The sequence below is a fragment of the Paraburkholderia sp. BR14320 genome (assembly GCF_040948665.1).
Classification (GTDB): Bacteria; Pseudomonadota; Gammaproteobacteria; order Burkholderiales; family Burkholderiaceae; genus Paraburkholderia; species Paraburkholderia youngii.
Genome location: NZ_JBFPKG010000035.1, coordinates 1 through 82,398 on the forward strand (window position 1 = coordinate 1; position 82,398 = coordinate 82,398).

Genomic DNA, 82,398 nt, shown 5'->3' on the forward strand with positions numbered 1-82,398 from the left:
CCTGCTGCACCATCGATTCGTAGCGCGCCTTTACCGCGGCATCTTCACCGGCGGTCTGGAAAAACGATTCGTACAGCGCGGCGTCGGAGGGCCGCGCGTCGAGCCACAGCAGCGCCTGGCGCCAGCTCTTTTTCGCCGCCGCGCCGACCGAGGTGTCCCCCGCGAGCTTCTGCAGCCGCGCGATACCGTCGCGCCGCGTGACGTCGCGATAGGTCAGATGCTGCGCGTACGCGAGTGCGAAGCGCGGGTCGTTCGGGTTGTCGTGCGCGAGCTGTTCGAGGCCGCGGCGCGCTTCGTCCCAGCCCTGCGGCGTCGCCGAGAGCGCCTGGTAATACTCGAGCTGCAACTGCGGCGTGGCGGGCTTGCCGGTCAGCGCGCGCTGATACTCCTGCACCGCGCTCGCGCTTTGGCCGGCTTGCGCGAGCCGGCGCGCTTCGTCGATCGTCTGATCGCGCGGGCTGGCCTGGCCCAGCCGGCGGCCGAGCTCATCGAGATTCGGATAGTTCGGCGCGGCCGCCTTCAGCCGCGCGAGGTATTGCTGCGCGCCGGCGCCGTCCTTGCGGTCGGCCAGCACCATGCCCATGCCGAACAGCGCGTCGGGCTGCTTCGGATCGATGCTGAGCACCTTCTGCCACGCTTGCTCGGCGAGATCGCCGCGCTGATGCGACTGCCAGTACTTGCCCTGATCGATCAGCATGCTCAGCGGATCTTTGCTCGCCTGCGCGAGCGCATCGGGCGCGGTCGCGGCCGCGCAGTAGACCACGCCGACGGACAGCGCGATGCGCAGCGACACGGCGAGAGCGTTCACTCGCATCCGGCCCTCCAGGCGGGCACGAGGCTGCCGGCTTCATCGAAGCGGTAGCGGCCATCGATGAACCCCGTGCCGAACAGACCCAGCACACGATCGTAGTACACCGGTTCGCGGCCCGGCACGCTCGCGTCGAGCGCGGCGAGCCGCGTGCGCGCGAGTCCGAGGCCATGCTCGTCGCCCAGCGTCTTGAAGTACGGCGCGAGCGCGCCCCAGTAGCTGAGCGGGCCTTCGCCGCTCGACGCGCCGGTGGTCGACGACACCTTCTCCGGCGGGAAACCGTTCTGCGCGACCTTCGCGCGCATGCCGCCGAGCGCGCCGAGCCACGGCTTCGCGAGCGGATCGGCGGGCGACGCGAGGCCGGCCCACAGATAGACGCGAATCGCGTCGTAGCTGCCGACATCGCCGTTCTTCGGATCGACCGCGAACCGGCCGTTCTGCCACGCCGCCCAGTCGGGCGCGAAGCCTTGCGGCGAGACGGTTTTGACGAACTGATAGGCGTTGTCGGCGAGCTTGGCCCACGGGCCGTCCGGCACCTCGTGGGCGAGCGCGCGCAGCACCGGCAGCGGCAGATAGCTCGGATTCAGACGCGTGACGCTGCTGTTCCTGAAACCCTGCGCGCCCGGCAGCAGCATCGGCCCGAGACCGGACAGGTTCGCGACTTCGTCGTGCGCGATGCGCTCGGCGAGTGCCTGACCGAGCTGCGTGTAGGCGGGGTTGTGCCACAGGCGGCCGGCTTGCAGCAGGTCATAGGCGATCCAGAGATCGGAATCCGATGCCGAATTCGGATCGAGCACACCGTACGAGCCGTCCGGCTTTTTGCCCCATTGCCATGCGGGCAGGCGCAGGTTCTGCGGATCGAACTGATCGCCCGCGAGATTCGCGCGGGTCCAGCCGAGCAGCTTGTCGAAGGTCGCGCGGTCGTTGGCGACCAGCGCGAAAAAGAGCGCGTAGGACTGGCCTTCCGAGGTGGTCTGCTGGGTCGGTGTCGAGTAGTCGATCACGCGGCCGTCGGCCTGCACGAAACGTTGCACGAAGGTTCGCCACGCGCTCCAGTCGCCGCAGGCGGCGGCGTTCTGCGCGGCCTGCGCGGTGCCGCTCGAAGCCGCAAGACTCGCCGACGCCGCGATGCCGATACCGAGCGCCAGCGCAAAAGAGGTCCTTCTGTCGATCCGGAACCGCATACGAGTCATATCCGTTCCATCAGTCCTTCAGTCGACGCGCGGCAAGCGCGCGCAGCGTCCGGTAGCACAGGCCCGCGATGATCAGCGCGGCGAGCACGCCGCCGAACAACAGCAGCAGCGGATGCGACGACAGCGCCCAGCGCAGATACTCCTGCGGCGACAAATGGCCGACATAGTATGCGGAGCCGTTCGACGTGATGGTGACGTCGCGGCCATGGATCACGGCCATCGCGCCTTGAATCTTCGGCAGCACGTCGGCGTCGAGCAGCGCCACGGACAGGTCGGCGTCCGACGGACCGGCCGCGCTGATCAGCGCAACCGCGCTGCGGCCGCTCTGCAGCGGCGACTCGAAGCCGGTCAGCAGCGCGGCGCCGCTCGAGCTGACCATCGTCAGATCGGCGCGCGCGGGTGTGCGCTCGACGCCGCGCTCGCCATGCCACCAGTCGCGCAGCTTGAACACGAGGTCGGTGAGCTGGAACGTGTGCGCGTCGCCGTTACTGGAGAACGGCATCGACTTCGACCAGCGCTGCAACAGCGGCTGCTTGCCGGGCGCGCCGAACACCAGCAGGTCCTTGTCCGCGAAGTGGTCGACGTCGGCCGCGTGGGTGACGGTCACCCCGGCGACCGGAAAGCCGGTCGATTCGCCCATCCGGCCCATCGTCAGCAGATACAGGCTGTAGTCGCTCGGGTCCGGGTCGTCCGGCAGCACGACGGCGGTCTCGGACAGATCCGCCATCCGCGTGAACGGGAAGCCGCTGTTGGCGAACGCGGCCAGGTCGGGCAGCGCCATGTAGTGCGGGAACGACGACAGGTCGATCGTCGAGTTCGGATCGATCGCGCCGACCACGTTCTGCAGCAGGCGGCCCGCGCATTCGCCGGTGTTCGGGATGTCGTAGTAGAAGTGCAGGCGCAGCTGTGTGCGCGGCGTCATCAAGAGCGGCGGGATGCGGATGTTGCGGCGCGCGTCGGCGGTGCCGTCGGGCATGATCAGGTTGAAGTAGCGGCTCATCTCGAACACCGAGGTCGAGCGTGCCGGAATCGGCAGCGCCTGCACGAAGCCGTTGTTCACGCTGATGTTCAGCGACGAGCGGTCGCGCGCCGGCCGCACCGTGTAGCGGTAGCGCAGGTTGATCGGCGCGCCGCGCGTGTGCCACATGAACAGATCGGGCGCCACACGCATGTTGATGCGCACCGCGTCGGCGTCGTAGCCGAACACGGTCAGGTCTTTCGGATCGGCGAGTTCGCCGAAGCGCACCGCGCGGTCGGTCGCCAGCCAGTTCGGCGCGTCGTACGGCACGCGCGGCGTGATCGCGTTCAGCGACGTGATCGTCGCGCTCGCGCCGGACAGCGTGCTATGGCCGATGCCGAGCGACTTCGCGGCGGTCTTCAGCTCGGCCTCGTCGCGGCCGAGCACGAGCAGCAGCTTGCCGCGCGCGTTCGCGTCGCGCTCGACCACCGCGATGGTCGGCCCGGTAATCTCGGGAATCGTCACGCCGGCTGGATGCTGGTCGCTGGTCGCGAACACGACCGCGTTGCCCGACAGCGGCGGGCTGTCGAGCTGGGTCGGAAACAGCGCGCCGCGATAGCCGGCGAGCGAGCCGAACCACGACGCGACGATGCCCGCGGCTTCGAGCGTGCCGTTGCCGGGTTTCTGCGCGAACACGAACGGCAGTTCGAGGCGGCGCACGTCGCGGCGGTCGAAGAACGGCTGCGGCAGCGCGGCCAGTTCCGCCTTCGTCGGGAGCGACGCGTAGCTCAGGTCGAGCGAGCTCGCGTTGCTGATCGTCGCCCACAGCGACGAGTTCGCGGGGTCTTCGCAGGCCGTCGTGTAGTGGCCGATCAGTTGCAGGTTCAGGTGATTGAAGTCGGTGATGAAGCGCGGATCGATCGTGATGTCGCGCGCGACCAGCATGCCGGCCTGCTCGTGCGGCAGCGGCAGCGTGGCGGCGACCTCGCCGTTGATCAGGACCTTCAGTTGCGACAGGTTCGCCAGCAGCGCGGGCGAATAGCTGTAGATCAGATGCAGCGTCGCGCCGGTCACGACTTCGTCGCCGCGCACCGAGAACGCAATGCCGTTCTGGCCGTCGACGCCGCGCAGTTGCAGCGGGTCGAGCGCGCCGAAGTCCGCAAACGTTAGCGTTTGACGGCGGCCTCCGGGCACCAGCGTGCCGGGCTCGGCGGTGGTCGGCGTGCGCATGCCGAGCGCCTTCACCGACGAGGCCGCGAGCGCGGGCGTCGGCGTGGCGAGCTGGTCCTGGGCGATCGCGTTCGGATCGAACGGCACCGCCGCGCTCGGCGCGGGCACGTTGCCGACACCGGTCGCGACTTGCGGGCTTTGCGCCGCGCCGGCGGTTGCGGCGGCTGCCGGGGCCGGCTTGGATGCCGGGGCGGCAGCCGGTGCAGCCGCGTAAGCGAGCGGCACGAACGACGCCAGCGCGGTCTGCAGCGCAAGCCAGCAGGCGACGCCTCGCATGATTCGCCGCGAGTGTCGCGAGCCGTGGAGGGCGAACAGACGCGATTGGGGTCCAGTGCTGTTGCGCCCGTGAGCCGGGTGTTCGATCTTGTCGTTCGGCATCCGGTAGCCCATAGATCAATCTTTCGTTTTTAGCTTCTTGACGTCCGCGGGACGGCTTTTGATCGAACTGCGCAAGTCGTCGTATAGATGCTCGAACAGACCCGCGATGCCGCGCACGCCGACCCTCAGCACATGCGACAGGCCGCGCAGCGGCGTGTCCGTCTCGCGTCCCTCGGCCCAGCCGGTCCACGCGTCCGCGCGGGCGAAGGTGGTCTTCACGAACTCGTACTCCTGTTCGGGCGACATCGACGAAAAGCGCAGGCCCACGCGGCCCGGCTCGGTAAAACTGACGGTGGCGGGAAACGCGTACTCTTCGTCGCCGCGAAACAGCGACACGGTCACGGGCTCCTGCATCGGCACTTCGATCTTGCCGGGCAGCGCGACACCGACGCCGCCTTCCGAGTAGTCGATCGTTTCGCACGCGAGCGTGCGGCCGGTCGAGAACTTCAGCATCACCGGCATCTTCATCGCGACGCGGGGCACCGCGCGGATCTGGCGGCGCTCGCTCGCGGCGGCCACGCTCGCGCCGAGGATCAGCATGTTGTAGCTGGTCCACGCGAGATTGAGCAGCGTGGTCTCGACGATGCTGCGCACGTGCCAGTTCAGATAGATGTGCACGAGACCCACGAGGAAGCCGAGCAGGTTCAGCAGCAGCAAAAACAGGTACGGCCGCGAGATCGACCAGTCGAAGTAGCTCTTCTCGATCACGCCGCCCTTGGCCGTCACGTTGAACTTGCCGAGCTTCGGATTGATCAGCGCGAGCAGCGTCGGCGCGGTGATGTACGACGCTAGCACCGACTCGTACACCTCGGCCCAGAACGAATGGCGGAACATCCGCTGCATCCGCGAGTTCGTGATGCTCGCGTGCATCATGTGCGGCAGCGCGTAGATCGCGATCGTGCTAGCCGCCGCTTCGATCACATGCGCGCCGAAGAACAGGTACGACAGCGGCGCGGTCAGGAACACGAGACGCGGCACGCCGTAGAAGAAGTGCATCATCGCGTTCAGATAGCACAGGCGCTGGCCGATCTTCAGCCCCTTGCCGGTGAGCGGATTGTCGATGCGGAAGATCTGCGTCATGCCGCGCGCCCAGCGGATGCGCTGGCCGATGTGGCCCGACAGGCTTTCGGTCGCGAGGCCGGCGGCCTGCGGAATCGCCAGATACGCGGTGGTGTAGCCGAGGCGGTGCAGCTTCAGTGCGGTGTGCGCGTCCTCGGTCACGGTTTCCACCGCGATGCCGCCGATCTCTTCGACCATGTTCCGGCGCAACAGCGCGCACGAGCCGCAGAAGAACGTCGCGTTCCACAGATCGTTGCCGTCCTGCACGAGGCCGTAGAACAGTTCGCCTTCGTTCGGCACCTTGCGGAACGTGCCGAGGTTGCGCTCGAACGGGTCGGGGGAGAAGAAGTGGTGCGGCGTTTGCAGCATCGACAGCAGCTTGTCGCGCAGGAACCAGCCGAGGCCGATCTGCAGAAACGAGCGGGTCGGGATGTGATCGCAGTCGAAGATTGCGAGGTACTCGCCGGTCGTGATCTTCATCGCCTCGTTGATGTTGCCGGCCTTCGCGTGACGGTTGTTCGTGCGGATCGTCCAGTTCACGCCGACTTCCTCGCAGAACGCCTTGAACTCGGGGCGGCGGCCGTCGTCGAGCACATGGATCGACATCTTGTCGGCCGGATAGTCGAGCGCGAGCGCCGCGTAGACGGTCGGCTTCACGACCGCGAGCGGCTCGTTGTAGGTCGGGATGAATACGTCGACGGTCGGCCACTCGTCGCGATTGGCGGGCAGCGGCATCGGCTTGCGCTTGAGCGGCCACGCGGTCTGGAAGTAGCCGAGCATCAGCACGAGCGTCGCGTAGAGCTCGGCGGAGACGAGCAGCAAACCCCAGGCGGCGTCGAGCGGCCGCTCCCAGGCGGTCGTTTCGGTCAGACGCCAGTACATGTAGCGGCCCGACGCGACGATCGACAGCATGATCATGACCATCGTCGCGTAGCGGCCGGGCAGACGGCGAAACATCAGCGCGAGCACGAAGCACAGCGTCGCGAAGGTCAGCTGCTGATAGAACTCGAGCGGCACCGTGAACACGAAGTACAGCATGTACAGCGCGAGCAGCGTGACGAGTCCGGTGACGATGCGGCTGTTCCAGAAGTTCGCTTCGATGAAGCGCTCGAACCGTGAAGGCTCGCCGCCCTCGGGTTCGCGGGAGGAGGCTGGGCTGCTCATGCGACGTTCCTCGGCTGGGCGGCGATCGCGTCGAGCGCCGCCATGAGCCACGCGCCGCACGCGCGCAAATCGGCGGCGGCCTGACTCAGCGGATCGTAGTGGATCAGCGTCGTGTCGCAGGCGAGCGCTTCGCTGACGCCTTCGTCGAGATGGATCACGCCGGGGAACACCTTGCCGGCGAGCATCTGGCGCAACACCTTCAGCACGTCCTTGGTCAGCTGGCGCGACTGGTCGATCTGGTTGACCACGTAGCCGACGCCGCCGAAGTCCGCACGCGGCGCCGCGTAGGTTTCGATCAGCCGCTCCATGTGCGGGATCGCCGCGTACGACGCGGCGTCGGCGAGCACGATGTTCAGCGCGAAGGTGGCCGCGCTCAGCGCGGTTCGCGCGTAGACCGACGAGCCGGGCGGCGTGTCGATGATGACGATGTCGGACGCATCGAGCCGCAGGTTCTGCAACGACTGCGCGAGCCATTGCGGATGCTGGTCGATATGCGCCTCGAGGCGGCGGCGGTCATCTTCCAGCAGCGCGCCGTACGGCAGCACGGTCACGCCGTCGATGCCGTCGAACATCACCGTTTGCCACGGGTTGCCGGAGAGCGTTGCACGCGACACGCCGTCGACGCTGTCGAGCGGCACCCCGAAGTGCAGACGCAAGGCGTTCTGCGGATCGAGATCGAGCGCGATCACGCGCCGGCCGCTGTTGGCCAGCACGGAGGCGAGGTTGGCGGCGAGGGTGGTCTTGCCGACCCCGCCTTTGGCGGATACCACGGCAATGACTTTCATGGCCGACGCGGACCGTTGGTGAGCCACGACGGGAAGCCGCCGCGCGCGGGGCCGGCGGGTGGCTGGGCGCCTTGCACGGGCGTGCCGCGCAGACGGTCGAAGAGCGAGTTCAGCGACGTGGGCTGGGGCGCGGGCACGGCAGCTTGCGGCCGCGTGGATGGGTTCTGCGCGGCGAACATCTTGCCGAGGATCGACGGTGGCTGGGCCGGATGCGCGGGCGGGGCGGTGTAGGTGGGTTGCGTGGCCTGTAGCGGTTGCAACGGCGCTACCGGTGCGGCGCTGACGCTGGGTGCGACCCATGCGTCAGCTCTCGGTGGAATCGAGGTTTGCGACGCTGCCAGAGCCGGTGCGGAGACCGGCGGGATCGGCGCGATAGGCGCGATAGGCGCGTTAGGCGCGTTAGGCGCGATAGGCGCGATAGGCGCGGATGGGGCGGCAGCCGGCACGCCCGGCGCGGCAGCCTCGTCGGTTTCGTCAGCGGTACGGAAGCGCGACGCGCCACTCGGCGCCGCCGGCTGCGCGGGACTCACCGGCACAGGAGGAATGTCACGCCGGTGAGGGCGCGTGAAGAGCGGCGCCTTCGCCCGCGTCACCGATGCCATGTCCTTCGGCGTCGTGTCCTCATGGACGGCGACGGGCCGTGGCGCCACGCTCGCCGGCGGCTGCTGTTTCGGGTCGCGAAGCTGGCCGATCGCCGGAATCGCCGGTTGCGTCAGATCGAGCGTGACGAGCAGCGGCCAACGGGTGCGCGCGGTGCGCGCGTCGTTCTCGCGACCGATCTCCTGGTACGCATTGGCGTCGCCGCCGAATTGCTCGAACAGTTTTTCGATGTCGTTCGATGAACTCATGATGCCGCCGTCCGGTACATACCGTGCATTGCCCCGAGCCGAGTCCTCGGAGCGCTGTTATTTGAACTGCCTTCCCTGCTTCCACGCGTCGGCTGTATCGACGTCGCACATTTCTTGCATTACTACCGCACTGTCTTGAACCTGGTATGTCGTTCTGCTGATGCTCAGGCCGGATGACGGCCGAGGCGGAATTCGAGCGAGCTGTCCTCGCCGAACGCGCTCGTCTGCACGACCGACAAACCCTGCGCGCCCAACGCGCTCAACCAGGTCTGATAGGCGCCTTCGAGAAACGCCGGCGTCCAGGCGAGCGCCGCTTCGCCGAAGGCCGGCAGCGGCGCGCAATAATGAATGATGCGCAGCGACTCGGCCTCATCGGCGAGTGCGACGTATCCCCAATCCATCTGATGCCAGTAAGAGTTCAACACCTGCTCGAGTTCCGCCGTCGATTCGCAGGCGGGCAGCGGATGCGCGAGCGCGAAACGATTGCCGACGCGATGCATCAGCTGACGCAATTCGTCGCGTCCGATTTGCGCCTCGAACTCGCTCGCCAGTGCGCTCAGCATGCCGCGCCATTGCGGTGAGATCTGGCGTTCAAGCAGATAGTCGAGGATTGAGACCATGTTTTCCGGAAGTGGTCGCTAGCTGTTGCTCATTCGCAAACGTTTGAGCAATTGAGCAGCGGAGTCGTTCGGCAATCGCGTGCCGCGCCATTTACGTCATTTCTGCCCGATTGTCTGCATTGCGGCACACTCGTCAGAAGTCTACTTAAGACACTGGCTTTTAGCCACATTCCGTTGCTCAGCTTATGCGTTTATTGATGCGCATTCGAGACACATGAATTACGTAATTTTTGCTGCTTCAATAAAAATTGAAACGTTTGCTTGTGCTTCGCGCACAAAAAGCTTGCGCAGCAATAGTCGCATTCGCCGACAATTCCGGCACGCTTTGAGCTTAACGCTCTAAATGATGCATTTGGCGGGTGGTAAATCGCGCGAATAGCATTGCGCAATTGCCTGAAACCGTAATGAAAGTTATCGTCGCTTCTTGGCAATGGCCGAGCACGAGCTTCGATTCAAAATAATTCGCAATGGGTAGGCGGCCAAAGCGGCGGGGCGCGATCGAGTGATGGCGGTGTAGTCGAGCGCATAGCAATTCATGCGTCGTTTCACGTTAGCCATAAATGTTTATCGAACGTTTGCCGATAACCATTGGCGGAGTGACCGGAAACCCAGCCTGATCAGCCTCTATGTCTGCCATCCCAACGCAGCACCTGTCCCAGCCGAGTATGCGTGAGCGCTTTCACCGGCGCTCGCTCGAGCATCAGCGGCCGCTTGCCCTCATGAAGCTGGGCTTCACGGTGCTGGCGTTCCTGTCCATGGTGGCGGCGCGCGAACTGGTCAGCGCACCGTCCGCGCCGCTCGTGTACCGGCTACTGTGCGCGGTCGTGCTTGCTCTGCTGGTACTGGCGATCCCGTGCACGAAATCGACGGCGCTGTTCGGCGCGATTTGCGTCGCATACGAGCTGGTGCTGATCGGCGGGCTCGTGCTGAATGCGCAAGGCCTTGCAAATCCGTTGCCGTGGCTGTTGCCCGCGTTCGTCGTGATACCGATCTGCGCGGCGCCGATATGGCTCACGCCCGCGCATTTCGCCACCGGCAGCGCGCTGTTTTACGCGGTGGCCATCGCGCTGCTGCGCGGCAAAACTCATGCGCCCGAGGTCGACGTGGCCGTGTGGACGTGGGTCATCGCGATCGGCGCGCCGACGACGGCGGTGTTCCATTTCGCCTTCTACCATTTCCGGCGCAATCACTTTCTGCTCGAAAGCCAGCTCGCGCAACTCGCCGCAACCGATTCGCTGACCGGCCTGCAAAACCGCCGCTCGTTCGTCAAGCACGCCGAGGGACGACTCGAGACGCTGGCGCCGGGCGCGCGGATCAGCGCGATCTTTCTCGACATCGACAGCTTCAAGTCGCTCAACGACCGCTTCGGCCATGCGGTCGGCGACCACGCGCTGTTTCAGGTCGCGCAGGTGCTCAAGGACGCGGTCGCGCTCTACCACAGCGTGAGCCGCATCGGCGGCGAAGAGTTCGCGCTGCTGATCGACGACGACCTCACCGGCGCGCTGCAATTCGCCGAGCGGCTGCGCCTCGACATCGCCGCGATCGAACGGCCGGACGGCAATCTGACCGCGAGCTTCGGCGTGGCCGAGCACCGGCGCGGCGAAAGCTTCATGGTGCTGCTCGATCGCGCCGACGAAGCGTTGCTGCGCGCGAAGCAGACGGGCCGCAACCGTGTCTGCGCCGAGCGCGCGCGGCCGTTCGACGCGCTGCAGCCGCCGTTCGACGACGTGCTTGCGCCGCGTTACCGCTGGGAAGACTTCTATCTGATCTCGCACTTTCAGCCGCTCTACAGCCTGTCGCATCAGAAGCAGGTCGGCTTCGAGGCGCTGCTGCGCGGCGAGCACGACGACGGCACGCTGGTGCCGCCGGTCGTGATGTTCGCGCCGAAGCCGTCGAGCGACGAAGGCGCGCTCGACCGCGCGAGCCACGCGGTCCATCTCGGCAACGCGCGCCGCGCGCTGCCCGGTGATGCCTGGCTGTTCCTGAACATCTTGCCGTCCACCTTCGTCGCCGACGGCTATGCCGATCAGTTGACGAAAATCGTGCGCGCCGCGGGGCTCGAACCCGAGCGCGTGATTCTGGAGATCCTCGAATCGCATGGCGGCAGCGTCGACGAGATGTCGCGCGCGGCGGCGCGCTATCGCCAGCACGGCTTCCTGATCGCAGTCGACGACTTCGGCGCGGGCCAGTCGAACCTCGACCGGCTGCTGCGGATCCGGCCGGACATCGTGAAGCTCGACGGCGAGCTGATTCGCGCGACCACGCACGGCACCCAGCAGCCGATCCTGCCGAAGCTCGTGTCGCTGCTGCATCAGGCGGGGATGCTAGTGGTCGTCGAAGGTGTCGAGACGACCGACGAGCTGATTCTCGCGGTCGAGTCGAATGTCGATTTCGCGCAGGGCTATCTGCTCGGCCGGCCCGCTGTCGAGATCGCGCCGCCCGAGTCGGTGCACCGCCAGATCGACGATGCATTCGACGTGATCGCGCAGGGCCGCGCGCATCAGTATGCGTTGTTCGAATCCGAGCTGGAGCCGTACCGGGTCGAACTGCGGCGCGCGGCCGACGGCTTGCGCGCCGGCGTCACGATGGACGACGCGTTCGCGCTGCTCGCGACCTTCAAGCGCTGCATCAGCTGCTTCCTTCTCGACGATACCGGCCGCCAGATCGGTCACGAGGTGCGCGGGCCGGCATGGTGCAAGGACGCCGCGTCGCTGCAGCCGGTCGCGAATCCGCGCGATGCGCGCTGGGATCATCGGCCGTACTTCCGCAATGCGGTGCTGCTGCCCGGCGAGGCGATCACCAGTAATCCGTATCTGTCGCTCGCGAGCGGGCGACCGTGCATCGCGGTGACCCTGGCCGTGCATTTGGCGAGCGGGCGCTGTGTGATGGGGGTCGAGCTGGATTGGTCGGCGCGAGGCTTGCCCTGGCCGGCGGGGGAGTAGGGGAAGGCCGCGAGCGCGGGCGGGTGGGGCGGCCCGCGGCTAGCGTTGCGTCAATATCCGCCGTTGACCCGCGGTGCCATCGCCGCCGTGTTCTTGTACGACGCGGCGAGCTCCGCGGCCGCGCGGCTCAGCAAGCCGGTGTCCGTGCCCACCGCGACGAAGCTCGCGCCCGCTGCCAGATATTCGGCCGCCAGCGCGGGATCAGGTGCGAGCACGCCCGCCGCCTTGCCGGCGCCGCGCACGGTTTCGATGCCGCGGCGAATCGCGTCGCGCACGCGTGCGTCGCCCGGTTTGCCGAGCAATCCCATCGACGCGCTCAGATCCGACGGCCCGAAAAACACGCCATCGACGCCATCCACGCGCGCGATCTCCGCGAGATTGTCGAGGCTCTGCACGGTCTCCGCCTGCACGATCATGCATAGTTCGTCGGCAGCGGTGTTCAGATAGTCGGGCACACGATTCCAGCGCGACGCACGCGCGAGCGCGCTGCCGACGCCGCGGATACCCTGCGGCGGATAACGCGTGGCCGCGACCGCATCGAGCGCCTGCGCGGCCGTGTCGATCATCGGCAGCAGCAGCGTTTGCGCGCCGATGTCGAGCAACTGCTTGATCAGCGCGGCGTCGCTTTTCACCGGCCGCACGACCGGATGCGACGGATACGCAGCGACCGCCTGCAGCTGCGACAGCGTGCTGCGCACGTCGTTCGGCGCGTGCTCGTTGTCGATCAGCAGCCAGTCGAAACCGGCGGTGGCGAGCAGCTCGGTCACGTAGGCGTCGGCGAGCGCGGCCCACAAGCCGAACTGCGGCTTGCCGTCGGCGAGCGCGCGTTTGAAGGGGTTGGTCGGCAAGGACATGTCGTTGCTCTCAGATGAAGTTCAAACCGATGCCGCCGAGCGGGCCATAGTCGACGTGGAACGTGTCGCCCGCGCGGGCCGGAATCGGGCTCGTGAATGAGCCGCTCAGGATGACGTCGCCCGCGTTCAGTGATTCATCGTACGGAGCAATCTTGTTGGCGAGCCACGCGACGCCGGTGGCCGGATGGTTGAGCACCGCCGCCGCGAGCCCGCTTTCCTCGACCGCGCCGTTCTTGTACAGCAGCGCGCCGACCCAGCGCAGGTCGACCTCGAGCGGACGCACGGGCCTGCCGCCGAGCACGACGCCCGCGTTGGCGGCGAAGTCGGAGATCGTGTCGTAGACCTTGCGCGGCGCGCGCGTTTCGCGATCGAACTGCTCGATTCGGGCGTCGATGATTTCGATGGCCGGCGTTACATAGGCGGTCGCGTCGAGCACATCGAACAGCGTGACGCCTGGGCCCTTCAACGGTTTGTTCAGCACGAACGCGAGTTCCACCTCGACGCGCGGCGCGATGAAGCGATCCGCGCGAATGTCCTGGCCGCTGTCGATGAACATGCTGTCGAGCAGCGGCGCGTAGTCGGGTTCGTCGATCTGCGACGAGCGCTGCATCGCGCGCGACGTCAGGCCGATCTTCCTGCCCTTGATCACGTGGCCTTCGGCGAGTTTCAGCTTGACCCACTCGCGTTGAATCGCGTAGCCGTCCTGTACGGTCATCTGTGGATACTGTGCGGAAAAATGGCGCAGCTGCGTGCGGGTCTTTTCCGCGTGATCGAGTTGCGCGGCGAGGTCGCGAATGGTTTGTTCGTCTAGCATGAGGTGTCAGCGCTTGAGCCGCGCATGCAGATTGTTGTGTTTCCAGGTGCCCGCTTCGCTGAACTCGTTGATTTCGAGCGACAACGCGAGCCCCTGCCGTTCGAACTCAGTGGCGAAGCACTGCTTGATCAGCGCGAACAGCGCGTCGCCGGTCGCCTTCTTGACGGCCTCCGAGCGACCCGCGCCGATCTTCAGGTTTGCGTGCAGGAACGCGGCGTCGGGACGCCCGTCGGCGATGCAGTACTGGTCGCAGCGCAGTGCGCGCACGCGAATGCCGCCGAGCGGATAGACCCGCTCGCCGTTATCGCGCTGCGCGTCGAGGCACTGCGCGAGGTCTTTGCAAAGTTCGCCGAGCCGTTGAGCATCCGCGAGGTTGGCGCTGTATTCGAGTGTCAAGTGAGGCATGGCGATTCCTCGCGAGTGTCAGACAGGTAGCGGCGTGACCGGGAAGATCGCGTTGATCTGACCGGTGCCCGAACTGCCGAAATAAGGCGTGATGACCTCGACCTTGCCGTCGTAACGGTCCCAGCCGAGCGCGCCTAGCAGCATCGCCGTATCGTGCATGCCGCCTTCGCCCCAGCATTTCTCGTTGTAGAGCGGCAGCATGTCGCAGAAGGTCTTCCAGTCGCCGGCTTCCCACATGCGCACCACGCTGCGATCCATCTGTTCGAGGAACGGGCTCCAGACTTTGTGCAAGAACTGATCGGCGGTGCCGTTGTTCGCGAAGTGATGCGACAGCGAGCCGCTCGCGAGAATGGCCACGGTACCGTCATAGCGTTCTTCGATGGCCTTGCGCACCGCGAAGCCGAAGCGCGCGCTGGTCGCGAGGTCGTGCCACATACACCAGCCCGCCACCGACACCGTCTTGAAGTGCTGATCGCTGTTCATATAGCGCATCGGCACCAGCGTGCCGTATTCGAGTTCGAGCGTGGTCGCGCTGTGCGCGCGGCTTTTCACGCCCATTTCGTTGGCGACTTCTGCGATCAGCTCACCGAGCCCGACATTGCCCGGGTACGCGTACGGCATGTTCCTGATGAAATGCGGCAGCTCGTTGCTCGTGTACACGCCTTCGAATTTGGGCGCGCAATTTATGTGGTATTCGCTATTCACGAGCCAGTGCACGTCGAACACGACGATCGTATCGACGCCGAGTTCGCGACAGCGTCGGCCGATTTCGTGGTGTCCGTCGATCGCGGCCTGACGGCAACCCTTGTGCGGACCGTCGAGCTCGGATAAATACAACGACGGCACGTGTGTGACTTTTGCTGCCAGCGCGAGTTTGCCCATCGCGGTCTCCCAGGTTTTTTCGATGTCGCTGTTAGATGCCCCAGCGCGGAATATGATGCGAGCCGAGCGACACGCAGACGTTCTTCGGTTCGAGGAACACTTCATAGCTCCACGTGCCGCCTTCGCGGCCCACACCTGACGCTTTGGTGCCGCCAAACGGCTGACGCAGATCGCGCACGTTCTGGCTGTTCACAAAGCACATGCCCGCTTCGACGGCGGCCGCCACGCGCAACGCGCGGCCCGTATTCTCGGTCCAGATATAGCTCGACAGACCATACGAAATATCGTTGGCGAGACGGATCGCCTCGGCTTCATCGTCGAACGGAATCAGGCACGCGACCGGTCCGAAGATCTCTTCCTGAGCGATCCGCATGCGGTTGTCGACGTCGACGAACACGGTCGGCGTGACGAAATTGCCGTGGCGCAACGCGGCGGGCAAGTCGGGCGCATCGAGGCCGCCGCACGCGAGCGTCGCGCCTTCCTTCGGGCCGAGCTCGATATAGCTGCGTACTTTCGCGAGATGCCCCTGGCTGATCATCGGGCCGACGATCGTGCTGTCCGCGAGCGGATCGCCCACCGTCAGACGCTTCGCGCGCTCGATAAAGCGCTCGGCGAAGTGCGCGTAAATGGAGCGCTGCACGAGAATGCGCGAGCCCGCGGTGCAGCGCTCGCCGTTGTTCGAAAAGATCATGAACACCGCGGCATCTAGCGCGCGTTCGAAGTCGGCGTCGTCGAAGATCACGAACGGCGATTTGCCGCCCAGCTCCATCGAGAACTTCTTCAGGCCCGCGGTTTGCACGATGCGATTGCCGGTCGCGGTCGACCCGGTGAACGACACTGCGTGCACGTCGCGATGCGCGACCAGCGGTTCGCCTGCTTCCTTGCCGTAGCCGTGCACGACGTTCAGCACGCCCGCCGGAATGCCCGCTTCGAGCGCGAGCTTGCCGAGCATCGAGGCGGTCAGCGGCGACAGCTCGCTCATCTTCAGCACGGCGGTATTGCCGAACGCGAGGCACGGCGCGACCTTCCAGGTGGCCGTCATGAACGGCACGTTCCACGGCGAGATCAGCGCGCACACACCGACCGGATGAAACAGCGTGTAGTTCAGATGCGACTCGGTCGGGTACGTGTGGCCGTCGACGCGCGTGCACATCTCGGCGAAATAGCTGAAGTTGTCGGCCGCGCGTGGCACCAGTTGCTTGCGCGTCTGCGAGATCGTCTGACCGGTGTCCTTCGTTTCGGTCTCCGAGATTTCCGGCACGTGCTTCGTGATCAGCTCGCCGAGCTTGCGGATCAGTTTCGCGCGTTCCGCGGCGGGTTTCGCGGCCCAGGCGGGGAACGCGCCTTTGGCCGCTTGCACGGCCGCATCGACTTCTTTCGCGCCGCCGCGCGCGACTTCGGCGAGCACTTCCTGCGTGGCTGGATTGACGGTTTCGAAATAGTCACTCGAGGTGCACATCTCGCCGTTGATCAGATGGTCGATCGGCATTGCGTTGTCCTTTTGCTGTTCGCTGGGTTTTTGCTGTCCATCAGAGGCCGAAGTCCGCGTCCGATGCGATCGTGTTGACGAGGCGGCCGAGGCCGTCGATCTCGCACACGACTTCATCGCCCGCGTTGACGTTGACGATGCCTTCGGGCGTGCCGGTCAGGATCACGTCGCCGGGCGCGAGCGTCATGAAGCCGCTCAGGTATTCGATCAGCGCGGGGATGTCGGTGACGAGATCGCGCGTATTGCCGCACTGCTGACGCGCGCCGTTCACGAAGGTGCGCAGCTCGAGTTGCGTGACGTCGGCGATGTCGGCGGCGTCGACGAACCAGGGGCCGAGCACCGTGCCGCCGTCGCGATTCTTCACGCGCAGATTCGGGCGATAGTAGTTTTCGAGGTAGTCGCGAATCGCGTAGTCGTTCTCGATCATGTAGCCGGCCACGTGCTGCATCGCGTCTTTACGCGCGACGTTTTGCGCGGTTCGCCCGATCACGACCGCGAGCTCGCACTCGTAGTGCATGAACGTGACGTCGGCGGGGCGGCGCGTGACGCCGCGATGGCCGAGTACCGTGCCCGGTCCCTTCAGGAACACCAGCGGTTCTTCCTGCTTGCTGAACTGCAACTCCTTCGCGTGCTCCGCGTAGTTCAGCCCCAGCGCGAAGATCGTACCGACTTCAATCGGCGCGAGCCAGACCACTTCGTCCTCGCGACGCACGCGACCGTCGGCGAGACGGACACCCTGCTCGTGCGGATACGCTTCGTGAATCGCTCCCGCATAGGCGACGCGGCCGCGCATCATGATTGTTCTCCATGGTGTTGATCGACGCGCACGAACGAGATGGTCAACGGCGGCAGCGTGCCGATCGACAGCGTGGCCGTATCGCCGACATGGGCGACAGGCGAGCCATGCCGCACGCCCAGGGTCAGCACGTCGCCCGCGTTCAGCGTCATGAAGTCGGTGACGTCGGCGAGCAATTGCGCGACGTTGCGCACCGACGATGCGGTGCTCGCCACAAACGGTTCGGCACCGTTCAGCGATATGGCGATGTCGAGCCGATCCGGCGCGGCGACATGGCGGGCGGCGACGAGCGCGGGTCCGATCACGCAGAAGCCGTCGCGTGCGCGCAGCCGTACGTTGGGCCGATACACGTTGGTGTGCGGCACGCTCAGATCGCCGACCAGCGTATAGCCAGCGATATAGTCCGCCGCGCGCTCGACGCCGACGCGCGTCGCGGTCCGGCCGATCACGATGCCGAGCGATGCGCCGACCTCGACGCCGAGCGCGTCATCCGGCACGACCACGCGCGCCCGATGTCCGGCCAGCGTATTGCGCGGCTTCAGATACAGAATCGGCGCTTTCGGCGGCGCCTTGTACGGTGCCGCATGCACTGCGTCGCCCAGCGCGTTCAAGGCGGCGCGATCGTTAAGCAGGACTCCGTACACCGCGCCGCTGACCGGCGCGCGACACGCGACGCCGCGCGCGAGCAACGCGGCCGCGGCGTGCGCGTCGACGTCGCGAGGCAGCGCTTCGCCTTCGGGATGCAGTAGATGATCGGCAAGGGCAAACATATATTCGCAGCCTCGTGGCGAAAGTTCGGCGAAAACACTAAGATGTTAGTAGTATCCTGCTTGATATGATTGACGGTCAATAGGCTGTCAGTTGATCGCGGGTTTTCCCGTAAGCTTCGACAGCTTTTCTTTCCGATTTCTTGCCAACATGTCCGCTGCGTCCACCCGGGTTTTGCACCGCAATCTGCCGATGCTGTTATTACGCGCTCGCGAAAAAATGATGGAGCGCTTTCGTCCGTTGATCACCGCGCACGGACTCACCGAGCAGCAATGGCGAGTGATTCGCGCGCTCAACGAGCACGGCCCGATGGAGCCGCGCCAGATCTCCGACATCTGCACGATTTCGAGCCCGAGCATGGCCGGCGTGCTCGCGCGCATGGAAAGCATGGAGCTCGTGACGAAGGAACGTTTCGCGGAGGATCAGCGGCGCGTACTCGTGTCGCTGACGGATACGAGCATCGAACTGGTACGCGTGATTTCGAAGGATCTCGAGGCGCACTATCGCGAACTCGAGCGCAAGGTGGGACCGGAGATCGTCGAGCGCGTATATCGCGCGGTCGACGATCTGCTGGCGGGGTTGTCGGAAGAGGATGAGTGACGCGGTGGCTTACCAGCCGTAAAACCTCTGCCACGCGACGCTGCTGCCGTCCGGCGCGACCGCGTGATACTCGGGGAACTGCGCGCCGGTCGCGCACGCGTGGTTCGGCAGGATGCGCAGTTTCATACCGATCGGAAAGCGCTGCGCGATGTCGTCGCTCTGTGCATCGGCTTGCGGATCGGCCTGAGCCGCCGCAAGAATCCCGTGCTCCTGGTTGGCGCCGCTCACGACATAGCCCGGCAGCAACGTGCCATTGAGCAAACACGGCTGCCCATAACCGAAATCGTGCGACTGCCGCGAGGTGCCGCGATCGCGGCTTAGCGCCATCCAGCCCGCGTCGAGAATCACCCAGCCTTTGTCTTCCTGATGACCGATCACGGTCGTGAGTACGCTGAGCGCGATGTCGTCGAGCGTGCAGACGCCCACGTTGTGCATGACCAGATCGAACAGCACGTAGACGCCGGCCCGCACCTCGGTGACGCCTTCGAGATTCCGTGCGGCGAGCGCGGTCGGCGTCGAACCGACGCTGACCGCTGGACACGCGATGCCCGCTTCGCGCAGCCGCTCGGCGGCGCGCACACAGCCCGCGCGCTCCTGCTCCGCGAGCGCGGCGAGCGCTTCGGGCGTATTCAACTCATAGCTCGAACCCGCATGAGTCATCACGCCGCCGACCTTCACACCGTTCTCGTGCAGAATCCGCCCGACGTCGAGCAGCGTCTGCTGTTCAGGCTGGATTCCCGAGCGATGGCCGTCCGTATCGACCTCGATCCAGACCTCGAACGTTTCGCCGTGCTGGTCGCCGAACGCGGCAAGCGCCGCGGCGGCGGTCGGGTTGTCGACCACCAGCTTCAGATCGCAGCCCTGACGACGCAGCGCGAGCGCGCGCGGCAGCTTCGACGGAACCATGCTGACGGCGTACAGGATGTCGTGGACGCCGGCCGCGTAGAACGCTTCGGCTTCTTTCAGCGTCGATACCGTAATGCCGCGCGCGCCGGCGGCGATTTGCGCGCGCACGACGTCGATGCACTTGGTGGTCTTCACGTGCGGCCGGAACGCGACGCCGAGCGTATTCATCCGCCCTTGCATGCGCGCGATGTTCTTCTGCATCCGGGCGACGTCGATCAACGCGGCCGGGGTTTCGATCTGTTCGAGTTTCATGCTTGCACCTGAGGAACGAGGTGAGGTTTTAGGTTCAATGGCGACGCTCGCGGCCAAAGCTTGTGAGCCACGGCACGAGCCCGTCGAGCGATGCCGCTTCGACCTCGGGCGCTTGCGCACCCGCAACGAGCGGCAGGCCGACCCGGTTGTGCCAGTAGGTCCGCAGACCCACGGCCGCGGTGCCGAACATGTCGTAGCTCGACCCGGCGACGAACGCGGCGCGCCGCGGTTCGACGCCGAGTTTGTCGAGCGCGAGACGGTACGGGAGCGGGTCCGGCTTGTAGACGCCGGCTTCCTCGGCGGTCACGATCGCGTCCCAGCGCACGGGCAACAGCGCGGACGCCTGCAAGCCGAGCCGCGTGGAGCAGTTGGTGACAACCGCGAGCTTGCAGTGCGGCGCGAGCGCACGCAATGCGTCGAGCGCGCCCGGCCATGGCGTCAGATTCAGCCAGTCCGTTTCGAGCGCGTTCGCGGCCGCTTCGGACAGACCGACTTGCGTGGCGGCTTTCCGCACCAGTTGTTCGTAGGGGACGTAACGGCCGCAGCCGTACGTCAGACGCAGATAGGCGGCACGCCAGGCGCGACCCGCTTCGTCGGAGCCTGCCGCGCGGTTCCACGAGGTCCACGAGTCGAGCAGGGCGGTGAGCAGGTCGAACAGGACTGCGTCGGGGTAGGCGGGGGTGTCGGTGGCGTGGGCGGCAGCAGTCATGATTGCATGTAGGCCGGCTGTTGAAGATGAGTCGATTATAGGTTTTCGATAGGACGTCAGCGTTCAGGGGGGATGACTCTTAGATTCAGACTAACTGAATTATCGCCGCCACGGTGGCAGCGGCCTGAAGCGGCTTTGCAGATACTGCATGAAATGGCGCGTGCGCGCCGGCAGCCCCGTGCGCTGATGCGTGAGCGCGATCACGTTCGCATCCGGCGCTTTCCAGCCCGGCAGCAGACGCACCAGTTTGCCCTTCGCAAGATCGTCTGCGACGTCCCATTCGGAGCGCAGAATCACGCCACGCCCCTCACAGGCCCATTGGCGGATCACGTCACCGTCGTTGCAGCTCAGATGCGCGGATACGCGCACGCTGCGGCGCGTGCGGCCCTTGCTGAACTGCCACAGCGACACGTCCTCGTTGTTTTCGCGCAGCACGATGCAGGGCAGCCGGCTCAACGCTTCCGGCGATTCGGGTTGGCCGATTCGCTTGACGAGTGCGGGCGCCGCGCAGACGAAGCGCGCGTTCGGCGCGATCGTATAGCCGATCAGGTTCGACAGCGGCAGCTCGCCGATATGCACGACGATGTCGAAGCGATCGAGCGTTTCGGTCAACGGCCGGTCCGACAGCGTCAGCGCGACGTCGATATCGGGGTTCTGCTGCTGGAACTCGCCGATCAGCGGCGCCAGATGGCGTCGTCCGAAACCGAGCGGCGCATTGATCTTCAGCGTGCCGACGAGGCCGCCGCGGCGCGTTTGCAGATCGTCGAACAGCGCGTCGAACTGCGCGATCAGATCGGCGCCGCGCTCGCACAGCAGCAGGCCTTCGTCGGTGAATTGCAGGCGGCGCGCGCTGCGGTTCACGAGCTGCGCGCCGAGCTTCTTTTCGAGTTGCTGCAAACGCTGCGTGATCGCCGACGGCGACAGCGCGAGCCGCCGCGCGGCGGCGATCAGACTGCCGCTCGCGCGCAGTGTGAGCAGGAAGCGTATATCGGCCGAATCGTTCATGAGGGCGAGGTGAGTGCATTGGCGGAAGCGTGGAATCTCGCAGCATAATGCGTCCCGCTCGATCACAGGGTAAAGTGGCGCTTCCGGTCTATTGATTCAATCATTGGAAAAGAAGTCCATGTCGTTGCCTCATGAGTCGTCCGCGAACGACGCAGCGCCCGATACTCCGCTGAAACAGGCGGTTTTTCTGCACACGGGCTGGCGCAGCGCGGGCACGTGGGTGTGGTCGCGGCTGCGCGAACTCGAAGGCGCGGCCGGTTTCTACGAGCCGCTCAGCAACGTGCTCGCCGATCTCAAACTGGCCGACGTGCCCGCGTCGCGGCCGACCTTGACCTCGGGTCACCCGCCGCTGGCCGCGCCATACTTCGACGAATACCGGCCGTTTTTGCGCGAAGACGCGCGCGGCGTCGCGGGTTACGACCGGCGTTTCAGCATCGATCGCTTTACCCGCGAGCCCGATGCGACGTTCCCGTCAATGCAGGCCTATCTGCGCGCGCTGAGCGCACACACGGTCGAGCAGGGCCGCGTGCCGGTGTTCAAGTTTTGCCGCACGGGCGGTCGTCTGCCGTGGCTGAAGCGCGCGTTTGCCGAGGCGCTGCACGTGGGTGTGCTGCGCAATCCCGCGTCGCAGTTCGCGTCGGGTTGGCTGCTGCGGCAGCAATGGAGCAATGCGTTTTTTGTCGCCGCGCCGTTTCGCGTGCTCGGTCTGAATCAGATCGATCCGCTGGTGAGCGAGGCGATCGGCGTGTGCGGCGTGCGCCTGCCGCCGCTGCCGCCGATGCCCGATGACGCATATGCGCTCGCGTGCGAGCAGTTCGCGCGCACGGTGGACAGCGACAACGCGTATCGCGCGTTCATTGCGTTGTGGATTCTCTGCGCGTTGCGCATGGGTGAGGGCGTCGATCTGCTGATCGATATGGAGCGGCTCGGCGAGTCGCGCGACTACGCGAGCGGCCTGAGCGCCGCGTTCGATGCGCAATGCGGCTTGTCACCCGACTTCACGAGCGCGCGCGATCTGGTCGTTGAAACGCGGCGCAGCGCGGCGCGCATGACGGGCATCGACGGCGGCGCGTTGCGCGCCGTGCACTCCGCCGCGCTGAAATTCCTGAAGGCGCAGCCGGGTATCGACCCGGCGTTCGTCGAGGTGGTCCGCCAGAAAATGGTGCTGGCCAACGAGTTGACCGAAACGTGGCGCTAGCCCGCCGCCGACACCGCCGCGCGCAGCCCGAGCAGATAGCTGTCCACGCCGAAGCCGCAAATCTGCCCTTTGACGATCTCCGCGAACACCGACTGATGGCGGAACGCCTCGCGTGCGTGAATGTTCGACATGTGGATCTCGACCACTGGCACCGTCAGGATCGCGAGTGCGTCGCGAATGCCATAGCTGTAGTGCGTCCACGCGCCGGCGTTGATCAGCACGCCGTCGGCGTTGTCGGTGAACGCCTGGTGAATGCGCTCGCACATCGCCGCCTCGCTATTGGTCTGAAAGCTCTCGACCCGCACGCCGAGCTCGTCGCCGAGCGCGCGCAGCCGTGCGTCGATTTCTTCGAGCGTGATCGTGCCGTATTGCGCGGGATCGCGCTTGCCGAACATGTTGTGGTTGATGCCGTGCAGCATCACGAATGTTTTCATAGACCATCCTGAGTAATCAACTGTGAAATATCGGCGCCAATTCGGCTTGTTTTAGTGGACCGCCGCCGCGACAGCGCGGGTCGTATCGACGACCGCACCGGTCTTCGCCGCTTCGACGATCGCCTCGGTGATACGCAGATTCTGCAAACCGTCCTGCGCGCTGACGAGCGGCGGCTCCTTGCTGTGAATCACGCGCACGAAATGCTCGAGCTGCAGCTTTAGCGGGTCGTCGCGCGTCATCTCGGCGACGCTGACGTCGAACGGCTTCCACCACGAGCGGTCCGCGGCTTTGGCGTAGGTCTTCAGGCGCATCGTCGGTACCGCGAGCGAGCCGAAGGTGCCCGCGATCACGTAGCAGTCTTCGTCCGGATACGACGGATAGGCCTTGTTCTCTTGCGACGTTTGCTCCCAGCTGCGCGCGCTCGCGGCGGTATCGGACAGCATGAAGCTGCCGAGCGCGCCGTTCGCGAAACGCAGGTTGATCGCGACCGTATCCTCGACCGGAAAGCCGCGCGTCGCATGCGACGAGAAAGCCTGCACGGCGACGATGTCGCCGCACAGCATGCGCAGGTTGTGCACCTCGTGAATCATGTTCAGCAGGATCGGACCGCCGCCGGGCTGGCGCCGCCAGTCGGCGTCGGCGAAGTACTCGTCGGGTTTGAAGAACACCGCGCTGCCCATCACCGCGACGAGCTTGCCCAGCCGCCCCTCGTCGATCAGCTGCCGCGCGCGCGCCATGATCGGACTGTGCGCGCGATGATGACCGATCAGCAGCGGCACGCCGCTGCGCGCCGCGTCGGCGGCGAGCGTTTCCGCTTCGTCGACGCTCGGCGCGATCGGCTTTTCCAGCAGCGTCGGCACGCGCGCCGCGAGGCAACGCGACGCGTGTTCGACGTGCAGCTGGTTTGGCGTCGCGAGAATCACGCCGTCGGGGCGATCGCGTTCGAGCAGTTCGTCGAGCGTGCGGAACAGCGGCACGCCGGCCTCGGCCGCGAGCGCGGCGGCTGCGGGCGACGGATCGACGATCGCCGACAGCGTGCACGCGTCGCTTTGCTGCGCGACCGCCATATGAGCGCGGCCGATGTAGCCCGCGCCGGCGACGGCGATCCGGGTGCTGGTCATGAGCGGGTTCCCTGAAAGTACTGGTTAAGGCGCGCTAGCCGGCAAGCGGGCTCAAGCAACGGCTTTTTTTCCCGCGGCCATGCTTTGCGCGCGCATCGCGTCGTAGCTGAGCTTGTCCATCGGCACGGCATTCTTTTCGCCGAGGTCGCTGAGACGCACACGGAAGTTCTCGCGCGCGCTCCATGCGGAGATCGCGCATACGATCGTGATGCCGAACGTGATCGCGCCGATCGTCAGCGGCACGTTGTGCGATCCCGGCGGCGCGACGTAGGCGAACAGGGCTGGCAGCAGCGCGGTGATCGTCGTGCCGATGTTCTGGCCGATCGCCATCGCCGAGACGCGCGAACGCGTCGGGAACAGTTCCGGGTAGAAGCTCGGGAAGATCGCGTTGTAGCCTTGATAGATGACGCCCCACATCAGGATCGACATCACCATCGCGAGCGGCACGTTGTGGATGCTGATCGCGTACAGATACGCAAAAGAAAGCAGCCCTGCCCCGAGCGCGCCGACGATGATCGGCAGACGCCGCCCGATCCGGTCGGATAGGTTGCCCACGTACGGAATCACCAGCACCGCGACGATGTTGCCGATCACCGGAATCCACAGATACAGGCTTTTCGAAAAGCCGATCCCGTACGACGGCTGCACCGCGTACGCCGCACCAAAAATCGTCGCGACGACCGGGATCACGTTCATCAGCGAGCACAGCACGACGCGCAGCATGTCGCGCCAGTTGTACTTGAACGCTTCGACGATCGGCGAGCGAGGCACACCGCCGCTCGCGCCTTCCTTCTCGAACGCGGGCGTTTCGTGGACTTCGCGGCGGATGATGTAGCCGGCGATCAGCACGATCGCGCTGAGCAGGAACGGAACGCGCCAGCCCCACGAGTTGAACGATGTGTCGTCCATGTAATAGGCGAGCGGCAGGAATACGGCGGCGGCGAGAATCTGGCCGGCCTGCACGCCTTGCAGCGTGAAGCTCGCGTAATAGCCGCGTCGTCCGAATGGCGCGTGCTCGAGGATCATCGAGCTGGCGCCCGAGATTTCACCGGCGACCGCGAAGCCCTGGATCAGCCGGAGCACGACGAGCAGCACCGGCGCGAGAAAGCCGATCTGGTGATAAGTCGGCAGCAAGCCGACCGCCATCGTCGACAGACCCATCAGGAACATGCAGAGCAGCAGTACGTTCTTGCGCCCGTGGGTATCGCCCCAGTGCCCGAGCACGATCGCGCCGATCGGCCGCGCGACGTAGCCGACGCCGTAGGTTGCGAGCGATGCGACGATCGCGATCTTCGGGTTGCCGGAAGGGAAGAACAGTTGAGGAAAGATGAGCGCGGCGGCCTGCGCATAGATGAAGAAGTCGTAGTACTCGAGTGCCGAGCCAATCCAGCCGCTGGCGGTTGCCTTGCGCGCCTGCGAGCTATGCCCGCCACTTGCCGATGCGTTCGTTTGCATGTCGTCTCCTGAATGGGAAATGTTTTTGTCAGCTTCTACGGCTGAATCATTGGCGCTTTTAAACGGGCACCGCGCAAGCCAGGATTTTCCTGATCTCGTTGCCGCGGTGCAGCACAACGGTATGGATCGACGCATGTCATACGCCGCCGCGGCACACTGCGGGTTAACCACGGCCTGAGTGCGCCGGGCATTGCATTGGACCGCCGTTCAAACGACCGGCCCTTGCCCAAGCCATCCGTTGCAGCTAGGGTAATAGCGTTATGCGCCGACACAATGCGTCCAGATGCAAAATCAGAATGCGCTCACAGCCACGAATGAATCCTTCCTGCGCGATCTGCAGCTGTTCTGTCATATCGCGCGGCGCGGCAGTTTTGTCGCGGCGTCGACGGAGATGGGGCTGTCGCCGTCGCATGTGAGCAAGCGCATCGCCATGCTCGAAGCCGGTCTCGGCGTGAAGCTGTTTCAGCGCACCACGCGCCGCGTCAGCGTGACGAGCGACGGCGAAGCCGCGCTGCAATGGGCGCAAAAAATTCTCGATGACGTGCAGGGCATGGCCGACGCGTTCGCCTATCGCCGCACCGAGCTGAGCGGTCTGTTGCGTATCAGCACGAGTTTGCGGCTCGGCCGCAAGCACGTGTCGCCGATTCTCGCGATGCTGCGCGAGCGCCACCCGAACCTCGAAATCTGGCTCGAACTGCTGGATCGGCGCGCGGATGTGGTCGGCGAGAACTTCGATATCGACGTGCGCGTGGGCGAAGTCCAGGAGCCGCATCTGATCGCGCACAAGATCGTGGAGAGCGCGCGGATTCTGTGCGCGTCGCCGGCTTATCTCGAGCAGCACGGTGCGCCGGTCGAACTCAACGATCTGACCGGCCACGATTGCCTGCTGTTTCGCGGCCGCGACGACCGCTTCGGAGTCTGGCGTCTCAGCGGGCCGCACGGCGAAAAGAGCGTGAAGGTGACGGGCACGGTCGCGTCGAATCTGAGCGACATCGTCGTGCAGTGGGCGAAGCAGGGCTACGGGATCGTGATGGTGTCGGTCTGGGACGTGGCCGAGAGCCTGCGCGCGGGCGAACTGGTGCGTGTGCTGCCCGACTATCAGCAGTCCGCCGATGTGTGGGCGGTGACGGCCGAGCGCTTGTCGTCGTCGGCGCGGATTCAGGTGTGTATCGAGTTTCTCAGGGAGCAGCTGACACGCGGACCGTATGCACTGGTGACGCGCGGCGTGGGCGGACTCTGAGCTGCGCATGCCCGGGTCCCGGGTCCGGCGCCCACACGCTTGCGTGTTTACACGCTCGAAGCCGTATCCTCTTCCGCCGCGTCGAGCTCGCTGCGTTGAAGCGTCGTGACGGAGTCGGGAACGACCGTCGCGGCCGTGACGGGCAGCGGGTCTTCGATGCTGTAACGCAGGCGCCAGCCTTCACGATAGAAGCGCAACTGCCGGTAGCGCATCAGATAGACAAGACCGACGAGCGCCGCGCCGAAGCCCGATGCCGCGCCGACGCCGAGCGCCCAGCGCGGGCCGAAACGGTCGGCAACCCAGCCGACCACCGGCGCGCCGAGCAGTGTGGTGCCGAGCGCGATCGCGAGCAGGATCGCGATGACGCGGCCGCGCATCGCGGGCTCGGTGGTCAGTTGCACGAGGCTATTGGTCGAGGTGGTGAAGGTTTGCGTCGACACGCCGATCACGACCAGCACGATCCCGAACAGCACATAGTTGGGCATCAGCGCGGCTGTCGTGCAGCCGATGCCGAATATCGCCCCCGCGCCGAGCAGCAGCCCGATCGTGGGCCGCGCGCGGCGCGCGGCGAGCAGTGCGCCGGTGACCGAGCCGATTGCCATCGTCGAACTGAGCAGGCCGTACTCGCTGGCGCCGGCACGGAACGCGGTGACGGACATCGTCGAGATGAAGATCGGGAAGTTCAGGCCGAAGGTGCCGATCAGGAACAGCATCAGCAGCGCCGCCTTCAGATCGGGGCGGGTCCACACATATTTGAAGCCTTCGACGAAGCTGCCGCGCGAGCGCACGTTGCGCGGCTTGATATGCAACTGGTCGAGCCGCAGCATGCGCAGCGCGCCGAGCACCGCGACGAACGACAGCGCATTGATCAGAAACACCCAGCCGCTGCCCACCGACGCGATCAGCAGACCGGCGACTGCCGGGCCGAGCATACGCGCGGCGTTGAACGACGTGGAGTTCAGCCCGACCGCGTTGGCCAGATCGCGCTCGCCGACGAGGTCGGATACGAAGGTCTGGCGCGCGGGGGAATCGAACGCGGTCACGCAGCCGAGCAGCCCGGCGAACACGTAGACCTGCCATAGCTGCACGAGCCCCGTGACCGTGAGCAGACCGAGCGCCAGTGCCAGCGTGCCCATCGCCGCCTGCGTCGCGAACAGCAGCTTGCGGCGATCGAAGTGATCGGCCGCGTAGCCGGTGAGCGGCAGCAACAGCATCTGCGGGCCAAATTGCAGCGACATCACGATGCCCACCGCCGTCGCGTTGTGATGCGTAAGCTCGGTGAGCACGAGCCAGTCCTGCGCCGTGCGCTGCATCCACGTGCCGATGTTCGAGACGATCGCGCCGCTCGCCCAGACACGATAGTTGAATATGCGCAGCGAACGGAACGTGGTGCTCACGACAAGGGTGTCCTCAATGCGGGGTGGACTGCATGCGGGTAGTGACTCGCGTCAAGCCGGGCTTGAAGCGCGCGAGCGTTCGAGCAGATCGAGCACTTCCTGCGTCGTGCCGGTTTCGCCTAGGCGCGGGAAGATGCGCGTGATGCTGTTGGCGTGCGCGTCGGCGTTCAGATCGGTCATCGCGTCGACGACGAGCGTGACGTTCAGGCCGGCCTCGCTCGCGAAACGCGCGGTCGATTCGACGCCGATGCTGGTCGCGACACCGACGAGCACCACTTGCGTGACGCCTTGCTGTTGCAGATACGAGGCCAGATCGGTGTTCGTGAAGGCGCCCCACGTGCGCTTCGTGACCAGATGGTCCGACGGCTGCTGCTTCAGTTCGGGCAGCAGATCGGCGAAACCGGCCGGGAAGTCGGCGGAGTGGCGACCCTGCTCGGTGCGGCCCGGTGCACCGGCGGTGACGTTCACGAGCACCACCGGCAGGCCGTGGCGGCGGAACGCGTCGAGCAGCGTAACCGTGCGTTCGACGATCTCACCGGCCGAATAGGGCGCGGTGGGCAACGCGACGACGCCGCGCTGCAGATCGACGACGACCAGTGCGGTTTTGGCATCGAGAGTAGTGAGTGCCATGAAGTGCTCCTGCGAGTGGCGAGACGCGCGTGCGCGCATCGCGAGTTACAAATCGACGAGGCGTTTCAGCAGATCGACGCCCGTCGCGAGCTGTTGCTGTTCGGCTTGCGTGAAGCGCGTTTGAATCGTGCGGCACAGCCAGTCTTCGCGCGCCGCGCGGCTCGCCTTAACCTTCTTGCGACAGGACGGAGTCAGCGACAGAACCGTCTGCCGTCCATCGTTGGGATCGGGCGCGCCGTTGACGAGCCCCGCGGCTTTCAATGCCGCGAGCGTTTCTCCCATCGACTGCGGACGCATGCCGTGCGCGCGCGCGAGCGCGGTGACCGTGGCCGGGCCTTCGCGTTCCAGCAAATTCAGCACCTGCACCTGCGACGGCGTGAAGTCGCCGACATGCGACTCCTCGCGCAGACGCCGGCGTAGCTTGCCCACCAGCACGCGCAGGTCTTCGGCCAGCGTATGGAGTTCTTCCGGCGTACCGGAAAGAGGGGATTTGCTCATGCGATGAGCTCGTGCGATGACATGATGTGAAGGTATCCTGCTAAGGTTACCTTCGTACCTCGCCTGGGTCAAGGTCTTAGGAGGCGGGACCCCGTACGCGAGGGCAGTGCCACGATCGCGCTCAACGCGCCCGCATCCGCCGGTTGAAAAAACGCCATACCGCGGCGCCGGCCAGCATCGCACCGCCGAGCGCGAGGCCCAGCAACACCAGCGAACTCAGATGCTCGCGCACCACCGGCACGTTGCCGAACAGATAGCCGGCCGCGATCAGCGACACGATCCACAGTGCCGCCCCGGCGGTGACGAACGTGACGAAGCGCGAGAACGTCATTTGCGACACGCCGGCGGCGAACGGCGCGAACGTGCGCACCACGGCGATGTAGGGTGAAAGCAGGAAGGTGAGGCGGCCGCGCGCCTCGCTGAACGCGTGGGCGCGGCTCAGCGCATTGCGGTTGAGCCAGTAGTAGTTGCGGGTGTAGACCTTGTCGCCGACCGCGTGGCCGATCGCGTACCCGACGATGCTGCCGGCCACCGTCGCGACGAACAGCGCGGGCGCGATGATCCACACGTTCAATGCACCGGTGGCCGCGAGCGCGCCGCAGATGAAGATCAGTGGATCGCCGGGCAGAAAGAACAGCGGCAGAAATGCGAACTCGACGAACACGACGACGAACAGCAGCGCGTAGATTGCCGTGCCGAATTGCACGATAAGCGCGCTCAGGTGCTGGTCGAGGTGCAGCGCGATCTGCAGCACATTCATCAGGTTCATGTTGGCATGAGCCTCAGGTGGCGTTCGGAACTGATGAGTGTAGTCCCGCGCGCGTGGGTGCAGGTGCTTGCGCGACGAGTTTATGTCGTTTGACGCTTGTCGATGTTGCCGCGCCGATGTCAAACTCGGGTGGTCTTCATCAGATGCAATGCCATGTCGCGCGAGTCCGCCATCACCTTCCGTTTTGCCACGCCGCACGAAGCGGAAACGATTCGCGCCATCGAATTCGAAGCGGGGCTGCGTTTCGTCAGTGTCGGCATGACCGGAATCGCCGACGCACCGCCGATGGCGCGCGAGGTCGTCGAGCGCAAGATCGAAGCGCGCGAGATCATCGTCGCGCTCGACCAGCACGAGGTTTGCGCGGGCTTCGTGATGTTCGAGCCGCAGCCGGCGCGCATCTACGTTCAGGAGCTCGACGTACTGACCTCGCACGCGGGCAGGCGCATCGGCGCGGCATTGATCGAAGAGGTCGCGCGAATCGCGCGCGCGCGGCATTTGGCGCAACTGGTGCTGTCGACGTATCGCGACGTGCCGTGGAACGCGCCGTACTACCGGCGGCTCGGCTTTCGCGAGCTCACCACGTCGGAACTCGACGCGGCATTGCTCGCGCGGCGCGACGCGCATATCGCGCGCGGGCTCGATGAGTCGAAACGGGTATTCATGCGGCGCGATCTGGCCTAGCGCGCAAAAAAGCGGCGGGCGTGGCTGAAATTCAGTCACGCCCGCCGATTTGTCATTTCATGCAGCGGACATGGGCCCGCTGTCACTGCCGATTACACCGTTTCCAGCGCCGGATAATCGGTGTAGCCGGCTTCGCCGCGCGCATAGAACGTCGCCGGAACCGGCGTGTTCAGCGGCGCATCTTCCGCGAAGCGGCGCACCAGATCCGGATTCGCGATGTACAACTTGCCCCAGGCCACCGCATCCGCTTCACCGGCGTCGAGCACCTGCTGCGCGGTTTCCTTCGTGAACTTCTCGTTCGCGATGTACGGGCCGCCGAACGCTTTCTTTAGCTGCGGGCCGAGGCGGTCGTCGCCGAGCGCTTCACGCGCCGCGATAAACGCGATCTTGCGCTTGCCGAGTTCGCGCGCGACATAGCCGAACGTGGCGGCCGGATCGGAATCGCCCATCGTATGGGAGTCGCGGCGCGGCGCGAGATGCACGCCGACGCGGTTTGCACCCCACACGCTAATGCACGCGTCGGTGACTTCTAGAAGCAGACGCGCGCGGTTCTCGATCGGGCCGCCATAGATATCGGTACGCTTGTTGGTGCTGTCCTGCAGGAACTGGTCGAGCAGATAGCCGTTCGCGCCGTGCACTTCGACGCCGTCGAAGCCCGCGGCCTTGGCGTTTTCCGCGCCCTTGCGGAATGCTTCGACGACACCGGCGATTTCGTCGAGCTCGAGCGCGCGCGGCGTCACGAACGGACGCTCGGGCCGCACGAGGCTCACGTTACCGCCGGCCGCGATCGCGCTCGGCGCGACCGGCAGCTCGCCGTTCAGGAACACCGGGTCCGAAATACGGCCGACGTGCCACAGCTGCAGGAAGATCTTGCCGCCCGCGTCGTGCACGGCCTGCGTGACGAGCTTCCAGCCTTCAACCTGTTCCTGCGACCAGATGCCCGGCGTATCCGCGTAGCCGACGCCTTGCGGCGTGACCGACGTCGCTTCGCTGAGGATCAGGCCGGCGCTCGCGCGTTCGGCGTAGTAGCGCGCCATCAGCGCGTTCGGCACGCGAATTTCCTCGGCGCGCTGACGCGTGAGCGGCGCCATGATGATGCGGTTCGGCAGCGTGATATCGCCAATTTGCAGCGGATCGAAAAGAGTCGGCATAAGAGTTCACCTTTGGCGGCGGGCAGGGCCCGAGCCTCATAAAACTGCGTGAAAAAGGAAACGCGGCGATGCGAGTGCGGTACTCAGAGCGTGGTGTTCATGTATTCGAGAAACGCCTGAATAACCGGCTCGTTGCGTTTGAAAAACACCCATTGACCGACCCGTTTCGACGTGACGAGCCCCGCGCGCTGCAAAGCGGCGAGGTGCGCCGACACGGTGGACTGCGACAGACCGCAGCGCGCGTCGATCTTGCCCGCGCACACGCCGTGGTCGAGCGGCAGCTCCTGATCGGCAAAATGCGCTTGCGGCTCGCGCAGCCAGCCGAGAATCTCCCGGCGGACCGGGTTGGCCAGCGCTTTGTGGATCGCGTCGAAATCGGGCGTCATGTGGATGGTTTCAGGTGGTTCGATAAGCCGCACGCTGTATCACGTGCACAACATGCATCGCTACGGAACGAATTATATATCGGATATTCACGATATGGGTGAAAGCACTACCCTGAATGGGGCGATAGGTTTCGACAAGACAAAAAAGTTGAAACTTCGCGAAAAGCGAAGTTGTTCGGCCGGATTGCGGCGAACGCGCTCGTTTCGATTCGCATTGCAATAGGGCGAAACTCCTTTTGATCCAATCGCCCTCGCTCTCTCCGATTATCTCAATAATCGGATTTGGCCGATATTCTCGGCTAACGGTAGTCCATAACCTAGCGCTTATTCTTACTTGGGCGTGTCGTGCGAAAGGATTACATTTTGTCAGTCAGGTTTTCGGTGCGTTTGAAGCAATGTCATTCATGCCTACCCTGTTTATTCCGACTTTGAGGTTTTGGAACGATGCGGTTGCCGTATCTACGGAATACGTGCGCAATCGCTCGTACATTAAAGCGAGTCAGTTCGTACATTCCCACTTCAACTCCCCGGCGTCCGCCGTGTTGCTGTTCGGCATGGTTGCCTTGCTGGGTGCGTCGGCCTGGGTGGCGGTAACGGAGATGGTCGGTCGCGCGAACGCATCCGGCGCAATGCAACCGAGCCCGGCGTTGGACATGGCTGTGTTGGCTCCGAAAAAGTTGGTTAGCAAGACCGCCAATAATCAGTTGTCCGACGCTGCATTGCTTGTCATGTCGGAGTCCTAGAGTGGTTCATCCGCAGGGCGGATCGAAGACTCTGCGCGATACCTTGGAGCGCGCCGGCGTGCCGATCGAAGTACGGGAGCAAACCAAGAGCATTTATGCCTGTCGGCTTGACCTTACCGCTCCGCGCAGAAGGGCGAAACTTTCATTTTCTCTTCGCGCTGGACGAGGCAACCATACAGGGTAAGGCTGTTCGGCATCGAAGTGATACATATAATTCGGGAAGGACAATTCAAAGTCGCCTTTATCCACCACCGCTTCGCCTAACAATTCGTTGATGAAATATCGAATCCCTAAGCAATATTCGGAGCGATGGCGCGTTGGGTATCGCGATAAGACCATCAAAAGCCGCACCAATTTGCAGATTTCGTAACACGTTCCGACCGAAGCCCGTGACGTTGTTTCCAACATGACATTCATTGGTGAGAATTCAACTCACATAGGAGAAGTTGCGATGAGGTACTCTTTTTTTCTGCGGCTGACTGCTTTGCTTGCCCTTGGGTCGTCGTCCATGTATGTGGAGCTGGCCTTGGCGCAGGAGCGCGAGGCTCCAGTCGTCGGCACGCGACCCGCGATGAGCGCGCTGACAGCGCAACCGGCCACACCCGCATCTGGAGCATCATCTGGCGCAGCGGCCGACAGCGACGTGCAAGGCTATGTCGCCGAACTGATCCAGATGATTCACGACGCGAAGCTGACGGAGTTGCGGACGACGTACAACGGTAGTTACGGCGCAACGCTCTTCTTCTATCCCCAGGAAATGACATACTACGTTGCGTTGTTTCAGGATCGCCACTTCTGGCGTGTTATCAAGTCGCAGGACGAGGCACGTGCCGAAGCAATCTATGCAGGCTTCGTGCAGCAGACTGCGCAATTGGCAGAAGTCGAAATTCGTCGCACGCAATTGGAAGCGCAAAACGCGTTTCTCAATCGAGGGCTCGCGCAGTCAGCGGACCGCGCGCGGCGTCTGCAGGCCGATCTGGACGTTGCCCGCACGCAGCAGGCGCAGGTCGACGATCGTCAGCGTCGAATGCAGGCCGAGGCCGCCGTACTGCGCGCGGAAAAGGTGCAAGCGCAGGCGCAATTGCGCGAACTGCAACGTCAGGTCGATACACTGCAAAGGCAGAATGAAGCCGGTTTGCCGGGCGCAAAATAGATCCGCAGCAATCTTGCAAGCCCGCGCTCGATGGCTTCCTCCTCATGCTTGCTTCCGGGACCCGATACAACGAACACGAGGTATTTAGGACGTGTTGCCTGATCCTTCCTCAGCGTTAATAGGTCTAGGATCTATCTACGGTGCAGATTAAGGATGCGAGTGGCGATAGAGCGTGCGTTAGTACTTGCGACCGACCAGTGTCAGGTCTGTCCAAATCGGACCGAGGTGTGGGCTCTTCTTGCCGAGTGGTCTTATGCAGTTCATTGTTCCGCGTGCACGAGATTATGGGCAGGGTGAATCCATTGAGGATATCCGCACAGGCAGGGGCGTCGTAAGGTGATACCCGGAATCGATGGATGCGTAAAACTCCAGCTACGGCTTACCGCTAACACATTCGTTCCAAAAACGAACTTTGAATCATCAAATATAGCGCGCATTGCTAGGCATTTGAGACCACATTAGTGGATGGGTCTCGCGAACCACCGTTTCGACACACCTCCATGCGCTCATGAAATTTTGCCGTGAGGCGTTGCGAGAAAACCGATGTTGACGATTCCCCTTACTGCAGTCGAGGGCACGATGGCGTTGCCAAGTTCACGACCGTTTGCAAGCCTGCCCGCTTCTTTTGGACACGAATGGATGCCACTGCCTTCTCGCGTTAGTTTGCGTCCTGAGGTCATCGGATTCTATGGCGCGTTGTCACGAACGTTCTGTCTAAGTGCCGTACCAGTGGTAACCGTTTAGTAGGAGAGGGGGTACGCCCCCTCTCCTACGCATCGAGTTCTTTAATCTTTTCTGCTTTCGCTTCAAGCGAATCTACAAATATGAAAAAGCACAATTTAATTTATCCACGCCTGGCATTGCTGGGCTCAGTATTGGGGCTTGTGGCGGCATGTACGACGCAATCGGGCCCGACCTACAACGCACATGCAATTGTTGCTCCAGACCAGAAAGCGCCGACTTATCGCGTCGAATGCAGCGGTCTGCTCGAAAGTTCGCAAACCTGTTTCAAGGTGGCGGCCGAGATTTGCAAGGACAAGCCGGTCACGCTGGTGGAGGCGGTCGATGGAGTCAGGTCTGGTGTCAATACAAAGAATCCGCGCGAGATTACTTTCATGTGTGGTAAGCCGGTTGAGGCGCAAGCCGCCCCCGCCCCCACCCCCGTGCCACCACCCCAGCTTCAACCTCAACCGAAACCTGAGCCTCGAACTCAGTCTCAGGAGCGGCGCCAGATGCTGTTGCAAGGCGATGCGAATTTCGCCACGGATAGCGCTGTATTGAGTAGTGCGGCAAAAGCGAGCCTCGATAATTTCTTGCGTGTGAATGAGGGTATCAACTTCCGGCGTGTGACGATAATTGGTTACACGGATTCGACCGGCACACGGGCCCACAACCAGAAATTGTCGGAAGCGCGTGCCCAATCGGTCCTGAAATATCTGCGTAACCGTGGGTTGATGGCGCAGAGCTTCGTCGCCGAGGGCGCGGCCGCGGACGACCCGGTTGCCTCGAATGCGACGGCTGAAGGCCGCGCGCTTAATCGTCGCGTAGAGGTGCGCATCGTAGCGTCCGGAAATATCTCCTGAACGTCCGGATACAGTCTCTAACGCCGTTCGATCAAGTCCCAGTTTCAGGTATCGAATCGGTATAGCGAATCGGATTGAATTCGACGGCCATGGCGCCAATGTGCCCGGGTCTTTCTTTTGCGTGCCTCGCATTGACGCAGTCCTGCGGGAGCATATCCCGCCCTAAGCCGGCTACTACACACGAAGCAAAGCGGAACCGCAGCGATTGCGCGCTCCCCCTCATGGCCGGAGGCTTTCAATGAGATGGATTTGCGATGTTGTCGGTGTAGTGCGCACGAACGTCGCGGCGACGTTTGCTTGACCTGTTGACTGGCGGATGGCTGCGCCGCCGTTCGGACCGAAGGGGGGAAGTGCTGGGTGTGAGCTGACGGGTGACTGGTGACTGCGTCAGGAGGATTGAACGACAGGTGAGCGTGGGTGGACATGCTGGGGCCAGCGGTACGGCCATCGATGAAACGGAGCAACGACAGTCCCACGGTGCCAGGCTCGACCCGCGGTGCTGACGCAGTCGCCAGGCAGTAAACACACGCAACATGACCGGGGACACGCGGATTTCCCTTGATGGTCCGCGTGCCATATCCCGACGGATCGTGCCCATACGGGACGTACACGCGGACCCGAAATCCCGTCACACGCAAACATACCCGATCGGTCAAGGTGTACCTCGCCGTGAAAGTCAGGGAGCCCGGTGTGGTCCCGCAGGCACGGGGCCGGAATGAACCTCCGCGTAGGTCTTCGACTGTTGTCACGTCACTGATTCATCACCTCAATAGTCCCTCAAAATTTGGGACTTGTCCTAGTTTGGGCTATGTCCAATCGGACTCAGCCTATACGGAAATGTTGTTCAGTTTTTTAAGATATGTCCATCGATTGATCAACTTGATGCGGCAGGAAATGAACCGGGCATTCGATTGATTTTCCAGTTTGTGCTGGAGATTTCAGCCGACCTTCAAGACCGCGATGATCGCCAAAGCGTTCGGAAAACTAATTAAAGGATTTCGTTAACTTTCGAAAGGATGATGTCATGAACAAGTCGTATATCAGCGTCTGGAATGAAGCACTTGGTTCGTGGGTAGCGGCCTCCGAACTTGCCCCCGCACGAGGTAAATCGAGTCGGGCGTCGGCGGTCAAGATAATTGCCCTGGCTGCGTTCGTCGTGGCGGCACAGGCCGGTCATGCGAGCACTATCGCGGTGGGTGGCGTGGCGTGTGGCACTGGTGGCAATGGACCTGACGGCACGTCCTACGCATATAAGCCCATGGTCGACGGTGACGGAAACTGGTCGACGGTGGCGGGGTGTGGGGCCAATGCAAACAATGTCACGGCTGCAACGTTGTACGGGGCGAACACGACTGTGACCGGGAACTGGGGCACGGCTTTGGGCTTTGGTAGCGTCGCCGGGACCTTGGCGACGGCTGTAGGTGCCCAGGCGAAGGCGTCCGGTCTAGGCAGCAATGCGTTTGGCTACAACGCTGAAGCAGCGGGGATCGGTTCACTTGCGCTGGGTACGGACGCCAGCGCAACGGAGGTGGATTCGGTAGCGCTGGGCGCAGGCTCGGTGACGGCAGCCGCGGTGGGCACGGCGGGTGCGACGATCGGCGGGACGGATTACGCGTTCGCCGGTGCGAACCCGGCGAGCACGGTGAGCGTGGGCAGCGAGGGTAACGAGCGCACGATCACGAACGTGGCCGCGGGTCGCCTGAGCGCGACGAGCACGGACGCAGTGAACGGCTCGCAGCTGTATGCGACGAACCAGGGTGTGACGCAGAACGCCTCGAACATCGCGGGTCTGGATGGTCGTGTGACGCAGAACACGACGGCTATCGGCGGCATGGATACGCGCATCACGCAGAACGAGACGAACATCACGAGCATCGACGGTCGCGTGACGAACGTGGAGGGTTCGGTGCAGAACATCGCGAACAACCTGAGCAGCGGCGTGGTGGGTCTGGTGCAGCAGGACGCAGGTACGAACGCGATCACGGTGGCGAAGGACAAGGACGGCACGGTGGTGAACGTGGCGGGCACGGCAGGCGATCGCACGGTGACGGGCGTGGCCGCAGGCGCGGTGACGGGCGCGGTGCAGTATGACCGTTACGCCGACGGTTCGGTGAACCTCGGTTCCGTGATGCTGGGCGGAGGCCTGAGCGCGGGTCCGGTGATCCTGACCAATGTGGCCAACGGCACAAGCCAGTACGATGCGGTGAACTTCGGCCAGCTGTCGGCATTGCAGGACCAGGTGACGGACCTCAACGGGCAGGTGTTGGATCTCGGCAGCCAGATGTCGAACATCCAGCCGGGCAGTCCGTACTTCAATGCCACGGAGGTTTCGGCGTTGGGCAGCGGTAGTGACGCAGTGGTCAATGCAGCGACGCCTGGTACCGGTGTGGGCAGCACGGCGGCCGGAGCGGGTGCTGCAGCCTCGGGCAACTACGCCACGGTGGTTGGCGCAAACGCCAGCGCGGCAGCAGACAACGCTGTGGCGGTCGGCGCCAGCGCAGCCGCTACCGGCGCCAACTCGACTGCGATTGGCACGGGCTCGCAGGCGGATCATGCGAACTCGGTGGCGTTGGGTCAAGGTTCGGTGACGGAGCGTGACAACTCGGTGTCGGTGGGTTCGGCCACGCAGCAGCGTCAGATCACCAACGTCGCAGCGGGTACGGCGGACACGGATGCCGTCAATGTCGGTCAGATGAACAGTTCGGTCGCACAGGGCGTGCAGCAGGCCAACAACTATAGCGACCAGCTGTTTAACCAGACCAACCAGGCTATCAACGATGTTGCCAAGAACGCTTACGCCGGTATAGCAGCGGCAATGGCTATGCCGAACATGACGCCGTCCGGTCCCGGGCGCACGATTGTCGCGGCCGGTGGGGCTACCTATAAGGGAGGCAGTGCTGCGGCAGTAGGAGCAACGTACCGTTCACGTAACGGCAAGTGGCTGGTGAACGGCGCCGTATCGGTCACGTCGACGGGTGATGCTGGCGTGCGTGCGCAGGTTGGCTACGAGTTCTGATATCCGCGTTATGACAAAACCGGCAAACCGGTTGGCACATGGCTAGATGATGGAAATTGCACGGTCTTGCCGGTCACGGCAGACCGTGTTTTTTTATACGGGCAGATTTTCTCCTTGTCGTGTAGCCGCAATGCGTCGCTACATGGCGCCGCTCTCTGGATAAGGCTGTCTCTTGCATATACACGGCCGTCGTCGGCTGCATGAACGCGGGTTGAGCGGCTTCAAACGCCCAACGACTCAGATTGGCCGTATGATGCTGAAATCATCCCCCACGGTCCCGGATCCGGGTACGCCATGCCATCAAGAAGCATAGATTCCAGTGGACATGAGCACGTGACTCACACGCCCGGCGTCGGCGCACACGTTGATGAGCCGAGCAGGCTCAACCGCTATCAGCGGACGCTCGTCATGGGGGCGGGCATTGTCATCACGTTTGTGGTGGTGCTCTTGAACGGCGTCTTGCTGCAATCGGCGGTTGCCGACTACATAGAAGATCTCTATAGGGACTTCTCTCTTCGGCAGGCTCACCTGCAGTTGGAGCTTCTCGAGCGAGAACGAACGCTGAGAGCCGCGATCCTGCACGAAGAATCGACATGGGGCACACGAGAGCCTCCACCCAAGGCACTCATCGACGAATTTGCCGCACAGCATGGACGTGTCGTTCTACAAAGGCATGCGAATTTTGACCCAGTGATGATGCTCGGCGATATTGGTCCGTCGCGGCCCGCATCGGATTTCGCACCATATCTCGCGCTCGGCGTTGATTTTGAGTATCGTGTCGGGCCCTGGGCCAAGGTGCAGATCAATGCGGTGTCAGGCTATTTCTATTCGCCTGATCGGCACTTCGTCGGAATTCTTCCTGCACCGATATCCGGCGACCCGTTCAAGCAGAGCGGCGCGAAAGACGTCCATGAGCTTCTCGACCGCATTGCACCGGAAATAGGCGATTTGACAGACCCAACGGTAATCGAACGGTTGCGTGAGGGCGGCGGAGAATCCTGGTTTCCCCCAGTCACCGATCCTTTTAGCGACCAGCCCGCTATCCGACTCGTCATGCCGGCTTTTAGCGAGGGGAAGATATTCCTCGTGGCTGTCCGAAAGATTTACTTGGGTTCCCTAATCGCAAAGCTTGCCGGGGGCCGCTACGATGAACAAACGCTGCTGCTCGATTCCGCCGGTAACGTGATCCTCAGCACGGCCAAGCCGGGTACCGGCGCCGCCCTGACGCAACGCATTCTCGATTCCCGTCCGCGAGCGGCGGAGCGCGCAGCAGGAAACCGTAGTCATCGAAATGGACTGTTCATGGCCACTGAGGAAGTCACGAACACTGGCTGGACAGTCGTTTATGCATTCACATGGCGCACGATTCTGCGCGACTTAGGGCCGCGCCTCGCCGCTTATATCGCAGTGATGCTGCTAGTGCTGGGTTTCATGTGGCTGCTTTTGCTGATGCTCGATCACAAGCTTTTCAAGCCCGACTACGAACGTTCGCAACGGGTATTCGAAAGTGAAGCCTTGAATCGCGCGATGGTTGCCGCCGCGCCGTCGGGATTCGCGCTGCTGTCTTTTGAACAAGGCGAAATTCTGTTGCAGAGCAACCTGATGCGTAGCTACGAGTTGAACACGCATCCGGACGAACCACGCTTGCACGAGCGTTTGCTCGCTCTCTATGACAACAGCCCCGGCGCTCCCGCGTGGCAGTCCGATCTGGAGATGCCGCTAAGGCTAGCCGATGGCCGCGTGGACGACCTGCTGGTGAGCATGGTGCGCACCAAATATCGCGGGAAAGACGTGTTGCTATGCAGTTTTTCCGACATCACGACGCTGAAGAACACCGAACGCAAGCTGGACGAAGCGCGTGCCGCCGCGGACGCCGCCAATCAGGCGAAGTCGGCGTTCCTCGCGATGATGAGCCACGAAATACGCACGCCGCTCAATGCCATTCTCGGCAACCTCGAGCTGCTCGGACGCTCGCCGTTGTCGCCGTTGCAGGAGGAGCGGGTAGGGGTTGTCACGTCGTCGTCCACTGCGCTGCTCGGCATCATCAACGACATCCTCGATTTTTCGAAGGTAGAGTCGGGGCAGATGACACTCGAGTCGATCAGCTTCGATCTCGGTCAGGTGATTCGTGAGGTGGCCGCGATGTTCGAACCAGTCGCGCAGGCGAAGGGACTGGAGTTCGACTGCGTGATAGACGATGCGCTCGCACCGCACTATCTCGGTGACCCGACGAGAATCCGGCAGATCGCGATCAACCTGGTCAGTAACGCGATCAAATTCACTGCCACGGGCGATGTACTGCTCGAGGTCTACCTGAAGGATGACACAGCCGTCGATTCTCCGATCGTGATCGGCGTCAGCGACACCGGCATCGGCATGACCCCGCAGCAGCAGGAGACGCTATTTCATGCTTTCACACAGGCCGATTCGTCGATTGCGAGGCGTTACGGCGGAACAGGCCTCGGACTCGCGCTCTGTTTGCGCCTGACTGAATTGATGCATGGCACGATTTGGGTGAAGAGCGAGTTGAATGCCGGAAGCACCTTTGTCGTGACCTTGCCCATTCCGGTGAGTGCAGCCACCCCGGTCAGCGCCGCAGAACATACCAAAGCCGAATCGAAGTCCAGCGAGATCGACACACACGCCATTCAGATCCTCGTCGTCGACGATCAGCTCGCCAACCGGGAGTTGCTCGTCGCGCAACTTGCTACGCTGGGATACGAGGCCGATATGGCCGATAGTGGCGGGGCGGCATTGCGGCGCTTCAACGAGCGCCACTACGATCTGGTGCTGACCGACATCAATATGCCGGGGATGGACGGGTATGCGCTCGCGCGGTGCCTTCGTGCCCAAAGCGAGACGCTGCCGATCATCGCGATTACCGCTCACGTCGCGGCAGAAGAGCGCGCGCGATGCGCGAACGCGGGAATCGACGAGGTCCTGCTCAAACCTGTCCTGCTAGACATGATGGACGCGACCGTGCGGCGACTGGTCGACGAGGCCGGCAGGCGCCCCGCGAATGCCACGTTGGCGAGGCGCGACATCTCGCAAGGGCCATTGCCCGAGCACATCCATGCCGCGATGACTCAGACGCTGAAGGATTCGCTTCGGGAACTGCACGCCGCCATTGAACTTGGGGATATGAAAACGGTGCTCGCCCAACTTCATGCGGTACGCGGATCTTTCGCGATGATTCAGGAAACCGAAGCGGCGAATGCTTGCGCACAGATGGAGCAGCAAGCCAGAAATAACGACATCGCTGCCGTCAAGGATGGGCTCGATCGTTTCGAGCCACTTGCTTATTCGGCGCTTGCGCGGCGCGTCATTGCCGCGCAGTCCGGCGCATGAGTCCCGGCGTCGGCGCTGAGTCAGCGGGCGCCTGAACAGAGCGTCGACTTCTCCGACGACTCTTCAGGCGTTGGCCAATATCTTCGATGCCGATTTCACCGGCGCGCCGCGACCGGCACCCGTCCAGTTTCCCCTTGATGCCCCAGCGCGCGCGACAGATTGCCCACCTCTCGCTTGAGCAACGCCGCGAACTGCGCGACGCGCTCATCGGTTACGCGCACACTCGGCCCGAAGATGCACACCGAACCCGCCACCTGGTTCGCGCCGTTGAAGAACGGCGCGGCCACCGCGACCGCACCGGCGATCAGCTCGTGATGGCTGGTGCCGAAGCCCTTTGCGCGGACCGCATCAAGATCGGCGGCGAGCGTCGCGACGTCCTGATTCGGATCGGTCAGATAGCGCCGCAGATCGTCCTCTGACAGCGGCATCTGCGAAAGAATCGTGCGGCCGCTCGCGCCGAGCACTAGCTTCTCGCGATAGCCGACCCCGCGCCGGAAGCTGAGCGGCTGCGGACTTTCCAGTTCGGCCACGCAAATCCGGTAGGTGCCCTCCGGCACGAACAACGCGACCGTCTCAGAGGTCGCTTCCCAAAGCTCGCGCAGCATCGGCTGCGCGAGTTGCGCGATCGTATTGTTCGCCATCCACGTGTGCGCGACTTGCGCGACCGAACTGCCGAGCCTGAAGCGCTGCGGCTCGCCGGACGACGCGAGAAAGCCGTTCTGTTCGAGCGTATTCAGCAGCCGGTACAGCGTCGGCCGGCTCAGGTCCACGCGGGTCAGCAACTCCGCAACGGTCAGTTCCTTGTCCCCGGGGCGGAACGCCAGAAGAATTTCTAGCGCCCGCTCGACTGCTCGCACATTTTCGTGCGGCTTTTTCTCTTCCATTTGAAATTTCCTTTCCACGTCGGTCCGCGTCGATTGCACATTGTAGTGAAAGTCCCTATCGGAACGAACTTGACGCAAATCAATCTGTCCGTACAATGAGATCACATTCTCACACAATGGACAACCGGATTCGGAGGAATTATGGACAAGAACATGTCGGAGACGCTGGTTCGCACTGGCCCGGGCACGGCGATGGGTAATCTGATGCGCCGCTACTGGGTGCCGGTGCTGCTCGCGAGCGAAGTCGCGGAGCCGGATTGCCCGCCGGTGCGCGTGCAGATCCTCGGCGAAAAGCTGCTGGCCTTTCGCGATTCCGAAGGCCAGCCGGCGCTGATCGACGAGTTCTGCTCGCACCGCGGCGTGTCGCTGTACTTCGGCCGCAATGAGGAGAACGGCATTCGCTGCTCGTATCACGGCCTCAAATTCGACCGCAACGGCAACTGCGTCGAAGTGCCGTCCGCACCGCAGGCGTGCAAGCACATGGGCATCACCGCGTATCCGTGCATCGAACGCGCGGGCATCGTGTGGGCGTACATGGGGCCGAAGGACCGCCAGCCGGCGCCGCCGGATCTCGAGTGGTGCAACCTGCCGGAGAGCCACGTGTTCGTATCCAAGCGGCTGCAGGAATCGAACTACCTACAGGCCATGGAAGGCGGCATCGACACGAGCCACGTGTCGTACGTGCACCGCTACGAAGTCGACGATGATCCGATGCACCAGGGCACGAAGGCGCTCGACTACATCAAGGCGGACGGCAACGTGATCTTCGAGATCGAGAAGCAGCCGTTCGGCCTCACGCTGTTCGGGCGCCGCAACGGCGAGCCGGATTCGTACTACTGGCGCGTCACGCAGTGGCTGTTCCCGTGGTACACGCTGATCCCGCCGTTCGGCGACCACTCGCTCGCGGGCCACGTGTGGGTACCGATCGACGATCACAGCTGCTGGGCGTGGAGCATCAACTTCCGTCCGGACCGTCCGCTCGACGAGCAGGAACTGGCCGACCTGAATGCCGGCAAGGGCATTCACTGCGAGTACGAGGAGGGTGGCTCGTTCCGTCCGAAGGCGAACAAGGACAACGACTATCTGATCGATCGCAAGGCGCAGAAGGAAAAACGCGCGTATTCGGGCGTGTTCGGCTTCGCGATGCAGGACGCGTCGCTGCAGGAAAGCATGGGTCCGATCCAGGATCACAGCAAGGAAAAGCTGCTGCCGACCGACCGCGCAATCGTAATGGCGCGCCGCATGATGTACGAGGCGGCAACCGCGCTGGTGCCCGATACCGATCCGCCCGCGATCGACGCCGACCAGCAGCGCGTGCGCGCGGCCGGCGTGCTGCTGCCGCGCGATCAGAAGCCACAGGAATGGGCGGTGATCCATCTGCACGACGGCAAGGACCAGCCGATCTACACGATCTGATGCACGGCGGGGCCGGACTTCGTTTCGGCTCCGCGTGTCGTCACCTGGTCCGACTGGACTTTCTGCCCATTCCGCAAAAGGAGGCCGGCTGCGCGCCGGCAAGCAATGCAGCAACGTAAAAGACTCGAAGACAAGGTCGCGCTGATCACTGGCGGCGGAGGAGGCATCGGCGCCGCCACCGCGCGCGTGTTCTGCGCCCAGGGCGCCGCGGTGGTGCTCGTCGATGCGAATCCGGAGGCGCTCGCGCGCGTCGCGGACGAACTGAAAACGGCCGATCCGTCCGCGCGTGTCGAGACGTTCGCGGCAGACGTGTCGGATGACGCCGATGCGGTGCGCGCGGTGCAGTTCGCCGCCACTTCGTTCGGCCGGCTCGACGTGCTGGTGAACAACGCGGCGATGCGCAACTACAGCGCGCTCGCCGACGCGACGCCGGCCGAGTGGCAGGCGATGGTGTCGGTCAATCTGGTCGGTACGTCGAACTATTGCAGGGCGGCGCTGCCGTTCCTGCGTCGCGCGGGCCGCGCGAGTATCGTCAACGTATCGTCGTGCTATGCGGTGACCGGCCGCAAGGGCATGGGCCTGTACGACGCGACCAAGGCCGGCATGCTGGCGATGACCCGCACGCTCGCGTTCGAGGAGACCGCGAACGGCGTGCGTGTGAACGCGATATGCCCCGGTTCGACGCTGACCGGATTCCACGTGAACCGCGCCATTGCAGCAGGCAAGAGCGTCGAAGCGCTGAAGACCCAGCGCCAGGACACGTCGCTGATAGGCCGCTGGGCATCGCCCGAAGAGATCGCATGGCCGATCCTATGGTTCGCGAGCGACGAGGCGTCGTACATCACGGGCACGACGCTGATGGTCGACGGCGGCCTGTCGGCGATGTGAGCGGAGGAGAGGTGGCATGAACATGACCGATTCCACGCTAATGGTGCGGGTTGCCGCACGGCGCGACGAAGCCGACGGGATCGCCGGCTTCGAGTTCGTCGATGTCAACGGACGCGAGCTGCCGCCGTTCGAGGCGGGCGCGCACATCGACGTCTACGTGCCGGGTGGGCCGGTGCGGCAGTACTCGCTGTGCAACGCGCCTCACGAGCGTCACCGGTATCAGATCGCGGTGTTGCGCGACGCCGATTCGCGCGGCGGCTCGCTGCGCATGCACGACGCGGTGAACGAAGGCGACGCGATCCGCATCGGCGTGCCGCGCAATCATTTCCCGCTCGCCCGGCACGACGCGAAGCCGCTATTGCTCGCGGGCGGCATTGGCGTCACGCCGATTCTCTGCATGGCGGAGCAGCTGGCAGCGATGGGCGCGGCGTTCGACATGCATTACTGCGCGCGCTCGAAGAGCCGGGCAGCGTTCGTCGAGCGAATCGCCGCGTCGTCGTGGGTCGACAACGCGCAATACCACTTCGACGACGAGCACGGCATGCTCGATCTGAACGCACTGCTGACAGTCGGCGCGGACCGGCATCTGTACGTGTGCGGTCCGCAGGGCTTCATGAACGCGGTGCTCGACACGGCGCGCTCGCTCGGCTGGAGCGACGATCGTCTGCATTACGAATACTTCGCGGCGGCGCAGCCTGCCGGCGACGGCGGCTCGTTCGACGTGCGGCTCGCGCGCTCGGGCCGCGTCGTGTCGATCGCGGCCGATTGCACGGTCACGCAGGCGCTCACGGCGGCGGGCGTCGACGTGCCGGTGTCGTGCGAGCAGGGCATCTGCGGCACCTGTATTACGCGGGTGCTCGAAGGTGAACCCGACCACCGGGATCTGTACCTGTCGCCTGAGGAGCAGGCCCGCAACGATCAGTTCCTGCCGTGCTGTTCACGTGCGAAGTCGAGGGTGCTGGTGCTCGATCTGTAACGGCAATCGCCGGCGCCGGTCACAGCAGGCGGCCGGCGCCCTATCCATCAGAAAGAAAACGGGCGGCCGCTGGCACGCCCGGCATTGGAGGAGTCATGGAGAAGAATCTGGCGTCGTCGGAGGGCATGTCCGCGAGCGTCTGGGCCACGAACGCCGCACGGGAGGCGAGTAGCGCCGACACGAACCCGTATCGCTGGGTCGCGCTGTTCATCGTGTGGGCCGCGTTTCTGCTCAGCTATGTGGTCCGCGTGGCGTGGAGTACGGTGGCCGCGCCGGTCGGCGCGTCGCTCGGCATCAGCGTGTCGATGCTCGGTGCGTTCGTGACCGCGTTCTACGCGGGCTATGTGCTTGCGAACGTGGTCGGCGGCATGCTGACCGATCTGCTCGGCGGTCGCGCGATGCTCACGCTCGCGCTGCTGCCCCTGGGCGTGCTCACGTTCACCTTCGGCTATACGCATTCGCTCGCCTTCGGCATCGTGATTCAGGCGGCGATGGGTTTCGCGGCGGGCGCCGACTATTCGGCCGGCATGAAGATCATTCCCGCATGGTTCACGCGCGACCGGGGCCGCGCAATGGGCCTCTACACGACCGCGACGTCGCTCGCCGTCGTAATCGCGAACGCGGTCGTGCCGTCGTTCTCAGCGCGGCACGGCTGGTCGAACGCATTCCATATGCTCGGCATCGTCACGTTCGCGTGGGGCGTCGTCACGTTGCTGCTGCTGAAGAACCGGCCGTCGAACGAAGCGAAGCCCGCGCGCAACAGCCTGCAGGACATGCTCGGCCTGTTGCGCAACCGCAACCTGATCGCGCTGTCGATCGCGGGCTGCGGCGGCTTGTGGGCGACCGTCGGCTTCGCCGCATGGAGCAACGCGCTGATGACGCGCCAATACGGCATTGCGCCGATCGTCGCCGGATCGATCGTCGCCTCGTTCGGCATCGGCGCGGTGATCGCGAAGCCGACGCTCGGCTGGATCTCCGATCTGCCTGGCGTGTCGCGGCGGATGATGTCGATCGGCTGCCTGATCGCGTTCACGATCGCGCTGCTGGTGTTCGGCTACTGCTCGACCGCGCATCAGTTCTATCTGGTCGCGCCGATCCTCGGGGCGTTCTCGTTCGGCTACCTGCCGGTGCTGATGGCACAGGTCAGCGACGCATCCGGCAAGCGCCTCGCCGGCGCGAGCGCCGGCTGGACCAATGCGATCTGGCAGTCCGGCAGCGCGGTGTCGCCGATGGTGGTCGGCTCGCTGTATGGCGCGAGTCATTCGTTCATGCTCGCACTCATCACGCTTGCGATCGGACCCGCTATCGCGGTCGTCGCAATGTTCTTCGTCAATCCGCACATCGCACGCGAATGACCGACTCTCTCCGGTAGCCGCCGCGACCACGCGCCGGCTACCGCGACCACAGAGATCGAACGATCACGCTTTCGCAGCACAAAACAACTCAATTTCCAGCAGGAGACACATGGTGACGCACAAGCCTCTCGCCAGGCCGTCGAAGGTCCTTTTTGCATGTGGTATTGGTATCGGCATCAGCGGCGCGGCGCATGCGCAGTCGTCGGTCACGCTGTACGGCATTGTCGACTCGGGGGTGACCTACGTGACTCACGCCGTCACGCCGCAGGGATCGTCGGGCACCCAGGTCGCGCTCGGCACCGGCAACCGGCAGAATTCGCGTTGGGGTTTCACCGGCAAGGAAGATCTCGGCAACGGACTGCGGGCGATTTTCACGCTCGAATCGGGCATGGCGATGAACACCGGCGCGCTGCAGCAAGGCGGGCGGCTGTTCGGCCGGCAGGCGTTCGTCGGACTCGAATCGGATCACTACGGCGCGATGATGCTCGGCCGGCAGATGACGCCGATGTACCGCTACTTCCTCGCTCTCGATCCGCTCGGTTATTCGAGTTACGGACTGTCCGCGCAGGACGCGCAGTTCGTCGGTCGGGCGGACAACGCGGTGTCGTATCTCGGCCATGTGGGACCGTTCGAGCTGAACGCGCTCTACAGCTTCGGCTATGACGCAGTCAGCTCCAACGTGCCGGTGGCGGGCTCGTTCCGCGTCGGCAAGCAGTACGACGTCGGTGGACGCTACGTGCAGGGGCCGCTCAATCTCACGTTCGTGTACGAGCAGCGCCAAGGCTCGGTGATCGCGACATCGGGCGACAGCGAGCGGCGCTACGTGGCCGGCGGTTCGTATGCGATCGGCAAGGCGACGCTGTACGGCGGCTACGAATTGCTGCTGAACGATGTCCCGTCGACGCTCACCGCCTCGCCGCCGCAGTCGATGGCGTTCGCGGGCGTGCGCTACAAGGCGACGCCGGCGCTGGACCTCGCAGCCGCGACTTACTACCATGCGTATCGCCACGTCGACGCGCACGCTTTGAGCACCGGTGTCAACGCGGACTACTGGCTATCGAAGCGCACCGCGCTGTACACCGACATCACCTATGTGATCAACAGCTCGAAGGCCGCGCTGAGTGCGACGGGATGGGCGACTTCGGTCGCGACGACGACCGTGAAGACCGGCGCGAACCAGCTGGCGGTTGCGATCGGCGTGCTGCACAAGTTCTGACGGCGGCGGCGCGCGCGCTCAATCGCTCAGCGCATCGCGATGATCGCGCCGGCCTTTCGCCGCCGCGTAATATCGCTGCAACGCGTCGGTCGAGCGCGCGCCCAGCGTGCGGATCTGCACGAGCCAGTCGGTTTCCACTGGCCACTCACCGCCGATCACGCGTGGATAGATCTGCCGCGCATAGCGATGCAGTGCCTTCGCGCCGATGTTGCCGCTGACGCCAAGCAGCGCATGCAAGCTCGCGTGTGTCGCCTTGATATCGACAGCCGCGCTGTTTGCCGCGAGCCGCGCGACGAGCGAGCGGATCTGTTCGATGCCGTTCAGGAACGATTCGTCGAGCAGATCGAGCGAGACCAGTTCTTCGAGGTGCGGCTCATCGAGCAGGCTTTCTTCGGCGATGGGGGCGGCCGCGTGCGCGCTCCCAGTTGGGGCCAATGCCACCGGCGTCGCGGCAAAATCCGTTTGCGCGCTTTCGCCAGCGGTTTGCATGATCCGTTGTGAAGATGGAGAGTCCGCAATCGGCGCGCTGCGTGTGCCGAACTGCCGCGCGAGACATGCGTACAGCGAGCCGGCCTGCACCGGCTTGATCAACACCTCGTTCATCCCGGCGGCAAGGCAAGCCTGCGCCGCTTCGGCATCGGTGTGACTGGTCAGCGCGATGATAGGCAGCGTCGCGTAGGCATCGGTGCGCGCGCGAATCGATTTCGTCGTCTCGATGCCGTTCATGCCCGGCATGTTCACGTCCATCAGGATCGCGTCGATGAAGCCGTCTTCGTGCAGGTTGGTCAGCACCGCCTGACCGTGGTCGGCCTCGACGACGCTCGCGCCGCAGCGCTCCAGATAAGCCTTCGCGACCAGCCGGCTATAGGTGTCGTCGTCGGCGATCACGAAGGTTCTGCCGGCGAAGCTGTCGGGCAGCTCGCCCGGCTGATGCCGCACGCCGTTGTCGAACAGGGCCTGCACCGCGGTGATCAGCTCCTGCACACTCGACGTCTTGCCGATGATCTCGTCCATGCCGGCGCGCCGCGCACGCAGCCGCACCGCGTTGCCCGGTTCGGCGGTATAGGCGGCGATCAGCACGTTGCGGTTCGGGCAGTCCCGGTCGGCGCGGATGCGCTCGGTCGTCGCGTAGCCGTCCAGATCGGGCATGCTGATGTCCATCAGCACGAGGTCGTAGAGCGGCGCGCGCCGCAACGTGGCGAGCGCAAGCTCGCCGCCCGACGCCTCGCTGACATAGGCGCCGGCCTTGGTCAGCACGCGGCGGGTGCGGGCCCGCAGCGTGGCGTCGTCGTCGACCACGAGCACTCGTTTGCCCTTGAACGCCGGCATCGCGCGTTCGAACAGGCGCCGCTCGTGCTCCGCGACCTCGTCGGCCGCCACCGGTGGAAAGCGCAGCGTGAATGCGGTGAACTTGCCGAGTTCCGATTCGCAGTCGATGCTGCCGCCGAACGCGCGCATCGCGCGCTGGCAGTACGCGAGCCCGAGCCCGGTGCCGCCCGAGTTGCCGGCCGTGCGAAACGGCTCGAACAGATGCTGCAGGATCTCCGCCGCGATGCCGGGGCCGGTGTCGCGCACGATCACCGAGTCGGTATCGACGGTCAATGTCAGCGTCGCCTGCGGATACGCGACGATGTGATGCAGCGCGTTCTTGATCAGGTTGAACAGCGTGAACAGATAGACCGTCTCGTCGACCTTGAACACGAAGTCGCGGTTGACGACGACGCTCACCTTCGCGCGTTCCTTGTCGTTGTCGAAGCCGTATTCGGCGAGCGCCTTGCGCGTGGTCGCGCCGGCATGCAGGTAGCTGAGACTATCCGGGCGGATCGATTTCGCGGCGACTTCGTCGAGCGTCATCGCGATGATGCGCAGGCCGCGCTCGATCGACAATTGGCCCTGCGCGAGATGGTTGTACATCAGCGAGGCCGTGCCGTCGGTGAGCGTCGGCGCCGCGCCCGCCCTGTTCGCCGAGGGCAACGCTTCCTCGACGCGGTCGAGCACGTGCCGCAACTGGCTCAGCGGATTGCGCATCTCGTGCGCGATGGAACCCGCGAGCGCCTGCAACGCGCGGTTCTTTTCGACGAAGATGCGTCCCTTGCTGATCGCGTGACTGAACGCCATGCTGCACAGCACGACCACCGGCAGCAGCGCAAGGTTGGACTTGTCCTCGGCGCTGAGAACGACCGGCGTCGGCGAGCTCAACACGCCGGCGAGGCCGCCGGAAAACACGCCGATTCCGATGCACGTTATCAGCAGCAGCGGGTTGTCGATACATAGCGCCAGAATGAAGATCATCATGACCTCGGTCATCATCCACATCGTGGAGAAACCGTTTCTGACGGTCAGGAAAGTGCAGACGAAGGGCAGCACGTAAATCAGGCAGCAATGCCAGTAGATCAGCAGCGCGGGGTTGTAGCGCCTCGGCCAGCGCGCCTGAAACAGCAGCGGAACGCAGACGGCCGCCGCGCTGAGTCGCAGCAGCAGGTTGTCGTAAGGCTGCGGAAGGAGGTAGGTCCAGACAATGTAATAGATGGGGTGACACAGGAGGCCGAGTGCGCCTCCCCATCGAATCGCGAACCTGCTTCTTTCCAGCATGTCCCGCATACTTTCGCGCGGTCTCGCCATCAGGCCTCCGAGTTCATCAGGAACCCATCATTTCATGCGTATTGAATTGCTGTGCTGCGACGCCTTCGGCGAGCGAATCGCCGTTCTTGCCGTGAAACGGTCCGACCGAAAAGCCGTACTTCTTCAGGAGACCATGAGTATAAGAGACCGACCATACGGGCGGGCTACCGATGATGAAATCGGATGCGATGCCTTCTTGCCACGCGGAATAGCCTTCGGCAAAGCAGGTATAGCAGTCGCGGGTGGACGGCAGCCGGAACGGGAAAGCGGTGTCGAGTTCAGCGGGTCCACGCGCGAAGCATTCAATATAGAGCGTATGACCGCGAGAAGCGAGTTCCGCTTCGACGCTGGCCGCGCGCGGATGCGAATCGTCGATCCAGAATTGCGCGCGTTTGAGATCGGCGGCGCTCAGGTAAGGCACGCTCGTGCTGCTCGCGAGGATCGCGCCGTCGAAGTCGGGCAGCGGCGTGTCGGGGCTGAACGTATGCACCGATACTTTGGATTTGCCGAGCAGGTCCGACGCGAGCAGCTCGTTCGCCTGATCGGTCAGCAGGTTGAGCTTGTCCGGCAGATCGATCAGCACGAGTTCCTTCGGCGCATCCTTGTAGAGCAGATACTTGGCGACCGTCGTGCCGAGCCGGCCGGCCGCGCCGAACAGCGCGAGCTTCGTGTTGCCGAATTCGAGGTCGAGCCGTTCGCAGCAATGCATCGCCCAGTCCTTCAGCATCGCCGCGGTCGCCGCGTGGCCGGTCGTGATGTGAGGTGGCTTGACCGGCCGGGGCAGCGCGCCGTAGTTGCATGCGTACGGCGTCGACGCGCCCATCGCGACCATGTTCAAGCCCGCCTTTCTGGCGAGCTCCAGCGCCGGAAAGAATTGCGTCGCGCGAAAGCGCTTGATGCCGCGCGGGCTGCCGAGCCACATTTCGAGCGGCACCGGGCAGGCGATATTCGCGCCGATCACCTGCGAGCCCGAATAGATCGGCGAGGCGATGAAAGGCTTGGTCTTCCACAATTCTTCTTCGAACGATTCGCTGCGTTCGCGAACGTTGTGAAAAGAAAATGAAAGGGTCTCCCAATCGGTCGCGTGAAACAGAAAGCCGACTCCCCCCTGGCGGGCCGGCAGGCTATCCCGGATCTGTTCCGGGTGAATTTCGTGCTTGAGCGCAAGCGGTGCACTATTCCGATGCAAAAGAAGTCCGGTTGGCTCGTTTGAAACGGTCGACAGGTCTTTAAGGAGAGCGGTTTTCATTGGTTTTTCCTTGGTTTTGATTAGACGCTGGAAAAGTCAGCGCGCGGCGTGGCCAGCCGGTTGGACCGGCGACCCTTCAACTCTAGAGAAATCCGCACCGATATGCCCGTCTGTTCGTGCACACAGCATTCACGAGCGGATTTAAGACGGGTTGCCCGCCGGGTGGGAATCGGCTCTGGGCAATCTTTTGAAAGAATTACGGCAGGACTTTCGAGGTATTACGGCACGTCGTGCGCCGTCCTCGAATGGCAAAAGGGCCGCTCGGCGGCCCTTTGCTTGCATCTCCGGCGAATTCCGGATTAGCGTGTGATGCTATAGCCGATTCGCGCAATCCAGCGATGCTGGTTGTAGTCGAGAATGTCCTCGCCATAACCGCTAAAGAAGCCGAGCCATACGTAACCGCCCCAGCGGCTGTTGATCAGCTTCGCCAATGGATAGGTGAACTGCGTATCGATGCTGCCTTTGCCGCCTTTCGTTCCTTTGCGCAGCGTCGTGTCCAGTTGCGCGCCATCGGGGCTGCCGTAGATGAACCGCAGATCCACGTAGCCGCGGTAGTCGGCGATGTCATGGTTCTCGCCGGCGATGTGCGTGTAGTAATAAATCTTCGGCTCGATGGTCAGATGGTAGCCGTTGATGTCGCCGAAATCCCAGATCGGCTTCAGGAACACATAGTCGACGCCGCGCGATTCCGGACCGTCGCGTCCATTCGATTCGTGCTCGTAGCCGGCCATCACGCCCATTCTGCTCCACCACTTGCTCTTCCAGCCGGTGTCTTCGAGGTAGTAGAAGAGGGCGGGCAAATAACTCGTGTCGCGGAACGGCGACGAGTACTCCTCGATAGCCCACAGCGAGGTTTGTGTATAGCCGAAGTACAGGTTGTCCACGAATCTACGCGAGCGCGGGTCGTCTGGAATGACGAGGCGGAACTTGAAGCTCAGCTGGAATTTCGCGAGATTGTCGCCATCCTGGCCCCAGCCATCGGCGAAGTACATCGGCTCGTAGGCGGAGAAGCGGCTCAGGAAAGTGTTGATTTGCGGCACCGGCGCATCCGGCCGCGACGGTGCGGGCGACGACGCGATCAGGCTCGACGACGACGGTGCGCCGCTCATGGTGCCAGCCGCCGTCGTTCCCGTCGTTGCATTTGCGCCCCCGGCCGACGCGAGCGCCGCGTCCTTGCCGGAGCGCGGCGGATGCGTCAGCAACACGTACGATGGCGACACGTCGAGATCCGGCACGTCGATCTGCATCGCGCCGCGCGCCCATTCGGGCCAGGTGCCGGTATAGCGCACTGCCCTCAGTTCGCCGGCGGCTAGCTTCAGGTGCTCCGGGGCGCCGCTTTCGCGAGTGAGCGCGAGCGCCAACCGACGCGGTATCAACTCGGTATTGCTGATCGCGATGTTCAATTGCGCCGGCACGTCTACTTCGGTGCCGCCGGGCAGATCGCCGGCATAGACGATCGTCACTTCGAGCGGACTGCTCGATAGCGCTTCGCGCGGCGGACGCAATACGGAAACGCCAGCGAAGCTATACGCGCAGTAGCCGGCGAGCACCAGCGCGCTCATGCAAAGCGATAACCGGGGAAGAAGCCTGGACAACGAGCGGGAAAGCGAGCCGTAAAGCGGACTTGACGATAATCGGGAACCACGCGAGCGGCGGCTGCGTATGGCGGACTGGCGGTCTTTCTTCACGCGAGGTATCGATCGATTCCGCACACGGAGCTCCTGGTGGTCTACGAGTTCAGGTCGCAATAAGACGATAGCGTTAAAGCATGAATTTGGGTAGAAAATCAGGGTCCGCGTGTCTCGTTGCAGGAACGGCGGTGCATGCCGATTCCCGCTAACTGTTTTTTTGCCTATTCTGCCAGCGCTATTTCGGATTGCGTGAGTGGAAAAATGAATTAGGAGCGCTATCGGTGCAAATAGCGCGGCAGAAGTGCGGATGATGCGGGCGTGTCGTTGCATTTGCGCAACGAAGGTTTAAATGTCAAATCGCGTGTCACTCGCAATCCGATGTAATTGCGCGTCAATTAGCGATTCGCTTTCGTGATAATTCGTTGCGCGGTCAATGCGACGAATGAATACTTACTTCAATAGGCGAATTTCCGGTATTGCTCCGGCGCGAACGCATTGTCGAGTTCGCTTACGCGCGGCATATGGCGCAGCAGGCGTTTCGCGCGTGGTGCCAATTGCTGATAGACGGAGTCGGGTACGTCGATGCGGACTTCCGGTCGGAAATACCAGCTGCGGCTATAGCCGATCACGACCATCGGACGCGGCAGCTCGGTGCGGTTCGGCGTGCCGCGATGGAGCGCGCGCACGTCGCGAATCATCACGTCGCCGAGTTCCATCGTGATCGCAAGCAACGGCAGGCGGCCGTCGCGCCACGCGTTCAGCGCGTCTTCGGCGCGCATCCGATGCGTACCCAGCGTCGTTTCGAAGGGGCCGTTCTCGAGCGTGACGTCACATAACGGAAAGTTGACCGCGAGCTGGAACGACGGGGTCTCCGCTTCGCCGTCGAACAGCGCCGGTGTGTCGCGATGAATCTCCTGATACGTCGAGCCGTTCAACGGCGTGTCGGTGGCCAGTTGGCACATCACGGGGTCGTCGCCGGCCACGCGCTCGACGATGCCGAGCACGTCCGGATCACAGAAGATCGACTGATCGGCGAATACCCCCGTGAAAGGCAGCGTGATGTAGTGCCGGTTTTCGCCGCGCACGGCGGTCGCCTGCGCGGCGATCTGCTGTTGCAGCAATGGCGCGAACGCGTCGCGCCATGCGAGCAGCGTCGGCTTCGGGAAGTGCTGGCGCAGAACGACCATGCCGTCGCGTTCGAACGTCGCTGCGTAGTCGTCGAGTTGTTCGGTCGAAAAGCGGCCCACGGTTGTCTCCTTTATCGAATCGTTGAGTCGGGGGTTGCCTGAGTAGCCTGCATATGACGCTCATTCCCTCGGCGAGACCAGCAGCGACACCGGCACGCCGTGACAATCGACTTGCGCGAGGACCGTCGCGCCGAGCTCTTCGCCCAACCTGGCGCGTGAGTCGATCGGCGTTCCATTGCGGTCGATGCGCAGAATGTTCAGCGGCCAGGACGGCCGGCTCAGCCGCTCGTGCGCGAACGCGCCGACCCACAGCGGCGCCGCGGAAGTGCCGTTGCCGACCGCGTAACTGCTCGGCCAGAAGCGAAGCACGTAACGTTCCTCGCGCGATTCGCCAGGCCGCATGAAGACCAGCGACGACGGCACGCCATTGTTCAGCTTCGGCAGTACCGGCAGCGCCGCCGCCGCGACATCGGGTGAGGCGAGCGACAGCAGGCTGTGCGCGGACACGTCGGTGCCCTCGACCCAGCCCCGCGCGCGCAGTAGCTCGCGGATCGAAGCGGGTTCGGAGACCCATTGCAACGTCAGCGGCTCCTTGCGATCGCCGCCCATGTCGGAGCGATAGCACGGCAGCCGCCGCCACTCGGAGCGCTCCCACTGCGCCTGCGTGAACTGCACCGGTGGTGGTTGCGGCGCGCTGTTCGGCGGCGCCGGCATGGCGACGCCGAGCTGCAGGCCGACGCTGAGCACCACCACCGCGAGCACCACGAGCGGCATGAAACGGCGCGGCGGCGGCGGCCGCGGATGCCGCCAGATCGCCGTAAGCGCGATCAGCGCGACCCACACATACGCGAGCGCCGCGCCGCCGATCGCGTCGGACACCCAGTAGCGGCCGAAGTACACGCCCGCAAGCGCGACCACGATCACGACGATGATGCTCGCACCGGCAACCAGCACGCCTTCGAGCTTGTCGACGCGACGCGCGAGCAGAAACGCGAGAAATCCGTAGACGATCACCGTCGCGGCGACGTGATTGCTCGGAAACACGAAGTGGCCTGCCATCAACTCATTGGGCGGGGCGCGGCGCATCGCGAGTTGCAGGCCGAGAATCAGCAACTGCGAAAATACGACCGCAGCCAGCCAGTAGGTGATCGTGCGCCAGCGCCTCTCCCATACCATCCACAGCGCGACCGTGACGACCAGCGCGAGCAGCGTGATGCCGCTGCCGAGCGTCCCGAGCGCCGCGAGTACCGTGTCGCCCCACGGCGTGCGCACCGATTGCAGAAAGTGATAGACGGACAGATCGACGGTGGTCAACGGATCGCCGCTGACGACGTCTTCAAGGACGCCGAAGAAAAGCGCGCCGGCCACCAGCACGATCAGCGACGTCACGAGCAGATGGGTCGCATCGGGCGTGTCGGGGTCGAGCATGCGGCGCGCGATGCGGCCGAGCGGCCCCGGATGTCGGCATGCCCAGCTGCCGAGATGACGGCCCGCCGCGCTCGACCATGCATTCGCGTGCGATACGAGGAATCCCGCGCCGCGAAAGCTGAGCCACACGATGCACACCAGCATCGCGATGATCACGACGAGCCGGAACGACACCGCGCCCGCGAGCAGCACCGACGCGCCGAACACGACGCCGGGCAGGATGTGCGCGGGTGCCCACAACAACGCGGACAGCACGTTGATCGCGAGGAAGCGCAGCGGCCGCATGCCCATCATGCCCGCGACGACCGGCACGATCGCCCGCAATGGGCCGATGAAGCGGGCGAGCACGACGCTCTTCGCGCCATGCTTCAGAAAGAAGCGCTGGCCCGCGTCGAGCACGCCGGGGTGTGCGCGGAACGGCCACAGCGTGACGATACGCTCCTTGTAGCGATCGCCGAGCCAGAAGCTGGCGCCGTCGCCGGCGACCGCGCCGACGATCGCCCACACGAAGACCCAGGCAAGGCTCAGCGAGCCGGTGCCGGTCAGCGCGCCGGCGAGGAACATCGCGGTACTGCCTGGAACGAAGGTGCCGATGACGGCGATGGATTCGAAAAAAGCGGCGAGGAACACGACCGCGAGCATCCACGTCGAGTGGCCGGCGAGCAGATGCAAAAGTTGGCTGTAGGCGTGCTCCATCGTGCGCGATCGGCCGTTTGGGCGAGACGACCGATCATAACGCGCACGGGCAAACGGTGGGCGCGGGCGGAGGCGCTTCTGCAGCGGTCGGACGATCGGCTCAGAATAGATATCGTGGCTCGGCGGATCGATGCGCTAGGGGGAGCTATGAAGACAGCAACAGGTGGGATCGTGTGGTCGGCGTTGCTCGTGACGCTGTTGACGGCGGGGGGCGCAGGGACGGTCGAGGCTCAGCAATTGGGCAGTCCTGGCGGCAGCCAAACCGGAACCCGTGCGGGCTCCGGCGCGGGCAGCGGCAATGCGGCTGCCGGCGGTGCAATGGGCATCGGTACCGGCGTCAGTCCGAGTGCGATGCCGGGACCCGGCATGTCGGCCGGTGGCTCATATGGGCTCGGCTCCGGTGGCGCGACCGGCTCGGGCGGCGCGCTCAACAACATGCGCGCGAACGGTACGGCGCTCTACATGAGCCCCGACCCGCGCGCGCCGAACGTGACCGGCCGCGCGGCGCCGCCGCGCTAGGGCGGCGTATAGAATGCAGATCCGATCCGACCACAGGGGAAGCGAATGGCACACGGCGAGCACAAGTACCACGTATCGGTGCAATGGACCGGCAACCGCGGCAGCGGCACCTCCGGCTACCGCGACTACGGCCGCGATCACGTGATTTCTTCCGACGGCAAGCCCGACATTCCGGGTTCATCGGACGCGGCGTTTCTCGGCGACGCGACGCGCTGGAATCCCGAGGACCTGCTGGTCGCGTCGGCGAGCGCGTGTCACAAGCTTTGGTACCTGCATCTGTGCTCGGACGCGGGCATCGTGGTGCTCGACTATCGCGACGACGCCGAAGGCACGATGCTCGATTCCCCTTACGAAGGCCGCTTTTCGCAGATCGTGCTGCGCCCGCGCGTGACGATCCGCGCGGGCGGCGACGTCGAGCAGGCCATGCATCTGCATCACGTCGCGCATCAGAAGTGCTACATCGCGAACTCGGTCAACTTTCCGATTCTCTGTGAAGCGGTGGTGGAGACGGATGCACGTTGAGGCGCGGGCGGCGGCGCCTGGCATGCGAGCCGGCTGGAGAGTGGGGCGCCGGTCAGACGCTCGCTAGCGCTCAACGATTGCCGTCGAGCAGATCGCCGAGCAGTTCGTCGAACGCGGCTTGCGCGTCTTCGAGTTCCTGCAGCGCGGCGTCGAAAGTCTGCAACGCAAATTGCGAGGGTTTGCCGCTGCCTGCCGGCGGGAATTGCGATTGCAGCGACGCGAACGCCGTCTGCACACGCTTGGTGGCGGTCAACACGCGTTCCATTGCGGCGGTTTCTTCGGCTCGCGCCTTGTCGTGATCCATGAGAACTCCGGGGTCGTCGGGTTGCGTCGGAACGGCTCGCGCCGCTCCAAAAGGGGACTAAAGGGGTGACTATGCCACGTTCGCGTTCAGGACAGCGGCAGACCGCCAAACGCTTTCACTTCGCGCAATGACAAGGCCGATTCCACCGACGTCACGCCCGGCAGGCTGCGCAGTTCATCGCGCATGAAGGTGCCGTAGTCGTCGAGGTCGCGCGCGACGATCTGCAGGATGTAGTCGGCGCTGCCTGACACGTTATGGCACGACAGGATACGCGGGATCGCCTGCACCTCGCGCTCGAAGCGCGTCGCCACCACGCGGTCGTGCACCGCGAAGCGCACCAGCACGAAGGCGACCACGCCCAGACCGAGGCCAGCGCGCGACAGCACTGCGCGGTAACGGTCGATGTAACCATCGTTCTCCAGACGTTTCAGACGGCGCGCGCACGGCGTCTCGCTGAGGCCGACCATGTCGGCGAGACGCGCAACCGACATGCGGCCGTCGTTTTGCAGCGCGGCGAGAATCGCGCGGTCGGTTTTGTCGAGATCGTCGGCGGACATGGTGGGGAGCTGGTTTCTGGTGGTTGGTGGAAGGCGCCATTGCGTAGGAAAATATTAGCGCATTCCGCTATTTTTGGATTAGTCTTGGCCGAAAATCGCCAGCAAACCCTCCGTCTCCGATAGCAAGATGGAGCCTCGAACAACAAGGAGGCTCCGATGATTTCCGCTCACCTGCTGGCCGTCTACGTGGCGGCATTGATCGTCGTTTATGCGGTGCCCGGGCCGGACATGGCGCTGATCCTGCAAACCAGCATCGCGCGCGGCGTGCGCAGCGGCTTCGCTGCCGCCGCGGGGCTCGGCGTGTCGCGCGCGACGCACGTGACGCTGTCGGCGTGCGGCATGGCGGCGCTGCTGCGCAACGCGCCGTGGCTGTACGACGCGGTGCGTTATGCCGGCGCGGTCTATCTCGCGTGGATCGGGATTCAGATTTTCCGCTCGCCCGGGTTCGCACTGCCCGCCGGTGCACGTGACAAACAAGCGGCCGGCGCGTCGCGAGTGGAATCCACTCCTTCGAGCGATGCGCATAGAGGGGCGCGGCCGTTGCGGACCGCGTTCGTCAAAGGTCTGCTGACCAATCTGCTGAACCCGAAGGCGCTGCTGTTCTGCTCGGTGCTGTTGCCGCAATTCGTGCGGCCGGAAGCGGGGCCGGTGGCGTGGCAGATGATCGAGCTCGGTGTCGTGCTGCTCGCGATCGGCGCATGCTTCGACGCGTTGTATGCGATCGGCGCCGCGCGCATCGCCAACTGGATGCGCGCCCATCCTCTGGCGCAAACGCTGCAACGTTGGACGTTTTCGGCTGCGTTGATCGGCTTCGCGCTGCGGCTTTCGCTGGATTGACCCTCGAGGCTGGCGTCAGATTGCGTGAGCGGCCGAGCGGCGATGTCCGCCGCTCACTTCTTCAGCTTGCGCTCGCGCCGCGGCCGGTCCTCGATAATTTTCTTGCGATGCTTGTCCTTCATTTTTTTCCAGCTTTTGCATTCGTCGCGCGTGCGCATACAGCCGATGCAAAGGCCGGTTTTGTCGTCGAACTTGCAGATATCGACGCAGGGTGATGCGATGCTCATGACCGGTGGCCGTTCGAGTTGAAGTGGCGCGACTGTCGCACGTCCAGCGCGCACGATGCCAAGTGATTGTGTTAATAAAGCCGATAGCGCAGCCGCCGCGCGCACGCGCGGCGACACAATCACCTTCTCACGTTCGTCGATGAAAACTTTCCTGCTGTATGTCGTGACCGCTATTGCCGAGATCCTCGGCTGTTACCTGCCCTGGCGTTGGCTAAAGGAGGGCGGCTCGGCGTGGCTGTTGCTGCCCGGCGCGGCAAGCCTCGCGCTGTTCGCCTGGCTGCTGACGCTGCATGGCACCGCCGCGGGCCGCGTGTATGCGGCCTATGGCGGCGTGTACGTGGCGGTGGCGATTGCGTGGCTGTGGGTCGTGGACGAGGTGCGGCCCACGCTATGGGACACGGCAGGCGCCGCGCTGACGCTGGCCGGCATGGCGGTGATCGCATTCCAGCCGCGCCTGCACGTGTGAGCGGGGCGCCGCGATCGACGACCCACCCGCTCCCTTTACTGCTGCATCCCGCCCAGATAGTCGAGCTTACCGAGCTCGACCCCGTTATGACGCAGGATGTCGTACGCGGTCGTCACGTGGAAAAAGAAGTTCGGCAGCACGAAACCGAACAGATACGACGCTCCCGTGAACTCGATCGGCCCCGGCCGCAATTTCAGCGTGATCGTGCGGCTCTCCGAGCCGTCGATCTGCGCCTCGTTGAATTCCTTCAGGTAATCGATCGTCTTCTGGATACGGGCCCGCAGTTCATCGAAAGTCTGCTCGACGTCCTCGAACTTCGGCGGCTCGACGCCGGCGAGGCGCGCTGCGCAGCCCTTCGCGGTATCGCTCGCGATATACACCTGGCGCACGAGCGGCAGCATGTCCGGCGCGAGCCGGGCATTGGTGAACACCGACGGTTCGATCTGCTTCGCGGCGGCATGCGCCTCGGCCTTGCCGAGGATGGCCTGCAGGTTGGTGAGGCCGCGAATCAGCACTGGCAGTGATGCTTGATACATCGAAATTGACATGGGTTCCTCTGATTTCTCGATCGTGCGCGCAGGCGGCGCGCGCGGCAATGAAACGGCGGGAATGCCGCTCCAGCATCATAGCGTGTCGCATCCGCGCCGCGCATTAGCCATCCGGACGACTGCCGCGCGCGTCGGAACTGTGTTCGAATACCTGGGTCGGACGCTTGGACGAAGTTCTTGAACAACCCCTGCCGCGTATCGCGCAAACGATGCGCTTCGTGCAGACGCGTGGCGTGCTTGCCCCCGCCGGGCCGCGCGGTCGTGCATGACCGTGTGCGAAGCCACGCTAACAGGAGAGTCGACACCATGGTCAGCAAGTATCCATTGCCGGGCAGCGAGCGTAAGGTCGCGCAGGGCACCACGGTCATCGGGCAATGCGATCCCGCCGAGCGGATCGAGGTTTTCGTGATGCTGCGCCGCCAGCAGCAGGCGCAGTTCGACGCGTTGATGAAACGCATCCAGGCCGGCGACGCGAGCGTGAAGCCGCTGTCGCGCGAGGCGCTTGCCCAGGACTACGGCGCCGCGCCCGATGACATCGCGAAAGTCCGCGCGTTCGCTGCCGCGCATGGGCTCACCGTCGTGCGCGAGGACCCGGCGGCGCGCTCGGTGCTGCTGAGCGGCACGATCGCGCAATTCCAGAGCGCGTTCGAGGTGAAGCTCGAACGCTACCAGCACCACTCGGCTGGCCAGTTCCGTGGCCGCACCGGCACCATCAGCGTGCCGGACGACCTGCGTGGCGTCGTCGAGGCGGTGCTCGGGCTCGACAACCGGCCGCAGGCGCGACCGCACTTCCGTATCCGGCCGCCGTTCGTGGCGGCGCGCGCGCAGCAGGAGTCGTTCACGCCGCCGCAGCTCGCGTCGCTCTACCAGTTTCCGCAAGGCGACGGCGGCGGCCAGTGCGTCGGCATCATCGAGCTCGGCGGCGGCTACAACACGTCGGACCTGAAGACCTATTTCTCGAGCCTCGGCGTCAGCGAGCCGACCGTGACCGCGGTCAGCGTCGATCAGGCCGGCAACAAACCGAGCGGCGACCCGAACGGGCCGGACGGCGAGGTCACGCTCGACATCGAGATCGTCGGTGCGATCGTGCCGCGCGCAACCATCGCCGTGTACTTCACGCCGAACAGCGACGCCGGCTTCATCGACGCGGTGAGCCGCGCGGTGCACGACACGACCCACAAGCCGTCGGTCATTTCGATCAGCTGGGGCGCGCCGGAGTCGGTGTGGACCAGCCAGTCAATGAATGCGCTTAACAGCGTGCTGCAATCGGCGGCGGCGCTCGGCGTGACAATCTGTGCGGCTTCCGGGGACAGCGGGTCGAGCGACGGCTCGGGCGGCGGCGACCAGGTCGACTTCCCGGCATCGAGCCCGTACGTGCTCGCCTGCGGCGGCACGCACCTGAGCGCGTCCGGTTCGGCGATCACGCGTGAGGTCGTGTGGAACGACGGTGCACAGGGCGGTGCGAGCGGCGGCGGCGTCAGCGCCGCGTTTGAGTTGCCGGCGTGGCAGCAGGGTTTGTCGGCCACGATGACGGGCGGTGGCAGCCAGCCGCTCAGCGGGCGCGGCGTGCCGGACGTCGCGGGCGATGCCTCGCCCTTGACCGGCTACGACGTGCTGGTCGACGGAACGCAAACGGTGGTGGGGGGCACCAGCGCGGTCGCGCCGCTGTGGGCGGCGCTGATCGCGCGCATCAACGCGGCGAAGGGACAGCCGGTCGGCTTCGTCAACGCGAAACTGTACAAGGCGGCGGGCGTCTGCAACGACATCACCCAGGGCAACAACGGCAGTTTTGCGGCGTCGAAGGGATGGGACGCCTGCACGGGCCTGGGCAGCCCCAATGGCGGGAAGGTGGCGGGAGCACTATAGTCTGCAACACAGCGCATAACACAACAACAAGACGTAAGAACGAGGACGCACGGCAATAAAACGAACCCTTGGAGCGATCATGACGAATACAGAATCAGCTTCCGGTAGCCAGCATTCGCCGCACAACACGCATGCCACGGCCTCGGCTGGCGCGTCCACCGCCACGAGCACGCCGCACAAAGCCGGCGACCAGCCGTTCTTCGACCCGGTCGCCTATGGCAACGGCCCGGACGATTCGGTTACCGATACGGTCGAGACGGCCGCCATCACGCATCATTCGGTGACCATCGGGGGGCACAACATCAACTACACGGCAACGGCGGGCCACCTGGTGATCGTCGATCCGAGCAGTTCGCAGCCGTCGGCGAGGATGTTCTACGTCGCGTTCACGCAGGACAACCAGAAGGAAGAGACGCGGCCGGTCACGTTCTTCTATAACGGCGGGCCGGGATCGTCGTCGGTGTTCGTGTTGCTCGGCTCGTTCGCGCCGCGCCGCATCAAGACGTCGATGCCGGGCTTCACGCCGCCGGCGCCATATTCGCTCGAAGACAATCCGGACAGCCTGCTCGACAAAAGCGACCTCATATTCATCAACCCGGTCGGCACCGGCTATTCGGCGGCGATCGCGCCGAAGAAGAATCGCGACTTCTGGGGCGTCGATCAGGACGCGGACTCGATCAAGCAGTTCATCAAGCGGTTTCTGACCAAGAACAACCGCTGGAATTCGCCGAAGTATCTGTTCGGCGAGTCCTACGGCACGGCGCGCAGCTGCGTGCTCGCGTACCGGCTGCACGAGGATGGCGTCGATCTGAACGGGGTGACGCTGCAGTCGTCGATTCTCGATTACACGCAGTCGGGCAACCCGGTTGGCGCGCTGCCCACGGCGGCCGCGGACGCGTGGTATCACAAGAAGCTCGGCGTCGCGCCGCGGCCGACCGATCTCGGCACGTTCGCCGAGGAGGTCGCGCAGTTCGCACGCACCGACTACCTGGCCGCGCTGCGCAAGTTCCCGACCACCGACACCGCGACCGTCGAAAAACTCAGCGAATACACCGGTATCGACAAAACGACGCTGCTCGCGTGGAGCCTCGACATCGCGGGCTACGACAGCCGCGGCAATTCGCTGTTCCTGACCACCTTGCTGAAGTCGCAAGGCCTCGCGCTCGGCGCCTACGACGGCCGCGTGACCGCGATCGACACCGGCATCGCCGGCAAGATCGACCCGAACTCCGGCGGCAACGATCCGACGATGACCGCGGTCAGCGGCGTCTACACGACGATGTGGAACGTGTATCTGAACGAGCAGTTGAAGTACACGTCGAATTCGTCGTTCACCGACCTCAACGATCAGGCGTTCAAGTACTGGGATTTCAGCCATATCGATCCGACCGGCGCGCAGAAGGGCGTCGACTCGAAAGGCAACATCATTCTGTACACGGCCGGCGATCTTGCGGCCGTGATGGCGCTCAATCCCGACCTGAAGGTGCTGTCGGCGAACGGCTTTTTCGATTTCGTCACGCCGTTCTATCAGACCGTGCTCGACCTGCAGCAGATGCCGCTGGTCAGTCAGCAGGTGCGGCAGAACCTGTCGGCGCGGTTCTATCCATCGGGGCATATGGTGTATCTCGACGGCGGTTCGCGCACCGCGCTGAAAGCCGACCTGGCAAAGATGTACGAAGAGACGGTGTCGAACGCGCAGGCGCTCGGGCGGATCCGCGCGTTGCAGGCGCGGGTGGCGAAGTAGCGGAGGTGGTGGGGCGTCGCGGCTCATCGACGTCGCGTCGTGCTGGTCTGCTCTGGCTCGCGGCGGCTGCCGCGAGCCGGCAAACGGCGCGCTGCCATGTCGGGCTTTTATACTCATCCAGATTGAATGTGTTTTAATTGCCTTGCGAATTGAACTACCGCGTGCCGCCGCCGGCGCGCAGACGAATGAACGCAGGCATCGCAGACACGCATCGGCGCGGTATTCCCCGCGACACCACCAGCAGCAATGCCCCGGCCAACGCGCCCCGGCTCGGGCGCAAGAGCGTTCTTCGCTCGCGCGTGCGCATCACGCAACTTGCGCTGCTCGTTATCGTCGGCGCACTGCTGGCGCTGCGCATCGGAGAAGCCACCGCGCAACCGCGCGCCGTCCTCGACGACCGCGTGACCCAGCAGTCGATCGGCCGGACGATTTGTCGCCCCGGCTATGCGGAAACCGTCGCGCCGCCGTTCGACGAACTGATGGCGCACAAGGACCGCATGCTTGCCGCGCGCGGCATCGATGTGGATGACAGCGCCGCGTTTGCGCTCGACCGGCACGTGCCGATCATGCTCGGCGGCTCGCCCGATGCGCCGGCCAATCTCGATCTATTGCCGTGGGCCGGCCCGCAGGGCGAGCGCCGCAAGGCACGCGCGGCGGCGATGCTCAAGCGCTGCGTCTGCGAAGGCAAGCTGAGTCTCGCGCAGGCGCAAGCGGCGATCGTCGGCAACTGGTCGGCGGTGTACGCGGGTTTCGGCCAGGCCTCGTGCGACGTGAGCCGCCTAGACGTCTCGACTGACGACGACGACGGCGTCGACAGCGAAGACAGCCGGCGCGGCGACGCGCATGAGCGCGGGCGTTGAGCGCGTCCGCGCTTGCGCAGTCGTCGCGGAGCCACGGTTCGCTGCCCTCTCATTTTTTTCGGAGAAACACGATGACCTATTTCCGTCTCGCCGCCGTTGCGCTGACGATCGGTTGCCTGAGCGGCAGCGCAGCCGCGGTTGCCGCGGTTGCCGCCGCACCCGCGCATTGCGCGCGCGCCAATGAACTCGAGATTCACGGCGACGTGCCCGCGGCGCTCAGCTTCGACGTATATCGGCAGCTGCGCCCGCTGGATGCGCGGCGAATCGCGCTGTTCGAGGCCGCCGGTGAAGTGAAGCGTCTGCCCGACGGCCTGCCGGTTTGCCAGATCGCCGACGACGGCGTCGACGATCCTTCCGCGGTGCTGGTCCGACTGCCGCACGGTAAGAATGCTTGGTGGGTAAGCGCGGAGAACGTGCAAGCGGCCGAGTGATCGGCGCGATCAGGCCGCCTTTGCTCACTTCGATGCGTCTCGCGTGCCGGGCATGCAAGCTGCTGAAGCAGCCGATGTTTTCCGGGATCGGCGCGACTGATTCAGGTACAGTGCATTGACGGGGGTTGTTTCGCCGTTGCCTACGACACTGCGTCACAGTGTGTTCGCTGTCGAAGCGGGCTATCCTGACAACAGGATGAAACTTGCACAGGAGATTGGAACGATGGCCTTCTTTTTGTCATTGCTCGCTATGGGGTTGGCCGGCGCGACCGGCGTCGTCGCACTTCGCGCACTGGCCGCGGCTCAGACGAAGCAGCGTGTCGCGCTGCGACCGGTGCGTATCGCCAGCTCAGACCGACGGGCTGACCGGCAGGCACGGCGAGGGTAGTCCGCATGAACCTGACCGTGCGCAATATCGCCGAATCGTGCAGCGAGCAGGACGTGCGGGAATTTTTGAAGCGCGAACTCGGCCACTACGCGAAACACGTCGAGGTGGTGGACGCCGGCAAGCCCAACGCCTACGCGACGGTGGAACTCGACGCGAGCGTGCCGTATGTCGGCGACGTGATCGCGCGGCAGATTCACGGCAAGCATCTGGGCGGCCAAGCGCTCGAAGCGAGCGCCGATCTGTTCAGCGACGACCCGCCGCCGGAGCAGCGAGCGCCGTAGGCGGTTCAGTAAGGCCGATTCTTTTCGAAGGCGGTGGACCTGCGCAACGTTGCGCGCCGGTCCACCGCCTTTATTCGTTTGAGAGCCGCTTGCGCTGCGTCATCATTGCCCATCCGGCGACGCCTGCCAGTCGAATGGGGTGTACGGCAGCGCCCGCTTGTGACGCGTCGCGTTGTAAAACTGCAGCACCACGTCACGCACGGTATCGCTGACCGGCTTGCCTTCGAGGAAATCGTCGATCGCGTCGTACGGGATGCCGTACGCGTCTTCGTCGGGACGAAGCGGCCGCAGCATCTCGAGGTCGGCGGTCGGCACCTTGTGCGCCAACGAGTCGGGCGCGCCGAGCGTATGTGCGAGCGCGCGCACGCGGCGCTTGCTGAGCCCGGCGAGCGGCAGCACGTCGGCGCCGCCGTCGCCGAACTTCGTAAAGAAGCCCATCACCGATTCAGCCGCGTGGTCCGTGCCGATCACGACACCGGCGCGCGCACCCGCCACCGCGTATTGCGCGATCATCCGCTGGCGCGCCTTGATATTGCCGTGCACGAAATCCCGCTGTGATTCGTCCTTGAACGACACGCCGCTTTTATCGAGCGACTCGAGCATCGCATCGGCGGGGGGTTTGATATCGATAGTCAGATTTTCGTCGGCGCGAATGAAACGTAATGCCTCCAGCGCATCCGCTTCATCGCGCTGTTTGCCGTAAGGCAGACGGACCGCGACGAAACGCGCGTCGTAATGGTTCGCCCGTAAACGCTCGACCGCGAGTTGCGCGAGACGCCCGGCCGTCGTCGAATCGACGCCGCCGCTAATGCCGAGCACATAAGTTCTCAGGTGGCTGTTGCGCAGATAGTTCGGCAGAAAATCGACCCGGCGCTCGATTTCGCGGCTTGCGTCGAATTTAGCGGTGACGTGCATTTCGGCCGCGATGCGGGCCTGGCGGGCGGCGGGATCGGATGGAGCCATGATCGTTGTTGTCCTCGCGGGAGAAAAAGCGGTTGAAACGGCGTGAAACAGATTGAAAGCCGGCTGAAAAACCGTTTGAGTATCGGGATCTACCGCCGTATTCGGGCGATCTTTCGTCCGAAAATGAAATCGTCCTTCGCTTTCGTGGCCTGATTTTCCGATGACCGATTTAATTGCGAATTAATTGCATTTCACTAATGCGTCGATTGCGGGGAAATAGCCATCGATTTGAAGAGGTCGCAAGTTAGAGGGTATATTCATCGACACGCGTCAATTCGCTGAGTAACATCGATCGTACCGAACGCCACAGGGATCCGGCGTGTCAATCAATAATAATCATGTTTGTTTCAGGACGCGATGAGATACCCAGATCGGCGTGGCCAGCCTGGATTGAACCACCTGAGGATTTGCGCTTGGATGTGCGCAATCGTCATATCGGCAGGCGCCGGCGCGATAGCGGCGCAGGTTCATGCAGCGGTGACCGGTACTACTCAGTTGCCCGCATCCGCAACATCGGCGGTGCATACGGTGAATGCGACCACTTCGGCGCAAGCGTGGAATGGCGTGAGTCAGCCGTTAGGCACGATCGACGCCGCCACCGTCGCCGCGCCAGACGCGGCCGGCATCGTCGATCCGCGTCGCGCGTTGCTGCTGCGCGACGTCTTCGCGCAGGATGTGACGCGCCGGCTCAGACTGCCCGCCGCGGAGCAGCGTGCGTACGCCGACCGTCTGGAGACGGCGCTCAACGAGAACGAGCTTGGCAATGTGTCGGGCGAGTACGTAGTGCTCGTCGATCGCAACGCGAACGTGCAGACGCTCCTGATTTACTTCCGCGCGGTGCCCGCCGACGACTGGCAGATGATCGGCGCATCGCCGGTATCCACCGGACGGCCAGGCGAGTACGACCACTTCATTACGCCGCTCGGCGTGTTCGAACATACGCCCGACAATATGGATTTCCGCTCCGAGGGCACAGAGAACGAAAACCACATTCGCGGTTATGGCCGGCGCGATATGCGTATCTTCGACCTCGGCTGGGCCCAGGGGGAACGCGGCTGGGGCAAGGGCGGCATGTCGCAGATGCGTTTCCAGATGCACGCGACCGACCCCGATCGGCTAGAACCACTGCTCGGTATTCGCCATTCGAAGGGCTGCGTGCGAATTCCCGCGTCGCTGAACACGTTTCTCGATCACTACGGGATTCTCGACGCGGAATACCAGCAGCTCATTGATTCAGGCCAGTCGTTGTGGGTGCTGAAAAGCGATCGGCAGATCATGCCGTGGGCGGGGCGTTTTATCGTCGTCGTCGATTCGCAGCGCAAGAGCCGGCCAGCGTGGTCGCCAGTCCCCGGCGCGGTCGCGCGCGCAAAGATGCCCGCGCACGCGGATACGGCGGACTGACTGGCGCCTTGTCCTTGTCGCAATACCAGCGCGGGGCGCCCCTCACGACCTCGCCAACAACACGCCAGCCAGCGCGACCGCGAACCCGGCAATTTGCACGGGCAGCAGCGTCTCGCCGAACCCGAGATAGCCTTCGAGCGCCGCAAGCGGCGGCGCGAGAAACAGCAGCGCGGTCGCGCGCGAAGCATCCCCGCGCCGGACCATCCAGACGAGCAACGTGACGCTGATGCCGGACAGCATCACGATGCCCCATGCGAGCGATCCCCACAGCGTCGGCGACGCGATCCAGCGATGCTCGCCGAGCGCGAGCGCCAGCACCCCCGCGACGACAGCCGCGCCGACGTTCTGCACCGCGCTTGCGCTGCGAATATCGGCCTTGGCGAGCGAGGTCTTCTGGAACAGCGTGCCCGCCGTGATCGCCCCCACCGCGACGATCGATATCAGCACGACCAGCCACGCCGGTGCGTTGCCGTGCGTGGGCGGCGTCGCGGCAGCGAGCTTCGGCGCGAGCACCAGCACGACGCCGGCGAGGCCGACCGCCATGCCGCACCAGCCGCGCCGCGACAAGCGCTCGCCGAACAGCGGCGCGGCGACGGCGGCCGTCGCGAGCGGCTGCAGCGCGCCGAGCAAGGCCATCACGCCCGCGCTGAGACCTTGCGCGACGGCCCAGTAGCCGGCGCCGAGATAGACCCCTTGCAGCAGTGCGCCGGCGGTCAGGTGCTTGCCCAGGTTACGTCCGGTCGGCCATGCCGAGCGCGCGGCGAGCGCGGCCAGCGCGAAGATCAGCGCGGTGCCGCCGAAACGGGCCAGCAGAAACAGATTGGGATCGGCGTAAGGCGTGATCGCGCGGGCGACCACGAAACCGGTCGACCACAGCACGACGAACACGGCGGCAACAAAAGTGGCGAGCATCGGGGCGGCAGGAGGTTAAAAAAGCCGCCATGTTGGCCCCAGGCGCGGCGCGCGTCTTGTTCAAAGCTGCAATGCGCGCGGGACCGTCACCACGCGATCAGCGTCATCCCCGCTCCGAGCGCGCCGCCGCAGACCGCGCACGCCCACAACAGCCAACGCGTGCGCCGGTATTCGCGCGCGAGATCCGCGAGCAGTTGCGCGTTCTGCTGCGGCGTACCCGCGCGATCGTGCTGCTGCAGATAGCGCACCGCCAGTTGCGGCACGCGCGGCAGCATATGCGCGAGATGCGGCAGCTCGTGTGACAGCCGCTTGAGCCAGCCGCGATGATCGAGATCGCGTCGCGCGATATCGGCAAGCACGCCACGTGCGATGTTCCACGTATCGACGCCCGGATGCAGTGTTCGCGCGAGCATCTCCGCCTGCTGGAACGAGCGCTGCGCGGTCGCGAGCTGGCCCGACACCTGGCCGTCGAACGGTTGCACGCCGTGCAGCAGATGATGAAACAGCGAACCCGCCGAGCGATCCTCGGGCGCCGCCGCAAAGTGCGCTTCGGCGCGCGTGCGCAGTTCGGCTTCGAGCATCTCGGGGCGCGTGTCGTCCGGCACGTGGCCGGCCTCGCGATGCATGTCGGCGAGCCGCGCGTAGTCCTGGTCGAACAACGCGGTCGCGCCGTGCACGAAGAACTCGCGCTCGCCGCTCGACAGCGTCGCCATGATCGAGAACTCGGCGAGCACGAGGCGCCCGAGCGTGTCGGGCTCGATGCTGACGCGCACGCGGCGCGCATCGAGCGTCGCGTGGAAGAAGCCATGCTCGAATGCCTGCTCGGTGACCACCTCGACGATATGCGCGGCGAGCGGCGCCAGCTTAATGCCGTGCGCGTGCAGGCCGGGCAGGTCGCTCGCGGGCAGCGTATTGACGCGCTGCATCGTCAGCGTGTGATCGGTGCACAGCTCCCAGATCACGTCCGGCACGACGATGCGCTTGTCGCCGTCGAAATGGTGGCCGGTCTGGCTCAGGTTCGCGGCTTCGGCGCGCAGGTCGAAGCGGCGCAGGATGTCGTCGGTGAAGGTTTGCGCGAGCGCGCGCAACTTCATCCGGCGCGCGACGCGCGACAGCTTTTCGAGCCAGCGCGCGACCCAGCGCAATAGCGCGAGCTCATCGCCGATCTGTTGCAACTGTTGCGCGCGCACGAGCTTGACGGCGACCTCGTAGTGACCTTTGACCGGCACCGCGAGCCGCGCGAAATGGGTCTGCTCGGCGAAGCCGCTGCGCACCGGCACGAGGTCGACCGCGCTGAACAGCTCGCCGAGCGGCCGGTTGAACGCGCGCGTCAAGGCCAGCGCGGAGTCGTCCGGCGACAGCGGCGCTTCCATGTGATCGATGGCGTCCAGCGCGTCGTGCAGCGTGCCGCTCGCGAGCTCGGGGCGAGTGGCGAGCGTCTGCGCGAAGCGGCTCGCGAGCGGACCGAGCGCCGGCAGCAGGCCATGCAACTGCGCGCCGCTGCGCTCGGACGCATGCACGCGGCCGATCAGCTCGATCATCCAATGGAGCTTGTGGTCGGGCGGGGCGGCGAGCCAGATCAGGCGCGCGCCGTAACGTAGCGCATGGAACAGCAGCAGTAGACGGCGAAACAGTGGCGGCATCGGCGGTTCGGTTGACGGGCGAGGCGTTGTGCGTGGGACTCGGCCGGGCAGCGGCGTGGTGTTGGCCGCATGGCCGAAGAGTCCAGCCGTCAAGGTTAGCAGGTCGGCGCGGTGGCGGCGTGTTCGCGTGCAGGGGCGGCTCGTCGCAACCTGAGCGCGCGATGAGTGCGCCATCAGCGCAACCTGCGCGCCCGCACCAACAACGCACAGTACGCGTAATACAATACGGCGGCCTTCCTCAACCACGGCGCACAGATGCTCGCAGAACAACGTCATCAATACATCCTCGCGCAAGTCGCAAAGAACGGCGCGCTGTCGGTCGCTGAACTGGTGCGCGAACTGAACGTATCGCGCGAAACGATCCGTCGCGACCTCAACGCACTGGCCGGCCGCGGCCTGCTCGTGACGACCCACGGCGGCGCGTTGTCGAGCGATCGGCGCGAGCCTGATCTCGATACGCGCGAAGCGGAGAACGCAGGCGCCAAGCGTGCGATCGGCGAGCGCGCGGCCGAGTTCGTGCCGGACGGCGCGTCGCTGATCATCGATTCCGGCAGTACCACGCAGGCCGTCGCGCGGGCGCTGCTCGACCGGCATCGGTTGACGGTCTACACGAACGACTGGCGCATCGCGCTGCTGCTCGGCCGACGCAACGACAATCGTGTGACGCTGCTCGGCGGCGAGCTGTCCGATATCGAGGACGCGACCTTCGGACTCGACACGGTCCACCAGGTCACGCAGTACCACGCCGATTTCGCGTTCATCGGCGCGGGCGGGATTTCCCCGGACGGCTATCTGACCGACTACAGCCGCATGGCGGCCGAAGTGCGCAGCCGCATGATCGCCGCGGCCGACCTGGTGGTGGTGGTCGCCGATCATTCGAAGTTCGGACGCGTGACGCCGGTGCGCATCAACGGTATCGAGTCGGCGCGGTATCTGGTCACCGAACTGGCGCCCGAGCGCGCGCTGGCGAAGGCGATCACCGCGCATGGTCCGGAGATTCTGATCGCGTGAGACGGCTCCTCGCGCTGAACGCCATTCCTCACCCGCCAAAATCTAACTAAAAAAAGCCGCGGGATTCGCTCCAGAAATTGGAACGGCCGGGCACAATACGCGCCGTTGTCAGGAGCGCGTCCACCGCAGCCGAGGCAACCGCCGGGCCCGCGACGCGCACGGCCAGCGCGCCGTGCGAGCACCGCGTCCGCGAGCAGCCCCGCGCCTTCGCAATTTTGTCGATGCATCGTGCATACATCGTCATTTTCGCCATGTACGATCCACACGGGATCGGCGCGCGGGGTTTCATTTTGCGCGGCGCGACGAATTCCTTCGGTTGGCTTGAATTGGCAATTTGTGTCTTTTTTTGGAATTCGGCAAAATCGTCACGGCCCTGTCATCGAAACCTGTGATTCTTCCCGTGCCCGCTCAGGCGCGGCAGGCAGCGCGGGTGTCGGAGACGGGCTGTCAGTCAGGCTGGGCGAGAAGCGGCAAAGTTGTCGGCAATCTGCAATCCACGACAGACCGGCGCGGCAACCGCAGCGGGCAACGCCAGGCGGCGCGTGCCGCCGTTCAATCACTACAGGTATGGGGTTATCCCGACCGTCTGGTTTTTAGCCTTTCGGAGAGAGCGACATGAAAAAGACGAATTCCCTTCACGCCGCGGCCGGTCTCGCGCGCAAACTGCTGCCGGCGCTGGTCGCCGCCGCAGCGTTCGGCGGTGCCGCGATGCAGGCTCATGCGGCCGACGCCGTCGTGCTGTACACGGCCGACGGCCTCGAAAATCTATACAAGGATGTGCTGCCTGCCTTCGAAAAGAAGGAAGGCGTGAAGGTCAATATCGTCACGGCGGGTAGCGGCGAAGTCGTGAACCGCGCGACCATCGAGAAGGATCAGCCGAAGGCCGATGTGCTCGTGACGCTGCCGCCGTTCATCCAGCAGGCCGACCAGAGCGGTCTGCTGCAGGCGTACCAGAGTGCCAACTACAAGAACGTGCCGGCCATCGCGAAGGCGCCGAACGGCGCATGGGCCACCTTCGTGAACAACTACTTCTCGTTCGCGATCAACCCCGAAGTCACGAAAAACCAGCCGAAGACGTTCGCGGACCTGCTGCACCCGGACTTCACCGGCAAGGTCGCCTATTCCAATCCGGCGACCGCCGGCGACGGCATGGCGGTGATCATTCTGACCTCGTCGCTGATGGGCGAAGACAAGGCGTTCGACTATCTGAAGAAGCTCGAGCAGAGCGCCAAGTTCCACACCAAGGGCACGGGCTATCTCGACGTGCTGCTGTCGCGTAACGAGATCGCGGTCGCCAACGGCGATCTGCAGATGGATCTTGACGACGCGGCCAACGGCGGCCTGTCGCTGAAGCCGGTGTTCCTCGCCGCTACGCCCGGCGGCCAGCCGACCACGTTCCAGCTGCCGTACGCGATCGCGTTGATCAAGAACGGTCCGAACCAGGCCGAGGGCAAGAAGCTGATCGACTATCTGATGTCGACGGAAGTGCAGTCGAAGGTGCCGGACGTCTTCGGCATTCCGGCGCGCAGCGACGTGCCGCTCGCGGGCAAGAACGGCGAAACGGTCAAGCAGGCGATCAGCGGCGTCAAGCTGATTCCGGTCGACTGGAATCACGTGATGGCGAAGAAGGCCGACTGGACCGCGCGCTGGAAGAGCGACGTGATCGGTTCCTCGGGCAAAGAGACCGAAGTGGTCAAGCCGAAGTAAGTGACTCAGATAAGCAACGTCTGACGTTGTCGGTCCAGGCGGCGCTTCGCAGCTACTGCGCGGCGCCGCATCAGCATTAATTCTGTTGGAGGACGACCCCGGTGAATACGGCCAGTCTCGCTCACCCCGCCGCGCCAGGCGCTCCGCTGGATGCGCTCGACGCCGCGCGTTTGGACGCGCCGGGCGGCGTGCAGATCGATCACCTGACGGTGCGCTTCGGCGCGCGCACGGTGCTCGACGATCTGTCGTTGACCATCCAGCGCGGCGAGTTGCTCACCGTGCTCGGCCGCAGCGGCTGCGGCAAGACGACCTTGCTGCGCTTCATCGCGGGCTTCATCGAAGCCGACGGTCTGGCCGGCACGCTGACGGTGGCCGGCCGCGATCTGACGCACGTGCCGCCGCACAAGCGCAACCTCGGTCTGCTGTTCCAGAGCTACGCGCTGTTTCCGCATCTGACGGTATTCGAGAACGTCGCGTTCGGTTTGCGCGCACGGCGCATTCCGGCGCGCGACGTCGCACGCCGTGTCGCCGAGGCGCTGAAGCTCGTGCAGCTCGGCGATGCCGGTCACGTGATGCCGGCGCAACTGTCGGGCGGCATGCAGCAGCGCGTGGCGCTCGCCCGCGCGCTCGTGATCGAGCCCGACGTGCTGCTGCTCGACGAACCGTTGTCCGCGCTCGACGCCAATCTGCGCGCGTCCGTGCGTTCAGAACTGAAAGCGCTGCACGAGCGTCTGCCGAATCTGACGATCGTCTGCGTGACGCACGATCAGGACGATGCGCTCGTGCTGTCCGACCGTACGCTGCTGATGCGCGACGGCCATATCGCGCAGCTCGGCACCCCGCAGCAGCTGTACGACACGCCGGTCGACGGCTTCGTCGCGCGCTACCTCGGCGCGGCCAATCTGCTGCCGCCGCAGGTCGCGTTCGGCATGGACGACGCGCGCCACAACGAGCGCGAACGTGTCGCGTGTCTGCGTCCGGAGGCGCTGCGCATCGTGCCGCTCGGCGAGGGGCAACTGCACGGCGCGATCGCGTCGGTCGAGTGGTATGGCGCGGCCTTGTCGGTATCGGTCGTGCTCGATGCGCTGCCGAACGATCCCGTGCTCGTCACGATGCAGCGCGGCCTCGGCCTGACGCCGGAGAAGGGCGCGCGCGTTTCCCTGCGTTATGAGGCTGGCGATGTCGTCCTTATCAAGCCCTGATACGTCCAATCCGCTCGACCTCGCCGCGCAAGCGGAAGTCGAAGCCGCCGCCGCACGCCGTCTCGCGAGCGCCGCGGCGCATGCGGCCGCGGTGAAGCGGCGCGAGCGTCTCGCGCAATGGCATCTGCTGTTCATTGCGGTCGTGGTGCTCGGACCGCTCGTCATCTATCCGCTGGTGCGGCTCGTGATGCTGAGTCTGACCGGCACGCACGGCCTGTCGGGTCACGCGTACGTGACGTTCTTCGGCAACCCCGAAACGCGTGGCGTGATCGGCACCACGCTCGGCATCCTGTTCGCGAGCGCGAGCCTCGCGTCGCTGCTCGGCGTGGCGCTCGCGTCGCTGCTGTTCTTCAAGCCGTTTCCCGGCGCGCGCATGGTCACGCGCTTTCTCGAACTGTTCGTCGCGTTCCCTTCGTTTCTGGTCGCCTTCACGCTGATCTTTCTGTACGGCTCGCAGGGCTCGGTCAGCATCGGGCTGCAGCGGCTGTTCAATCTGCAGGCGCCGCCGCTCGACTTTCTGTTCGGCATCGGCGGCGTGATTCTCGCGGAAGTGGTGTTCTATACGCCGTTCGTCGTGCGTCCGACGCTGGCCTCGTTCGCGCTGCTTGACCAGCGGCTGATCGAAGCCGCGCGCAGCCTCGGCGCGAACGGCCTGATGGTCGCGTTCAAGGTGATCCTGCCGCTCGCGTGGCCGGGTATCGCAGCGGGCACGATCCTGTGTTTTCTGCTGACGTTGAACGAGTTCGGCATTCTGCTGGTGCTCGGCAGCGCCCATCTGATCACGCTGCCGGTCGCGATCTATAGCGCCGCTACCGTCGATCTCGATCTGCCGACCGCAGCCGCCGGCGCGGTCGTGATGCTGCTGATGTCGTTGTCGCTGTACGCGTTGTACCGGCGCGTCAATAGTCGCAAGGTGAAAGGAGCCGGTCATGGCCGTTGAACTCGATCCGACCGTGCTGCCGGTCATGCACAAGAAGGGCCGGCCGGTGCGGCACAGTCTCGTCGTGCGACTGTTCGGCGGTCTTTTTCTCGGCTTCGCCGCGCTGCTGTGCTTCTGGCTGTTCGTGCTGCCGGTGCTGGTCGTCGCGCTATCGAGCGTCGCGTCGCACTGGTCCGGCACGATCCTGCCCGACGGCTTCAGCATGCGCTGGTTCGAGCGCCTCGGTTCGAGCGACTTCGACGCGCTGACCACCAGCCTCGAAGTCGGCATGGGCGTCGCGGTGCTCGGCACGATCCTCGGTTTGTGGCTCGCGCTCGCCCTCGAAGGGCGCGACCGGCGCGGCCTCGGCGCCATCGTCGACACGATCGCGATGATGCCCAACGGCGTGCCGAGCGTGGTGCTGGGCCTCGCGGTGCTGATCGCTTATCACAAGCGGCCGCTCGATCTGTCGAGCTCGGCGGCGATCGTCGTGTTCGTGCAGCTCGCGCTGGTGCTGCCGTTCTGCTACCGGTGCGCGGCCGCCGCGCTGCGCCCGGAGCTGACCGTGCTGCGCGAAGCGGCCGCGAGCCTCGGAGCGCCGCCGTCGATGGTGCTGCGCCGTGTCGTGTTGCCGCAACTGGTGCCGGCGATCCGCGCGAGTCTCGCGCTCGGTTTTGCGCTGTCGCTCGGCGAACTCGGCGCGACGCTGACCGTGTATCCGCCGGGCTTCGCGACGGTGCCGATCGTTGTCGTCGGGCAGGTGGAGCGCGGCTATTACCTGCCGGCTTCGGCGCTGTCGCTGATTCTGCTGCTGGTCTCGCTGGTCGCGCTGCTGTTGATCGCGGCGCGCGCTCCGCGTCGGCGGATCGACTGACCTGGCTGACACGGCTGATTCGCGGGCGATTTGCTTGACCTGAAGCATGCACGCTGCCGGTGGGCATTCGATGTCGGTGTGGCAAAATTTGTCAGAGTGACCGAATATATGCAATCTGCTTCCGTCGATCCGATCGAGGTCGTGCGCCGCCATTCGCTGACGACGCTGGTGCGCGACGAGATCGAGCGGCATATCGTCGACGGCACGCTGGCGCCGGGCGACAAGCTCAACGAAGCCGATTGGGCGGCGCGCTTGCAGGTGTCGCGCGGGCCGGTGCGCGAGGCGTTTCGCGCGCTGGAGCAGGCGGGGCTCGTGCGTACCGAGAAAAATCGCGGCGTGTTCGTGCGGACGGTGTCGCTCGCGGAAGCGGACGAGATTTACGCGGTGCGCGCGGTGCTCGAAGAGGCGGCGTGCCGGATGCTCGCGGCGAGCATCGATGCGGGCAAGCTCGCGGTGCTACGCGATTGCGTCGATGCCATGCGCGCCGCGCTCGCATCGCACGATCACGATGGGTATGCGCGCGCGAACGTCGCGTTTCACGATGCGCTGGTCGTGGCGGCAGGTAACACGAAGCTGTACGACACTTATCGGAGGCTCGTCAGCGAGCTGAGCCTGTTTCGGCGAGCGGCGCTGGTCGTGCAAGGCGATGCGATGGCGCGCTCACTCGCCGAGCACCGCGCGATTCTGACCGCGCTCGCATCACGCGATGCCGAGCAGGCCGCGCAGTTGATGCGCGCGCATGTGCAGGGCGGCTTGCAGCGCGCCCATGCGGCGTGCGATGCGGCGCACGAACAGCGCCTCCCGGCAACCGCGGGCGCGGCCGGCTCGCGTGGGCGATGAGGCCTTGGCAATGACCACCCCTGGAATGGAAAACCACGCGATGACACACCCCGAGCAGCGCACGATCGAAGTCAACGGCCGGAGCTATCGGCTGCCTTCGCAACCGACGGTCGTCGTCTGTGTCGACGGCTGCGAGTTCGAGTATCTGGAAGCGTCGGTCGCGGCCGGTGTCGCGCCTTTCATCGGCTCGATGCTCGAAGGCGGTGCGGCGTTTCGCGGCGACTGCGTGATTCCGTCGTTCACGAACCCGAACAACCTGTCAATCGTGACCGGCGTGCTGCCGTCCGTGCATGGGATCTGCGGCAACTACTTCTGGGACACCAACGCGAACAACGGCGCGGGCGCGGCGGTGATGATGAACGACCCCGCCTACCTGCGCGCGCCCACGCTGCTCGCGGCCGCCGCCAACGCGGGCGCCGCGGTCGCCGTCGTCACCGCGAAGGACAAACTGCGCGGGCTGCTCGGCTCGCAGTTGAAGGGCATCTGTTTTTCGGCGGAGAAAGCCGACAAGGTGACGGTCGAGGAAAACGGCATCGACGACGTGCTCGATCTGGTCGGTCTGCCGTTGCCGGACGTGTATAGCGCGGGGTTGTCGGAATTCGTGTTCGCGGCCGGCGTGCGGCTCGCGCAAACGCGCAAGCTCGACCTGATGTATCTGTCGACCACCGACTATATCCAGCACAAATGGGCGCCCGGCACCGAAGGCGCGAACGCCTTCTACGCGATGATGGACGACTATCTCGCGAAGCTCGACGCGCTCGGCTGGGTGATCGGCCTCACCGCCGACCACGGCATGAACGCGAAGCACGATCCGCAAACCGGCGAGCCGAACGTGATCTATCTGCAGGACTTGCTCGACGACTGGCTCGGCGCATCGACGACGCGCGTGATTCTGCCGATCACCGATCCGTACGTCGTGCATCATGGCGCGCTGGGTTCGTTCGCGACCGTCTATCTGCCGCGCGAGCTGGATGCAGCATCCGTGATTGCGCGGATCGGCCGCCTGCCGGGAATCGAAGTCGTGCTCGACCGAAACGCAGCGTGCGTGCGCTTCGGGCTGCCCGAGGATCGTATCGGCGATCTGGTCGTGATCGGCACGAAGCATGTCGTGCTCGGCACGCGGCGCGACGAGCACGACCTGTCCGGGCTCACCGTGCCGCTGCGCTCGCATGGCGGGATTTCCGAGCAGGAAGTGCCGCTGCTGTTCAACCGGCGTGTTCAGCCAGCGGCCAGTGGCGGCGAAGGCAAGCGGCTGCGCAACTTCGATATCTTCGACGTTGCGCTCAATCGCTTGTCGACATCATGAACCCGGTGCTGCGGGACCATCCGGGGTTCCGCGCCGAAGCGCTGCGGCTGGGCGGCGAGCGCGCGACGCGCGCCCGCACGCTCGACGTATTCGATCCCTATACCGGCATGCGCGTCGGCACCGTGCCGCTCGCCAGCATCGACGACGTGCGCGCCGCGTTCGACTACGCGCTCGCGTATCGGCCGACGCTGTCGCGCTACGAGCGTTCGCAGATTCTGGAGCGCGCGGCGGTGCTGCTGCGCGAGCGCATCGAACAGGCGTCGGATCTGATCTCTCTGGAGTCGGGGCTGTCGAAGCAGGATTCGCGCTATGAGATCGGCCGCGTTGCCGACGTGTTCCGCTTTGCGTCATTCGAGGCGTTGCGCGACGACGGTCAGAGTTTCTCGTGCGATCTGACGCCGCATGGCGAAAGGCGTCGCGTGTTCTCGCAGCGCGAGCCGCTGGCGGGCGTGATCGTCGCGATCACGCCGTTCAATCATCCGATGAACCAGATCGCGCACAAGATCGCGCCGGCTATCGCGACGAATAACCGCGTGGTGGTGAAGCCGTCGGAGAAGGTGCCGCTGTCGGCGCTTTATCTGGCCGATCTGCTGTATGAGGCGGGGCTACCCGCGCCGATGCTGCAGGTGCTGACCGGCGATCCGCGCGAAATCGCCGACGAGTTCATTACGCACGCGTCGGTCGAACTCGTTACGTTTACCGGCGGTGTCGCGATCGGCAAATACATTGCGACGAAGGCCGGATATCGGCGCGTCGTGCTGGAGCTGGGCGGCAACGACCCGCTGATCGTGCTCGACGACGCGGATCTCGAGCGGGCGGCGACCCTTGCGGTGCAAGGGTCGTACAAGAACTCGGGGCAGCGCTGCACGGCGGTCAAGCGGATGCTCGTGCAACAGCGCGTCGCGGCGGAGTTCACGGAGCGGGTCGTCGAGAAGACGCGCGCGTGGACGTTCGGTGATCCGTTCGATGCGTCGAACCAGATGGGCACCGTGATCGACGCCGCCGCCGCACAACGGTTCGAGGCGCGCGTGAACGAGGCGGTGGCCGCGGGCGCGCGCCTGCGCATTGGCAACGAGCGCAGCGGCGCGCTGTATGCACCGACGGTGCTCGACAACGTCGATCCGTCGATGACGCTCGTGCGCGAGGAAACCTTCGGGCCGGTGTCGCCGATCATCGCGTTCGATACGCTCGACGACGCGATTCGCATCAGCAACGGGACGCCGTTCGGGCTGTCGTCGGGCGTGTGTACGAACCGGCAGGACGCGATCACGCGTTTCATTAACGAGCTGCGCGTGGGGACCGTCAACGTCTGGGAAGTGCCGGGCTACCGGATCGAGCTGACGCCATTCGGCGGTATCAAGGATTCCGGGCTTGGTTACAAGGAAGGCGTTCAGGAAGCGATGAAGAGCTTTACCAATCTGAAGACGTTTTCATTACCTTGGGAGTGACCCGTGGCATTGAGTCTCGACGATATCCGTGCGCTTTTCGAGCGGCACGGCAGCCTCGCATATAGCGGCGAACCGGTGACGCAGCTGGAGCACGCGTTGCAGAGCGGCGCGCTGGCCGAGGCGGAAGGCGCGAGCGACGAACTGGTCGCCGCGGCGTTTTTGCATGACCTCGGACATCTGCTGAACCTGCAAGGGGAGACGCCGACGGAACGGGGTGTCGACGATCTGCATCAGTATTTCGCCTTGCCGTTTTTGCGACCGGCGTTGTCAGATGCCGTGCTGGAGCCGATTCGTCTGCACGTCGACGCAAAGCGCTGCCTGTGCGCGATCGACGCCGCGTATTTCGGCCAGCTTTCCGCCGATTCGGTGCGCAGCTTGCAATTGCAGGGCGGGATCTTTAGCAGGGAAGAGGCGCAGGCATTTATGCAGAAGCCGTACGCGGAAGACGCGATGCGTTTGCGCCGATGGGACGATCGCGCGAAAGAGAGGGATCGCGCGACGCCGGGGATCGACCATTATTTGGCCGTCGTCGAACGGGCGATGCGCGCGCATGCGACTGCGTGAGGCGAGGTGTTTTTGGGGGCGCGGCAGGTTGCGGGTGGAGCGTGAAAATATCGCTTGCAAGTCGCATTGGCGGCGACTAGAATTCCGCTCTTTCGTGCTCCGGACACCGGAGCACGGGGAAGCGGGAAGCCTTTATGGCGAGGGCTTTAGCGGCGTGGGCAGGTTAAGCGAGTGATAAAAACCTGTTGACGATCTGGCGGAAGTTCTCCATAATCTCGTTTCTCTGCTGCAGACGCAGCGA

Annotated in this window: 73 protein-coding genes; 34 read left to right on the plus strand and 39 right to left on the minus strand. The window is 64.5% G+C overall.

What is annotated here, in order from left to right:
• The 7 genes from AB3X89_RS26780 to bcsD form a co-directional block, all read right to left on the minus strand.
• On the minus strand, positions 1-814 hold an 814-nt coding region (locus tag AB3X89_RS26780; RefSeq protein ID WP_368585976.1), incomplete at its 3' end, for a tetratricopeptide repeat protein.
• Positions 805-1,992 carry a cellulose synthase complex periplasmic endoglucanase BcsZ gene (gene bcsZ, locus AB3X89_RS26785; protein ID WP_368586042.1) on the minus strand — a complete coding sequence of 396 codons (1,188 nt, stop codon included), beginning with the start codon at positions 1,990-1,992 and terminating at the stop codon, positions 805-807. The genes AB3X89_RS26780 and bcsZ, both read right to left, overlap by 10 nt.
• Positions 1,993-2,011: 19 nt before the next feature.
• Positions 2,012-4,579 carry a cellulose biosynthesis cyclic di-GMP-binding regulatory protein BcsB gene (gene bcsB, locus AB3X89_RS26790; protein ID WP_368585977.1) on the minus strand — a complete coding sequence of 856 codons (2,568 nt, stop codon included), beginning with the start codon at positions 4,577-4,579 and terminating at the stop codon, positions 2,012-2,014.
• Positions 4,580-4,582: 3 nt separating this feature from the next.
• The gene (bcsA, locus tag AB3X89_RS26795) at positions 4,583-6,790 is read right to left on the minus strand and encodes a UDP-forming cellulose synthase catalytic subunit (protein ID WP_368585978.1); all 2,208 of its coding nucleotides are present in this window, start codon (positions 6,788-6,790) and stop codon (positions 4,583-4,585) included.
• A complete protein-coding gene (gene bcsQ / locus AB3X89_RS26800; protein ID WP_368585979.1) occupies positions 6,787-7,575 on the minus strand; it encodes a cellulose biosynthesis protein BcsQ in 789 nt (262 codons plus the stop codon). The genes bcsA and bcsQ overlap by 4 nt, the downstream gene beginning before the upstream one ends.
• Complete coding sequence (gene bcsP, locus AB3X89_RS26805; RefSeq protein ID WP_368585980.1) at positions 7,572-8,423, minus strand: cellulose biosynthesis protein BcsP; 852 nt, start codon at positions 8,421-8,423, stop codon at positions 7,572-7,574. The genes bcsQ and bcsP overlap by 4 nt, the downstream gene beginning before the upstream one ends.
• A gap of 164 nt (positions 8,424-8,587) precedes the next feature.
• Entirely contained in the window at positions 8,588-9,043 is a 456-nt protein-coding gene (bcsD, locus tag AB3X89_RS26810; RefSeq protein WP_368585981.1) for a cellulose biosynthesis protein BcsD, read from the minus strand.
• 626 nt (positions 9,044-9,669) lie between these two features.
• Between bcsD and AB3X89_RS26815 the strand changes: the two genes are divergently transcribed.
• Complete coding sequence (locus tag AB3X89_RS26815; RefSeq protein WP_368585982.1) at positions 9,670-11,985, plus strand: EAL domain-containing protein; 2,316 nt, start codon at positions 9,670-9,672, stop codon at positions 11,983-11,985.
• Positions 11,986-12,035: 50 nt separating this feature from the next.
• On the opposite strand, the gene hpaI is transcribed toward AB3X89_RS26815, so the two are convergent.
• From hpaI to AB3X89_RS26850, 7 genes are read right to left on the minus strand one after another with little or no spacing between them, the layout of a single operon-like run.
• Complete coding sequence (hpaI, locus tag AB3X89_RS26820; RefSeq protein WP_368585983.1) at positions 12,036-12,839, minus strand: 4-hydroxy-2-oxoheptanedioate aldolase; 804 nt, start codon at positions 12,837-12,839, stop codon at positions 12,036-12,038.
• Positions 12,840-12,849: 10 nt separating this feature from the next.
• Entirely contained in the window at positions 12,850-13,653 is an 804-nt protein-coding gene (gene hpaH / locus AB3X89_RS26825; protein WP_368585984.1) for a 2-oxo-hept-4-ene-1,7-dioate hydratase, read from the minus strand.
• Positions 13,654-13,659: 6 nt separating this feature from the next.
• Positions 13,660-14,058 carry a 5-carboxymethyl-2-hydroxymuconate Delta-isomerase gene (locus AB3X89_RS26830; protein ID WP_368585985.1) on the minus strand — a complete coding sequence of 133 codons (399 nt, stop codon included), beginning with the start codon at positions 14,056-14,058 and terminating at the stop codon, positions 13,660-13,662.
• An 18-nt stretch (positions 14,059-14,076) separates the two neighbouring features.
• Positions 14,077-14,940, minus strand: coding sequence for a 3,4-dihydroxyphenylacetate 2,3-dioxygenase (hpaD, locus tag AB3X89_RS26835; protein WP_368585986.1), 864 nt, complete (start codon positions 14,938-14,940; stop codon positions 14,077-14,079).
• Between the two features lie 31 nt (positions 14,941-14,971).
• Entirely contained in the window at positions 14,972-16,429 is a 1,458-nt protein-coding gene (hpaE, locus tag AB3X89_RS26840) for a 5-carboxymethyl-2-hydroxymuconate semialdehyde dehydrogenase (protein ID WP_368585987.1), read from the minus strand.
• A 40-nt stretch (positions 16,430-16,469) separates the two neighbouring features.
• Positions 16,470-17,225 carry a fumarylacetoacetate hydrolase family protein gene (locus AB3X89_RS26845; protein ID WP_368585988.1) on the minus strand — a complete coding sequence of 252 codons (756 nt, stop codon included), beginning with the start codon at positions 17,223-17,225 and terminating at the stop codon, positions 16,470-16,472.
• Positions 17,222-17,995: a fumarylacetoacetate hydrolase family protein gene (locus tag AB3X89_RS26850; RefSeq protein WP_368585989.1), complete on the minus strand. Its 774-nt coding sequence runs from the start codon at positions 17,993-17,995 to the stop codon at positions 17,222-17,224. Before AB3X89_RS26850 ends, AB3X89_RS26845 begins: the two co-directional genes overlap by 4 nt.
• 190 nt (positions 17,996-18,185) lie before the next feature.
• Between AB3X89_RS26850 and hpaR the strand changes: the two genes are divergently transcribed.
• Entirely contained in the window at positions 18,186-18,593 is a 408-nt protein-coding gene (gene hpaR / locus AB3X89_RS26855) for a homoprotocatechuate degradation operon regulator HpaR (RefSeq protein WP_176124839.1), read from the plus strand.
• Between the two features lie 9 nt (positions 18,594-18,602).
• On the opposite strand, the gene AB3X89_RS26860 is transcribed toward hpaR, so the two are convergent.
• The 3 genes from AB3X89_RS26860 to AB3X89_RS26870 form a co-directional block, all read right to left on the minus strand.
• Entirely contained in the window at positions 18,603-19,751 is a 1,149-nt protein-coding gene (locus tag AB3X89_RS26860) for a DSD1 family PLP-dependent enzyme (RefSeq protein WP_368585990.1), read from the minus strand.
• A gap of 34 nt (positions 19,752-19,785) precedes the next feature.
• Positions 19,786-20,460, minus strand: coding sequence for an HAD-IA family hydrolase (locus tag AB3X89_RS26865; RefSeq protein WP_368585991.1), 675 nt, complete (start codon positions 20,458-20,460; stop codon positions 19,786-19,788).
• Between the two features lie 99 nt (positions 20,461-20,559).
• Positions 20,560-21,465: a LysR family transcriptional regulator gene (locus tag AB3X89_RS26870; RefSeq protein WP_368585992.1), complete on the minus strand. Its 906-nt coding sequence runs from the start codon at positions 21,463-21,465 to the stop codon at positions 20,560-20,562.
• A 118-nt stretch (positions 21,466-21,583) separates the two neighbouring features.
• Here AB3X89_RS26870 and AB3X89_RS26875 point away from each other — a divergent pair, with 118 nt between their 5' ends.
• Positions 21,584-22,663, plus strand: a complete 1,080-nt coding sequence (locus tag AB3X89_RS26875) for a hypothetical protein (RefSeq protein ID WP_368585993.1) — start codon at positions 21,584-21,586, stop codon at positions 22,661-22,663.
• Here the strand turns inward: AB3X89_RS26875 and aroQ are convergent.
• The 3 genes from aroQ to AB3X89_RS26890 are packed head-to-tail and all read right to left on the minus strand — an operon-like array spanning position 22,660 to position 25,674.
• A complete protein-coding gene (gene aroQ, locus AB3X89_RS26880) occupies positions 22,660-23,097 on the minus strand; it encodes a type II 3-dehydroquinate dehydratase (RefSeq protein ID WP_368585994.1) in 438 nt (145 codons plus the stop codon). The two genes, AB3X89_RS26875 and aroQ, sit on opposite strands and share 4 nt — an antisense overlap.
• A 51-nt stretch (positions 23,098-23,148) precedes the next feature.
• Positions 23,149-24,219: a Gfo/Idh/MocA family protein gene (locus AB3X89_RS26885; RefSeq protein WP_368585995.1), complete on the minus strand. Its 1,071-nt coding sequence runs from the start codon at positions 24,217-24,219 to the stop codon at positions 23,149-23,151.
• A 51-nt stretch (positions 24,220-24,270) separates the two neighbouring features.
• Entirely contained in the window at positions 24,271-25,674 is a 1,404-nt protein-coding gene (locus AB3X89_RS26890) for an MFS transporter (protein WP_368585996.1), read from the minus strand.
• 283 nt (positions 25,675-25,957) lie between these two features.
• On the opposite strand from AB3X89_RS26890, the gene AB3X89_RS26895 reads away from it, so the two are divergent.
• Positions 25,958-26,914: a LysR family transcriptional regulator gene (locus tag AB3X89_RS26895; RefSeq protein WP_368585997.1), complete on the plus strand. Its 957-nt coding sequence runs from the start codon at positions 25,958-25,960 to the stop codon at positions 26,912-26,914.
• A 47-nt stretch (positions 26,915-26,961) separates the two neighbouring features.
• On the opposite strand, the gene AB3X89_RS26900 is transcribed toward AB3X89_RS26895, so the two are convergent.
• The 4 genes from AB3X89_RS26900 to AB3X89_RS26915 form a co-directional block, all read right to left on the minus strand.
• Positions 26,962-28,311: an MFS transporter gene (locus AB3X89_RS26900; protein ID WP_368585998.1), complete on the minus strand. Its 1,350-nt coding sequence runs from the start codon at positions 28,309-28,311 to the stop codon at positions 26,962-26,964.
• A gap of 51 nt (positions 28,312-28,362) precedes the next feature.
• Positions 28,363-28,941 carry an isochorismatase family protein gene (locus AB3X89_RS26905; protein WP_368585999.1) on the minus strand — a complete coding sequence of 193 codons (579 nt, stop codon included), beginning with the start codon at positions 28,939-28,941 and terminating at the stop codon, positions 28,363-28,365.
• Positions 28,942-28,986: 45 nt separating this feature from the next.
• On the minus strand, positions 28,987-29,439 hold the full coding sequence (locus tag AB3X89_RS26910) for a MarR family winged helix-turn-helix transcriptional regulator (protein WP_368586000.1): 453 nt from the start codon (positions 29,437-29,439) through the stop codon (positions 28,987-28,989).
• Positions 29,440-29,560: 121 nt separating this feature from the next.
• The gene (locus AB3X89_RS26915; protein WP_368586001.1) at positions 29,561-30,208 is read right to left on the minus strand and encodes a VTT domain-containing protein; all 648 of its coding nucleotides are present in this window, start codon (positions 30,206-30,208) and stop codon (positions 29,561-29,563) included.
• A 153-nt stretch (positions 30,209-30,361) separates the two neighbouring features.
• Between AB3X89_RS26915 and AB3X89_RS26920 the strand changes: the two genes are divergently transcribed.
• Complete coding sequence (locus AB3X89_RS26920) at positions 30,362-30,889, plus strand: GNAT family N-acetyltransferase (protein ID WP_368586002.1); 528 nt, start codon at positions 30,362-30,364, stop codon at positions 30,887-30,889.
• 92 nt (positions 30,890-30,981) lie between these two features.
• On the opposite strand, the gene AB3X89_RS26925 is transcribed toward AB3X89_RS26920, so the two are convergent.
• Complete coding sequence (locus tag AB3X89_RS26925) at positions 30,982-32,040, minus strand: alkene reductase (protein WP_368586003.1); 1,059 nt, start codon at positions 32,038-32,040, stop codon at positions 30,982-30,984.
• Positions 32,041-32,123: 83 nt separating this feature from the next.
• On the minus strand, positions 32,124-32,426 hold the full coding sequence (locus tag AB3X89_RS26930) for a helix-turn-helix transcriptional regulator (protein ID WP_176107853.1): 303 nt from the start codon (positions 32,424-32,426) through the stop codon (positions 32,124-32,126).
• A 404-nt stretch (positions 32,427-32,830) separates the two neighbouring features.
• Here AB3X89_RS26930 and AB3X89_RS26935 point away from each other — a divergent pair, with 404 nt between their 5' ends.
• The 5 genes from AB3X89_RS26935 (at position 32,831) to AB3X89_RS26955 (ending at position 42,269) form a co-directional block, all read left to right on the plus strand.
• On the plus strand, positions 32,831-33,169 hold the full coding sequence (locus AB3X89_RS26935; protein WP_368586004.1) for a hypothetical protein: 339 nt from the start codon (positions 32,831-32,833) through the stop codon (positions 33,167-33,169).
• Positions 33,170-33,620: 451 nt separating this feature from the next.
• On the plus strand, positions 33,621-34,322 hold the full coding sequence (locus AB3X89_RS26940; protein ID WP_368586005.1) for a DUF2968 domain-containing protein: 702 nt from the start codon (positions 33,621-33,623) through the stop codon (positions 34,320-34,322).
• An 824-nt stretch (positions 34,323-35,146) separates the two neighbouring features.
• Entirely contained in the window at positions 35,147-35,905 is a 759-nt protein-coding gene (locus AB3X89_RS26945) for an OmpA family protein (protein ID WP_368586006.1), read from the plus strand.
• 1,024 nt (positions 35,906-36,929) lie between these two features.
• A complete protein-coding gene (locus AB3X89_RS26950; RefSeq protein WP_368586007.1) occupies positions 36,930-38,921 on the plus strand; it encodes an ESPR-type extended signal peptide-containing protein in 1,992 nt (663 codons plus the stop codon).
• Positions 38,922-39,254: 333 nt separating this feature from the next.
• Positions 39,255-42,269: an ATP-binding protein gene (locus AB3X89_RS26955; RefSeq protein WP_368586008.1), complete on the plus strand. Its 3,015-nt coding sequence runs from the start codon at positions 39,255-39,257 to the stop codon at positions 42,267-42,269.
• Positions 42,270-42,364: 95 nt separating this feature from the next.
• Here the strand turns inward: AB3X89_RS26955 and AB3X89_RS26960 are convergent, their stop codons facing one another.
• Positions 42,365-43,153, minus strand: a complete 789-nt coding sequence (locus AB3X89_RS26960) for an IclR family transcriptional regulator (protein ID WP_368586009.1) — start codon at positions 43,151-43,153, stop codon at positions 42,365-42,367.
• A 141-nt stretch (positions 43,154-43,294) separates the two neighbouring features.
• Here AB3X89_RS26960 and AB3X89_RS26965 point away from each other — a divergent pair, with 141 nt between their 5' ends.
• The 5 genes from AB3X89_RS26965 (at position 43,295) to AB3X89_RS26985 (ending at position 49,004) form a co-directional block, all read left to right on the plus strand.
• Positions 43,295-44,569, plus strand: coding sequence for a Rieske 2Fe-2S domain-containing protein (locus AB3X89_RS26965; protein WP_368586010.1), 1,275 nt, complete (start codon positions 43,295-43,297; stop codon positions 44,567-44,569).
• A gap of 105 nt (positions 44,570-44,674) precedes the next feature.
• Complete coding sequence (locus tag AB3X89_RS26970; protein ID WP_368586011.1) at positions 44,675-45,457, plus strand: SDR family NAD(P)-dependent oxidoreductase; 783 nt, start codon at positions 44,675-44,677, stop codon at positions 45,455-45,457.
• Between the two features lie 16 nt (positions 45,458-45,473).
• Positions 45,474-46,433: a 2Fe-2S iron-sulfur cluster-binding protein gene (locus AB3X89_RS26975; protein ID WP_368586012.1), complete on the plus strand. Its 960-nt coding sequence runs from the start codon at positions 45,474-45,476 to the stop codon at positions 46,431-46,433.
• Positions 46,434-46,528: 95 nt separating this feature from the next.
• A complete protein-coding gene (locus tag AB3X89_RS26980; protein ID WP_368586013.1) occupies positions 46,529-47,788 on the plus strand; it encodes a nitrate/nitrite transporter in 1,260 nt (419 codons plus the stop codon).
• 109 nt (positions 47,789-47,897) lie between these two features.
• The gene (locus tag AB3X89_RS26985; protein WP_368586014.1) at positions 47,898-49,004 is read left to right on the plus strand and encodes a porin; all 1,107 of its coding nucleotides are present in this window, start codon (positions 47,898-47,900) and stop codon (positions 49,002-49,004) included.
• Between the two features lie 18 nt (positions 49,005-49,022).
• Here the strand turns inward: AB3X89_RS26985 and AB3X89_RS26990 are convergent, their stop codons facing one another.
• The 5 genes from AB3X89_RS26990 to AB3X89_RS27010 all read right to left on the minus strand — a co-directional run bounded on the left by AB3X89_RS26990 (position 49,023) and on the right by AB3X89_RS27010 (position 57,817).
• Positions 49,023-51,626: a hybrid sensor histidine kinase/response regulator gene (locus AB3X89_RS26990; protein ID WP_368586015.1), complete on the minus strand. Its 2,604-nt coding sequence runs from the start codon at positions 51,624-51,626 to the stop codon at positions 49,023-49,025.
• A 16-nt stretch (positions 51,627-51,642) separates the two neighbouring features.
• A complete protein-coding gene (locus AB3X89_RS26995; protein WP_368586016.1) occupies positions 51,643-52,875 on the minus strand; it encodes a hypothetical protein in 1,233 nt (410 codons plus the stop codon).
• Positions 52,876-53,174: 299 nt separating this feature from the next.
• Complete coding sequence (locus AB3X89_RS27000) at positions 53,175-54,437, minus strand: phospholipase A (RefSeq protein ID WP_368586017.1); 1,263 nt, start codon at positions 54,435-54,437, stop codon at positions 53,175-53,177.
• Between the two features lie 524 nt (positions 54,438-54,961).
• Entirely contained in the window at positions 54,962-55,753 is a 792-nt protein-coding gene (locus AB3X89_RS27005) for a phytanoyl-CoA dioxygenase family protein (RefSeq protein ID WP_368586018.1), read from the minus strand.
• A 60-nt stretch (positions 55,754-55,813) separates the two neighbouring features.
• Positions 55,814-57,817 carry a VTT domain-containing protein gene (locus AB3X89_RS27010; RefSeq protein ID WP_368586019.1) on the minus strand — a complete coding sequence of 668 codons (2,004 nt, stop codon included), beginning with the start codon at positions 57,815-57,817 and terminating at the stop codon, positions 55,814-55,816.
• 147 nt (positions 57,818-57,964) lie between these two features.
• Between AB3X89_RS27010 and AB3X89_RS27015 the strand changes: the two genes are divergently transcribed.
• A complete protein-coding gene (locus AB3X89_RS27015) occupies positions 57,965-58,336 on the plus strand; it encodes a hypothetical protein (RefSeq protein WP_368586020.1) in 372 nt (123 codons plus the stop codon).
• 45 nt (positions 58,337-58,381) lie between these two features.
• Complete coding sequence (locus AB3X89_RS27020; RefSeq protein ID WP_368586021.1) at positions 58,382-58,858, plus strand: OsmC family protein; 477 nt, start codon at positions 58,382-58,384, stop codon at positions 58,856-58,858.
• A gap of 70 nt (positions 58,859-58,928) precedes the next feature.
• On the opposite strand, the gene AB3X89_RS27025 is transcribed toward AB3X89_RS27020, so the two are convergent.
• Both AB3X89_RS27025 and AB3X89_RS27030 read right to left on the minus strand, forming a co-directional pair.
• Positions 58,929-59,162, minus strand: a complete 234-nt coding sequence (locus tag AB3X89_RS27025) for a hypothetical protein (protein WP_013091435.1) — start codon at positions 59,160-59,162, stop codon at positions 58,929-58,931.
• Positions 59,163-59,248: 86 nt separating this feature from the next.
• Positions 59,249-59,719, minus strand: a complete 471-nt coding sequence (locus tag AB3X89_RS27030; protein ID WP_368586022.1) for an Lrp/AsnC family transcriptional regulator — start codon at positions 59,717-59,719, stop codon at positions 59,249-59,251.
• 156 nt (positions 59,720-59,875) lie between these two features.
• Here AB3X89_RS27030 and AB3X89_RS27035 point away from each other — a divergent pair, with 156 nt between their 5' ends.
• On the plus strand, positions 59,876-60,556 hold the full coding sequence (locus AB3X89_RS27035) for a LysE family translocator (RefSeq protein ID WP_368586023.1): 681 nt from the start codon (positions 59,876-59,878) through the stop codon (positions 60,554-60,556).
• A gap of 53 nt (positions 60,557-60,609) precedes the next feature.
• Here the strand turns inward: AB3X89_RS27035 and AB3X89_RS27040 are convergent, their stop codons facing one another.
• Positions 60,610-60,783 carry a DUF1289 domain-containing protein gene (locus AB3X89_RS27040; protein ID WP_013091438.1) on the minus strand — a complete coding sequence of 58 codons (174 nt, stop codon included), beginning with the start codon at positions 60,781-60,783 and terminating at the stop codon, positions 60,610-60,612.
• 139 nt (positions 60,784-60,922) lie between these two features.
• On the opposite strand from AB3X89_RS27040, the gene AB3X89_RS27045 reads away from it, so the two are divergent.
• A complete protein-coding gene (locus AB3X89_RS27045; RefSeq protein ID WP_368586024.1) occupies positions 60,923-61,249 on the plus strand; it encodes a YnfA family protein in 327 nt (108 codons plus the stop codon).
• 35 nt (positions 61,250-61,284) lie between these two features.
• Here the strand turns inward: AB3X89_RS27045 and AB3X89_RS27050 are convergent, their stop codons facing one another.
• Positions 61,285-61,797, minus strand: a complete 513-nt coding sequence (locus AB3X89_RS27050) for a DUF1993 family protein (protein ID WP_176126064.1) — start codon at positions 61,795-61,797, stop codon at positions 61,285-61,287.
• 306 nt (positions 61,798-62,103) lie between these two features.
• Between AB3X89_RS27050 and AB3X89_RS27055 the strand changes: the two genes are divergently transcribed.
• The 5 genes from AB3X89_RS27055 (at position 62,104) to AB3X89_RS27075 (ending at position 67,367) form a co-directional block, all read left to right on the plus strand.
• On the plus strand, positions 62,104-63,663 hold the full coding sequence (locus AB3X89_RS27055; RefSeq protein WP_368586025.1) for a protease pro-enzyme activation domain-containing protein: 1,560 nt from the start codon (positions 62,104-62,106) through the stop codon (positions 63,661-63,663).
• A 79-nt stretch (positions 63,664-63,742) separates the two neighbouring features.
• On the plus strand, positions 63,743-65,407 hold the full coding sequence (locus AB3X89_RS27060; RefSeq protein ID WP_368586026.1) for a S10 family peptidase: 1,665 nt from the start codon (positions 63,743-63,745) through the stop codon (positions 65,405-65,407).
• A 185-nt stretch (positions 65,408-65,592) separates the two neighbouring features.
• A complete protein-coding gene (locus AB3X89_RS27065) occupies positions 65,593-66,267 on the plus strand; it encodes a hypothetical protein (protein ID WP_368586027.1) in 675 nt (224 codons plus the stop codon).
• A 71-nt stretch (positions 66,268-66,338) separates the two neighbouring features.
• Complete coding sequence (locus AB3X89_RS27070; protein WP_368586028.1) at positions 66,339-66,698, plus strand: hypothetical protein; 360 nt, start codon at positions 66,339-66,341, stop codon at positions 66,696-66,698.
• A 393-nt stretch (positions 66,699-67,091) separates the two neighbouring features.
• Positions 67,092-67,367, plus strand: a complete 276-nt coding sequence (locus tag AB3X89_RS27075) for an RNA-binding protein (protein ID WP_368586029.1) — start codon at positions 67,092-67,094, stop codon at positions 67,365-67,367.
• A gap of 102 nt (positions 67,368-67,469) precedes the next feature.
• On the opposite strand, the gene nadE is transcribed toward AB3X89_RS27075, so the two are convergent.
• Entirely contained in the window at positions 67,470-68,330 is an 861-nt protein-coding gene (gene nadE, locus AB3X89_RS27080) for an ammonia-dependent NAD(+) synthetase (protein ID WP_368586030.1), read from the minus strand.
• Between the two features lie 417 nt (positions 68,331-68,747).
• Between nadE and AB3X89_RS27085 the strand changes: the two genes are divergently transcribed.
• Positions 68,748-69,731 (plus strand): L,D-transpeptidase, encoded by a 984-nt coding sequence (locus AB3X89_RS27085; RefSeq protein WP_368586031.1) that lies wholly within the window; start codon positions 68,748-68,750, stop codon positions 69,729-69,731.
• A 42-nt stretch (positions 69,732-69,773) separates the two neighbouring features.
• Here the strand turns inward: AB3X89_RS27085 and AB3X89_RS27090 are convergent, their stop codons facing one another.
• Positions 69,774-70,643, minus strand: coding sequence for a DMT family transporter (locus AB3X89_RS27090; protein ID WP_368586032.1), 870 nt, complete (start codon positions 70,641-70,643; stop codon positions 69,774-69,776).
• A gap of 86 nt (positions 70,644-70,729) precedes the next feature.
• Positions 70,730-72,286 (minus strand): ABC1 kinase family protein, encoded by a 1,557-nt coding sequence (locus AB3X89_RS27095; RefSeq protein WP_368586033.1) that lies wholly within the window; start codon positions 72,284-72,286, stop codon positions 70,730-70,732.
• A 255-nt stretch (positions 72,287-72,541) separates the two neighbouring features.
• Here AB3X89_RS27095 and AB3X89_RS27100 point away from each other — a divergent pair, with 255 nt between their 5' ends.
• The 9 genes from AB3X89_RS27100 (at position 72,542) to AB3X89_RS27140 (ending at position 82,157) form a co-directional block, all read left to right on the plus strand.
• Complete coding sequence (locus AB3X89_RS27100; protein ID WP_368586034.1) at positions 72,542-73,297, plus strand: DeoR/GlpR family DNA-binding transcription regulator; 756 nt, start codon at positions 72,542-72,544, stop codon at positions 73,295-73,297.
• Between the two features lie 615 nt (positions 73,298-73,912).
• Positions 73,913-75,004, plus strand: a complete 1,092-nt coding sequence (gene phnS / locus AB3X89_RS27105) for a 2-aminoethylphosphonate ABC transporter substrate-binding protein (protein ID WP_368586035.1) — start codon at positions 73,913-73,915, stop codon at positions 75,002-75,004.
• 101 nt (positions 75,005-75,105) lie between these two features.
• Positions 75,106-76,206: a 2-aminoethylphosphonate ABC transport system ATP-binding subunit PhnT gene (gene phnT / locus AB3X89_RS27110; protein WP_368586036.1), complete on the plus strand. Its 1,101-nt coding sequence runs from the start codon at positions 75,106-75,108 to the stop codon at positions 76,204-76,206.
• On the plus strand, positions 76,184-77,146 hold the full coding sequence (locus AB3X89_RS27115) for a 2-aminoethylphosphonate ABC transporter permease subunit (RefSeq protein ID WP_368586037.1): 963 nt from the start codon (positions 76,184-76,186) through the stop codon (positions 77,144-77,146). The genes phnT and AB3X89_RS27115 overlap by 23 nt, the downstream gene beginning before the upstream one ends.
• A complete protein-coding gene (gene phnV / locus AB3X89_RS27120; RefSeq protein ID WP_368586038.1) occupies positions 77,136-77,999 on the plus strand; it encodes a 2-aminoethylphosphonate ABC transport system, membrane component PhnV in 864 nt (287 codons plus the stop codon). The genes AB3X89_RS27115 and phnV overlap by 11 nt, the downstream gene beginning before the upstream one ends.
• A 96-nt stretch (positions 78,000-78,095) precedes the next feature.
• On the plus strand, positions 78,096-78,839 hold the full coding sequence (locus tag AB3X89_RS27125) for a phosphonate utilization associated transcriptional regulator (RefSeq protein ID WP_368586039.1): 744 nt from the start codon (positions 78,096-78,098) through the stop codon (positions 78,837-78,839).
• 25 nt (positions 78,840-78,864) lie between these two features.
• A complete protein-coding gene (phnA, locus tag AB3X89_RS27130; RefSeq protein ID WP_368586043.1) occupies positions 78,865-80,145 on the plus strand; it encodes a phosphonoacetate hydrolase in 1,281 nt (426 codons plus the stop codon).
• A complete protein-coding gene (gene phnY / locus AB3X89_RS27135) occupies positions 80,142-81,593 on the plus strand; it encodes a phosphonoacetaldehyde dehydrogenase (RefSeq protein ID WP_368586040.1) in 1,452 nt (483 codons plus the stop codon). The genes phnA and phnY overlap by 4 nt, the downstream gene beginning before the upstream one ends.
• A gap of 3 nt (positions 81,594-81,596) precedes the next feature.
• Positions 81,597-82,157, plus strand: coding sequence for a phosphonate degradation HD-domain oxygenase (locus AB3X89_RS27140; protein WP_368586041.1), 561 nt, complete (start codon positions 81,597-81,599; stop codon positions 82,155-82,157).
• Positions 82,158-82,398: the final 241 nt, after the last annotated feature.

Bases quoted from the DNA above. Each gene is read 5' to 3' on its own strand.
- phnA (WP_368586043.1), top strand. From the start codon at position 78,865: ATGGAAAACCACGCGATGACACACCCCGAGCAGCGCACGATCGAAGTC.
- AB3X89_RS26910 (WP_368586000.1), bottom strand. From the start codon at position 29,439: ATGAGCAAATCCCCTCTTTCCGGTACGCCGGAAGAACTCCATACGCTG.
- AB3X89_RS27055 (WP_368586025.1), top strand. From the start codon at position 62,104: ATGGTCAGCAAGTATCCATTGCCGGGCAGCGAGCGTAAGGTCGCGCAG.
- AB3X89_RS26990 (WP_368586015.1), bottom strand. From the start codon at position 51,626: ATGGCGAGACCGCGCGAAAGTATGCGGGACATGCTGGAAAGAAGCAGG.
- AB3X89_RS26975 (WP_368586012.1), top strand. From the start codon at position 45,474: ATGAACATGACCGATTCCACGCTAATGGTGCGGGTTGCCGCACGGCGC.
- AB3X89_RS26970 (WP_368586011.1), top strand. From the start codon at position 44,675: ATGCAGCAACGTAAAAGACTCGAAGACAAGGTCGCGCTGATCACTGGC.
- AB3X89_RS26830 (WP_368585985.1), bottom strand. From the start codon at position 14,058: ATGCCTCACTTGACACTCGAATACAGCGCCAACCTCGCGGATGCTCAA.
- AB3X89_RS27115 (WP_368586037.1), top strand. From the start codon at position 76,184: ATGTCGTCCTTATCAAGCCCTGATACGTCCAATCCGCTCGACCTCGCC.
- aroQ (WP_368585994.1), bottom strand. From the start codon at position 23,097: ATGAAAACATTCGTGATGCTGCACGGCATCAACCACAACATGTTCGGC.
- AB3X89_RS27040 (WP_013091438.1), bottom strand. From the start codon at position 60,783: ATGAGCATCGCATCACCCTGCGTCGATATCTGCAAGTTCGACGACAAA.
- AB3X89_RS26865 (WP_368585991.1), bottom strand. From the start codon at position 20,460: ATGACTGCTGCCGCCCACGCCACCGACACCCCCGCCTACCCCGACGCA.
- AB3X89_RS26860 (WP_368585990.1), bottom strand. From the start codon at position 19,751: ATGAAACTCGAACAGATCGAAACCCCGGCCGCGTTGATCGACGTCGCC.
- AB3X89_RS27030 (WP_368586022.1), bottom strand. From the start codon at position 59,719: ATGTCCGCCGACGATCTCGACAAAACCGACCGCGCGATTCTCGCCGCG.
- hpaD (WP_368585986.1), bottom strand. From the start codon at position 14,940: ATGGGCAAACTCGCGCTGGCAGCAAAAGTCACACACGTGCCGTCGTTG.
- AB3X89_RS27035 (WP_368586023.1), top strand. From the start codon at position 59,876: ATGATTTCCGCTCACCTGCTGGCCGTCTACGTGGCGGCATTGATCGTC.
- AB3X89_RS26940 (WP_368586005.1), top strand. From the start codon at position 33,621: ATGAGGTACTCTTTTTTTCTGCGGCTGACTGCTTTGCTTGCCCTTGGG.
- AB3X89_RS27025 (WP_013091435.1), bottom strand. From the start codon at position 59,162: ATGGATCACGACAAGGCGCGAGCCGAAGAAACCGCCGCAATGGAACGC.
- AB3X89_RS26815 (WP_368585982.1), top strand. From the start codon at position 9,670: ATGTCTGCCATCCCAACGCAGCACCTGTCCCAGCCGAGTATGCGTGAG.
- AB3X89_RS26965 (WP_368586010.1), top strand. From the start codon at position 43,295: ATGGACAAGAACATGTCGGAGACGCTGGTTCGCACTGGCCCGGGCACG.
- bcsQ (WP_368585979.1), bottom strand. From the start codon at position 7,575: ATGAAAGTCATTGCCGTGGTATCCGCCAAAGGCGGGGTCGGCAAGACC.
- AB3X89_RS26870 (WP_368585992.1), bottom strand. From the start codon at position 21,465: ATGAACGATTCGGCCGATATACGCTTCCTGCTCACACTGCGCGCGAGC.
- AB3X89_RS26850 (WP_368585989.1), bottom strand. From the start codon at position 17,995: ATGTTTGCCCTTGCCGATCATCTACTGCATCCCGAAGGCGAAGCGCTG.
- AB3X89_RS26885 (WP_368585995.1), bottom strand. From the start codon at position 24,219: ATGACCAGCACCCGGATCGCCGTCGCCGGCGCGGGCTACATCGGCCGC.
- AB3X89_RS27020 (WP_368586021.1), top strand. From the start codon at position 58,382: ATGGCACACGGCGAGCACAAGTACCACGTATCGGTGCAATGGACCGGC.
- AB3X89_RS26925 (WP_368586003.1), bottom strand. From the start codon at position 32,040: ATGCCGACTCTTTTCGATCCGCTGCAAATTGGCGATATCACGCTGCCG.
- bcsB (WP_368585977.1), bottom strand. From the start codon at position 4,579: ATGGGCTACCGGATGCCGAACGACAAGATCGAACACCCGGCTCACGGG.
- bcsP (WP_368585980.1), bottom strand. From the start codon at position 8,423: ATGAGTTCATCGAACGACATCGAAAAACTGTTCGAGCAATTCGGCGGC.
- AB3X89_RS27090 (WP_368586032.1), bottom strand. From the start codon at position 70,643: ATGCTCGCCACTTTTGTTGCCGCCGTGTTCGTCGTGCTGTGGTCGACC.
- AB3X89_RS26890 (WP_368585996.1), bottom strand. From the start codon at position 25,674: ATGCAAACGAACGCATCGGCAAGTGGCGGGCATAGCTCGCAGGCGCGC.
- AB3X89_RS26950 (WP_368586007.1), top strand. From the start codon at position 36,930: ATGAACAAGTCGTATATCAGCGTCTGGAATGAAGCACTTGGTTCGTGG.
- AB3X89_RS26995 (WP_368586016.1), bottom strand. From the start codon at position 52,875: ATGAAAACCGCTCTCCTTAAAGACCTGTCGACCGTTTCAAACGAGCCA.
- AB3X89_RS27000 (WP_368586017.1), bottom strand. From the start codon at position 54,437: ATGAGCGCGCTGGTGCTCGCCGGCTACTGCGCGTATAGCTTCGCTGGC.
- AB3X89_RS27050 (WP_176126064.1), bottom strand. From the start codon at position 61,797: ATGTCAATTTCGATGTATCAAGCATCACTGCCAGTGCTGATTCGCGGC.
- AB3X89_RS27015 (WP_368586020.1), top strand. From the start codon at position 57,965: ATGAAGACAGCAACAGGTGGGATCGTGTGGTCGGCGTTGCTCGTGACG.
- phnY (WP_368586040.1), top strand. From the start codon at position 80,142: ATGAACCCGGTGCTGCGGGACCATCCGGGGTTCCGCGCCGAAGCGCTG.
- AB3X89_RS26945 (WP_368586006.1), top strand. From the start codon at position 35,147: ATGAAAAAGCACAATTTAATTTATCCACGCCTGGCATTGCTGGGCTCA.
- AB3X89_RS26935 (WP_368586004.1), top strand. From the start codon at position 32,831: ATGCCTACCCTGTTTATTCCGACTTTGAGGTTTTGGAACGATGCGGTT.
- nadE (WP_368586030.1), bottom strand. From the start codon at position 68,330: ATGGCTCCATCCGATCCCGCCGCCCGCCAGGCCCGCATCGCGGCCGAA.
- hpaI (WP_368585983.1), bottom strand. From the start codon at position 12,839: ATGTCCTTGCCGACCAACCCCTTCAAACGCGCGCTCGCCGACGGCAAG.
- hpaR (WP_176124839.1), top strand. From the start codon at position 18,186: ATGCTGTTATTACGCGCTCGCGAAAAAATGATGGAGCGCTTTCGTCCG.
- AB3X89_RS27070 (WP_368586028.1), top strand. From the start codon at position 66,339: ATGACCTATTTCCGTCTCGCCGCCGTTGCGCTGACGATCGGTTGCCTG.
- phnS (WP_368586035.1), top strand. From the start codon at position 73,913: ATGAAAAAGACGAATTCCCTTCACGCCGCGGCCGGTCTCGCGCGCAAA.
- AB3X89_RS26895 (WP_368585997.1), top strand. From the start codon at position 25,958: ATGCAAAATCAGAATGCGCTCACAGCCACGAATGAATCCTTCCTGCGC.
- AB3X89_RS27100 (WP_368586034.1), top strand. From the start codon at position 72,542: ATGCTCGCAGAACAACGTCATCAATACATCCTCGCGCAAGTCGCAAAG.
- AB3X89_RS26985 (WP_368586014.1), top strand. From the start codon at position 47,898: ATGGTGACGCACAAGCCTCTCGCCAGGCCGTCGAAGGTCCTTTTTGCA.
- AB3X89_RS26980 (WP_368586013.1), top strand. From the start codon at position 46,529: ATGGAGAAGAATCTGGCGTCGTCGGAGGGCATGTCCGCGAGCGTCTGG.
- bcsZ (WP_368586042.1), bottom strand. From the start codon at position 1,992: ATGCGGTTCCGGATCGACAGAAGGACCTCTTTTGCGCTGGCGCTCGGT.
- AB3X89_RS27085 (WP_368586031.1), top strand. From the start codon at position 68,748: ATGTGCGCAATCGTCATATCGGCAGGCGCCGGCGCGATAGCGGCGCAG.
- bcsA (WP_368585978.1), bottom strand. From the start codon at position 6,790: ATGAGCAGCCCAGCCTCCTCCCGCGAACCCGAGGGCGGCGAGCCTTCA.
- AB3X89_RS26930 (WP_176107853.1), bottom strand. From the start codon at position 32,426: ATGACGCCCGATTTCGACGCGATCCACAAAGCGCTGGCCAACCCGGTC.
- AB3X89_RS27095 (WP_368586033.1), bottom strand. From the start codon at position 72,286: ATGCCGCCACTGTTTCGCCGTCTACTGCTGCTGTTCCATGCGCTACGT.
- AB3X89_RS27045 (WP_368586024.1), top strand. From the start codon at position 60,923: ATGAAAACTTTCCTGCTGTATGTCGTGACCGCTATTGCCGAGATCCTC.
- AB3X89_RS27060 (WP_368586026.1), top strand. From the start codon at position 63,743: ATGACGAATACAGAATCAGCTTCCGGTAGCCAGCATTCGCCGCACAAC.
- AB3X89_RS26905 (WP_368585999.1), bottom strand. From the start codon at position 28,941: ATGGCACTCACTACTCTCGATGCCAAAACCGCACTGGTCGTCGTCGAT.
- bcsD (WP_368585981.1), bottom strand. From the start codon at position 9,043: ATGGTCTCAATCCTCGACTATCTGCTTGAACGCCAGATCTCACCGCAA.
- hpaH (WP_368585984.1), bottom strand. From the start codon at position 13,653: ATGCTAGACGAACAAACCATTCGCGACCTCGCCGCGCAACTCGATCAC.
- AB3X89_RS26915 (WP_368586001.1), bottom strand. From the start codon at position 30,208: ATGAACCTGATGAATGTGCTGCAGATCGCGCTGCACCTCGACCAGCAC.
- AB3X89_RS26960 (WP_368586009.1), bottom strand. From the start codon at position 43,153: ATGGAAGAGAAAAAGCCGCACGAAAATGTGCGAGCAGTCGAGCGGGCG.
- AB3X89_RS26875 (WP_368585993.1), top strand. From the start codon at position 21,584: ATGTCGTTGCCTCATGAGTCGTCCGCGAACGACGCAGCGCCCGATACT.
- hpaE (WP_368585987.1), bottom strand. From the start codon at position 16,429: ATGCCGATCGACCATCTGATCAACGGCGAGATGTGCACCTCGAGTGAC.
- AB3X89_RS27010 (WP_368586019.1), bottom strand. From the start codon at position 57,817: ATGGAGCACGCCTACAGCCAACTTTTGCATCTGCTCGCCGGCCACTCG.
- AB3X89_RS27075 (WP_368586029.1), top strand. From the start codon at position 67,092: ATGAACCTGACCGTGCGCAATATCGCCGAATCGTGCAGCGAGCAGGAC.
- phnV (WP_368586038.1), top strand. From the start codon at position 77,136: ATGGCCGTTGAACTCGATCCGACCGTGCTGCCGGTCATGCACAAGAAG.
- AB3X89_RS27065 (WP_368586027.1), top strand. From the start codon at position 65,593: ATGAACGCAGGCATCGCAGACACGCATCGGCGCGGTATTCCCCGCGAC.
- AB3X89_RS26920 (WP_368586002.1), top strand. From the start codon at position 30,362: ATGTCGCGCGAGTCCGCCATCACCTTCCGTTTTGCCACGCCGCACGAA.
- AB3X89_RS26845 (WP_368585988.1), bottom strand. From the start codon at position 17,225: ATGATGCGCGGCCGCGTCGCCTATGCGGGAGCGATTCACGAAGCGTAT.